This is a genomic window from Pseudomonas extremaustralis (assembly GCF_900102035.1).
GTDB classification, from domain to species: domain Bacteria; phylum Pseudomonadota; class Gammaproteobacteria; order Pseudomonadales; family Pseudomonadaceae; genus Aquipseudomonas; species Aquipseudomonas extremaustralis.
Genome location: NZ_LT629689.1, coordinates 2,384,994 through 2,498,637 on the forward strand (window position 1 = coordinate 2,384,994; position 113,644 = coordinate 2,498,637).

The 113,644-nt window shown below is 62.2% G+C and carries 105 protein-coding genes and 3 pseudogenes (2 of these 108 only partly in view); 42 read left to right on the forward strand and 66 right to left on the reverse strand.

Annotated features, from left to right (window positions below; genetic code table 11):
• A pseudogene (locus BLR63_RS32335) lies at positions 1-974 on the reverse strand (cache domain-containing protein) (its annotated part extends 133 nt beyond the left edge of the window); the annotation flags it as partial.
• Between the two features lie 122 nt (positions 975-1,096).
• Between BLR63_RS32335 and BLR63_RS10860 the strand changes: the two are divergent.
• The 3 genes from BLR63_RS10860 (at position 1,097) to BLR63_RS10870 (ending at position 6,050) form a co-directional block, all read left to right on the forward strand.
• Complete coding sequence (locus BLR63_RS10860) at positions 1,097-2,140, forward strand: LLM class flavin-dependent oxidoreductase (protein WP_010566646.1); 1,044 nt, start codon at positions 1,097-1,099, stop codon at positions 2,138-2,140.
• A gap of 166 nt (positions 2,141-2,306) precedes the next feature.
• Positions 2,307-4,715 carry a glucose/quinate/shikimate family membrane-bound PQQ-dependent dehydrogenase gene (locus BLR63_RS10865; protein WP_010566645.1) on the forward strand — a complete coding sequence of 803 codons (2,409 nt, stop codon included), beginning with the start codon at positions 2,307-2,309 and terminating at the stop codon, positions 4,713-4,715.
• A 57-nt stretch (positions 4,716-4,772) separates the two neighbouring features.
• On the forward strand, positions 4,773-6,050 hold the full coding sequence (locus BLR63_RS10870; RefSeq protein WP_010566644.1) for a carbohydrate porin: 1,278 nt from the start codon (positions 4,773-4,775) through the stop codon (positions 6,048-6,050).
• Here BLR63_RS10870 and BLR63_RS10875 read toward each other — a convergent pair.
• The 3 genes from BLR63_RS10875 to BLR63_RS10885 form a co-directional block, all read right to left on the reverse strand.
• Positions 6,047-7,222 (reverse strand): XylR family transcriptional regulator, encoded by a 1,176-nt coding sequence (locus BLR63_RS10875; RefSeq protein WP_010566643.1) that lies wholly within the window; start codon positions 7,220-7,222, stop codon positions 6,047-6,049. The genes BLR63_RS10870 and BLR63_RS10875 overlap by 4 nt on opposite strands.
• Before the next feature lie 88 nt (positions 7,223-7,310).
• Positions 7,311-7,700 (reverse strand): hypothetical protein, encoded by a 390-nt coding sequence (locus BLR63_RS10880; protein ID WP_010566642.1) that lies wholly within the window; start codon positions 7,698-7,700, stop codon positions 7,311-7,313.
• A complete protein-coding gene (locus BLR63_RS10885) occupies positions 7,697-9,076 on the reverse strand; it encodes a PAAR domain-containing protein (protein ID WP_010566641.1) in 1,380 nt (459 codons plus the stop codon). Before BLR63_RS10885 ends, BLR63_RS10880 begins: the two co-directional genes overlap by 4 nt.
• 257 nt (positions 9,077-9,333) lie before the next feature.
• On the opposite strand from BLR63_RS10885, the gene xylA reads away from it, so the two are divergent.
• The 12 genes from xylA to BLR63_RS10945 all read left to right on the forward strand — a co-directional run bounded on the left by xylA (position 9,334) and on the right by BLR63_RS10945 (position 22,730).
• Positions 9,334-10,650 (forward strand): xylose isomerase, encoded by a 1,317-nt coding sequence (gene xylA / locus BLR63_RS10890; RefSeq protein WP_010566640.1) that lies wholly within the window; start codon positions 9,334-9,336, stop codon positions 10,648-10,650.
• 232 nt (positions 10,651-10,882) lie between these two features.
• On the forward strand, positions 10,883-11,881 hold the full coding sequence (xylF, locus tag BLR63_RS10895; RefSeq protein ID WP_010566639.1) for a D-xylose ABC transporter substrate-binding protein: 999 nt from the start codon (positions 10,883-10,885) through the stop codon (positions 11,879-11,881).
• A 131-nt stretch (positions 11,882-12,012) separates the two neighbouring features.
• Complete coding sequence (xylG, locus tag BLR63_RS10900; protein WP_010566638.1) at positions 12,013-13,557, forward strand: D-xylose ABC transporter ATP-binding protein; 1,545 nt, start codon at positions 12,013-12,015, stop codon at positions 13,555-13,557.
• A complete protein-coding gene (locus BLR63_RS10905; protein WP_010566637.1) occupies positions 13,558-14,694 on the forward strand; it encodes a sugar ABC transporter permease in 1,137 nt (378 codons plus the stop codon).
• Between the two features lie 445 nt (positions 14,695-15,139).
• Complete coding sequence (locus BLR63_RS10910) at positions 15,140-15,448, forward strand: DUF6124 family protein (RefSeq protein WP_010566636.1); 309 nt, start codon at positions 15,140-15,142, stop codon at positions 15,446-15,448.
• Between the two features lie 240 nt (positions 15,449-15,688).
• Positions 15,689-16,705 carry an iron ABC transporter substrate-binding protein gene (locus BLR63_RS10915; protein WP_010566635.1) on the forward strand — a complete coding sequence of 339 codons (1,017 nt, stop codon included), beginning with the start codon at positions 15,689-15,691 and terminating at the stop codon, positions 16,703-16,705.
• Positions 16,706-18,298 (forward strand): ABC transporter permease, encoded by a 1,593-nt coding sequence (locus BLR63_RS10920; RefSeq protein WP_010566634.1) that lies wholly within the window; start codon positions 16,706-16,708, stop codon positions 18,296-18,298.
• Positions 18,295-19,362 carry an ABC transporter ATP-binding protein gene (locus BLR63_RS10925; RefSeq protein ID WP_010566633.1) on the forward strand — a complete coding sequence of 356 codons (1,068 nt, stop codon included), beginning with the start codon at positions 18,295-18,297 and terminating at the stop codon, positions 19,360-19,362. The genes BLR63_RS10920 and BLR63_RS10925 overlap by 4 nt, the downstream gene beginning before the upstream one ends.
• Positions 19,363-19,419: 57 nt before the next feature.
• Positions 19,420-20,184, forward strand: coding sequence for a COG4705 family protein (locus tag BLR63_RS10930; RefSeq protein WP_010566632.1), 765 nt, complete (start codon positions 19,420-19,422; stop codon positions 20,182-20,184).
• A gap of 23 nt (positions 20,185-20,207) precedes the next feature.
• Positions 20,208-20,630 (forward strand): hypothetical protein, encoded by a 423-nt coding sequence (locus BLR63_RS10935; protein WP_010566631.1) that lies wholly within the window; start codon positions 20,208-20,210, stop codon positions 20,628-20,630.
• 76 nt (positions 20,631-20,706) lie between these two features.
• Entirely contained in the window at positions 20,707-21,372 is a 666-nt protein-coding gene (locus BLR63_RS10940) for a response regulator transcription factor (RefSeq protein ID WP_010566630.1), read from the forward strand.
• On the forward strand, positions 21,348-22,730 hold the full coding sequence (locus BLR63_RS10945) for an ATP-binding protein (protein ID WP_010566629.1): 1,383 nt from the start codon (positions 21,348-21,350) through the stop codon (positions 22,728-22,730). Before BLR63_RS10940 ends, BLR63_RS10945 begins: the two co-directional genes overlap by 25 nt.
• Positions 22,731-22,745: 15 nt before the next feature.
• On the opposite strand, the gene BLR63_RS10950 is transcribed toward BLR63_RS10945, so the two are convergent.
• A complete protein-coding gene (locus BLR63_RS10950; protein WP_010566628.1) occupies positions 22,746-24,245 on the reverse strand; it encodes a CoA-acylating methylmalonate-semialdehyde dehydrogenase in 1,500 nt (499 codons plus the stop codon).
• Between the two features lie 109 nt (positions 24,246-24,354).
• On the opposite strand from BLR63_RS10950, the gene BLR63_RS10955 reads away from it, so the two are divergent.
• The 5 genes from BLR63_RS10955 to BLR63_RS10975 all read left to right on the forward strand — a co-directional run bounded on the left by BLR63_RS10955 (position 24,355) and on the right by BLR63_RS10975 (position 31,579).
• On the forward strand, positions 24,355-25,293 hold the full coding sequence (locus tag BLR63_RS10955; RefSeq protein WP_010566627.1) for a LysR family transcriptional regulator: 939 nt from the start codon (positions 24,355-24,357) through the stop codon (positions 25,291-25,293).
• A gap of 330 nt (positions 25,294-25,623) precedes the next feature.
• The gene (locus tag BLR63_RS10960) at positions 25,624-27,306 is read left to right on the forward strand and encodes an AMP-binding protein (RefSeq protein WP_010566626.1); all 1,683 of its coding nucleotides are present in this window, start codon (positions 25,624-25,626) and stop codon (positions 27,304-27,306) included.
• 229 nt (positions 27,307-27,535) lie between these two features.
• Entirely contained in the window at positions 27,536-27,994 is a 459-nt protein-coding gene (locus tag BLR63_RS10965) for a (2Fe-2S)-binding protein (RefSeq protein WP_010566625.1), read from the forward strand.
• Positions 27,991-30,222 (forward strand): xanthine dehydrogenase family protein molybdopterin-binding subunit, encoded by a 2,232-nt coding sequence (locus BLR63_RS10970; protein WP_010566624.1) that lies wholly within the window; start codon positions 27,991-27,993, stop codon positions 30,220-30,222. The genes BLR63_RS10965 and BLR63_RS10970 overlap by 4 nt, the downstream gene beginning before the upstream one ends.
• A 16-nt stretch (positions 30,223-30,238) precedes the next feature.
• Entirely contained in the window at positions 30,239-31,579 is a 1,341-nt protein-coding gene (locus BLR63_RS10975) for a c-type cytochrome (protein WP_010566623.1), read from the forward strand.
• Here the strand turns inward: BLR63_RS10975 and BLR63_RS31850 are convergent.
• From BLR63_RS31850 to BLR63_RS11010, 10 genes and pseudogenes are all read right to left on the reverse strand, one after another.
• Positions 31,560-31,769: pseudogene (locus tag BLR63_RS31850) on the reverse strand (hypothetical protein); the annotation flags it as partial. The gene BLR63_RS10975 and the pseudogene BLR63_RS31850 sit on opposite strands and share 20 nt — an antisense overlap.
• Before the next feature lie 316 nt (positions 31,770-32,085).
• Entirely contained in the window at positions 32,086-32,826 is a 741-nt protein-coding gene (locus BLR63_RS10985; protein ID WP_010566622.1) for a hypothetical protein, read from the reverse strand.
• Between the two features lie 12 nt (positions 32,827-32,838).
• A complete protein-coding gene (locus tag BLR63_RS31145) occupies positions 32,839-33,228 on the reverse strand; it encodes a hypothetical protein (RefSeq protein WP_138984512.1) in 390 nt (129 codons plus the stop codon).
• Between the two features lie 27 nt (positions 33,229-33,255).
• Positions 33,256-34,008, reverse strand: a complete 753-nt coding sequence (locus BLR63_RS10990) for a hypothetical protein (RefSeq protein ID WP_010566621.1) — start codon at positions 34,006-34,008, stop codon at positions 33,256-33,258.
• Positions 34,009-34,020: 12 nt separating this feature from the next.
• Complete coding sequence (locus BLR63_RS31150) at positions 34,021-34,410, reverse strand: hypothetical protein (protein ID WP_138984511.1); 390 nt, start codon at positions 34,408-34,410, stop codon at positions 34,021-34,023.
• Positions 34,411-34,437: 27 nt separating this feature from the next.
• Positions 34,438-35,190, reverse strand: a complete 753-nt coding sequence (locus tag BLR63_RS10995; protein WP_081480385.1) for a hypothetical protein — start codon at positions 35,188-35,190, stop codon at positions 34,438-34,440.
• Positions 35,191-35,198: 8 nt separating this feature from the next.
• Positions 35,199-38,291, reverse strand: a complete 3,093-nt coding sequence (locus tag BLR63_RS11000; RefSeq protein WP_331716421.1) for a hypothetical protein — start codon at positions 38,289-38,291, stop codon at positions 35,199-35,201.
• A complete protein-coding gene (locus tag BLR63_RS32190; RefSeq protein ID WP_331716417.1) occupies positions 38,216-38,671 on the reverse strand; it encodes a toxin VasX in 456 nt (151 codons plus the stop codon). The genes BLR63_RS11000 and BLR63_RS32190 overlap by 76 nt, the downstream gene beginning before the upstream one ends.
• A 508-nt stretch (positions 38,672-39,179) precedes the next feature.
• Complete coding sequence (locus BLR63_RS11005) at positions 39,180-39,974, reverse strand: SDR family NAD(P)-dependent oxidoreductase (protein ID WP_010567273.1); 795 nt, start codon at positions 39,972-39,974, stop codon at positions 39,180-39,182.
• 132 nt (positions 39,975-40,106) lie between these two features.
• Entirely contained in the window at positions 40,107-41,006 is a 900-nt protein-coding gene (locus BLR63_RS11010; protein ID WP_042947543.1) for a LysR family transcriptional regulator, read from the reverse strand.
• Positions 41,007-41,115: 109 nt separating this feature from the next.
• On the opposite strand from BLR63_RS11010, the gene BLR63_RS11015 reads away from it, so the two are divergent.
• The 3 genes from BLR63_RS11015 to BLR63_RS11025 are packed head-to-tail and all read left to right on the forward strand — an operon-like array spanning position 41,116 to position 43,259.
• Positions 41,116-41,745, forward strand: a complete 630-nt coding sequence (locus BLR63_RS11015; RefSeq protein WP_010567275.1) for an NADPH-dependent F420 reductase — start codon at positions 41,116-41,118, stop codon at positions 41,743-41,745.
• Between the two features lie 25 nt (positions 41,746-41,770).
• Positions 41,771-42,595: a DODA-type extradiol aromatic ring-opening family dioxygenase gene (locus BLR63_RS11020; RefSeq protein ID WP_010567276.1), complete on the forward strand. Its 825-nt coding sequence runs from the start codon at positions 41,771-41,773 to the stop codon at positions 42,593-42,595.
• Complete coding sequence (locus BLR63_RS11025; protein ID WP_010567277.1) at positions 42,588-43,259, forward strand: alpha/beta hydrolase; 672 nt, start codon at positions 42,588-42,590, stop codon at positions 43,257-43,259. The genes BLR63_RS11020 and BLR63_RS11025 overlap by 8 nt, the downstream gene beginning before the upstream one ends.
• Before the next feature lie 29 nt (positions 43,260-43,288).
• Here BLR63_RS11025 and BLR63_RS11030 read toward each other — a convergent pair whose 3' ends face one another.
• The 3 genes from BLR63_RS11030 to BLR63_RS11040 form a co-directional block, all read right to left on the reverse strand.
• Entirely contained in the window at positions 43,289-45,418 is a 2,130-nt protein-coding gene (locus BLR63_RS11030; RefSeq protein ID WP_010567278.1) for a TonB-dependent siderophore receptor, read from the reverse strand.
• A 93-nt stretch (positions 45,419-45,511) separates the two neighbouring features.
• A complete protein-coding gene (locus tag BLR63_RS11035) occupies positions 45,512-46,513 on the reverse strand; it encodes an NAD(P)H-quinone oxidoreductase (RefSeq protein WP_010567279.1) in 1,002 nt (333 codons plus the stop codon).
• A gap of 62 nt (positions 46,514-46,575) precedes the next feature.
• On the reverse strand, positions 46,576-48,012 hold the full coding sequence (locus BLR63_RS11040; RefSeq protein WP_010567280.1) for an NAD-dependent succinate-semialdehyde dehydrogenase: 1,437 nt from the start codon (positions 48,010-48,012) through the stop codon (positions 46,576-46,578).
• Positions 48,013-48,202: 190 nt separating this feature from the next.
• On the opposite strand from BLR63_RS11040, the gene BLR63_RS11045 reads away from it, so the two are divergent.
• Entirely contained in the window at positions 48,203-49,129 is a 927-nt protein-coding gene (locus tag BLR63_RS11045; RefSeq protein ID WP_042947546.1) for a LysR family transcriptional regulator, read from the forward strand.
• A 174-nt stretch (positions 49,130-49,303) separates the two neighbouring features.
• Here BLR63_RS11045 and BLR63_RS11050 read toward each other — a convergent pair whose 3' ends face one another.
• The 24 genes from BLR63_RS11050 to BLR63_RS11160 all read right to left on the reverse strand — a co-directional run bounded on the left by BLR63_RS11050 (position 49,304) and on the right by BLR63_RS11160 (position 72,996).
• Positions 49,304-49,570, reverse strand: coding sequence for a DUF2790 domain-containing protein (locus BLR63_RS11050; protein ID WP_010567282.1), 267 nt, complete (start codon positions 49,568-49,570; stop codon positions 49,304-49,306).
• A gap of 242 nt (positions 49,571-49,812) precedes the next feature.
• Positions 49,813-50,121 carry a 2Fe-2S iron-sulfur cluster-binding protein gene (locus tag BLR63_RS11055; RefSeq protein ID WP_010567283.1) on the reverse strand — a complete coding sequence of 103 codons (309 nt, stop codon included), beginning with the start codon at positions 50,119-50,121 and terminating at the stop codon, positions 49,813-49,815.
• A 25-nt stretch (positions 50,122-50,146) separates the two neighbouring features.
• Positions 50,147-50,575 (reverse strand): tautomerase family protein, encoded by a 429-nt coding sequence (locus BLR63_RS11060; RefSeq protein ID WP_010567284.1) that lies wholly within the window; start codon positions 50,573-50,575, stop codon positions 50,147-50,149.
• 61 nt (positions 50,576-50,636) lie between these two features.
• Entirely contained in the window at positions 50,637-51,392 is a 756-nt protein-coding gene (locus tag BLR63_RS11065) for an SDR family NAD(P)-dependent oxidoreductase (RefSeq protein ID WP_010567285.1), read from the reverse strand.
• A 53-nt stretch (positions 51,393-51,445) separates the two neighbouring features.
• Positions 51,446-52,501: a 4-hydroxy-2-oxovalerate aldolase gene (gene dmpG, locus BLR63_RS11070; protein ID WP_010567286.1), complete on the reverse strand. Its 1,056-nt coding sequence runs from the start codon at positions 52,499-52,501 to the stop codon at positions 51,446-51,448.
• Positions 52,501-53,415: an acetaldehyde dehydrogenase (acetylating) gene (locus BLR63_RS11075; protein WP_010567287.1), complete on the reverse strand. Its 915-nt coding sequence runs from the start codon at positions 53,413-53,415 to the stop codon at positions 52,501-52,503. The genes dmpG (BLR63_RS11070) and BLR63_RS11075 overlap by 1 nt, the downstream gene beginning before the upstream one ends.
• Positions 53,412-53,624, reverse strand: a complete 213-nt coding sequence (locus BLR63_RS11080) for a tautomerase family protein (protein ID WP_010567288.1) — start codon at positions 53,622-53,624, stop codon at positions 53,412-53,414. The genes BLR63_RS11075 and BLR63_RS11080 overlap by 4 nt, the downstream gene beginning before the upstream one ends.
• A gap of 23 nt (positions 53,625-53,647) precedes the next feature.
• Entirely contained in the window at positions 53,648-54,451 is an 804-nt protein-coding gene (dmpH, locus tag BLR63_RS11085; RefSeq protein ID WP_010567289.1) for a 2-oxo-3-hexenedioate decarboxylase, read from the reverse strand.
• Positions 54,448-55,245 carry a 2-oxopent-4-enoate hydratase gene (dmpE, locus tag BLR63_RS11090; RefSeq protein ID WP_010567290.1) on the reverse strand — a complete coding sequence of 266 codons (798 nt, stop codon included), beginning with the start codon at positions 55,243-55,245 and terminating at the stop codon, positions 54,448-54,450. The genes dmpH and dmpE overlap by 4 nt, the downstream gene beginning before the upstream one ends.
• Before the next feature lie 9 nt (positions 55,246-55,254).
• Positions 55,255-56,715: a 2-hydroxymuconic semialdehyde dehydrogenase gene (locus tag BLR63_RS11095; protein ID WP_010567291.1), complete on the reverse strand. Its 1,461-nt coding sequence runs from the start codon at positions 56,713-56,715 to the stop codon at positions 55,255-55,257.
• Between the two features lie 212 nt (positions 56,716-56,927).
• The gene (locus tag BLR63_RS11100; protein WP_010567292.1) at positions 56,928-57,989 is read right to left on the reverse strand and encodes an NADH:ubiquinone reductase (Na(+)-transporting) subunit F; all 1,062 of its coding nucleotides are present in this window, start codon (positions 57,987-57,989) and stop codon (positions 56,928-56,930) included.
• 11 nt (positions 57,990-58,000) lie between these two features.
• Positions 58,001-58,357, reverse strand: coding sequence for a phenol hydroxylase subunit P4 (locus BLR63_RS11105; protein ID WP_010567293.1), 357 nt, complete (start codon positions 58,355-58,357; stop codon positions 58,001-58,003).
• 74 nt (positions 58,358-58,431) lie between these two features.
• A complete protein-coding gene (locus tag BLR63_RS11110; protein ID WP_010567294.1) occupies positions 58,432-59,952 on the reverse strand; it encodes a YHS domain-containing protein in 1,521 nt (506 codons plus the stop codon).
• Positions 59,953-59,967: 15 nt separating this feature from the next.
• On the reverse strand, positions 59,968-60,237 hold the full coding sequence (locus BLR63_RS11115; protein WP_010567295.1) for an MmoB/DmpM family protein: 270 nt from the start codon (positions 60,235-60,237) through the stop codon (positions 59,968-59,970).
• A 9-nt stretch (positions 60,238-60,246) separates the two neighbouring features.
• On the reverse strand, positions 60,247-61,239 hold the full coding sequence (locus BLR63_RS11120; RefSeq protein WP_010567296.1) for an aromatic/alkene monooxygenase hydroxylase subunit beta: 993 nt from the start codon (positions 61,237-61,239) through the stop codon (positions 60,247-60,249).
• Positions 61,240-61,286: 47 nt separating this feature from the next.
• Positions 61,287-61,583: a phenol hydroxylase subunit gene (locus BLR63_RS11125; RefSeq protein WP_010567297.1), complete on the reverse strand. Its 297-nt coding sequence runs from the start codon at positions 61,581-61,583 to the stop codon at positions 61,287-61,289.
• 10 nt (positions 61,584-61,593) lie between these two features.
• Complete coding sequence (locus tag BLR63_RS11130) at positions 61,594-62,523, reverse strand: catechol 2,3-dioxygenase (protein WP_010567298.1); 930 nt, start codon at positions 62,521-62,523, stop codon at positions 61,594-61,596.
• Between the two features lie 412 nt (positions 62,524-62,935).
• On the reverse strand, positions 62,936-63,940 hold the full coding sequence (locus BLR63_RS31855) for a sigma-54 interaction domain-containing protein (RefSeq protein ID WP_231998186.1): 1,005 nt from the start codon (positions 63,938-63,940) through the stop codon (positions 62,936-62,938).
• Complete coding sequence (locus BLR63_RS31860; protein WP_231998160.1) at positions 63,898-64,629, reverse strand: XylR N-terminal domain-containing protein; 732 nt, start codon at positions 64,627-64,629, stop codon at positions 63,898-63,900. The genes BLR63_RS31855 and BLR63_RS31860 overlap by 43 nt, the downstream gene beginning before the upstream one ends.
• A gap of 118 nt (positions 64,630-64,747) precedes the next feature.
• Positions 64,748-66,235 (reverse strand): methyl-accepting chemotaxis protein, encoded by a 1,488-nt coding sequence (locus tag BLR63_RS11140; protein WP_010567300.1) that lies wholly within the window; start codon positions 66,233-66,235, stop codon positions 64,748-64,750.
• A gap of 81 nt (positions 66,236-66,316) precedes the next feature.
• Positions 66,317-68,719: an efflux RND transporter permease subunit gene (locus BLR63_RS11145; RefSeq protein ID WP_010567301.1), complete on the reverse strand. Its 2,403-nt coding sequence runs from the start codon at positions 68,717-68,719 to the stop codon at positions 66,317-66,319.
• The gene (locus BLR63_RS11150; RefSeq protein WP_010567302.1) at positions 68,716-69,834 is read right to left on the reverse strand and encodes a WD40/YVTN/BNR-like repeat-containing protein; all 1,119 of its coding nucleotides are present in this window, start codon (positions 69,832-69,834) and stop codon (positions 68,716-68,718) included. The genes BLR63_RS11145 and BLR63_RS11150 overlap by 4 nt, the downstream gene beginning before the upstream one ends.
• 129 nt (positions 69,835-69,963) lie before the next feature.
• Positions 69,964-71,319, reverse strand: a complete 1,356-nt coding sequence (locus BLR63_RS11155; protein WP_010567303.1) for a DUF1329 domain-containing protein — start codon at positions 71,317-71,319, stop codon at positions 69,964-69,966.
• A gap of 30 nt (positions 71,320-71,349) precedes the next feature.
• A complete protein-coding gene (locus BLR63_RS11160; protein WP_010567304.1) occupies positions 71,350-72,996 on the reverse strand; it encodes a DUF1302 domain-containing protein in 1,647 nt (548 codons plus the stop codon).
• A gap of 271 nt (positions 72,997-73,267) precedes the next feature.
• On the opposite strand from BLR63_RS11160, the gene BLR63_RS11165 reads away from it, so the two are divergent.
• Positions 73,268-74,182: a LysR substrate-binding domain-containing protein gene (locus BLR63_RS11165; protein ID WP_010567305.1), complete on the forward strand. Its 915-nt coding sequence runs from the start codon at positions 73,268-73,270 to the stop codon at positions 74,180-74,182.
• Between the two features lie 70 nt (positions 74,183-74,252).
• Here BLR63_RS11165 and adhP read toward each other — a convergent pair whose 3' ends face one another.
• On the reverse strand, positions 74,253-75,263 hold the full coding sequence (adhP, locus tag BLR63_RS11170; RefSeq protein ID WP_010567306.1) for an alcohol dehydrogenase AdhP: 1,011 nt from the start codon (positions 75,261-75,263) through the stop codon (positions 74,253-74,255).
• A 101-nt stretch (positions 75,264-75,364) separates the two neighbouring features.
• On the opposite strand from adhP, the gene BLR63_RS31155 reads away from it, so the two are divergent.
• From BLR63_RS31155 to copC, 6 genes are all read left to right on the forward strand, one after another.
• Positions 75,365-75,520, forward strand: coding sequence for a hypothetical protein (locus BLR63_RS31155; protein WP_156791902.1), 156 nt, complete (start codon positions 75,365-75,367; stop codon positions 75,518-75,520).
• A gap of 188 nt (positions 75,521-75,708) precedes the next feature.
• The gene (locus tag BLR63_RS11175; protein WP_010567307.1) at positions 75,709-77,100 is read left to right on the forward strand and encodes an NAD-dependent succinate-semialdehyde dehydrogenase; all 1,392 of its coding nucleotides are present in this window, start codon (positions 75,709-75,711) and stop codon (positions 77,098-77,100) included.
• Positions 77,101-77,156: 56 nt separating this feature from the next.
• The gene (locus BLR63_RS11180; protein WP_010567308.1) at positions 77,157-77,597 is read left to right on the forward strand and encodes a VOC family protein; all 441 of its coding nucleotides are present in this window, start codon (positions 77,157-77,159) and stop codon (positions 77,595-77,597) included.
• Between the two features lie 240 nt (positions 77,598-77,837).
• Positions 77,838-78,227 (forward strand): DUF2946 domain-containing protein, encoded by a 390-nt coding sequence (locus BLR63_RS11185; protein WP_010567309.1) that lies wholly within the window; start codon positions 77,838-77,840, stop codon positions 78,225-78,227.
• A 112-nt stretch (positions 78,228-78,339) separates the two neighbouring features.
• Positions 78,340-80,427, forward strand: a complete 2,088-nt coding sequence (locus BLR63_RS11190) for a TonB-dependent receptor (RefSeq protein WP_010567310.1) — start codon at positions 78,340-78,342, stop codon at positions 80,425-80,427.
• An 80-nt stretch (positions 80,428-80,507) separates the two neighbouring features.
• The gene (gene copC / locus BLR63_RS11195) at positions 80,508-80,882 is read left to right on the forward strand and encodes a copper homeostasis periplasmic binding protein CopC (RefSeq protein WP_010567311.1); all 375 of its coding nucleotides are present in this window, start codon (positions 80,508-80,510) and stop codon (positions 80,880-80,882) included.
• Positions 80,883-80,969: 87 nt separating this feature from the next.
• On the opposite strand, the gene mbnC is transcribed toward copC, so the two are convergent.
• From mbnC to BLR63_RS11230, 7 genes are all read right to left on the reverse strand, one after another.
• Complete coding sequence (mbnC, locus tag BLR63_RS11200) at positions 80,970-81,548, reverse strand: methanobactin biosynthesis protein MbnC (RefSeq protein ID WP_010567312.1); 579 nt, start codon at positions 81,546-81,548, stop codon at positions 80,970-80,972.
• Positions 81,545-82,357 carry a methanobactin biosynthesis protein MbnB gene (mbnB, locus tag BLR63_RS11205; protein ID WP_010567313.1) on the reverse strand — a complete coding sequence of 271 codons (813 nt, stop codon included), beginning with the start codon at positions 82,355-82,357 and terminating at the stop codon, positions 81,545-81,547. The genes mbnC and mbnB overlap by 4 nt, the downstream gene beginning before the upstream one ends.
• 62 nt (positions 82,358-82,419) lie before the next feature.
• Positions 82,420-82,515: a methanobactin gene (gene mbnA, locus BLR63_RS11210; RefSeq protein WP_081480394.1), complete on the reverse strand. Its 96-nt coding sequence runs from the start codon at positions 82,513-82,515 to the stop codon at positions 82,420-82,422.
• Between the two features lie 152 nt (positions 82,516-82,667).
• On the reverse strand, positions 82,668-83,804 hold the full coding sequence (locus tag BLR63_RS11215) for a methanobactin export MATE transporter MbnM (protein WP_042947548.1): 1,137 nt from the start codon (positions 83,802-83,804) through the stop codon (positions 82,668-82,670).
• Complete coding sequence (locus BLR63_RS11220; protein WP_010567315.1) at positions 83,801-84,679, reverse strand: MbnP family copper-binding protein; 879 nt, start codon at positions 84,677-84,679, stop codon at positions 83,801-83,803. Before BLR63_RS11220 ends, BLR63_RS11215 begins: the two co-directional genes overlap by 4 nt.
• Before the next feature lie 17 nt (positions 84,680-84,696).
• Positions 84,697-86,835 carry a TonB-dependent hemoglobin/transferrin/lactoferrin family receptor gene (locus BLR63_RS11225; RefSeq protein ID WP_010567316.1) on the reverse strand — a complete coding sequence of 713 codons (2,139 nt, stop codon included), beginning with the start codon at positions 86,833-86,835 and terminating at the stop codon, positions 84,697-84,699.
• Between the two features lie 73 nt (positions 86,836-86,908).
• Positions 86,909-87,220 (reverse strand): DUF2946 family protein, encoded by a 312-nt coding sequence (locus BLR63_RS11230; protein WP_231998161.1) that lies wholly within the window; start codon positions 87,218-87,220, stop codon positions 86,909-86,911.
• Between the two features lie 645 nt (positions 87,221-87,865).
• On the opposite strand from BLR63_RS11230, the gene BLR63_RS11235 reads away from it, so the two are divergent.
• Both BLR63_RS11235 and BLR63_RS11240 read left to right on the forward strand, forming a co-directional pair.
• Positions 87,866-89,221: a hypothetical protein gene (locus BLR63_RS11235; RefSeq protein ID WP_010567318.1), complete on the forward strand. Its 1,356-nt coding sequence runs from the start codon at positions 87,866-87,868 to the stop codon at positions 89,219-89,221.
• Complete coding sequence (locus BLR63_RS11240; RefSeq protein ID WP_010567319.1) at positions 89,218-89,601, forward strand: hypothetical protein; 384 nt, start codon at positions 89,218-89,220, stop codon at positions 89,599-89,601. The genes BLR63_RS11235 and BLR63_RS11240 overlap by 4 nt, the downstream gene beginning before the upstream one ends.
• A gap of 332 nt (positions 89,602-89,933) precedes the next feature.
• Here the strand turns inward: BLR63_RS11240 and BLR63_RS11245 are convergent, their stop codons facing one another.
• From BLR63_RS11245 to BLR63_RS11320, 16 genes are all read right to left on the reverse strand, one after another.
• Entirely contained in the window at positions 89,934-90,515 is a 582-nt protein-coding gene (locus BLR63_RS11245; protein WP_010567320.1) for a putative natural product biosynthesis protein, read from the reverse strand.
• A gap of 208 nt (positions 90,516-90,723) precedes the next feature.
• Entirely contained in the window at positions 90,724-91,113 is a 390-nt protein-coding gene (locus BLR63_RS11250; protein WP_010567321.1) for a DUF2946 domain-containing protein, read from the reverse strand.
• A 62-nt stretch (positions 91,114-91,175) separates the two neighbouring features.
• Positions 91,176-92,810 (reverse strand): methyl-accepting chemotaxis protein, encoded by a 1,635-nt coding sequence (locus BLR63_RS11255; RefSeq protein ID WP_010567322.1) that lies wholly within the window; start codon positions 92,808-92,810, stop codon positions 91,176-91,178.
• Positions 92,811-92,923: 113 nt separating this feature from the next.
• Positions 92,924-93,925, reverse strand: a complete 1,002-nt coding sequence (locus BLR63_RS11260) for a CDP-6-deoxy-delta-3,4-glucoseen reductase (protein ID WP_010567323.1) — start codon at positions 93,923-93,925, stop codon at positions 92,924-92,926.
• Positions 93,926-93,935: 10 nt separating this feature from the next.
• Positions 93,936-94,961 (reverse strand): 4-hydroxy-2-oxovalerate aldolase, encoded by a 1,026-nt coding sequence (gene dmpG / locus BLR63_RS11265; protein ID WP_083365947.1) that lies wholly within the window; start codon positions 94,959-94,961, stop codon positions 93,936-93,938.
• 10 nt (positions 94,962-94,971) lie between these two features.
• A complete protein-coding gene (locus BLR63_RS11270) occupies positions 94,972-95,913 on the reverse strand; it encodes an acetaldehyde dehydrogenase (acetylating) (protein ID WP_083365948.1) in 942 nt (313 codons plus the stop codon).
• Entirely contained in the window at positions 95,910-97,769 is a 1,860-nt protein-coding gene (locus BLR63_RS11275) for a feruloyl-CoA synthase (RefSeq protein ID WP_010567592.1), read from the reverse strand. The genes BLR63_RS11270 and BLR63_RS11275 overlap by 4 nt, the downstream gene beginning before the upstream one ends.
• Positions 97,770-97,877: 108 nt before the next feature.
• Positions 97,878-98,660, reverse strand: coding sequence for a 2-keto-4-pentenoate hydratase (locus BLR63_RS11280; protein ID WP_010567591.1), 783 nt, complete (start codon positions 98,658-98,660; stop codon positions 97,878-97,880).
• A gap of 29 nt (positions 98,661-98,689) precedes the next feature.
• Positions 98,690-99,661 (reverse strand): NAD(P)H-dependent flavin oxidoreductase, encoded by a 972-nt coding sequence (locus tag BLR63_RS11285; protein WP_010567590.1) that lies wholly within the window; start codon positions 99,659-99,661, stop codon positions 98,690-98,692.
• A gap of 43 nt (positions 99,662-99,704) precedes the next feature.
• Entirely contained in the window at positions 99,705-100,517 is an 813-nt protein-coding gene (gene hcaB / locus BLR63_RS11290) for a 3-(cis-5,6-dihydroxycyclohexa-1,3-dien-1-yl)propanoate dehydrogenase (protein ID WP_010567589.1), read from the reverse strand.
• A 10-nt stretch (positions 100,518-100,527) separates the two neighbouring features.
• Positions 100,528-101,058, reverse strand: coding sequence for a 3-phenylpropionate/cinnamic acid dioxygenase subunit beta (locus tag BLR63_RS11295; protein WP_010567588.1), 531 nt, complete (start codon positions 101,056-101,058; stop codon positions 100,528-100,530).
• A 9-nt stretch (positions 101,059-101,067) separates the two neighbouring features.
• The gene (locus BLR63_RS11300; RefSeq protein ID WP_010567587.1) at positions 101,068-102,417 is read right to left on the reverse strand and encodes an aromatic ring-hydroxylating dioxygenase subunit alpha; all 1,350 of its coding nucleotides are present in this window, start codon (positions 102,415-102,417) and stop codon (positions 101,068-101,070) included.
• Positions 102,418-102,456: 39 nt separating this feature from the next.
• Positions 102,457-102,810: a non-heme iron oxygenase ferredoxin subunit gene (locus BLR63_RS11305; RefSeq protein ID WP_010567586.1), complete on the reverse strand. Its 354-nt coding sequence runs from the start codon at positions 102,808-102,810 to the stop codon at positions 102,457-102,459.
• Complete coding sequence (locus tag BLR63_RS11310; protein WP_010567585.1) at positions 102,782-103,657, reverse strand: DODA-type extradiol aromatic ring-opening family dioxygenase; 876 nt, start codon at positions 103,655-103,657, stop codon at positions 102,782-102,784. The genes BLR63_RS11305 and BLR63_RS11310 overlap by 29 nt, the downstream gene beginning before the upstream one ends.
• Before the next feature lie 4 nt (positions 103,658-103,661).
• Positions 103,662-103,958 carry an extradiol ring-cleavage dioxygenase gene (locus tag BLR63_RS11315; protein WP_042947676.1) on the reverse strand — a complete coding sequence of 99 codons (297 nt, stop codon included), beginning with the start codon at positions 103,956-103,958 and terminating at the stop codon, positions 103,662-103,664.
• A gap of 6 nt (positions 103,959-103,964) precedes the next feature.
• Positions 103,965-104,780: an alpha/beta fold hydrolase gene (locus tag BLR63_RS11320; protein WP_010567583.1), complete on the reverse strand. Its 816-nt coding sequence runs from the start codon at positions 104,778-104,780 to the stop codon at positions 103,965-103,967.
• Between the two features lie 295 nt (positions 104,781-105,075).
• Here BLR63_RS11320 and BLR63_RS11325 point away from each other — a divergent pair, with 295 nt between their 5' ends.
• The 9 genes and pseudogenes from BLR63_RS11325 to BLR63_RS11365 all read left to right on the forward strand — a co-directional run.
• Entirely contained in the window at positions 105,076-105,657 is a 582-nt protein-coding gene (locus BLR63_RS11325) for a TetR/AcrR family transcriptional regulator (protein WP_010567582.1), read from the forward strand.
• A gap of 456 nt (positions 105,658-106,113) precedes the next feature.
• Positions 106,114-107,151 (forward strand): branched-chain amino acid ABC transporter permease, encoded by a 1,038-nt coding sequence (locus BLR63_RS11330; RefSeq protein ID WP_010567581.1) that lies wholly within the window; start codon positions 106,114-106,116, stop codon positions 107,149-107,151.
• Positions 107,151-108,917: a branched-chain amino acid ABC transporter ATP-binding protein/permease gene (locus BLR63_RS11335; RefSeq protein ID WP_010567580.1), complete on the forward strand. Its 1,767-nt coding sequence runs from the start codon at positions 107,151-107,153 to the stop codon at positions 108,915-108,917. Before BLR63_RS11330 ends, BLR63_RS11335 begins: the two co-directional genes overlap by 1 nt.
• Positions 108,918-108,922: 5 nt before the next feature.
• Positions 108,923-109,678 (forward strand): ABC transporter ATP-binding protein, encoded by a 756-nt coding sequence (locus BLR63_RS11340; protein ID WP_231998187.1) that lies wholly within the window; start codon positions 108,923-108,925, stop codon positions 109,676-109,678.
• A gap of 50 nt (positions 109,679-109,728) precedes the next feature.
• Entirely contained in the window at positions 109,729-110,865 is a 1,137-nt protein-coding gene (locus BLR63_RS11345) for an ABC transporter substrate-binding protein (protein ID WP_010567578.1), read from the forward strand.
• 31 nt (positions 110,866-110,896) lie between these two features.
• Positions 110,897-112,177, forward strand: coding sequence for an OprD family porin (locus tag BLR63_RS11350; protein WP_042947696.1), 1,281 nt, complete (start codon positions 110,897-110,899; stop codon positions 112,175-112,177).
• Positions 112,178-112,191: 14 nt separating this feature from the next.
• Positions 112,192-112,278, forward strand: a pseudogene (locus tag BLR63_RS11355) (hypothetical protein); the annotation flags it as partial.
• 200 nt (positions 112,279-112,478) lie between these two features.
• Positions 112,479-113,192, forward strand: coding sequence for a Rieske 2Fe-2S domain-containing protein (locus BLR63_RS11360; protein ID WP_010567575.1), 714 nt, complete (start codon positions 112,479-112,481; stop codon positions 113,190-113,192).
• On the forward strand, positions 113,189-113,644 hold the 5' portion of the coding sequence (locus BLR63_RS11365) for a PDR/VanB family oxidoreductase (RefSeq protein ID WP_010567574.1). The gene runs 495 nt beyond the window's last position; the window shows 456 of its 951 coding nt (coding positions 1-456); its start codon is at positions 113,189-113,191; the stop codon falls past the right edge of the window. The genes BLR63_RS11360 and BLR63_RS11365 overlap by 4 nt, the downstream gene beginning before the upstream one ends.

A 113,644-nucleotide genomic window follows, 5' to 3' on the forward strand; every position in this document is an offset into this window, starting at 1 on the left:
ACCAACGCGATGGCTGCAATCAGCCAAGTCAGGCGTGCCGCGCCGGCCATCACCTCGCTCTCGCGCACCAGCCCGACAAACCGCCAGCCCAAGGCCTCGGACGGCCACACCAGCGCCATGTAGCGCTCGCCGCCCAGTTCCACTTGCACCAGGCCTTGGCCGGCTTCGCTCAACTGCCGATAGCCGTCGCCCAACTCGCCGAGCTTCTTAAAGTTGTGGGAGGGGTCGCTCGGGTCCACCAGCACGGTGTTGTTGGCTTCCATCAGCATCAGGTAGCCGCTTTCGCCGAGCTTGATCTGCTTGACCAGATCGGTGAGCTGCTTGAGCGACACGTCGATGTTCACCACCCCGCTCGCCTTGCCCTGGCGGTCGTTGAAGCTCTGCACGGTGCTGACCAGCACCACATTGTCAGCGGCCCAGTAATAGGCTTCGGTGCGCAGGGTCTTGCCCGGTTGCGCCATGGCCGTCTTGTACCAGGGCCGCGTGCGCGGATCGTAGTTGGCCAGCTTGGGGTCGCCGGGCCAGAACACGTAGCCGCCGTCTTCGGTGCCCAGGGACAGGTAGGTGTAGGCCGAATGACTCTTGGCCAGGCCCTCGAACAGCGCGAACAATTGCTGGTCGCGCGCGCCGGGGGCGATTTGCGCGGCATCGCCGCTCAGGTAACGTTTCACATCGGCATCGATCGCCTGCAACTGCGGGTGCGCAGCCAGATAGGCGACGTTCTGGCTGATGCCTTCGAAAAACAGCTGCATGGCATTGTCGACCTGGCGGATCTCGCGCCCGCTGCTGTCGATAAAACTGTCCCGGGCCTCATGGCGCACGTTGAGGATGATCAACACCGCCACCAGAATCACCGGTAGGCTGGCGATCGCTGCAAAGGCCAGGATCAATTTTTGTTTTATGTTCATCGGACTCGCCTTCCTTGTCAGGTGAGGGTGTAACCGTTGGAGAGAAAAGTTTTGCGGATATTCCATATTATGGTATACCAACAATCAATCCGCCGAACAGCTGTCATTACCAGCAAGCTTCACAACGGCGTGAGCACTTAAGGGCCCGCGGTCGACCGGCCGATCACAATAGATCCGAGGTAAGCGTCATGAAGTTTTCCCTGTTCGTACACATGGAACGTTGGGACGAGAGCATCAGCCACCGCCAGTTGTTCGAAGACTTGACCGAATTGACCCTGATGGCCGAAGCCGGTGGCTTCAGCACCGTATGGATTGGCGAACACCACGCCATGGAATACACCATCTCGCCAAGCCCGATGCCGTTGCTGGCTTACCTCGCGGCCAAGACCACCACGATCCACCTGGGCGCCGGCACCATCATCGCGCCGTTCTGGCACCCACTGCGGGTGGCGGGCGAATGCGCCTTGCTCGACGTGATCAGCAACGGCCGCATGGAAGTCGGCCTGGCCCGTGGCGCCTACCAGGTGGAATTCGACCGCATGGCCGGCGGCATGCCCGCGGCCAGCGGCGGCCAGGCGCTGCGCGAGATGGTCCCGGTGGTGCGCGCATTGTGGCAAGGCGACTACGCCCATGACGGCGACATCTGGAAATTCCCCACCTCCACCAGCGTGCCCAAGCCCGTACAGAAACCCAACCCGCCGATGTGGATCGCCGCCCGCGACCCGGACTCCCACAACTTCGCGGTGGCCAACGGCTGCAACGTAATGGTCACGCCGCTGATGAAGGGCGACGAAGAAGTCCTGGACCTGAAAAACAAATTCCAGACCGCCCTGGACAACAACCCCGGCGTGCCGCGCCCGCAACTGATGGTGCTGCGCCACACCCACGTGCACGCCGTCGACGACCCCGAAGGCTGGAAAGTTGGGGCCAAGGCGATCTCCAAGTTCTATCGCACCTTCGACGCCTGGTTCGGCAACAAGGAAGTGCCGGTCAATGGCTTCCTGGCGCCAAGCCCGGAAGAAAAATTCGCCGGCCGCCCGGAGTTCGAACTGGACAGCCTGCACAAGACCGCGATGATCGGCACCGCCGCAGAAATCATCCCGCGCATCAAGTACTACCAGGAACTGGGCGTGGATGAGTTCAGCTTCTGGTGCGACAACAGCCTGCCCCATGCCGAGAAGAAAAAATCCCTGGCGTTGTTTATCGAACAGGTCGTGCCCGCGTTTCGTTGATCGCGCCTGAAAAGAAGCCGCTTGCCTGTTCACCGGGCAAGCGGCTTTTTGCTGTCCGCGATTTTCACTGTATCGGTAAGAATCTATTGCCGATCAAAATGTACTAACCGGTTACTTATGTTGCTAAAATCGCGTCTTTGCCCTCTCACCTTCGAGTCCTGTCGATATGAAACGAGCATCGCGCGCCACTGGCGCCTCAAGATTCCTCCTGCTGGGCCTGGGCGTCATCATCGCCCTGCTCGGCCTCGCGCTGGCCGTTGGCGGCGTCAGACTGGTCAGCCTGGGCGGTTCTTGGTACTTCCTGATCGGCGGCGTGGCCATGGCGCTGGCCGGCCTGCTGATTGCCCGGCGCAACACTGCGGGGGCGTGGCTGTTCGCGGCGTTCCTGGCGGGCACGGCCATTTGGGCGGTGGCGGATGTGGGGCTGGTGTTCTGGCCGCTGTTTTCGCGGCTGTTCATGTTCGCGGTGATTGGTCTGGTAGTGGCGCTGGTGTATCCGCTGCTGGCCGGCAAGCCCGCGCGCGGTGCCTATGGCGTCGCTGCGGTATTGGCAGTGGGCGTGGCGGTGGCGGCAGGCAATATGTTCGTCGCTCACCCCAGCGTCGCGCCAACCGGCAACGGCCCTGGCATCACGCCGGTGGCAGCGGCCGATGCGCAGAAAGACTGGGCCCACTACGGCAACACCGAAGGCGGTAGCCGTTTCGCCGCGCTGGACCAGATCAATCGCGCCAACGTCGACAAACTCAAGGTAGCGTGGACCTACCATACCGGCGACGTAGCCCTCAGCGACGGCAACGGCGCCGAAGACCAACTCACGCCCCTGCAGATCGGCAACAAGGTGTTTATCTGCACGCCCCATAACAACCTGATCGCCCTCGACGCCAACACCGGCAAAGAGTTGTGGAAGAACAACATCAACGCCAAGTCGGCGGTTTGGCAGCGTTGCCGGGGCATGGCGTATTTCGACGCCACCGCGCCGATCACCCAGCCGACCCGACCGAACAGCTCACCGATCATCGCCGCCAGCGTGCCCGCTGGTGCGCAGTGCCAACGGCGCTTGCTGACCAACACCATCGATGCACGCCTGATCGCAGTGGATGCCGACACCGGCAAATTCTGCGAAGACTTCGGCACCCACGGCCAGGTGGATCTGAAAGCCGGCCTGGGTGACGTCCCGGACAGCTACTACCAACTCTCCTCCGCCCCGCTGATCGCCGGCACCACCGTGGTTGTCGGCGGTCGCGTCGCCGATAACGTCCAGACCGACATGCCCGGCGGCGTGATCCGTGGCTTCGACGTGATCAGCGGGCAGATGCGCTGGGCCTTCGACCCCGGCAACCCGGATGACAAAAAAGCCCCGGCGGACGGCAGCACCTATGTGCGCAGCACGCCCAACAGCTGGGCGCCGATGTCCTACGACCCGCTGATGAACACGGTTTTCCTGCCGATGGGCAGCTCGTCCACCGACATCTATGGCGTGGAACGCACCCAGCTCAACCACAAATACGGCGCCTCCGTACTGGCGCTGGACGCCTCCACCGGTGCGGAAAAATGGGTCTACCAGACGGTCCACAACGACCTGTGGGACTTCGACCTGCCGATGCAACCGAGCCTGATCGACTTCACCCCACCGGGCAGCGACAAGGCCGTCGCGGCGCTGGTGATCGGCACCAAGGCCGGGCAGATCTACGTGCTCGACCGCGCCACCGGCCAGCCGCTCACTGACGTCAAGGAAGTCCCGGTCAAGGCCGCCAACATCCCCAACGAACCCTACTCGCCAACCCAGCCAAGATCCGTGGGCATGCCGCAGATCGGCGCGCAGACCCTGACCGAATCGGACATGTGGGGTGCCACGCCATACGACCAGTTGCTATGCCGCATCGACTTCAAAGGCATGCGCTACGACGGTCTCTACACCGCGCCGGGTACCGACAAATCCCTGAGTTTCCCCGGCTCCCTGGGCGGCATGAACTGGGGCAGTCTTTCCACTGACCCGGTGCACGGTTTTATCTTCGTCAACGACATGCGCCTTGGCCTGTGGATCCAGATGATTCCCTCGCAGAACAAGGCCCAGGCCACGTCCGGTGGCGAAGCGCTGAACACCGGCATGGGCGCGGTGCCGCTCAAGGGCACGCCGTATGCGGTGAACAAAAACCGCTTCCTGTCGGTGGCCGGCATTCCGTGCCAGGCGCCGCCGTTCGGCACCCTCACCGCCATCGACATGAAAACCCAGCAGATCGCCTGGCAAGTGCCGGTCGGTACCGTGGAAGACACCGGCCCCCTGGGCATCCGCATGCACCTGCCGATCAAGATCGGCCTGCCAACCCTCGGCGGCACCCTGTCGACCCAGGGCGGCCTGATCTTTATCGCCGGCACCCAGGACTTCTACCTGCGCGCCTTCAACAGCGGCAACGGCGAAGAAATCTGGAAAGCCCGCCTGCCCGTCGGCAGCCAGGGTGGCCCGATGACCTACGTGTCGCCGAAAACCGGCAAGCAGTACATCGTCATCACCGCCGGCGGTGCGCGTCAGTCCACCGACCGTGGCGACTACGTGATCGCCTACGCCCTGCCATAACCTCTCCCTGCGCGCGGTACCCCCGTACCGCGCGTTGCGTTTTTTGGAAGACCCCGCATGAACCCTGCTGCTCACTGTTTCCCCAACAGCCTCGTTGGACGCCTGCTGTTGGGCCTGGCTTTCGGCGTCGCCCTGCCCGCCTACGCCGACGACACCACCTTGACCGGCGACTGGGGCGGCCTGCGCCGCGCGCTCGACGACCAAGGCCTACGCTTCACCGGCGACTACAGCGGCGAAACCGCCTACAACGCCCACGGCGGCCAGCACCGTTCGGCGCGCTACTCGCAAAACATCAAGCTCGGCGTACAGTTCGACCTGGGCAAGCTGTATGGCCTGAACAACGGCGACCGTATCCAGCTGACCATCAACGACCGACGCGGCAACAGCGCCTCCGAAGACTTGGTGGGCAACCGCCTGCCGATCCAGGAAAACTACGGTGGCATCTACACCCGCCTCACCGAATTGAGCTACGAGCGCACGCTGTTCACCCCCGCGCTGAACCTCAAGCTCGGCTACATGGCCATGGGCAATGACCTTGGCGGCCTCGACAGCGGCATCCTGTGCAACTTCATGAACGCCGGTTTCTGCGGGCATCCGCTGAACATGTCCGGCGGCAGCGGCTGGACCAACTACCCGAATGCGCGGCTGGGCGCGCGGGTGAAATACGACTTTTCGCCGTCCTGGCAACTGCGCGTGGCGGCCTTCAACGTGGACCCGGAGAGCAATGGCAACTCCAGTCGCGCCTGGAAGCTAAGCCCCAAGCACACCACCGGCACCGTGGTCCCCATCGAGCTGGTGTACAAACAGGCCGGCACACTGCCGGGTGAATACAAGCTGGGCTATTACTACGACAGCTCCGACGCCAAACGCATCGGCAGCAACGAGAAGGTCAGCGGACGCGGCGGCCACTACCTGCTGATCGACCAGGCGGTCTGGGCGTCCAGCGCGTCGGCAGGTCGTGTGCTGCACGCCTTCGGCCAATACTCCGCCGCAAGCGAGGCCGCTTCGCCGTTCAGCAAGTGGTATGGCGCCGGCATGGTGCTGTACAAACCGCTCGAAGGCCGACCACGGGACACCCTCGCCCTGGGTTACGGCCGCGCCGTGCAGAACCCACGCAGCCGCGATGTGCAGGAACTGGCCGCGTTCAACGCCGGGGCGGACTATCCCAACCTGAGCAATGCCGAACAGTTGATCGAACTCAGCTACGGCTACCAGGCCACGCCCTGGCTGAACCTGCGCCCAGATGTGCAATACATCATCGAGCCGGGGGCGTTTTCCGGGCAGGACATCGACAATGCGCTGGTGCTGGGGTTGCAGGTCAAGGCGGTGTTCTAGACCACGCCTTGCTGGTATTCCCGCGGCGTACAACCAAATTCGCGGCGGAACACCGTATGCAGGTACTGCGCCGACGTGAAGCCGCACTGCTGCGCCACCTCGGCAATCGCCAGGGCATGGTTTTCCAGGCCCTTGGCGGCGGCGGCGAGTTTGAAGCGCAGGATCTCGTCATGCACGCTGCACCCGCGCTCCTTGCGAAAGTGAGATTCCAGGGATGAGCGCGACACGCCGACATAAGCCGCCACCTGGGCTGTCTTGATGCCCTGGCAGGCGTACTGGCGGATAAACAGCAGCGCCTGCATCACATAGGGATTGCCCAAGGGTTGATGCAGGCTGGAAGCCTGCACATTGATTGCATCCGGCGGCACTAGGATCTGCGTGCCGGCGCAGGGTTTGCCGTGCAGCATCTGATGCAGCAGCGCGGCGGCGGTGCGGCCCATGGTTTCCGTGCCCTGGATCACCGAGCTCAACGGCACCCGCGTGAGGGTGCGGGTCAGCGGGTCATTGTCGATGCCGATCAGCGCCACTTCTTCCGGCACCGCAATCCCGGCGGTGAGGCAGGCCTGCAGCAATTGCCGGGCACGGGCGTCGGTGACGGCGATGATGCCGATGGGCTTGGGCAGGCTGTGCAGCCAGGCGATCTGCTGCTCCACCGCGCTGTCCCACAACGGCGCGCTGGTGCCCAGGCCGCGATACACCTCCACGGGCAATCCGTCGCGTTGCAACAGGTGCTTGAAGGCCTTTTCGCGCTCTTGGGCCCAGCGATTGGCCTGGGCCGGCGGCAGGCTGAAACAGGCAAAACGGGTCAGGCCGGCCTCGATCAAATGCTCATACGCCAGCTTCATCAAGGCATGGTTGTCGGTGGCCACGTAGGGGATGCCCTGGGGATAGGCGCCCGCATCCGCATAAGAGCCGCCCACCGCCACCACCGGCAGCTTGCTACCGGCCAGCGCCTCGCCGATCAGCGGGTCGTCGAAGTCAGCAATGATGCCATCGCCCTGCCAACGTTCGATGCCTTTGAGGCGACACAGGAAATCTTCCTCCAAGAACAAATCCCAGGACGCGCGGGTGCTACTCAGGTAATTGCCGATGCCGGCAATAATGCCGCGATCGTAGATTTTGCTGCCGTTGAACAACAGGGCAATGCGGTGGACAGGCGGTAGGGTTTTCATTGTTTTTGTCCTGGGGCCGGTCGGTGCAGACGGGTACGGAGATGCTTGACTGTTCAGGATAACGGGCCTCGGGTGAGGCCCGCTTAAACTACCTATATTTCACCAGCAAGGCTGCAACTATTCCCCAAATTAGGGCTGTGAAGGCCATCGTCGTAAGGGTGATCAGGTGTCGTTTCAAGTAAAGGGGGAAATGTTGAAGGTCCATTGGGTCCAGCTCTCCACTTAGAATAGAGGCCTTCGGCCACACCACCATTCCAGCAATTTTTGCCATTTCCAGCAGGGACCAAATCAAGCCTCGCTTGCCCAAACTACTTCCCCAAATATAAATGTAGCGACTGTTTTTTAAGGCTTCCTTGATAGCCTCCAAATGACGATGGGTCATGTACAGGCTGTAGGCAATACCCATTACGGAGAGCAGACCGGGCCCTCCCGTGATAATGATCGCCACCCACCTTGGCCAGGTATCGATGCTGGTCATGGTTGTATAGCCTCGTAAATCATTTCGCCTATGTATTCACCCCCTATACCACCGGCAGTAGTCCCCGCCCAAGCTCCGGCTCCGACTAAGGCCGCAACACAGACAACACCTCCAATACCACCTGTCGCTACGCCAATTCCCAGGCAGACGGGAGCACTGGCAGCACCCGCTGCCCACCCGCTAAAAGCCCCAAGAGCGGTGGATAAGCCGAACTTCCCCGCTTCCGTAAACTTGATCCTCTTGCAAGCCTCCCCAGAGTCGCCATTACACACCTGCTGAATAGCTAGCAACGAAGACACACCGCCAAGGCCAATACCGATGTAACCACCTGTCTTCATATACTTCGTGGCACGACTGACCGTCTCGACATGAGCCGCATACCCCGGCATCTGCCCCGGCCCACCCGCCTTGTCCCAGTGATGCACCAAACTCCGACTGGAAATACCCAAAGCCGTTTTCAACTTCGGGTGATCACCCAAGGTTGTCTGGCCGCGCAAGCGCGTGGAATTCAGCAAGTGCGCGTCCAGCTGTTTAAGTAGCTGCTGGCGATCGGCAAAGAACTGTGGCGATTGGAGATGGCCGTGTTGGCGATAACTTTGCTGATGCAAACGCTCAATAGCCTGAAGGGTATCGCGCAGATTGCTCAAATGCCTTTCCATCACCACCGCACTGACGCCCAGCCAGCTTGAGGTATGGCCGATAAAACTGGCGATTTCTGCACCGTGTCGGTACAGGAAGTCGGCCTCGTCCGGCGTAAGAGGATCAAGGGCTGCTTCAACCTGTTGAGCAGCCTGCATAAGCTGCGCTTCCTGATAGGTACAGGAGGTGTTGTTTGGATCACTGAGTACGATCATCGAGCCAGCTTTGACGTTGCTGGTCTTAGGGTTGAGGGCCTGAAATTTCCTCATTACAGCAGGATCAGGCACGGGGAAAAGCAGGCTCTCCAATGCCTCGCGGCTCATGCTGTTGGGCACGATATAGAAACCGGGCTCCTCGCCCGTCAGCCCGTTAACGGCAGAGGCGGCCGAAGCGGGCGAAGGGCCATAGGCCGACGGTTGCGACGCGATCGGGCGACTCGTGGCTGGCGCTTCATAGCCCTTGTTGCTGTAAGTAGCGGTGTGAACCGAGGGAATGAATGTAGCTTGGCAAGGGCAACCGCTGAAACTGTCCAGCGTGCCGGCCATACGCCTGCCACGGCTGTTGATATGTGAAACACCGCCAACGATGCGATACGTTTCTCCGTTCCTTCCACACGTGACGCGGTCCCCCTCGCAGGCATGAAGGAGGCCATACAGGTTGACGCTGCTATCGCCGTCCAGCACCTCCCCCCCGCACGTCGTTTTGTCACCCAGACCAACGAAATAACCGATGCTCATTTCAGAATCCTTATCCAATGGGACATTGCGCCACACCGTCAAACTGACTGGCGAGCCGAACTCTGAAGAGGCAATTACTGGGCGTAAAGTCGGACGCTTCCGCAAATAAGGTAAGCGTCTGATTACAGAAATACCCACAACGCGCCGACCAGTACCCATGACTCAAAATCGCACTACACCTTGGTGATTTTCATAATCGGCAAGCCAAGCGCCGTTGCTAGTATCCAGACACCGCCAAGAACAATAAGGAACACGCCATGACGTACTTCCCCGGTGTCGAGAAGGTCCGCTTCGAAGGCCCCACCAGCGACGCCCCGCTCGCCTTTCGCCACTACGACGCCAATAAACTGATCCTCGGCAAACCGATGCGCGAGCACCTGCGCATGGCCGCCTGTTATTGGCACACCTTCGTCTGGCCAGGGGCGGACATGTTTGGCATGGGCACCTTCAAGCGCCCGTGGCAGCGCAGCGGCGAGCCGATGGACCTGGCCATCGGCAAGGCGCAGGCGGCCTTTGAGTTTTTCTCCAAGCTGGGTATCGATTACTACAGCTTTCACGACACCGACGTGGCACCCGAAGGCAGCTCGCTCAAGGAATACCGCAACCACTTCGCGCAGATGGTCGATCACCTCGAACGTCACCAGGAACAGACCGGCGTCAAACTGCTGTGGGGTACCGCCAATTGCTTCAGCAACCCGCGCTATGCCGCCGGCGCCGCGAGCAACCCGGACCCGGAGGTGTTCGCCTACGCCGCCGCCCAGGTGTGCAGCGCGATGAACGCCACGCTGCGGCTCAAAGGCGCCAACTATGTGCTGTGGGGCGGTCGCGAGGGCTATGAAACCCTGCTCAATACCGACCTCAAGCGCGAGCGCGAACAGCTCGGGCGCTTTATGCGCATGGTGGTGGAGCACAAGCACAAGATCGGCTTCAAGGGCGACCTGCTGATCGAACCCAAGCCCCAGGAGCCAACCAAGCACCAATACGATTACGACAGCGCCACGGTGTTCGGCTTTCTGCATGAGTACGGCCTGGAACACGAGATCAAGGTGAACATCGAGGCCAACCACGCGACCCTGGCCGGGCACAGCTTTCATCATGAGATCGCCACCGCCGTGTCCCTGGGCATCTTCGGCAGCATCGACGCCAACCGCGGCGACCCGCAGAACGGCTGGGACACCGACCAGTTCCCCAACAGCGTCGAGGAAATGACCCTGGCCACCTATGAAATCCTCAAGGCTGGCGGGTTCAAGAATGGCGGCTATAACTTCGATTCCAAGGTACGCCGCCAGAGCCTGGACGAGATCGACCTGTTCCACGGGCATGTCGCCGCCATGGACACCCTGGCGCTGGCGCTGGAACGCGCGGCGGCGATGGTGCAGAACGATCGGTTGCAGCAGTTCAAGGACCAGCGCTATGCCGGCTGGCAGCAACCGTTGGGCCAGGCGGTACTGGCGGGCGAATTCAGCCTGCAATCCCTGGCCGAACATGCGTTCGCCCATGAGCTGAACCCGCAGGCGGTGAGTGGCCGGCAAGAGATGCTGGAAGGCATCGTGAACCGGTTCATCTACACCTGACCACGCAGCCCTTCTGTAGGAGCAAGCTTGCTCGCGAAAATCGTCAACGATGACGCGGGCTTCCTGGATAAACGTGTCGAATTCACGTTCTTCGCGAGCAAGCTCGCTCCTACAAGACGTCGCGGCGGTGACATTTGCGCGACAAATCTGCGCACAGGGCGTCGAGGGACGCTCTACAGTTTCAACCGCACCACGCTGTGTCTTTCCAACAACAATAAAAGGACGCACCACCATGAACACATGCAAACGCACCCTGCTCGCCACTGCCCTGGCCCTGCTCGCCCTGCCGGTGATGGCCGATCCGGCCCATCCGAAAATCGGCTTTTCCATCGACGACCTGCGCCTGGAACGCTGGTCCCGCGACCGTGACTACTTCGTCGCGGCGGCGGAGAAACTCGATGCCAAAGTCTTCGTGCAGTCCGCCGATGCCAACGAACAGAAGCAGATTTCCCAGATCGAAAACCTCATCTCCCGTGGCGTCGATGTGATCGTCATCGTGCCGTTCAACGCCACCGTACTGACCAACGCCGTCGCCGAAGCCAAGAAGGCCGGGATCAAGGTGGTGTCCTATGACCGGCTGATCCTCAATGCCGACATCGACGCGTATATCTCCTTCGATAACGAAAAAGTCGGCGAGATGCAGGCCAGCGGCGTGCTGCAAGCGGCGCCCAAGGGCAACTACTTCCTGCTCGGCGGCGCGCCCACCGACAACAACGCCAAGGTCCTGCGCGAAGGCCAGATGAAGGTGCTGCAACCGGCCATCGACAAGGGCGATATCAAGATTGTCGGCCAGCAGTGGGTCAAGGAATGGAACCCCACCGAAGCCCTGAGCATCGTCGAAAACGCCCTGACCCGGAACGACAACAAAATCGACGCCATCGTCGCCTCCAACGACGCCACCGCCGGCGGTGCGATCCAGGCCCTGGCCGCGCAGAAGCTGGCGGGCAAGGTGCCGATCTCCGGGCAAGACGCCGACCTCGCCGCCGTCAAGCGCGTGCTCGACGGTACCCAGACCATGACCGTGTACAAGCCGCTCAAGCTGATCGCCTCGGAAGCCGCCAAGCTCTCGGTGCAACTGGCGCGCAATGAAAAACCCACCTACAGCTCGCAATACGACAACGGCAGCAAGAAAGTCGACACCATCCTGCTCACCCCAACTCCATTGACCAAGGCCAATATCGACCTGCTCGAGAAAGACGGCTTCTACACCAAAGAGCAGATCGGCCTGTAGGAGCGGGCTTGCCCGCGAAAAACGTCAATGGTGACGCGGGCATCCTGGATGTATGCGTTGCCTGTGGGTTCTTCGCGAGCTCGCTCCTACAGAAAACCGCGTTTCTTGGGCCTTTTGTGTGAGCCATGGTCATGTCCGACTACCTGCTGCAAATGAACGGCATCGTCAAACGCTTCGGCGGTGTCAACGCGCTCAATGGCATCGATATCAAGGTGCGGCCGGGGGAATGTGTCGGCCTGTGCGGCGAGAACGGTGCCGGTAAATCCACCTTGATGAAAGTGCTGTCGGCGGTCTATCCCCATGGCACCTGGGACGGCGAAATCCTCTGGGACGGGCAGCCGCTCAAGGCCCAGTCGATCAGCGATACCGAGGCCGCCGGCATCGTCATCATTCACCAGGAACTGACCCTGGTACCGGACCTGTCGGTGGCCGAAAACATCTTCATGGGCCACGAACTGACCCTGCCCGGCGGGCGCATGAACTACCCGGCGATGATCCACCGCGCCGAAGCACTGATGCGTGAACTCAAAGTGCCGGACATGAACGTCGCGCTGCCGGTGTCGCAGTACGGCGGCGGTTACCAGCAACTGGTGGAAATCGCCAAGGCCCTGAATAAACAGGCACGCCTGCTGATCCTCGACGAACCCTCCTCGGCCCTGACCCGCTCGGAAATCGAGGTACTGCTCGACATCATCCGTGACCTCAAGGCCAAGGGCGTGGCCTGCGTGTACATCTCCCACAAGCTCGATGAAGTGGCGGCGGTGTGCGACACCATCACCGTGATCCGCGACGGCCAACACATCGCAACCACCGCCATGGCCGACATGGACATCCCGCAGATCATCACGCAGATGGTCGGGCGCGAAATGAGCAACCTCTACCCCACCGAGCCCCACGACATCGGCGAGGTGCTGTTCGAAGCGCGCCACGTCACCTGCTACGACGTCGACAACCCCCGGCGCAAACGCGTGGACGACATCTCCTTCGTGCTCAAACGCGGGGAAATCCTCGGCATTGCCGGACTGGTCGGCGCCGGACGCACCGAACTGGTCTCGGCCTTGTTCGGCGCCTACCCCGGTCGCTACAGCGCCGAAGTCTGGCTCGACGGCCAGGTGATCGACACGCGCACGCCGCTCAAATCCATCCGCGCCGGGCTGTGCATGGTGCCCGAGGACCGCAAGCGCCAGGGCATCATTCCCGACCTGGGCGTGGGCCAGAACATCACCCTGGCGGTACTCGACACCTTTGCCCACCTGACCCGCATCGATGCCGAAGCCGAGCTGGGCAGCATCGACCGGCAGATCGCGCGCATGCACCTCAAGACCGCCAGCCCGTTCCTGCCGATCACCAGCCTGTCCGGCGGCAATCAGCAAAAGGCCGTGCTGGCGAAAATGCTCATGGCCAAGCCCAAGGTGCTGATCCTCGATGAGCCGACGCGCGGCGTGGACGTGGGCGCCAAGTACGAGATCTACAAGCTGATGGGTGCGCTGGCAGCCGAAGGCGTGGCGATCATCATGGTCTCCTCGGAACTGGCCGAAGTGCTCGGCGTGTCCAACCGCGTGCTGGTGATCGGCGACGGCCAGTTGCGCGGCGATTTCATCAACGAAGGGCTCACCCAGGAACAGGTGCTCGCCGCCGCGCTCAGCCAAAATAATAATGATCGGAAGACCGCTTAGATGAATCAGCTCAAACAGCTGTTTACCCGCTACAAAATGCTCGCCCTGGTCATCGCCGTGGCGGTCATCTGGTTGTTTTTCAGCTGGCAGACCGAAGGCGGCTTCGTCACCCCGCGCAACCTGTCCAACCTGCTGCGGCAGATGTCGATCACCGGGATTCTGGCCTGCGGCATGGTGCTGGTGATCATCAGCGGCGAGATCGATTTGTCAGTGGGCTCACTGCTCGGGTTGCTGGGCGGGCTCGCGGCGATTCTGGACGTGGTCTATCACCTGCCGCTGCTGGCCAACCTGAGCCTGGTGGCGCTGTGCGGGTTGATGATCGGTTTGGCCAACGGCTACATGACCGCGTACCTGCGCATTCCCTCGTTTATCGTCGGCTTGGGCGGCATGCTGGCGTTTCGCGGGATTCTGCTGGGCATCACCGGCGGCACCACCATCGCACCGGTGTCGCCGTCGCTGGTGTATGTGGGCCAGGGCTATTTGCCGTATCACGTGGGGGTGGGGCTCGGTGTTTTGCTGTTCGCCCTGACCCTGTTTCTCACCTGGAAACAACGGCGCAACCGTGCACTGCATGGCTTGGCCGCGCATTCACGGGCGCGCGATGTATTGCGCGTGGTGGTGATCGGCGCGGTACTCGCCGGGTTCGTCACCACCCTCAACCGCTACGACGGCATCCCCGTACCGGTGCTGCTGTTGCTGGTGCTGCTCGGGGTGTTCAGCTACGTCACCAGCCAGACCGTGTTCGGCCGCCGCGTGTATGCGGTGGGCAGCAACATGGAAGCCACACGCCTGTCAGGCATCAACGTGCAGGCGGTGAAACTGTGGATCTTCGGCATCATGGGCGTGATGTGCGCCCTCGCCGGCCTGGTCAACACCGCCCGCCTCGCCGCCGGTTCACCGTCGGCGGGCAACATGGGCGAACTCGACGCCATCGCCGCCTGCTTTATCGGCGGCACCTCCATGCGCGGCGGCTCGGGCACGGTGTATGGGGCACTGCTCGGCGCGTTGGTGATTACCAGCCTGGATAACGGCATGTCGATGCTGGACGTGGACAGTTACTGGCAGATGATCGTCAAGGGCAGCATTTTGGTGCTGGCGGTGTGGGTGGATGTGAGTACGCGGGCGGGTCGGCGCTGAACCCGCTCTCCCATGTGGGAGGGGGCTTGCTCCCGATGGCGCAGTGGCAGTCACTGCATGAGCGCCTGAACCACCGCTATCGGGAGCAAGCCCCCTCCCACAGGGACCGCATTTCATTGGGGTTAGTGGCATTTGGTCATGGTTTTTAAAGGGCCAGCAAGCCGGGTCGCTTTAAATTGCAGGACGTTTCCTAGACAATCCCTGCCGCCTTGTGCCTGTTGGAATCGATGGCTAGTCTGCGGTCCGTCACTGCCAAATCAGTGATCGGGTTTAGTCGCCCGGTTTTCATATGGCGCATGGTCCCCCATGAAGTTTTATGGTGGCTGTGCGTAGGGCACCTTCGGGTGCGCCGGTTTTCCATATGGCCGGTCGACTAACCTGCGTACAGCCGCCACCCTCGTTTAGTCGCGATGGGTGTCAGCTCCAAACCATATGGAGTTTCACCATGACCAAAGCCCTACCCGACCCACCCCACGACCCCGTCAAAGACCGCGCCGCCTTCAACCGCGCCATCGACCATTACCTGCCCACCCAAGGCGTCCACGCCGTCAACGAAGACCTGAGCTTCGAAGATGCCCTGCTCTACACCGCCAGTCTGCTGGACAGCGCTTCGGCCACGGCGCTCGATTGCGGCGAGCTGCTGGACAAGCCCGAGCGGGCGAAGATTCTGGCGGTGTGGCATTTACTGGAAATCGCCAAGGCCACGGTGGATCGCTCCATCGAGTGCCTCAAGCCGACAAAGACCACGGCCTGACAATGGGCTAAAACATGTGGGAGGAGCGGTGCGACGATTCGCCCTGCTCCCCCCACCGTGGATAGGCGTTACGTTAAACCCTTCGAGTCACGATATTTATCACGTTTATTTGACGTTTTTTTCTCATTCGCGCCTCTACATTCGCCGCGCCTCAACATGCAAATGATTCCTATTGGTCTAATCTAAATCGACCTCAAGCGGATTTCCCGTGCAGCCATCAACCCCCGGAGCGCTCACCGCATGACCACCCGCCGTCCTTCGTTCGTCAAAAAAGCCCTGCTGGTCACCGCCCTGGTCAGCGCCGGCCATGTGTATGCCGCCAGCGAGCCGGTCGGTATCGTGGTCTACAACGCCCAGCACGAAAGCCTCACCAAGGCGTGGGTCGAAGGGTTCACCCAGGACACCGGGATCCCGGTGACCATCCGCAACGGCGACGACACCGAGATGGGCAACCAGCTGGTGCAGGAAGGCGCGGCCTCTCCGGCGGACGTGTTCCTCACCGAAAACTCCCCGGCCATGGTGCTGGTGGACAACGCCGGCTTGTTCGCGCCGGTCGCCCCGACCACCCTGGAACAAGTGGACGCCGCCTACCGCCCGGCCCACGGCAAATGGGTGGGCATCGCCGCGCGCTCCACGGTGTTTGTGTATAACCCGAGCACCTTGAAAGAAAGCGACCTGCCCAAATCCCTGCTGGACCTGGCGTCGCCAAGCTGGAAAGGCCGTTGGGCCGCCTCGCCGGCCGGTGCCGACTTCCAGGCCATCGTCGCCGCCATGCTGGAACTCAAGGGCGAGGCCGCGACCCTCGACTGGCTCAAGGCAATGAAGACCAACGCCAGCATCTACCGGGGCAACAGCGCGGTGCTCAAGGCCGTCAACGCCGGCCAGGTCGACAGCGGCGTGATTTATCACTACTACAGCTTCGTCGACCAATCCAAGACCGGCGAAAACAGCAAGAACACTCAACTGCACTACTTCAAACACCAGGACCCGGGCGCGTTCGTGAGCATTTCCGGAGGGGGTGTGTTGGCTTCCAGCAAGCACAAGGAACAGGCCCAGGCCTTCCTGAAGTGGATCACCGGCAAAGACGGCCAGGCGGTGCTCAAGGACGGTAATTCGTTCGAATACGCGGTCGGCCAGAACGCCCAATCCAACCCCAAGCTGACCCCACTGGTGCAATTGGACGCCCCAAAGGTCGACGCGTCGAAGCTCAACAGCAAAAAGGCTGTCGAGCTGATGACCCAGGCCGGACTGCTCTGATTGCTGCCTGAATCGTCGATCCCCGGCATCGCCCACGCGCCGCCACGCAAACGCCCCCACGGACGCTTCAAAAGCCGTGGGGGCACGTGGGTCACTAGTTTGTCGGTGCTGGTTTCGTTGCTGGCACTGCTGCCGATTGCGTTTGTGATCGGCGTGTCCTGGCAAATCGGCTGGGCACAGATCGAAGCGTTGGTGTGGCGCCCGCGCGTGGGCGAATTGCTGGTCAACACCGTGTTGCTGGTGCTGTTCACCCTGCCGTTGTGCGTGGCGCTGGGCATCGCGCTGGCGTGGTTGACCGAACGCAGCAACCTGCCGGGGCGCCGCGCCTGGTCGTTGTTGGCCGTCGCGCCGCTGGCGGTGCCGGCGTTTGTGCACAGTTACGCGTGGGTCAGCCTGGTGCCGTCGATCCACGGCTTGCCGGCCGGGGTGCTGGTGTCGGTGATTGCCTATTTCCCCTTTCTGTACCTGCCGGTGGCGGCGACCCTGCGCCGGCTCGATCCGGCGATTGAAGACGTGGCCGAATCCCTGGGCCTCAAGCCCTGGGCGGTGTTCTGGCGGGTGGTGTTGCCCCAGCTGCGCCTGGCGATCTGCGGCGGCGCGCTGCTGGTCGGCCTGCATCTGTTGGCCGAATACGGCCTGTACGCGATGATCCGCTTCGACACCTTCACCACGGCGATTTTCGATCAGTTCAAATCCACCTTTAATGGCCCGGCGGCGAATATGCTGGCGGCCGTATTGGCCCTGTGCTGCCTGGCGATGCTCACCGTCGAGGCCTCGGCACGTGGCCATGCGCGCTATGCGCGGGTCGGTTCCGGCAGCGCCCGCGAGCAGCGCATCGTGCGGCTGAGCCCCGCCACCACCCTGCTCGCCCTCGGTTTGCAAGCCATTACCTGCGCGTTGGCCCTGGGCGTGCCGCTGTTCACCCTGGGCAAATGGCTGATCGCCGGGGGCCGCGAGGTCTGGCAGTTCAGTGAATTGCTGCCGGCGCTGGAACAAACCGTACTGTTGGGCATTGCCGGCGCCGTGCTGACCACCTGCGCGGCGGTGCCGATCGCCTGGCTGTCGATTCGCGCACCGGGGCGCCTGCAACGCATCCTGGAAAGCTGCAACTACATCACCAGTTCATTGCCCGGCATTGTCGTGGCACTGGCGCTGGTCACGGTGACCATCCACTTTGCCCGGCCGATCTACCAGACCACGATCACCGTACTGCTCGCCTACCTGCTGATGTTCCTGCCACGGGCGCTGGTGAGCCTGCGCGCCGGTATCGCCCAGGCCCCGGTGGAACTGGAAAACATGGCGCGCAGCCTGGGCCGTTCGCCGGGCCGGGCACTGTGGTTGATCACCATGCGCCTGGCCGCGCCCGCCGCCGCTGCGGGCGCGGCGCTGGTGTTCCTGGCGATCACCAACGAACTGACCGCCACCCTGTTGCTGGCGCCGAACGGCACGCGCACCCTGGCCACCGGGTTCTGGGCGATGACCAGCGAAATCGACTACGCCGCCGCCGCGCCCTATGCGTTGATCATGATTCTGCTCTCACTGCCGTTGACCGGCCTCCTCTACCACCAATCCAAACGCACGGCCGGCCGATGAACGCCCTCGAACTCACTGCACTCTGCAAAACCTTCGGCACCCAACAGGCCTTGGCCGACGTCAGCCTGGCGGTGCCCAACGGCTGCCGCACGGTGATCGTCGGGCCTTCCGGCTCCGGCAAGACCACCTTGCTGCGCATGATTGCCGGCTTCGAATTTCCCGACAGCGGCAGCCTGACCCTCAATGGCCAAGTGCTGGTGGATGCCACCCACGCCGTGCCGGCGCACCAGCGCCAGATCGGCTATGTGCCGCAGGACGGTGCGCTGTTCCCGCACATGACCGTGGCCGACAACATCGGCTTCGGCCTGGCCACCCAGAGCGAAGCACGACACGCACGCATCGCCGAACTGATGGACAGCGTCGCCCTCGACGCCAACATGGCCCGACGCTGGCCCCACGAGCTGTCCGGCGGCCAGCAGCAACGGGTGGCGCTGGCGCGGGCGTTGGCGCAACAGCCCCGGTTGATGCTGCTGGATGAGCCGTTTTCCGCACTGGACACCGGCCTGCGCTCGGCCATGCGCAAGATGGTGGCGCGGTTGCTGAGCGACGCGGGCATCACCACGATCCTGGTCACCCACGATCAAAGCGAGGCGCTGTCGTTCGCCGACCAATTGGCGGTGATGCGCCAGGGACGCCTGGTGCAATCGGGCCATCCAATGGCGCTGTACCAGTACCCCATCGATGAGCAGACCGCGTTGTTTCTCGGTGAAGCCGTGGTCATGACCGCCAGGATCGAGGCCGGTTGGGCCCACTGCGCGCTGGGGCGCGTGCCGGTCGACCACCAGACCAGCCAGGGTACGACACGGATCATGCTGCGCCCGGAGCAAGTGCTCCTGAGTACCACCGACGGTGGCGGCTGCCGCGGCGTGGTCACCGAACGCGAATTCGGCGGCAATACCTGCACCCTGACCGTGGCATTGCAAGCGGATGGGGACGTGCCCGGCCAGGCCATCCTGGTGCGCAGCTCGGGCCTGCAAGCGCCTGACGTGGGGAGCGTGGTGCACCTCACCACCGTGGGCACGGCCCATGTGCTGAAAAAACCCACGGCCCTCAGTCCCGGCTAAGTTTCGCGGCTTACCTTCTCTGCTGCGCCCACCGCGCAGTCGAGAAGAGGTAACCCGATGAATGCCACAGCAGCCCGTTGGCTGAACAAAGTACCCGAGGTGACGCTGTCATTCTGGGTAATCAAGATCCTGTCCACCACCGTGGGCGAAACCGGCGCGGACTACCTCGCCGTCGATGCCGGCTTCGGCGCCGGCTGGACCAGCCTGGGCATGGCCGCGCTGTTGGCGATCGCGCTGTTCTGGCAGATGCGCACCAAGGCCTACACGCCGTGGATCTACTGGCTGACCGTGGTGCTGGTGAGCATCGTGGGCACGCAGATCACCGACATCCTCACCGATAAACTCGACGTGAGCCTGTACACCAGCACGGCGATTTTCTCGGTGTTGCTGGGCCTCAACTTCGTGGTCTGGTTCCGTACCGAACGCAGCCTGTCGATCCGCGCCATCGTCACCCCGCGCCGCGAATGGTTCTACTGGACCACGGTGCTCTGCACCTTTGCCCTCGGCACCGCCGCCGGCGACCTGGCCACCGAAGCCCTGGGCTTGGGCTTTACCCTCGGCGCAGTGATCTTCGCCGGCTTGATCGCCGCTGCCCTGCTGGCCTGGCGCCTGGGGGTCAACAGCGTGCTGACCTTCTGGATCGCCTACATCCTCACCCGACCGTTTGGCGCGTCCCTCGGCGACCTGCTCACCCAGGCCAAGACCTACGGTGGCCTGGGCATGGGCGCCAGTTGGACCAGCGCACTGTTCCTCTGCGTCATTGTCCTGCTGGTCGCCATGGCGCAATTGAACGTCGGCAACTGCAAAGCCATCACCCAATGAATACGCTACTCAAGGAAACCCTTATGCGCCCTGCCCAAAACCTGATCCGCCGCGTCGCCATTGTTTCAGCGATCTTCCTGCTGGGCCTCGCCACCGGCTGTTCCAAACCCGCCGATAAGCCCAAGGACAGCGCCGGCCCTGCCACCAGCCAACACCAGGCATCGAAACTGGGCGACCTGTCCGAGTTCCGCAATATTGCGGTGGACGTCTCGGCCCTGGTCGCCAAGAACGACTTGCCGGCCGCCAAAGCCCGGATCAAAGACCTGGAAACCGGTTGGGACGCCGCCGAAGCCGGAATCAAACCCCGTGCCGCGAGTGACTGGCATGTACTGGATAAAGCCATCGACCGCGCCCTGGATGCGTTGCGCACAGGCAGCCCGAACCAGGCCGATTGCAACGCCGCGATGGACGACCTGCTCAGGGCCTTTGACTCGATGAAAGGCTGAGGCCAGACAAACATCGACCCAGGTGCTTCAATACACACGCGACGACACCCTCGTCGCGTTTTTTTGGGGAACAGACATGCGCATATTGCTGGTCGAAGACGACCCCATGATTGGCGATGCGATCCAGCGCGCACTCAGCGACGCAAGCTACGCCGCCGATTGGGTCAAGAACGGCCTCACCGCCCTGGCCGCGCTCGACGCCCAGCCCTACGACCTGGTGCTGCTCGACCTCGGCCTGCCCGGCAAGGACGGCCTGCAAGTGCTGGACATCATCCGCGCGCGCAACAACCCGGTGCCGCTGCTGATCATCACCGCCCGCGACAGCCTCGACGACCGCCTGCGCGGCCTCGATGGCGGTGCCGACGACTATGTGCTCAAGCCTTTCGACATGCCCGAACTGCTCGCCCGTATGCGCGCCGTGCTGCGCCGCAAAGGCGGCAGCGCTTCGTCGTTGCTTGGCAACGGCGTGGTGTCTCTCGACCTGCTCTCCAAAGAAGCCAGCACCGAGGACCTGAGCGGCGTGGCACTCTCCAATCGTGAATTTGCGCTGTTGCAGGCATTGCTGATCCGCCCGGGGACCATCCTGTCGCGCAGCGAACTGGAAGACCGCCTCTACGGCTGGGGCAATGAGGTCGAGAGCAACGCCATCGAGTTCTTGATTCACGCCTTGCGGCGCAAGTTGGGAAGTCACGTGATCAAGAACGTCAGGGGCATGGGATGGATGGTTTCAAAAAACGTTTGAGTGAATCGGTGCAACTGCGCCTGTCGGTGACGCTGTCCTTGGCGATTCTGTTGGTGGCGCTGCTGGCCAGTGTGTTTGCCTTCGTCTCGGCGTTTGAAGAGGCCCACGAACAGCAGGACGCCACCTTGCGCCAGGTGGCCATGTTGTTCGACCGCCAGCAGATGACGCTGCATTATCCCCAGGGCCAGGCGATTGACGACGACGATGAAGATTCGCGGGTGATCATCCAGCACCTGGGCGATGGCCGCCACGCCACCGGCAACAACGACGAGGCGTTACCACTGCCGTTTCCCACCACGCTCGCCGATGGCCTGGCCACGGTTGAAGTGGCTGGCGAAGCCTTTCGCGTGCTGGTGCGCACCACCGCCCGTGGCGAACGCATCGCCGTGGCCCAGGAACAGGACGTCCGCGACAAGGACGCCCGCGAAAGCGCCTGGCGCAGCCTGTTGCCGTTCCTGATTCTGTTCCCTGTGCTGTTGCTGGTGGTGGGCGACCTGGTGCGCAAACTGTTTCGTCCCATCGGCGTACTGGCCGCCGAGATCGACCAGCGCGCCGAGCAGGAACTGCACCCCATCGACGAGCAGCACTTGCCGACGGAAGTGCGTCCGTTCGTGGTCGCCATCAATCGACTGTTGGCCCGCGTTGGCCAGTCCATGGACAGCCAGCGCCGCTTCGTCGCCGATGCCGCCCACGAACTGCGCTCGCCGATGACCGCCCTGTCCCTGCAGGCAGAGCGCCTCGCCGACACGGACTTGTCGCCCGTCAGCCGCGAGCGCTTTTTGCCATTGGCCCGAGGCATCGAGCGCGGCCGCAAACTCATCGATCAACTGTTGGCGCTGGCGGCGGCGCAATCGCCGTCAACGCGGGCGCAAGGCCCGCTATCGGTGCATGGCGTCTATCGACAGGTGCTGGAAGACTTACTGCCCCTGGCCGAGTGCAAGCAGATCGATATCGGTGTCGAAAGCATCGAGGATGTACAGGTGGTGTTCAACGCGCTGGACCTGTTCACCCTGGTCAAGAACCTGGTGGACAACGCCATCCGCTATACCCCGCAGGGCGGGCGCATCGATCTGTCAGTGGAGAAGGTGCAAGGCGCTGTGCTGTTGCAGGTCAAAGACACCGGCCCAGGCATCGCCGTGGAGGAACAGGCACGGGTGTTCGATGCGTTTTATCGCAGCCTGGGCTCGGATGAAGCCGGGTCAGGGTTGGGCTTGTCGATCGTCAGGGCAATCAGCGAGCGCACCGGTTGCCGTGTGCAACTGGCGTTCAGCGATACGCTGGCGCAACGGGGGCTGTGCGTCAGCGTCTGGATCGCTCAATCAGACGTGCGTTACCCCGACCACCACTCGGGCGAGTAATGGTCGGGTCAGTGCTTACTTCGACACCGGCATCGCAAACTCGGCGCCCTGCTCGATGCTTTCCGACCAGCGCTGCATGATCGATTTCTGCTTGGTGTAGAAGCGCACGCCCTCGGTGCCGTAGGCATGCATGTCGCCGAACAGGCTCTTCTTCCAGCCACCAAAGCCGTGCCAGGCCATCGGCACCGGGATCGGTACGTTGATGCCGACCATGCCCACCTGGATGCGTCGCGCAAATTCGCGGGCGATGTGGCCGTCGCGGGTGAAGCAGCTGACGCCGTTGCCGAATTCGTGGTCGTTGACCAGTTGCACCGCCTCGCCGAAATCATTCACGCGCACGCAGGCCAGCACCGGGCCGAAGATTTCTTCGCGGTAGATGCTCATCTCCCGGGTGACGTGGTCGAACAGCGTCGCGCCGAGCCAGAAGCCGTTTTCCAGGCCGGGTTCGCTGGGCACGTAGTCACGGCCGTCGAGCAGCAGGTGTGCGCCGGCCTGCACGCCTTGTTCGATGTAGCCGCTGATACGCTCCAACGCGGCACGGGACACAATCGGGCCCATTTCGGCCTTGAGGTCGCGGCCGTCGGTGATGCGCAGTTGCTTGGCCCGCGCGGTCAGGGCGGCGATGACTTTGTCGCCCACATCGCCCACCAGCACGGCGACGGAGATGGCCATGCAGCGTTCGCCGGCACTGCCGTAGGCGGCGCCCATCAGCGCATCGACGGTTTTTTCGATATCCGCATCAGGCATCACCACCATGTGGTTTTTCGCGCCGCCCAGGCCTTGCACGCGCTTGCCGTGGCGGGCGCCGGTTTCGTAGATGTATTGGGCAATCGGGGTGGAGCCGACAAAGCTCACGGCCTTGACGTCCGGGTGTTCGATCAGCGCGTCCACCGCTTCCTTGTCGCCCTGCACCACGTTGAACACGCCGGTGGGCAAGCCGGCTTCACGCAAAAGCTCAGCCATGAACAGCGACGCGCTTGGGTCGGTCGGGCTGGGCTTGAGGATGAAGGTGTTACCCGCCGCGATGGCAATCGGGTACATCCACATCGGCACCATCACCGGGAAGTTGAACGGCGTGACGCCAGCGACCACGCCCAGGGGCTGGCGCATCGTCCAGTTGTCCATGCCACGGGAGACCTGGTCGGAGTGTTCGCCCTTGAGCAGGTTGGGAATGCCGCAGGCGAATTCGAGGATGTCGATACCACGGTCGACTTCGCCCTGGGCGTCAGTGAACACCTTGCCATGTTCGGCGACGATGATGCGCGCCAGGTCGTCCTTGCGCTCGCGCAGCAGGTGCAGGTACTGGAACAGCACGCGGGCGCGGCGGATCGGCGGCGTGTCGGCCCAGTCGGCAAACGCGGCCTGGGCGGCGGCGACGGCTTCGTCGACAGTCTGGCGGCTGGCCAGGGCGACGCGGCCGGTCACTGCGCCGGTGGCCGGGTTGTACACGTCCTGATAACGATCGTCGCGGCTCACGCGTTGGTCGTTGATGTAGTGCTCGAGGGTGATGGTCATGGCAATAGGTCCCAGGTGGGTAGCGTTGGGACACACGATAGGCTTTGGTTTTGTTCCAAACCAGAGCAGAATCCAGAACTGATTGTCCTCATAGGCGAACAATACCCCCATGGAAAAATCTGAAATCGAAGGGCTGTGGACCCACATTCACTGGCTCTCGGTGCTGGAAGAACACGGCACCTACACCGCCGCCGCCGCGCGCCTGGGGGTGAGCAAGTCGGCGGTCAGCCAGCGCATCTCCGACCTGGAAAAAGCCACCGGCACGCGACTCGTCACCCGCACCACCCGCAGCGTGCGTCTCACCGATGCAGGCCTGTCGTTGACCCGCGAAGTGCGCAGCGCCTATGAACACATCGCCCGCAGTTTCTCGGCGGTGCGCGACTCGGCCGGGGAAATTCGCGGCCTGGTGCGCCTGACTGCCCCGGTGGCGTTCGCTCGACAACAGTTGGTGCCGCATTTGTCCGCATTCCTGCAGCAATACCCGCAGGTGCGCATTCAACTGGACGTGTCGGACGCCTTGAGTTCTCTGGCCGCCGAAGGCTACGACCTGGCGGTGCGCCATGGCTTCCAGGTGCCGGAGACACATGTGGCCTGGAAGCTGTGCGACACCGGTTCGGTGCTGGTCGCGACCCGCGATTACCTGCAACGCCATGGCGAACCCCACGAGCCCGGCGACCTCAGCGCCCACAACTGCCTGTTCTACCCGCGCGGCGCCGACCAGCCGGCCTGGACCTTCGAACGCGGCAGCAAACAGGTCGAACGCCTCACCGTACCTATCGCCGGCAGCTTCGCCACCAACAACAGCGAAGCCCTGCGCGACGCGGCGCTCAACCACCTGGGCATCGCCCTGCTCCCGGACTTCAGCGCCCAGGCCGCCCTGGCCAGCGGGCAGTTGGTGCAGGTGCTCAAGGGCTGGACGCTCAAGGGCGCATTCGCCGATGAGATCTACCTGATCCGCCCGTATTCGCCCCATGTACCCAAGTCGGTGACGGCGCTGGTCGGCTATTTGAAGGACACGCTGGCGGGTGGGTTCCGCTTCGACGGCTGAGGATTGTTGTAGGAGCGGGCTTGTCCGCAAAAAACGTCAACGACAACGCAGCGCTTTCAGGTGGTCCGTGTTGCCTGTGGTTTTTTCGCGAGCAAGCTCGCTCCTACATTGCGTTATTGCGTTCGACTCGACTGTGCAGGGAAATCGTCTGCCATCCACCCATTTCTTGCGGCTTTGATCCCAGGGTGTGCTCGCCCGCCCATGACTTTTTTGCACAACGTACCGGTGTTTTTGAGCGTTTTGCTCTGATTTATGCGTGCCTATACTCGGTCCAGCCTCCTGGTGGAACCGGGGGGTCAGTCCCCACAACAATAATTAAGGACACCGATCATGACCCAGCCCTTCCTGGCCGCCCGGGATTTTCTGCTCGCCCATCGCACCGACTACGCCACGGCCGTACGGGATTTCCGTTGGCCGCAGTTGAGTGAGTTCAACTGGGCGCTGGACTACTTCGATGCCATGGCCGAGGGCAACGCGGCCGATGCGCTGTGGATCGTCGAAGAAGACGGCAGCGAGCAGCGCTACAGCTTCGCGCAACTGGCCGCGCGCTCCAACCAGGTCGCCAACCACCTGCGCGCCCTCGGTGTGCGCCGTGGCGAGCGCGTGCTGTTGATGCTTGGCAACGACGTGGCGTTGTGGGAAACCATGCTCGCGGCCTTCAAGCTCGGCGCCGTGGTGATCCCCGCCACCGCCCTGCTCAACCCCGACGACCTGCGCGACCGCATCGAGCGTGGCCAGGTGCGCCATCTGGTGGTCGGCGAGGCGCATGTGGGCAAGTTCGACGGTCTGGGCGATGGCTGCAGCCGCGTCTGCGTGGGCACCGCGCCGGCCGGTTGGGTCGCGCACCGTGCCGCGTTCGCGTACCCCGAGCAGTTCGAGGCTGAAGGCCGCACCCTGGCCACCGACCCGATGCTGCTGTATTTCACCTCCGGCACCACCTCCAAACCCAAGATGGTGCTGCACAGCCACCAGAGCTACCCGGTCGGCCACCTGTCGACCATGTACTGGATCGGCCTGCAACCGGGCGACTTGCACCTGAACATCTCGTCGCCGGGCTGGGCCAAGCATGCCTGGAGCTGCCTGTTCGCGCCGTGGAATGCCGGCGCGTGCATCTTCATTCATAACGTCGCGCGATTCAGTGCACCGGCCCTGCTCGCCGTGCTGGAGCGTTACCGCGTGACCAGCCTGTGCGCGCCGCCCACCGTGTGGCGCATGCTGATCCAGGAAGACCTGGCCAGTTACCGATCACGCCTGAACCTGCGCGAATTGGTGGGCGCCGGCGAGCCGCTGAACCCGGAAATCATCGAGCAGATCCAGCACGCCTGGGGCTTGCCGCTGCGGGACGGTTTCGGCCAGTCGGAAACCACCGCCCTGGTCGGCAATACGCCGGGCCAGGCGCTCAAGCCGGGGTCGATGGGCCGTCCGTTGCCCGGCTACCAGGTGGTCCTGCTCGATGCCGATGGTGTGCCGGGCACCGAGGGCGAAGTCGCGCTGCCGCTGGCGGTGCGCCCTCTCGGCCTGATGCTGGGTTACGAAGACAGCCCGGAAAAAACCGCCGAAGTGATGCGCGACGGTTACTACCGCACCGGCGATACCGCACAGGTCGACGCCGAGGGCTACATCACCTTCGTGGGCCGCGCCGATGACGTGTTCAAGGCCTCCGACTACCGCATCAGCCCCTTCGAGCTGGAAAGCGCGCTGATCGAACACCCGGCGGTGATGGAAGTGGCCGTGGTCCCCAGCCCCGATCCGTTGCGCCTGGCGGTGCCCAAGGCGTTCCTGATCCTGGCCCACGACGCCCCCGGCAGCGCCGAACTGGCCCGCCATATCCTGGCGTTTGCCCGTGAGCATCTGGCGCCGTACAAGCGGGTGCGGCGCATCGAATTTGTGGTGGAACTGCCCAAGACCATTTCCGGCAAGATCCGCCGGGTGGAATTGCGCCAGATGGAGGTGGTGCGACGCCAGGGCGACAGCCGGGGCGAGCACGAACACTTCGAGGAAGATTTCGCCTGAAAAAAAACCGGCGGCGCCCGTGAAGGCGCCGCCGGGCCCTCCCCCATGCCGCTTCCAGCCTCGCCCTCGCTCATTCCTCTTGAATTCTTGCCTGATCCTCCGAGATATCGGCTTTTTCATAGATAGCCCTTGCACCCTGGTCTAGAGTTCGACAATGAGCGCCCGTCGCTCGCACAAGAAAAAGCCTCACCTACCGATGATCAGCCGATGAGCCACGGAGCTACACACGATGGAGCTACGAATCAACCAAAAGTCCTACCAGGTCGATGCCGACGCCGACACGCCGTTGCTGTGGGTGATCCGCGATGACCTCGGACTGACCGGCACCAAGTACGGCTGCGGCCTGGCCCAATGCGGCGCCTGCTCGGTGCTGGTGGACGGCAATGTGGTGCGTTCCTGCGTCACGCCGGTATCCGGTGTGGTAGGTCGCGAGATCACCACCATCGAGGCGGTCGAAGCCGATCCGGTGGGCCAACGGGTGGTCGCCGCCTGGGTCGAACACCAAGTGGCGCAATGCGGGTACTGCCAGTCCGGACAGGTGATCGCAGCCACCGCACTGCTCAAGCACACCCCCGCGCCCAGCGATGCGCAAATCGAAGCGGCGATGGTCAACCTGTGCCGTTGCGGCACTTACAACGCCATCCGCACGGCGGTGCATGACCTGGCCAAGCAGGAGCGCACCGCATGAACACACGCCACGAACTCCTCGACCTGCCATTGGGCGAGCCCATCAACCTGTCGCGCCGGCGTTTTCTGGCGAGTACGGCGGTGGGCGCGCTGGTCATCGGTTTCGGCTTGCCCCTGGGTTCGGCCCGAGTGCAGGCCGCCGCCAGCGCCGAGCGCGGCACCCAGGTGCCAGCGTTCCTGGAAATCCGCCCGGACGGCAGCGTGCGCCTGCTCAGCCCCTTCATGGAAGGCGGGCAAGGCACTCACACGGCCATGGCGCAGATCGTCGGCGAAGAGCTGGATGCCGACCCCGCCACGTTCATCGTCGAAGCCGCGCCGCCGGGTGAAGCCTATGTGGTGATGGAAAACGGTATGCGCATCACCGGCGGCAGCATGTCGGTGCGCATGAGCTACCCGGTCATGCGGCGCTTGGGCGCCCTCGCCCGCGCCATGCTGCTGCAGGCCGGCGCCGCGCAGTTGGGCGTGCCGGTGGCCGAACTGACCACCCAGCCGGGCCGCGTGGTACATGCTGCATCCGGTCGCTCGCTGGGCTACGGTGAGCTGGCCGGTCGCGCCCTGGACATGCCGGTGCCCGACCCGGCCAGCATCACCCTGCGCGACCCGAGCCAGTTCCGCTGGATCGGCAAGCCGGTCAAGCGTCTGGATGCCTATGACAAATCCACCGGCAAGGCGCTGTACAGCATCGACATGCAGGTCGACGGCATGCTCCACGCCGCCGTGCAGCACGCGCCGCGCCTGGGCATGACCGTCGCCAGCCTGCGCAACCAGGCCCAGGTCGAAGCCATGAAAGGTGTGCACTCGGTGCATCAACTGCCCGGTGCGGTGGCCGTGGTGGCCGAACGCTGGTGGCACGCCAAGCGTGCGGTCGAGGCGATCCAGGTCGAGTGGCAGGAAGCTGCCGCCGACTCCAGCGTGCGCGCGATGCCGGCGGATTTCTCCAGCGACAAGTACCGCGATTTTCTGGCCGCCCAGCAGGGCCCGGCCCGCGACGACGAAAAGGAAGGCGACGTGGCCGCCGCCCTGGCCGGTGCCAAAACCCGTATCGAAGCCACCTACCACAACCAGTACGTCAATCATGCCCAACTGGAGCCGCCGTCGGCCCTGGCGCGCTTCAACCCCGATGGCTCGCTGGACGTCTGGCTGCCCAACCAGGCCCCCGACATGTTCCGTGCCGATATCGCCAAGCGTGCCGGCCTCGACCCGTCCAAGGTCAACCTGCACTCGCCGCTGCTGGGCGGTTTTTTTGGCCGGCACTTCCTGTATGACTCGGCCAGCCCCTACCCGCAGGCGGTCGCCCTGGCCAAAGCGGTGGGCCGTCCGATCAAGCTGATCTGGAGCCGCGAGGAAGAGTTCCTGCGCGATGTGCTGCGCCCGGTCGCGGTGGTCAAGTTCCGCGCCGCTCTGGATGCCGACGGTTTGCCGGTGGCGATCGAAGCGGTGAGCGCCACCGAAGGCCCCAGCGAAGCCATTGCCGGCAAACAGGGCGACAAAATCGACCCCACCGCCCTTGAAGGGCTGTCGGGCAAAAGCTATGCGATCCCCAACAAGCGCATCGCACAGATCTACGTCAAAGGCCCGGCCATGCTTGGTTACTGGCGGTCGGTGGGCAATTCGCTCAACGATTTTTTCTACGAAGCGTTCCTCGATGAGCTGGCGGACAAAGGCGGCCGCGACCCCTTCGAGCTGCGCCTGCACCTGCTGCGCGACAACCCACGGCTGACCACCTTGCTCAATGCCGCAGGCGAGCTGTCCGGGGGCTGGAAGCGCGGCCCCTACACGGCCGACGATGGCACCCGCCGCGCGCGTGGCGTGGCCATGGCGTCGCCGTTCGGTTCCCACGCGGCGGTGATCGCCGAAGTGTCGATCGACAAGGGCCAGGTCAAAGTGCATCACATCTGGGAAGCCATTGATCCGGGCAGCATCGTCAACCCGGCGATCGTTGAAGCCCAGGTCAATGGCGCCGTGGCGTTGGGCCTGTCGCAAACCTTGCTGGAGGAAGCGGTGTACGTGAACGGCCAGCCACGGGCGCGCAACTACGATCTGTACCCGATCCTGCCGCCGTCGCGCATGGCCCAGGTGCACGTGAAGATCGTCGAGAGCGGCGAAAAGATGGGCGGTATCGGCGAGCCGCCGTTGCCGGCCGTGGCACCGGCGGTGGCCAATGCGGTCGCGCAGTTGACCGGCCAGCGCATCCGCAGCCTGCCCCTGAGCCGCTACACCTTCAGCTGACCGACAAGGAATGCCCATGAACAACCGCCGATTCGCAAGAACCGTAGGCTGGCTCGCGCTGGCCGGCCTGGTCGCCGCCGCGCTGCTGGCCTGGTATGTCACACGCCAGCCCGCCTCACCGTTCGCACAGGAACCGGCCGCCAGTAGCGAGCCCGCGCTGGTCAGCCGTGGTGAGTACGTCGCCCGCCTCAGCGACTGCGTGGCCTGCCACAGCCTGGCGGGCAAGGCACCGTTTGCCGGCGGCCTGGAGATGGCCACGCCGCTGGGGTCCATCCACGCCACCAACATCACCCCCGACCGCGACACCGGGATCGGCGCCTACAGCCTGGCCGACTTCGACCGCGCGGTGCGCCACGGCGTGGCACCGGGTGGTCGCCGCCTTTACCCGGCGATGCCCTACCCGTCCTATGCCAAGCTCAGCGACGAAGACATCCGCGCGCTGTACGCGTTTTTCATGCACGGCGTGCAACCGGCCAAGCAGCCCAACATCCCCAGCGCGATTCCCTTCCCGCTCAACTTGCGCTGGCCCATCGCCCTGTGGAACGGCGTGTTCGCCCCCACCGCCACTTACGCGGCCAAGCCCAACCAGGACGCGCTGTGGAACCGCGGCGCCTACATCGTCCAGGGGCCGGGCCATTGCGGTAGCTGCCACACCCCGCGCGGCCTGGCCTTCAACGAGAAGGCCCTGGACGAGTCCGGCGCCCCCTTCCTCGCCGGCGCCCTGCTCGACGGCTGGTACGCACCGAGCCTGCGCCAGGACCACAACACCGGGCTGGGCCGCTGGAGCGAGCCTGAAATCGTGCAGTTCCTCAAGACCGGGCGCAACCAGCACGCGGTGGTCTACGGCTCGATGACCGAAGCCTTCAATAATTCCACGCAGTTCATGGGCGACGACGACCTCGCGGCCATCGCCCGCTACCTCAAGTCCCTGCCCGGCGATCCCCAGCGCGACGGCACACCCTGGCAGTACGCAACCGCCGACACCCGACCGGACATCCCCGGCGCCCACACCTACGCAACCCGTTGCGCCTCATGCCACGGCCTCGACGGCAAGGGCCAGCCCGACTGGATGCCACCGCTGGCCGGCGCCACCTCGGCCCTGGCCAGGGAAAGCGCCTCAGCGATCAACATCACCCTCAACGGCTCACAACGCATCGTCGCCGCCGGCGTGCCCGACGCCTATCGCATGCCGGCATTTCGCGAGCAACTGTCCGACGCAGAAATCGCCCAGGTCCTGACCTATGTGCGTAGCACCTGGGGCAACCACGGTGAGGCGATCGACGCGAAGGCCGTCGGCACATTGCGCGGGCATACGGACCCGGCCAGCGCCAGTCCGATTATCCTGCAGATGCGTTGACGCAACGGGCGCCTCGCCGATAAACCGAAAACGCCCCGGTTGGCCAGGCCAGCCGGGGCGTTTTTACGTCATGTGTTCTCACCGGCCTTGCGTGGAACGGTGTCAGCCGTCGCGCCGTGTTCTTCGCCAGGCCACGCAAGCGTGTCTGCACATAACCGAACTGCCGTTTGATCACCCGGAACGGGTGCTTCCAGTGAAATTGCGGCGGCAGGTCAAGTGGTTTGCTGAGATCAAAAATAATAGGGCTCGTTCATTTAAATAGTCTGGGGTGTTTAGCGTTAGTGGCTGTGTTGTTTTTTGGCTAAGCACGATGCCATCTTCTTTTAGTTCACCGCTAAAGTCAGTGTTAATCCAATCTACTTCACTTGTGGACCCTCCAAGCGGGGCCAATCCACACTTGCCAAAGTCGATGTTGCTCGGTGTTCGCACAAGTGAGGTCAGCGGGATTAAGTTCCCTGCCAGGGCACTTGCGCATGGTCTGATCTTCATATGGTCAAGGCATAAGATCAGTTTAGTACATCTACTTTACCGAACACGTAGGGTGTACCTGGTAGTAAGTTATTCTTGATAAGCTGAGTGACGCGCTCTTTGTCTTTTGGTGTGAAAAATATATATTGGCGCCCTATGGTCATATAAATGGAGCCCTCTTGCGGCACGCTATACTCATGTTCCATCATGACTCTATTGGTCGCAACTGTTGATTTTGTCAGTTCTTTCCAGTGTAAAAAATGATGATGATATTCTGTTTGCATGCGCTGATAGGTCTTGGAATTTGCCATTGATAAGTACATTAACCCCATCGCGCCAGGACCTATTAGCGCGCCAATTAAAAATGTCGGATCGATAGTTGCCAGGTAGATGAAAATTATTGCCATCATCCCGGTGAACCATTTTAGAAAGGTTAGTGCCCATTTGGGAAAGTCCTTCCATTCGCAATACTCCACTCCTGATTGAGTAATGCGATAGGCGAAATTCATTCGCTGGTGGGTCATTGATATTAAAGCGGCATTGACGATAATGAAAAATAGTAGAGTTGATATTGCGTTGAATACTAGATATTCTTTCGTGCTTCGATATAGAAAGCTGGAACCAGCTGTTATAGCGACGAAGCAAAACCAAAACATTGCGTTGGCTATAAACGTATTATAGTTGCGCGCGCGGATTGACCATGTCATCAGTTCTGGCTCATTTGCATACTTCCACTGGAGTTGTGGCGGTAGGTCAAGTGGCTTGTTGAATTTAAGCATAATGAAGCTCGTTCATTTAATTGGTTTTTGGGGAGGGGTTAGTTTTAGTGGCAGTGTCGCTTTTTGGCTAAGTACAATGCCATCTTCTTCTTTTAGTTCACCACTAAAGGCAGTGTTAAGCCGGTCTGCTTCACTTGTGGACCATCCAAGCGCCACCCGAAATATATAACCGCGGCCATCCCCTCGTTGAAGCACCCCAGGCGGATACTTGATCTCGAGTTCAAGGATGGGATCGTCTATAGGTGTGCCAATCCACACTTGCCAAAGTCGGTGTTGTTCGGTTTTGGTATAAGTGAAATCGGCCGGATTGGGTTTGCCGCCGGGGCCGTTGGGCAGTTGTCCAAGCTGTGTTGGATCAACCCAATTGCCATTGAGAAATTGCTCGTAAAAACCAATGGCCATGGTTCGCAGTCTATTCTCGGAGCGCAATTAGTCAGTGCTCATGGGGACATTTACCTTTGCCTTGATGAACGGTACGTCCGGAGATAGATAGGGCTTGATGAAATTTGCTACCGCTTCTTTTTGTTTGCGTTTGCAAAAAACATTGAGGCTCCAGTTGGTTTTGAAGTCATTTCCTTCTTGAGTGACACTGTATTTTAAATCGACTACCTCTCTATTGGTTGCAATGGCGAGTTGAGTGATCTCTTCCCATTTGAATGCATAGTGGTGGTATTGAGTATGCATCTCTTGATAGCTTTTGGAATTTAACATAGATAGATACATTAACCCCATTCCTCCAGGGCCTATTAGTGCTCCAATTAAAAATGCAGGATCAAGGGTCGCCAGAAACATAAAGATGATTGCTGTAATTCCAGAAAACCATTTTAGGAATGTCAGTGCCCATTTTGGAAAGTCTTTCCACTCACAGTATTCAATTCCTGATCGAGTAATGCGATAGGCAAAATCCACTTTTTGATGAGTCATACATGAAATTGTAAATAGAATAAAAATAAAGAAAAATATGCATGACAGTGTTCGCCATGGCTGGCTCATTCCTTCGTATACAGAATACATGATGAACGATCCTCCCAATATAAGTGCGGCCATAAAGTAAAAAATTGAATTGGCTGCGAGCGTGTTGTAATTTCTTGCGCGAATTGTCCACTCCATCAGTTCTGGCTCATTTGCATACTTCCACTGGAGCTGTGGCGGAAGGTCAAGTGCTTTGTCGAAATTAAGCATAATGGAACTCGTTCATTTAATTGGTTTTTTTGGAGGAATTAGTTTTAGTGGCAGTGTCGCTTTTTGGCTAAGTACAATGCCATCTTCTTCTTTTAGTTCACCACTAAAGGCAGTGTTAAGCCGGTCTGCTTCACTTGTGGACCATCCAAGCGCCACCCGAAATATATAACCGCGCCCATCCCCTCGTTGAAGCACCCCAGGCGGATACTTGATCTCGAGTTCAAGGATGGGATCGTCTATAGGTGTGCCAATCCACACTTGCCAAAGTCGGTGTTGTTCGGTTTTGGTATAAGTGAAATCGGCCGGATTGGGTTTGCCGCCGGGGCCGTTGGGCAGTTGTCCAAGCTGTGTTGGATCAACCCAATTGCCATTGAGAAATTGTTCGTAAAAACCAATGGGCATGGTTCGCAGTCTATTCTCGGAGCGCAATTAGTCAGTGCTCATGGGGACATTTACCTTTGCCTTGATGAACGGTACGTCCGGAGATAGATAGGGCTTGATGAAATTTGCTACCGCTTCTTTTTGTTTGCGTTTGCAAAAAACATTGAGGCTCCAGTTGGTTTTGAAGTCATTTCCTTCTTGAGTAACACTGTATTTTAAATCGACTACCTCTCTATTGGTTGCAATGGCGAGCTGAGTGAGTTCTTCCCACCTGAATGCATAATGATGATATTGAGTATGCATCTCTTGAAATCTTTTGGAATTTAGCATGGATAGATACATTAGCCCCATTCCTCCCGGACCTATCAGTGCACCAATTAAGAATGTAGGATCGATAGTTGCTAGATAGATGAAAATTATTGCCGTCATCCCGCTGAACCATTTTAGAAACGTCAGTGCCCATTTGGGAAAGTCCTTCCATTCACAATACTCCACTCCTGACGGGGTAAAGCGATAGGCGAAATTCATTCGTTGGTGGGTCATGCACGAAATTGTAAAAGACATAAAGGTGAAAAAAAACAAACATGACAGTATTCGCCAAGGTTCATTCAGGTCGTGATAAGCCGAGTATAAAAAAAATGAAAGACCAAGTAGTAATAGTGACATGAATGCAGACATTGAATTGGCGACGAATATATTATAGTTTCGTGCTCGAATCGTCCAGGCCAACAGTTCCGGTTCATTTGCGTACTTCCAATGAAGTTGCGGAGGAAGATCAAGTGGTTTGCTGAAGTTAAACATGGCAGGGCTCATTTATTTAACCAATTTGGGATATTTAGTTTTAATGGCTGTGTTGCTTTTTGGCTAAGCACGATGCCATCTTCTTCTTTTAGTTCACCACTAAAGGCAGTGTTAAGCCGGTCTGCTTCACTTGTGGACCATCCAAGCGCCATCCGAAATATATAACCGCGGCCATCCCCTCGTTGAAGCACCCCAGGCGGATACTTGATCTCGAGTTCAAGGATGGGATCGTCTATAGGTGTGCCAATCCACACTTGCCAAAGTCGATGTTGTTCGGTTTCGGTATAAGTGAAGTCGGCCGGATTGGGTTTGCCGCCAGGGCCGTTGGGCAGTTGTCCAAGCTGTGTTGGATCAACCCAATTGCCATTGAGAAATTGTTCGTAAAAACCAATGGGCATGGCTCGCAGCCTATTCTCGGAACGCAAAAACGTGGTCTCGATCATGGCTGGTTGCAAGGTCACTTCTTCGCCCGCCACCGCAATAGGCAACTGGATCTGGACCCAGAACCCCAGCCATTTTCTCGGCGTACTACCGCCACCGTGATACAAGGCTCTTGCCAAAACGCTGGGGCGTTGCAGGGTTTCCAGTAAGGCGTACGTCTGTTTTTTATGCCCCTCGTCGCCCAGCCATTTAGGTTCTGCTCCGCGTCCCCAATTGCAGCGGTATAACCATAGGCGCAGCCCTTCGCGTTTGTAGCGGTTGGCCTCCATGGAGATCAGCAAATAGGCAATTCCGAGAACTGCCACGATGATAACCACGGGGGTGGACATCACCCAGGAGAAGCTGAACAAAGTGCCCAGGACTGCACCGGCGAGTTGGCCTGTAGCAATAAAAGACATTCCGAACACCACACCGAACTTCGCCCAAAGTAATGTGTTTTCTTCTTCACTGGTGGCCGAGCTGGCATCCTCGGAAATCTGCCAAGCCTCCAACCCCGCAGCAATCGCCCCAAAAGCCGCCCAAGTCACGGTCCGTAAAATCAATCCTTTCGAGGCTGCTGCAAACTCATTTGCAACCGTTGCTTTAACGCTCCCCGCCGAGGCTGCTTTTGCCTCGCTTAGCCATTCGGAGTATCCGGCCTTTGCCAGCTTCAGTGTTTTAGTACCTACTTGCGCCGTCATCCCCCCCGCCCGACTCCAAGCCGGCCCCACCCACAACGCCGCAATCGCGTTCGCCGTATACGCCGCATTCGCGCCCATCACCCGCCATTCTTGTGCCGTAAACCGCCCGTCGTTCGCGGCGTTGTTCGCGCTTTCGAACAGGTTCCACAGGTTCAAGCCCACCAGTAAAACCGGCAGGGCGTTGCCCAGGTTCTGGTTTATCCAGGCGTGGGTGCGGACGCTGTAGGCGTGGGTTCCGGCTACTTTCAGTTGGGCTTTCACTTCCGATGGCCCCAGGTCGGCGAGCCATGTGTTGATTGTCCACGGGTCGATACCCAGGCGTGTGCTGCCGGAGGCTTTGGCGGTGATTTGATTGGGGCGGTCCAGCCAGAGGATTTTCAGTTGCGCTTCGTGGTTTTGCAGGGCGTGGCGCGCGGTGCGGTGGTTGTGGGCGTGGCCGGGACGGCTGAGGATTTGGCGGGCGATGTCGATTTTGTCGTGCAAGGCTTTCACTTCTCGCAGCCATGCCTGGAAGTCGCGCTGGTAGGTGGGGTTGAAGGTCAGTTGGGTCGAGCTGGCGATTTCGGTGGAGAACAATACCTGGGTGGCGGCGAGGGTCAGTGCCAGGTGCTGTTTCATCGCCGGTAACAACGCGCTGCTCAGTCTGTGCCAGGCATAGCGGGCGTGGTCGTTGGCGACGTCGATCAGGGTGTTCATGGTGGCTTTGGCGACGCTGCTCATGGCCTGATAGACCGCGCTGTGCTTGACCGTCTCGAGGTCGAACACGGCTTTGATTTCGGTGCTGCGGGTGACGAGGCTGGTGGCGTCGCCTGCGGAGGTGGGCGACAGGGCTGGGGAAGTGCCATCGCCCTCGCGGCCCAGGGCGTCGAGGCTGCCGGTGGTGCTGAAGTTGTGGGTCACTTGCCTGATCAACGCGGCGATTTCCGGGTTGAAGTTGAACAGTGCCAGGCCAAACAGGCGGGTCGGTGTGTTGGCTTGCTCGCACAACCACTGTTGCCCGGCCTTGGCGTTACCCAGTGCGGTGTAGAGGGCGTGGGCCGTTTCCATCAGCAGGCTGGCTTGACCGGCCTCGCACGGGTCGTGGTAGACGGCTTCGGCGTGGGGGGCCAGTTGATCGAGCCAGGTGATCAGGTCGGCTTCACTGCGTTGGATATGTTGCTGCAACTGCAAGGCTTCGCGGGTGGTCTGGCTCAGGTACTGCTGCACTTCATCGAACCGCACATCCTCGCGCCACAAACGTCTGGCGTACCATTCATCGAGCGCGGTGCGCCAGGCCGTTCGCTCGGGCAGTGTTCCCCATCGGGCAATGAAACGTTGGTGGGCAGCACTCATGATCGAGGCGCCCGCCCACTCGGCCAGGTTGGATTCAAAGCCCGGGGCATGGTCCTTGCCGCGCTGTACTTGATCATGGGCGTCCAGCAGCATGTACAGGTCGTCGGTGTAGGCCTGGCGTTGAAGGGGGTCAGTGATGGCCTTTGGAATCAATGCTTTGACGTCGAGGCCGCATAAGTTCTGCACGGCAAAGGCGCTTTGCAGGGTGTGTTGGTGCAGGGCCTCGAACTGGCTTTGCTCCATGAGCCGGCCGATCAGGTTCATGTTCAGGTCGTCGACCAGCGCCAAGGGGTCGTCCAGCGCGACGAACAGGGCGGTGTCCTGCGCCGGAACCCGGCCGCGCACCAGGGCGGCCTCGAAGGCCGGCTTGAACGGCGCGTCGGCGCTGGTGGGCTGGGTGGGTAACAGCGTGCTGGTGAAGGTCGGGGCCGTTTCGCCCCAAGCCAGGATGTCCGCCACGCTGTCGCCCAGTTCGGTGATGGGCGCGCCGTGGTCGATGTGGGCCTGGGTGCAGTAGGCCGGCAGGTCGACCTTGCGCATCCATTGGGTCTGCTGGGTTTCGTGGCTGCGTATCAGCTCGCACAGGCGCAGGGTCCATTGCACGGGGGAATAGGCGATATGCAGTTGGCTGTCGCGGGGGTAGAGCAGGTAAGGACGGGCCGCTCCCGGATGGTCGGGGTCGTCGTTGTCGGGCCAGGTGTGAGGGATGAACATCTCCCCTGGACCTCATACTCATGCAGGATTTTGGCGCTGCTGTCCCACACATACACCCAACCGTCGCGCAGTTGGCGCAGGGTGTAACTGCGGCTTTTCAAGGGCGGCAAGGTACTGCCGGACCAGTTGGCGGGCAGCGGATGAGGGCCTTGGGCGCTGCCTTTTTCCGGTGACTCATCCAGGGCATATCGCACCGGGAAAATCGCCACTTCCTTTTGCATCAACGGGCACTGGCCACGGGTCATGGAGACGTTCTGGAATTCCTGGTTGCGGTAGGCCTGTCTGAGTTGGGCGGGGGTTGCGGGTGGACTCATCACACTTCCTCGTTGATCTCGATGGCCATAGATGGTTAGGCGGCATAAATGACGTTGCCCGATGGGCGAGTTCATCAAACCTTTATCAAGTGCCGTGCCAACTTAATAAATAGCCATATGGATCAACTGCTTATAAGGAGTTGTATGAAGTTTCCTTCAGCTTTATCCAGGAAAAGTTGTAATAAGTGTGCAACTTCTTGCGCAGTGGCTGGCAACTTCTTGCGCACTTAGTTGCAGCCGTTTGTATATAAGACCTGTAGCGATCTATCCACAGGGTTATTCACATTTAAGTGTGCAAGAAGTTGCCAGCCACTAAGGATGCTCTGAAGTAGCCGTGTATTTCTGGCTGACTTCAACACCGCCCATTTTGAAAGCGGTCAATCGATCAAAAAACGATCAGACCACCCGCTCCGAACGGGTTTGTGCTCTCGATGACCGTGACGGGGGATCATAGCTATCCCCCATCCCCTAAACGGCTTACGGCGTTCCCGGCTGGGCGCGTATCGCCTCAGACAATATCGTCGACAACCCCACCATCGACCCTGAGCGCCGCGCCGGTGGTGGCGGAGGCCTGGGTCGAGCACACGTAGACGATCATATTGGCCACTTCTTCCACGCTGGACGCGCGCTGGATGATGGAGCTGGGACGCTGTTCGAGGACGAAATCACGCATCACGGCTTCGAGGGATTTGCCGGTGCGTTCGACTTCGCCCTTCATCATCTCGGCCACGCCATCGGAGAGGGTCGGCCCCGGCAGCACGCTGTTGACGGTCACACCGCTGCCCGCCACGCGTTTGGCCAGGCCACGGGCCAGGGCCAATTGTGCGGTCTTGGAGACGCCGTAGTGGATCATGTCGGCCGGAATGTTGCGGGCCGATTCGGACGCGACAAACACCACCCGTCCCCAGCCGCGCTCGACCATGGCCGGCAACAGCGCACGACTCAGGCGCACGCCGGACATGACGTTGGTTTGCCAGTGAGCGTTCCAGACGTCATCACCGGCCGCGAAGAAATCCTGGGGCTGATAGATGCCGGCGTTGTTCACCAGGATGTCGATAGCACTGAGCCCGGCCAGCAGGGTTTCCACCCCTTGCGCAGTGCTCAAGTCTGCGGCGACACCGCTGATGGCGGCACCGGGGACCTCGGCGAGCAAACGCGCAATCGCATCGTTCACCGAGCGCTCGCTGCGGCCATTGACCACCACCGCCGCGCCCGCTTGCGCCAGCCCTTTTGCCACCGCAAAACCAATGCCTCCGGTGGAGGCGGTCACCAGTGCGCGCTTGGTCTTCAGTTCAATATTCATCATCGCTCCTTCAAGCATGAACGGGCCTATGGACCCTCGACGACTGCAGGGGTGGATCAAGCATAGACAAACGTTGATGACGACGGATGATCTGGAACAGCTGGATTTTCGAACAAAACACGCCCAACAGCGCTATCGCTCCCACTGGGGATGGCTGAAGCGCTCGGCCAGAAAATGGATCAATGCCCGCACCTTGCTCGCCAGGTGTTTACGCGAGGGATAGACCACGTAGATCCCCAGCTCAATGGAGCGGTACGCCGGCAGGATTTCCACCAGAGCGCCGCTGCGCAAATCCTCGGCAACCATAAAGCTCGGTTGCAGGGCGATACCGGCGCCGCTGAGGGCAATGCTGCGGCAGGTGTCGCCATTGTTGCAGCGTGCGCTGGAGCGCGTGCGCACCGTCTCGCTGCCGTCAGGCCCGTCGAATTGCCACTCGTTGCCCATGGCGAAGTGGGTGTAGGCGATCACGCCGTGGTCAGCCAGATCGGCCAAGGTGCGGATCGGCGGATGGCGGGCCAGGTAGTCGGGGGAGGCAAACAGGCACATCCGCGTCGATGCCAGCCGCCGTCCCACCAGGGACGAGTTTTCCATGCGCGCAATGCGCACCGCCGCGTCGAAGCCCTCTTCCACCAGGTCCACCAGGCGGTCGTTCAAACTGATGTCCAGCTCGACCTGGGGATAGGCCTGCATGAACTCGCCCCACAGCGGCGCCAGGTGCAGCACGCCAAAGCTGACCGGCGCATTCACCCGCAACACGCCGCTGGGCTCAGGCGCGGTGGCCGACACGGCTTCTTCCGCCTGCGCCATCAAGGCCAGCACTTCCCGCGCCTGATGGTAGAACTGGCGCCCCTCCTCCGTGAGTGCAAGCCTGCGGGTGGTGCGGTGCAGGAGCCGCGCGCCCAAGCGTTCCTCAAGCGCACTCACATAGCGCGAAATGGCCGCCTTGGACATCCCCAGGGGTTCGGCCGCGCCCACGAAGGTGCCTTTATCGACCACGGTGCAGAACACCTGCATCTCCAGCGCTCTATCCATCACTGTCTCAATTAGTGGAACTATTCATCGCATATGGCCTTATTTATCTCAAATAAACAACCTATAGACTGAACCCATCGAAACGCACATCACCGCACACGAGGTCGATATGAACATCACACTAGTGGGTACCGGCAACATGGGTTCGGCGTTTGCAAAACAACTGTCGGCCGCCGGGCATACCGTGCGGATCACCGGGCGTGACATCGGCAAGGCCACCGCCCTGGCCGCGCAGTTCGCAAACGTCAGCGCCTACCCGGCAGCCGAGGCGTTGGGTGACAGCGACGTCGTCGTGGTTGCCACTGCCTATGAGGACGCGGTCAAGGCCCTGCAAAGCCTGGGCGACCTGTCGGGCAAAGTGCTGATCGACATCACCAACCCGCTGAGCGCTGATTACATGTCGCTGACTATCGGGCATGTCACCAGCGCCAGCGAGGAAATCGCCAGGGCGTTGCCCCAGGCCCAGGTGGTGAAGGCGTTCAACACCCTGTTCGCCCAAGTGCTGGCCGACGGTCCGACCTTTGCCCATGACCAGACCGGCAGCGTGTTTGTCGCCAGCGACAGCGAACGCGCCAAGCAGACGGCCATCGCCCTCGCCCACAGCCTGGGCTGGAACACGGTGGACGCCGGCGCACTGGTGAATGCCCGCTACCTGGAACCATTGGCCGGGTTCAACATTTACCTTGGCTATGGCGCGGGCCTGGGTACGTCGATCGCGCCGGTCTGGCTGAGCAAGTAACCCACGAACCGAGGAGTCCCGCACCATGCACACGTCGTTCCCGGTGTTGTTTGTGTCCCATGGTGCTCCGCTGTTTGCCATCGAGCCCGGCCAGGCAGGTCCACGCCTGGCTGCGCTGGGTCGCGAACTGCCACGCCCGGATGCCATCGTCATCGTCTCTGCGCACTGGATGACTCGTGGCGAAGTCTGCGTGACATCGAGCGCCGCCCCGCCAACCCTGCACGACTTCGGTGGGTTTCCCGAAGCGCTGTACCGCTTGCAATACCCGGCGCCCGGCGCACCGGCGTTGGCGGCGCAGATCGTCGAAAAGCTGCAAGGCGCCGGCTGGGCATCGCGCCTGGACGCCCGTCGCGGCCTGGACCATGGCGCCTGGGTGCCGTTGTTGTACCTGGCACCGGACGCCGACATCCCGGTGGTCCAGGTGTCGATGCCCGCCGACCTCGACACCCGCCAGGCCTTGGCGCTGGGCCAGGCGCTCAAGCCGCTGCGAGCGATGAATGTGCTGATCGTTGCGTCCGGCAACCTGACCCATAACCTGTACGAGTTCCGCAGTGCATCCAGCCACGACGCCGACTACATCGAGGCGTTCGCGGCCTGGACTGCCGAAACCCTGCAGGCGCGCAGCACCGCGTTGCTGCTGGACTACAAACAGCACGCCCCATCCGCCGAACGGGCGCACCCGACGGACGAGCACTTCCTGCCGCTGCTCATCGCCCTCGGCGCGGCCGGCGAACATTACGACACCCGCGTGCTGGAAGGCGGCGTGAGTTACGGCGTGCTGTCGATGGACAGTTACCTGTTCTCGTCCGCCTCCCCTCAACCCCATCAAGGCGTTATCGACCATGCGTAATCAGCGTTTTTCCGATGTTATCCGCGAGCCCCACACCGGCCTGTTTTTCCGCAAGGGCGGCAACACAGTAGCGCCCAAGGGGCGCCTGATTCTGCTGCACGGCGTGGGTTCCAACGAAGCGAACCTGGCGCCCCTGGCCGATGCCTTGCCCGAAGCGCTGGAAGTGCTCCTGCTACGCGGCCCACTGCAGATCGGCCCCCAGGGGTTCGCCTGGTATCAGGTGAATTTCACCAGTGCCGGCCCGTCGTTCAACCAGGAACAGGCCGAAGCCAGCCGCCAACTGCTGAGCCGCTTCATCGATGCTCTGCCCGCGATGCCAACCGTGATCGCCGGCTTCAGCCAGGGCGGCATCATGAGCGCCAGCGTGGGCTTGACCGAGCCTGAACAAGTCGCCGGGTTTGCCCTGTTGAGCGGGCGCATGTTGCGCGAACTCGAGCCGCATATCGCGTCCGCCGAGCGACTCAATTCCGTGCGCGCGTTCATCGCCCATGGTCATCAGGACAACGTTCTGCCCATCGCCTGGGCACACGAGGCGGATGCCTGGCTGACGCGCCTGGGCGTCGATCACGAAACGCACTTCTACCCCATGGGCCACGAAATCGTCGCGCAGGAACTGGCGGATTTCTCGCAATGGCTGACCGACACTTTGCCGCTGCGCCCTTAACCGCCGGCGCGTTCAGCCGGCGGGGCAAATCAGAACGTCACACTCGCCGTCAATCGCGCGGTACGCGGTTCGCCTTCGTTGACCTGCAGTTGCCCGCTACCGGTATTGGACGGGTAGTAGTGCTTGTCGAACAGGTTGTCGACGTTGAGCTGCAGCCGGGTCTTGTAGTCCGACACCGGCAAGTCCCAGCGCAGAAACGCATCGGCCACGGTGTAGCTGTCCATCCAGAAGCTGTTTTCATTGTCGCCAGCGCGCTTGCCGACATAGCGCCCGCCGCCGCCGACATGCCATTGCCCGCTCGCTTCGGGGAATACCGTAAGGTGATGGCTCACATACAGGCTGGCGGTGTGCATCGGCGCGTTGTTGAGGCGGTTGCCCTCGTTCTTGGGGTCGTCGAGAATTTCGGTGTGGGTGTAGGCGTACGTGCCGATCACGTCCCAATTCGGCGCCAGGCGCCCGGTGACATCCAGCTCGATGCCACGCGAGCCGACCTTGCCCGCCGCTTCGGACGAGGTGTTGCCATTGGCCAGGGTGGTGGTGGTCACCACGTTCTTTTTGACGATATCGAACACGGCCAGGTTGACGTTGAGCGCGTCCGACGGCGCAAACTTGGCCCCCACTTCACGGCTGACGCCCTCTTCCGGATCGAAGGTATTGCCTTGGTCATCGGTGTCGGTATTGGGCACGAAGGAGCGGCTGTAGTTGGCGTACAGCGACCAGGCCTCGGTGGGTTGGTACACCACGCCAGCGAAGGGGATGAACTGATCGCCATTGCTGTCGCGCAATAACGTGTTGGCAAAACCCTGGGTGGCGTACTGGTCGTAATGCTGCTGGCGCCCGCCGAACACCAGAATCCACTGGTCATTGAGGTGCCAATTGTCCTTGAGGTACAGCGAGGTCGAGGTCAGCTGGTTTTTTGCATTGCTTTGCGTGGCGCTGACGGTACTGGGTTCGGCGAGGTTGCCATAGACCGGGTTGTTGATGTCGAGGTTGCCCGCGGCCGTGCTGGTATTGCGGTAGGTCTTGCCGCGATAGCGATCCTGCGCTTCGTTGTCGACGCCGACCAGCAGTTCGTGGCGCTGGCCGAAGAGCATCTGGTCACCGATGAAATCGAGGGCGGTGTAGCGGGTTTCATAGTCGTAATGGCCGCCGTTGGCCTGGCGCCGCAGGGTTCCGGCGGCAAGGTTGCTGCCCGCCGCTGCCGGCTGGGCAATCGCCAGGCTGTAGCGATCGTTGTTCCAGCCATAGACCAGGCGGGTCTTCCAGCTGTCGCTCAACTGGTACTCGAATTTCGCCGTGGCGGTTTCGCTGATGCCGACGGTTTTGGCCCAGCGTTCGTCGAGACGGTCCTTGTAGCTGATATTCGCGGGTTTACCGTTCACGAACACCGTGCCGCGGTCGAACGGGCTCGAGTAGTCGTTGTTCACATACGCCAGGCTTACGCTCGCGCGCTCGCCGGTCCAGCTCAGCGACGGAGCGACCAGGGTGTGTTCATCGGTGCCGTAGTTGCGCCAGTAGTCTTCGTGGCTGCGCTCGGCGATCAGCCGATAGGCAAACCCGGTGTCGCCCACCCCACCGGTGGTATCCACGCCGGTGGTGCCACCGCCTTCACTGAAGGCCGAACCGGTGATCGTGGTCTGGCGGGTAAATTGCGGCTGCTTGCTGATGACGTTGATCATGCCGCCCGGGTCCATCGCCCCGTAAAGCAGGGACGCCGGCCCTTTGAGCACCTCCACATGATCGGTGGTGGCGTTGAGGTTGTGGCCGACCACCGAGCGAATCCCGTCGCGCAGGGTCGAGCCATCGTCATTGGTCCCGAAGCCGCGCTTGATGAAGGCATCCTTGGTATTGCCCAAGGTATTGGCTTGCGAGACGCCACTGACGAATTTCATCGCATCGTCCAATGAGCGCACTTGGAAGTCGTCCAGGGTTTGCTGGGTGACCACGTTGACGCTCTGGGCTTCGTCCTTGATGAGGGTCTCGGTCTTGCTGACGCTGCTGGCCGTGGCCTGGGTGTAGCTGCCCGCCTCCTGCGTCTGCTCCTGGCCTTGGATAACGCTGGTGGGAAGCTCCAACGACGCTGAATCGGCGAATGCCAGACACGGAAAAGTGGTGCACAGCGCAACGGCGATGCGCGCACGGGATTTGGAAGGTTTCAAGTGGAGGCCCCAGGACACATATTTGGTAATGCTAATTATTATCAATCATGTGCCTGGGACGCCAGCTTTAAATGCGCCTGCTGCGTTGAAGACTTAAAGCAAGTCCTCAGGCTGCATCGTCAGGATGATTTTCCCCACGTTTTCGGACGACTCCATCCGGCGATGGGCATCGGCCGCCCGTGACAGCGGGAACGCGCTGTCGACCACCGGTTCCAGGCTTGCAGCCCCCTCGAAACGATCAAGCCAGTGCTCGCGAAAGCGCCGGATCATGGCGTGCTTCTCCGATTGTGTGCGGGACTTCATCACCGTGCCGATGATTTGCAGATGGCGGTAAAGGATATGCTCCAGCGCTACGCTGACCTTGCCGCCTCCGCCCAGGATACCGACCTGAACCAGTCGGCCACCCTGCGCGAGCGCCGCGATATTGCGCGCAAAGTACGGCTCGCCAATGAAATCAATCACGACATCGACCCCACGCCCCTGGGTTCGGTCAGCAATGACGTCGGCAAAATCCTCGGTCTTGTAGTCAATCGCGACATCGGCGCCCAAATGCTCGACCCGTGCCAACTTGCTGCCATCGGTGGTCGCATACACCGTGGCCCCGGTGGCGTAGGCCAGTTGGACGGCAGCCGAGCCCACCCCGCCTGCAGCGGCATGGATCAATACCGAATCGCCGGACGTGAGCCGAGCCAAATGCAACAGGGCTTCATGAGCTGTGACGAAGACCTCGGGAATAGCCGCCGCGCGCACATAATCCAACGACGCGGGGATGTGCATGGCCATGCGATAGTCAATGCGCGCCAGCTCGGCATAGGCACCACCGCCCACTACCCCCATGACTCGATCGCCCACCTCGAAGCCTTCGACGGCCGCGCCTTTTGCAATCACTTGCCCGGCGATTTCCAGCCCGATGATCGGCGAGTCGCCAAAATCGGGATGACCGTAGCCACCCTTTCGATGGGTCAGGTCCGCACGGTTCACGCCAGCGGCATAGACGCGTACCAGTAAGTCGGCGGGACGCACTTCAGGATCGGCAGCCTCCGCCAGTTCAAGGACGTCTGGCGCGCCGAATGCGCTGAGTTTAATGGCTTTCATGGTCAGTTCTTCTCCGATTCGGTCAACAGGGCATTGGCGAAAGCCAACGCGATGACGGCGCCTCAAATTTGGCTGATGAATTTGTGGGTGAGGTAATGCTCGATACCTTCGATGCCACCTTCCGAGCCGTGGCCGCTTTCCTTGATGCCGCCGAAGGGCAGTTCCGTGGCGACGATGCGGTATTGGTTGATGCCGATCATCCCGGCCTCCAAGCCGTCAGCCACCTCCATCGCCGTTCGCGCGCTGGAGGTGAATGCGTAGGCCGAAAGCCCGTAGGGCAGACGATTGGCCTCCTTCAACCCATCCGCCATGTGATCGAACGGCATCAACACGGCGATCGGCCCGAAGGGTTCTTCCTGCATGACGCGGGCGTTCATCGGCACATCCACCAACACGGTGGGCTCGAAAAAATAGCCGCTGCATGCCAGGCGCTTGCCACCGGCCAGCACCCGCGCACCTTTGGCCACGGCATCCGCCACCAAGGCTTGCATCTTGGCCAGTTGCCTTGGGTTGGCGAGCGGCCCAACCTGGGTGCCAGGCGTCAGGCCATCGCCGATGTTCAGCGCGAGGGTGGCCGTCACAAAGCGCTCGACAAACCGTTCATAGACGCCACGCTGAATCAGAAACCGCGTGGACGAAATGCAGACCTGCCCCGTCCCGCGAAACCGGTTCGCAACCCCTTCGATAGCGGCCTTTTCGATGTCGGCGTCGTCGAACACCAACACCGGCCCGTGCCCGCCCAATTCCAGGGTAATCGGCTTGACCCCTTCGGCAGCGCGGGCCGACAGCAACCGACCGATAGGCACCGAACCGGTGAAGGTCACCTTGCGGATGATCGGTGAAGCGATCAACTGGCTGGAGACTTGATCCGGCACGCCGAAGACCACTTGCAACACGCCTTTGGGCAACCCGGCATCGTCGAGGGCCCGAGCCAGGGCCAGCGCGGTGGCCGGGCTTTCTTCGCCGGGCTTGAGGATGACACTGCACCCTGCGGCCAGGGCTGCCGAAAGCTTGCGGGCGGGGGTAATGGCCGGGAAATTCCACGGCGTGAATGCAGCGACCGGGCCGATGGCCTGGCGTTTCACCAGTTGCAGCACACCGGGACGGTTGGCCGGAACGACACGCCCGTCGATACGGCGCGCGCTTTCGGCAAACCACTCGAAGTACTCGGCCGCACGGGTGACTTCATCCAGGCTTTCCCCCAGCGGCTTGCCTTCTTCCAGGGTCATTTGTTCGGCGATGCGCGGGGCGCGTTCCAGGATAAGGTCGGCGGCGCGCTTGAGAATTTTCGCGCGCTGGTCGGGGACGGTCTGGCGCCATTGTTCAAAGCTCACCTGAGCCACCTCGAGCGCGTGATCGAGGTCGTCTGCGCTAGCGAGTGGAACACGGCCTATCTCGCAGGCGGTGGCGGGGTTAACGACAGCGGCGGTTGCGCGCCCTTCGGCGCTGATCCAATCACCACCGATAAAAAGATAAAGCGGATCGTAAGCAACGTTCATGGACTTGGCCTTCAATGGGTTGTCGGATAACGTCAGGCGCCTGAATGGCGTGTTCAGGCCGCCTGTGCAACCCAGTCTATGGAAGGTCAACCGATTGATTTAGTCGGCCAAGAGGGAATCAATGTTGTACCCAGCGGTAATATCGAGCAGCGGGCAGAACGGCTGAAACCAGGTCAACAGGAAGGTCAGGATGGATAAGCTTTCGAATATGTCGGTGTACATAAAGGTTGTGGAGATGGGCAGTTTCACGGCGGTGGCGAATCATCTGGAGTCAACCGTCGGTAACGTATCGCGGGCTGTTTCCGCGCTAGAAAACATGCTCGACACCCGCCTGATACAGCGCTCGACCCGCCGTCTCTCGATCACTGACGCCGGCCGCCGCTTTTACGAGCGCTGCACCAAAATCCTCGCGGACCTCGAGCATGCCGAAGCCGAAGCGAGTAACGCAGCGTTGACCCCCAGGGGGACGTTGCGGGTGCATTGTGTGCCGGGGCTCGCGCGGCATCTGGTCACCGGTGCCGTGCTGGAGTACCGCGAGGAGTTCCCGGAAGTGACCGTGGACTTGATGCTGTCCCAGCGCATGCCCAACCTGTTGGAAGACCAACTGGACGTGTCGATTCTGATTGCCCGAACGCTGCCGGATTCAGCGTATGTCAGCCAAAAGATCGGCATCAGCCATTGTGTGCTGGTGGCGTCGCCAGAATACCTGCAACGACACGCCGCCCCTCTAACACCAGAAGACCTCAACGATCATCAGTGCTTGCTATTGGGCACCGTCGATTATGTGCGGGATGAGTGGCAATTGAAGAGCAAGACCGGGGATGCCACGTTTACCCCCAAGGGCCCGAGTTTCAGCGTCAACGATATGGACGCCATGGCGGTCGCCGTCAGGGCGGGAGCAGGCATAGGTTTGCTGGCCGGTTTTTCAGCCATCGAGGATTTGCGTTCAGGCAGGCTCGTGCGCGTATTGCCCGAGTTTCATACTTACGAGCGCAATGTTTACGCGGTCTATACATCCCGTCAGTTCATCGATGCAAAAATCACTCGCTTCATCGACACGTTAAAAACCCGGGTCGGTGCTCAGTTGACGATGACAGCTCAGGAACTGATTGCCTGAAGCAAGCACATTAAGTTCGGCGGGGAGGCAACTAACGCGACGGACTCAATGAGCCTTGAATGATGCCAGGCCTGAAGCGCTTGGCAGAAGTGAAACCAACTTCACACGTGTTCTATCTCTCTTCGCGCCTCAGTGTAACCACCCTGAGGCGCAATCATTTCAAGGGTTGATCAATCAACCGTTGCTGCAACCGTTGCCCATTGCTTCGTATGCCAGGATATGACGTTTGCCCTGGGAGTCTTCATAAGTCATGCGCATCGGTACTACAGCGCACACATCGGCGGCCTCGGATTGAGAGATCACTTTGGCAATATCAAGATGTGTGGAGTAAGTGTATTGCTCAACTTGCACTTGTTGATCGTCAACCGCAGCCGCGCCTTCTTGGGCCATGACCAAACCGCTAAAACCAAACAGTGCGAAGAGTGCTACTGAAACTTTCATGAGGCTTTCCTTTAATTAAGTTTCGATGATTTAAATCAGAAACTTTATCGATGAAATGCACAGAACGATCAGTCGCTGTAAACCAAACAAGTTGTCTGCCGACGATTACAAGTGACTGCGGGCTTAAAGCCTTTTGCTGTGCTGGCAGGAAGAACTTTATGCCTGCGCCCCCAAGAGAAACAGCCATGAATCTGATAAAGACTGTTATGCATTCAGACAACAATCGCGCTGGCCCTCTCGCGTTAAAGCGGCCTGCAAACGCTCTTTTTCATCTTGCCGGTGACCTCTACCGACAAGTCGCTGCCGGGTAAAACCCGGCAGGCCAGCACGATGCCATCGGCCAGCTCGGCCGCACTGACATGGGCGCGGCTCATCACCTTGGCGACATACTCGCCGCTCAGAATGCGCACTTTGCACACCCCGCAACCGCCGCCCCGACAGCCGAGCGGTATGCCCCGCCGCCCCAATCGCGCCATGCCCTCCAACACCGATTCACGCTCATCGCAGGGATACTGCTCGCCGGTGTCTTCAATCACGATCTGGTATTTCATCGCACACACCCCCACACGCCGATGCTCACGGGGCGTCCTGCGCTTGCTCTGCACGCTCGAGGATTTCCTGTTGGCGCAACTGCGCGGCATCATGCCCGCCGATGCACCAATCCTGCGGATCGACACGGATGCAGCGACCGCGGATCAGGCCCTGCTCGACCGCGAGGGTCGCGCTGAGCAGGTCGGTGAAGCCGCGCATCAACGCCTGGCGTTCATCCAGCGGGCGGCCTTCGAGGACGAAGAACTCAAAGAACGGTGCATGCCGCCCGCTGACTTCGACCACTTCACCGGCCACCGCACACTCGGTCGCCGCATGCAGCGTGATAAAGGCCCTGACCCGTTCGACGGGTGAATGCAGCACCAGGCTGTAAAGCTGTGAGGCGTCCTTGAGCAAGCAGGCTTTTTGCTCGGCGCTGCAATGGCCGTCCACCAGATGAAAGTTCACGACAGGCATAGGGGCGATCTCGCTGAATTATTGTTGGTTTTATGCGCTGGCAGCTCGATGCGCAGCTCGCTCAAGGCAGGCCGCGACGCCGCCCGGAATCAAGCATCAGGCTGGAGCCGGTCATCGCATCGGCCTCGGGCGCCAGCAACAGGCTCACGGCCCAGGCCACTTGGGCTGGCGTGGTCAAGGCGCCGAGGGACGACTCTGCGCACATCTCGCCCAGCACCGCCTCGGCACTGATACCGCGCTGCCGGGCCCGGTCTGCGGCCACCCGGTGCAAGCGCTCGGTGTCTGCCGGTCCTGGGGCGATCAGATGCGCGGTTATACCGCGTTCACCATAGGCCAGGCTCAGTTGGCGCACGGCGTTCATCAGCGCCGCATTGGCCACCCCGGCAGCGGCGGCATAGGCCGTGGGTTCAAAGCCGTAGTGACCGCCGATGGCCACCAACCGCGAGCCTTTCACCAGATGCCCATCCACCGCGCGCACCAGGCGCAACAGCCCGCCGACCTTGATATTCACCGCATCCACCAACGCAGCGGTGGGTGCATCAAGAATACCGCCGACAACCGCCACGCCAGGCCCGTGCACAATCATGCGCACCGGCCGCTCCAGCACGGCGCGCAGGCTCGCCACCGCGCTGTCGCTGGCGATGTCGGCGACGCAGGCAATCAGCCCTGGATGGCGATCGACCAGTTCGTCGAGGGCGTCGGCACTGCGCGCCACCGCGACCACATCCAGGTCACTGGCGCTTAACCGCGCCACAATCTGCCGGCCAAACGCGCCCGTCGCCCCGACCACCACGGCCAGTTCTTTTTGCGTACTCATGTTCAAACTCTCGCATTCAGTCAGGGGCCCGCAGCGCACGCCCCTGCGGGCCATCAGGTCGGCAACGGAACGCCACGTTCTTTCGCCATGGTGAGGGCGGTGTCCTGGATCATGTCTTCCTGGCCGCCGATCATTTTCTTGCGCCCCAGCTCCACCAGGATGTCCCGCGCCGGCACGCCGAACTGCAGGGCCGCACGTTTGGCGTGCAGCAGGAAGGTGGAGTAGACGCCGGTATAGCCCAGGGTCAGCGACTCGCGGTCGACCCGCACGATGTGCTCCATCATCGGCACGATGATGTCCTCGGCCACGTCCATCAGCTTGAACAGGTCGGTACCGGTTTCGATCCCCATGCGCTCGCACACGGCCGCGAACACCTCCAGCGGAGTATTGCCCGCCCCGGCGCCGAGCCCCGCGACCGAACCGTCGATACGGCTGGCGCCGGCCTCGATGGCGGCAATCGAGTTGGCCACGCCCATGCCCAGGTTATGGTGGCCGTGGAAGCCGATCTCGGTGTGCGGATCAAGCACCTCGCGCAGCGCGCCGATCCGCGCCTTCACGTCTTCGGGCAGCATGTAGCCGGCCGAGTCGGTGACGTACACCGTCTGCGCGCCGTAGGACTCCATCAGCTTGCCCTGGCGGGCGATGCCGGCCGCATCGTTGAGGTGCGCCATCATCAGGAACCCGGAGGTATCCATACCCAGTTTTCGCGCATAGGCGATGTGCTGCGGCGAGGTGTCCGCCTCGGTGCAGTGGGTGGCAACGTGCACGCTGCGCGCGCCGCAATCGTAGGCCGAGTGCAGCTCCTTCATGGTGCCCAGCCCCGGAATCAGCAACACGGACACCTTCGCCTGCTTCATCAGCGGGGCCACCGCGCTGATGTATTCCTCGTTGCTGTGGGGCGCGAAGCCATGTTGCAGCGAGTTGCCCCCCAGGCCACCGCCATGGGTGACTTGTATGTAAGGCACACCGGCGGCGTCCAGCGCGGTGGCGACCTTGACCATCTGCGCGACGCTGATCTGCTCGCGCTTGGCGTGCATGCCGTCGCGCAGGCACATGTCATGCAGGATCACTTTGCGGCCCTGCAGGCTCGTAGGGTTGGATGGGTTCATTACGCGACCTCCGGGGCTTTAAGGTGAAGCGTGCCGGCGAGTATTTCCTCGGCGAACATCTCGGCCGTGCGGGTGGCGGCCGCAGTCATGATGTCCAGGTTGCCGGCGTAGGTGGGCAGGTAGTCGCCCAGGCCCGCTACCTCCATGAAGACCGAGACTTTCTTGCCGTCGAAAATAGGACCGTTGACCAGGCGATAACCCGGCACGTATTTCGTCACTTCGCCGATCATTTGCAGGATCGACTCACGGATGCGCACACGGTCGGGCTCGTCATCGGTCAGGCAATAAATGGTGTTGCGCATCAGCATGGGCGGCTCGGCCGGGTTGATGATGGCCAACGCCTTGCCCTTGCGCGCGCCACCGATTTTCTCGATGGCACTCGAGGTGGTGTTGGTGAATTCATCGAGGTTGGCGCGGGTGCCCGGGCCGATCGACTTGGACGCCAGGCTGGCAACGATCTCGGCGTAGGCCACGCTCTGAATGCGCGAGACGGCATTGACGATGGGAATGGTGGCCTGCCCGGCGCAGGAGATCATGTTGACATTCATCTGCAGGGTCTTCGCGTGTTCGCGCAGGTTCACCGGCGGCACGCACAGCGGACCGATGGCCGCCGGGGTCAGGTCGATCATCAACACGCCCAGGGCATTGAGCTTGCGGCTGTTTTCCGCGTGCACATAGGCACTGGTGGCGTCGAACGCGATCTGAATGCCATCCTCCAACACGTGCGGGAGCAGGCCATCGACGCCTTCGTGGGTGGTTTTCAAGCCCAACTCGCGGGCCCGCAGCAGCCCTTCGGAGTTAGGGTCGATGCCCACCATCCAGACCGGTTCAAGCACCGGACTGCGCAGGATCTTGTAGATCAGATCGGTGCCGATGTTGCCGGAACCGATCAACGCACATTTGATCTTTTTCATTGGCCCTGCTCCCGCTGCTTGGCAGCGCGCTGCGCCATGTCCAGGCCGGCCACGTAAAACCCGTCGCGCGCGTGCTCGGTGATCAGGATCCGCACGGTTTCCGCCGGGCATTGCAGGCTCAGGCATACCGCTTCAGTGACCGCGACCGCCATACGGCTCTTTTGCTCGGCAGTGCGGCCCTCGGCCAAATGCATTTCAATAATGGGCATGACTGCCTCCAGGGTGCTTGTGGTTATTCAACGAAACGCATCGATACGCTGCCCAACTCTTGGAAGCGCGCGACTATGCTGTCGCCGGGCTTCACCGCGATGGCTTCGGTAATGCCGCCGCTCATCACGAAGCTGCCGGCAGGCAACGACTCGTCCATCTCGGCGAGGATATTCACCAACATGGCGATGGCTTCGGCCGGGTGCCCCATCACCGCCGCAGCGGCGCCCATGGTCACGATCTCGCCATTCTTTTCCATCACCACCCCCAGGGTCGGCAGGTCCAGATCCGCGACGTAGCGGCTACGCCCACCGCCCACGAAACGCGCCGAGGAACCGTTGTCGGCGATCACGCTGGCCAGGTCGAACTTGAACCCGGAAAACCGCGAGTCGATGATTTCCACCGCCGGGAGTACGTAGTCGGTGGCGGCCAACACATCGGCGGCGGTGCAACCGGGGCCGCGCAACTCGGCCTTCATGACAAAGGCGACTTCACACTCGACCCGTGGATGCACAAGGTCAGCGGTGCTGATCGCCGAGCTTTCGGGGCGGGCCATGCGGTCGGTGAGAAAGCCGATCGAGGGCACGCTGACGCCCATTTGCTGCATCTTCGCCTTGGAGGTCAGCCCGGCTTTCCAGCCGACTTGCCGGTGGCCCTGGGCGATATAGCGGCGACGCAGTTCGTTCTGCACCGCGTAGCCATCGGCGATGGTCATCTGCGGGTAGTCGTCGGTCAGTTTGGGGATGGCATAGGCTCGGGTCTGTGCGCCTTCGACCCGTTCGCACAGGCGCACGATGTCTTCGCGGGACAGCGTCAGTTCGCGGCTCATACGGCGCTCCTTCCAGAAAATTTCACCCGGCAACTGCCCAGGCCGCCGACCCGGCAGACCAACTCGTCGCCCTCCGCCACCGGCACCAGCGCCGACTGCGAGCCGGAGAGGATCACCTCCCCCGCTTTGAACGGAATGCCCAGTTCACCCAGCGTGTTGGCCAGCCAGGCCACGGCATTGGCGGGCGAGCCTTGCACGGCGGCGCCCACGCCGGTGGAGAACACCTCGCCGTTCTTCTCCAGCACCATGCCGGCCAGGGTGATATCCAACCGGCGCGGATCGCCCCGGGTGGTGCCCAGTACAAACACGCCACAGGAGGCGTTGTCCGCGACCGTGTCCTGGATCTTGATTTGCCAGTCGCGGATGCGCGAATCGACCACTTCGAAACACGGCACCACATAGTCCGTGGCGCGAATCACGTCCATGGCGGTGATGCCCGGTCCCTTGAGGTCATGCTTGAGGACAAAGGCCAGTTCTGCCTCGGCCTTGGGCTGGATCATCTGGCCCAGGTCGAGGGTGTCGCCGTCGGCAAACACCATGCCCGAGGTGAGCATGCCGAAATCCGGCTGGTACACGCCGAGAAAGTCCTGCACGGGCTTGCTGGTGGCGCCGATTTTCTTGCCGACGATGGTTTCCCCGGCGGCCAGGCGCCGGGCAATGAAGCGCTCCTGGATGCGGTAGGCATCCTCGATGCGGATCTGCGGTTCACGGCTGAGCAACGGCGCGATGACGCGGCGGGACACGAACGCCTGATACAGCTCGTCGCCGTACTGCTCGATGGTTTGCTGATTCATGGGGGAGCCTCAGAGTTTCACGCAGACGTTGCGGGTTTCGGTGTAGAACTCCAGCGAATGCACGCCGCCTTCACGGCCGATCCCGGACTGTTTGGAACCGCCAAACGGCGTACGCAAGTCGCGCAGGAACCAGCTGTTGATCCAGGTGATGCCCACGTCGATGCGGGCCGCCATGCGGTGCGCTCGCGCCAGGTCGCGGGTCCAGAGGGTGGTCGACAGGCCGTATTCGGTAGCGTTGGCCTTGGCGACCACCTCGTCTTCGCTATCGAAGGGCGAGATGTGGCAGCACGGGCCGAAAATTTCCTGTTGCACGACCGCTGCGCTCTCCGGCAGACCGGTCCAAATGGTCGGTTGTACCCAGGCGCCAGCCGCCAGGTCGGACGGCATCTGCGGCACGCCGCCGCCGGTCACCACGGTGGCGCCCTCCTCGACCGCCTTGCGGTAGTACGACAGGACTTTTTCCCGGTGTTCCTGGCTGATCAGCGGGCCGTAATTAGCGTGACGATCATCGGGGCGGCCGTACTTCACCGCCTCGGCCTTGGCCTTCAGCGCTTGCACGAAACGCGCGAAGATCGGCCGCTCGACATACACCCGCTCAGTGCCCAGGCACACCTGCCCGGTGTTGAGGAACACCGAACGGGAAAAGCTCTCCACCGCCGCGTCGAAATCGGCATCGGCGAAGACAATGCCGGCGTTCTTGCCGCCCAACTCGAACGACACATCACGCATGCCCTCGGCAGCGGCTTTCATGATCGCCGTGCCGGTACGCGTCTCGCCGGTAAAGGTAATGGCGTCGACCTGCGGATGCCGAGTGACGAACTCCCCGGCCGAATCCGGACCGAAGCCGTGCACCACGTTGTACACGCCCTTGGGGATGCCGACCGTGTTCATCACTTCGCCCAGCAGGGTGGCGGTTTGCGGCGATTCTTCCGATGGCTTGACCACCACGGTATTGCCGCAGGCCAGGGCCGGGCCGACCTTCCAGGTCATCAACATGAAGGGTGCGTTCCACGGGCAGACCACCCCGATCACGCCCTTGGGCCGGCGCAGCGTGTAGTTCAACGCGCCACGGCCGTCGGGGGTATCCATCGGGAACGCCTCGCTGGCGACGTTCTTGATCACGTCGGCGAACACTTTGAAGTTGGCCGCGCCGCGCGGGATGAACACATGCTTCATCACGTGCTCGGGCTGGCCGGTGTCGGACATCTCCGCTTCGACGAAGTCATCGAAGCGCCGGGTGATTTCGTTGGCCACGCCGTACAGCAGCTCGACGCGCTGCTCGGTGCCCAGGCGGCCCCATTCGCCCTGCAAGGCAGTGCGTGCGGCGCTGACGGCCGCGTCCACCTCGCCACGCCCGGCTTCGCTGACCGAGCAGATGACGCTGTTGTCCAGCGGGGAGTGTTTGTTGAACCGTACACCGCTGGCAGCGTCGGTAAACTCACCGGCAATGAAGTGCTTGATCTGGCGCATGAGAGCTCCGTAGTTATTGTTCGTATGACGACCGCCCGTACCTGCCACGGCCCGTCCGGCATGAGTCCCTGGGTGCGAGTCTAGAAAAGCCGGCAGATACCGACTAATACTTTATTTGGCCCCACTCGATACCCTTCAGGTATGGCAAAAACCGCTGGGCGGCCGGCCTCGTCCGCCCCTCTTGCATCCGTCGAGGGGGCGGGGTCGGTGGATCAAATCGCTTTGAACAGGGGGCTGCGAACCTGCTGGGCATCCGCCGCCGAGATGAACTTCTCGATGTAGATATCGCGCTCGAACAAGCGTCCCTGCATCAACGTGCTGATGCAGGCATCGATCATCAGCGGCGGGCCGCACAGGTAGGCCTTGTGCCCACGGAAGTCGTTGTCGAAGTGGGCCTTGGCGGCGTCATGCACGAAGCCACGAAAGCCTTGCCACGACGAGTCTTCAAGCTCATGGGACAGCGCCGGCACGTAGGTGAAGTTGGGGTGCTGCGCGGCCAGGGCGAGAAACTCGTCGTGGTAGTACAACTCGGCACGGTGGCGCTGCCCGTAGACCAGGGTGATCGGCAGCGCGAAACCGTCCGCCAGCAGATCGAGAATCATCGAACGCGGGCTCGACAACCCCGAGCCGCCGGCCATAAAGATCACCGGCAGGTGCGCCGACTTTTTCACGAAAAAACGCCCGTAGGGACCCGTGATGCCCACTCGCTCGCCGACCTGCAATTGCTCATGCACATACGCGGTGCCACGGCCGCCGGGCACGACGCGGATATTCAACTCAATGTCGCTGCCGGGCGCCGGTGCGTTGGCCACCGAAAAGGCCCGGCTGCCAATGCCGTCGGGTAACTGCAGGTTGATGTACTGGCCGGCCTGGAAGTGCATGCCTTCGGGCGCGTCGAGCTTGATCCACACACCTTTGATGGTCGGCGTGAGGGTTTCAATGCGGCTGACGGTGCCAGGAAAATCGCGCACCGGCAGGTTTTGCGCATCGTCGTCTTCGTCGATTTGCGCCTCGATGACCAAATCGCTTTCGGCGGTGGCGCAGCAGGCCAGGCATTTTTTCTCTTCGCGCTCGAAATCCATCAGGGCAAAGCTGGAGGCTTCGCCATGTTCGATTTCGCCATCGACCACCTGGATTTTGCAGGTGGCACACAGCCCGTGGCAGCAGGCATGCGGCAGGTAGATACCGGCGCGCAAGGCGGCGTCGAGAATGGTCTGGCCGGCTTCGATTGCGATGGTCTGGCCCAGCGGTTCGATCGTTAATTCATAGCTCATGACTGGCCCCCTCAGTGGGTCGCACACAGGGTGTTGAGACCGGGCGTCTTGAAGCGCAACTGGTCTTTGTGGCCGATGCCGTTGGCAACCAGGCTGGCGTCCAGGTCGGGCACCCAGGGTTGGTTGTCCTTGAGCCATTGCACGCTCTGCCAGTCGATCAGCGCGGCATCCGGGTCGGCCTGCAACAAGGGGACCAGGGCCGTGTCCAGCAACTGGGCAAAGGTGGTTTGCGGTTCCAGGCACAGCAGGAACGGCGCCGCGAACAGCAAGTGGTGATCCCAGCTGGCATACACCAACTGCTTGCCATTGAAGTTTTCGACGCGATCACGGGCAACGCCCACGTATTCTTTACGGGCGACTACAGGCATGGTGCTCTCCTTATTCTTGTCAGCGGGGCGTGGCCGCCGAATGTGTCGGCCACGCCCGTGGGGTGGTCACGCAGTTACTGGTTGGACGTCGCCATGCCACGCCACATTTCGAAGTTGCGACGGTCCTGGGAGTCGGCGAAGTCGCCGTTGTCCTGGCCGTCCTTGAGCGATACCCAGTCCATCCAGGCGCCCAGGTCGCCATTGGTGGGCGCCTGGAACAGCGCCGGCATCGGCAGCCAGGCCTGGATGTATTTCTCCGGTTCGTTGTTGAAGATGCCCATGCAGTGATCGGAGCAGAAGTGGTACTTGTCGCCCTTGTACTGCACCTGCCGATGGCAGATCAGGGTCGGGTCGTCCGGCTCGGTGAACACCGTGGGCAACTGGCAGCACTGGCACAATTTGGCCAGGCCGTAGTTCTTGAACGGCGTGCCGGCCGCCTCCATTTTCTTGATGTGCTCCCAGCGCGGGCGGTAGTACTTGTCGAAGGTGGTCGGGTACTTGGCGGACAGCCATTGCATGTCGTCATCCGACGGAATCCAGGCATGGAACGCGGTGCCGAAACTCCACTGGTACAGCCCCAGCATGAACTGATGGGACATGTGGTCGATGCTGGCCTCGGCATCGTCCCAGCTCTTGGGTGGACGGATACCGTAGCGCGCCAGATCCTTGAACAGCGCGCCGCCGTTCTCGGCGCCGTAGATCTCCCAGGCCTCGCGCCACGACATCACGCGCTTGGGCAGCATGTAATCCATCATGGTGCTGACCAGGCCCAGCACGCGGAAGCCGCGCCAGAACCACTTGTCGATCCAGCCCTGCACGATCGGCAGGTTGGCCGGGTCTTGCTCGAGCATGAACTTGATGCACTCCAGGCCGAGGGTCATGTGCCGCGCTTCGTCCGACTGCGCGGAGAAGCCAAAGGTGACCGTGGCCATATCGCCGTTATAGGCGGCGCCGGACATGAACGGCACAAACAGCAGGTTGGTGAGCACGTACTCGAACGAAAAGCCGATAGCGATCATGAACTCGAACGGGCCGGCGGACATCGCATCGTCAAAGAACGAACGGGCCACCGAGGTGTACCAGATACGGTCGCGCTGATCGGCAAAGGCATGGAAGCCGTTGTAGAACTTGTTGTAGTTGGACAAGGCGTGGATCTGCGTCTGCGCATGGCGCAGCTCGTCGATGGCCTGCATCTGGCAGGCCACTTGCGTACCGACGCCGCGAAACTCACGGCCCGCACGCGCAAAGCCTTTGTGCGCGGCATATTCGCCGGGGCTGATGGCCTGCAGGAAGATCTTCAGCGCCGACAGGTAGCGCGCATCGGTGATATTCAGGTGGCCGTTGTTCTGCGCGTGGGCGTCGATGATGGCGTAGAACTTGCGCTCCTTTTCGGCCTGGTATTTCCAGTAGGCGTCCATGGTCAGGCGGAACGGGTCTTCCCACTTGTTCCAGTCGTGGATCTTCAGGCCTTCATAGGCGATGTAGGGGAAAATCTCTTCCTCGGTGCGGTACGACGGCTCCCAGGCGAGGTCGCGCGTGAGCAGGCGGTATTTGTCTTTTGCATTGAGCTTTTTGTGAACGGTTTTCATGTCCATGCCAAATATCCTCGCTTAGTTGCCCCAGGTCAGGGTCAAGGCGTCTTCGTCTTCGTCGACATTGCCGGAGAGCGTGATCAGATTGACGTTCAGCTCCTGCATGTCGAAGCTGCGGCCCAGTTGCGCTTCGATGCTTTCGCGACGAATGACCAGGCGGCCCGGCGCGTTGATCTTGACCATGGCCGGCTCGCGGTTGACCACGGCTTCAGGGTTGTCCAGCTCGATCGCTTCGATGATCGGGCGGGTTTCTTCATTGGTTTGCAGTGCAATAAATACAGTCGACATAGCCGCTCCTCAGACCCCAACGCCGGTTTTATCCAGGCGTACCCGGAAGGCCGCCAGTTGCTCGCTCATCACTTCATCCGCGTTGCCGGCAAACTCCTGCTCGATCACCGGCAGCAGGGCCGCGGCGGCGCGGTCGCGCCACTTGATGGTCCAGGCCTGTAGCAGCGCGCGGTTATGTTCGGATTCGGCTGCCGCCACCTTCATCACCGCGTCCACCCACTTGCGGGTTTCCTCGAACCAGTCGCTCATGAACTGGGTGAGCATGGCCACCAGCGCTCCGCCGTCGGCGGCGAACTGGTCGTCGACGATGCCCTGGTACACCAGCGGGTAGAGCAAGCCGTCCAAGGCTACGTTCTGCGCGACAAACAGCTCGAACGGGTCGCGCACCACCAGGCAGTCCTCGGTGTAACGGCGCAGCCCTTGCCAGGCATCGCCCTCCATCCAGGCCGCCTTGCCGGCTTCCAGGGCGTCGGTTGACCCCAGCAGCAGGCCGATGCGCGACAGGTACTGGGCGATGCCGAGGTTATCCATCGCCTGGTACATGCACGGCTGGGTGAACACCGTTCCGTAGCCATAGCTGCAGACGAACGTGTTGTTGAGGTTGGCGCCCCAGGCGGCATGACGCAGCGGCACCAGCAGGTTGAGGACGCGTTGGCGCAGGGCGTCTGGCAACAGGTCCACCAGGCCGCGGGTTTCGACGAAGTTGAAGTTGGCTTCGGTGGTTTCCTGCTGCCGGGCGCGTGCCAGGGTGTAGGTGCTGTAGTAGAACTGGCGCGGGTCTTTCAATACGTACCAGTCGCTCATCACGATTTGGGTGACGCTGGCGTCGTACAGGGTTTGATCCGGGTCCCAGGTCGGCCGGTAATGCAGGTTTTCCACCGCTTGAATGTCGTAGCTGCCTTCCTGGTACCGCGAAGACGGTTTGTCGCCAAAACGACGGGCCAAATGGTCGAACGTCTGCCGCAAGGGCTGGATGCTGACCGTACGAAGATCGATGTGCATAGCTGACTCCCACCAACGCTTCACCGGGGGCGAAGCGTCAACAACGATTAGTTTTTGAAACGAACCTGAGTGGCATCCGCCAGACGCCAGTCCCATTGCCGGGCGTCGTCCTCGTCCTCGCCTGCCACCTCAGGCAACGCCGCCATGGGGCGTACCTGGTTGGCGCGACAGAACTCGGCAAAGGCCTCGTGGGTCAGGATCATTTCCACGAACAATTCCGGCTCACCGATGGCAAAGTCGAATTCGACGAACTGGCTGCCACGACGGCCGGTGACACGCACGTAACGCTTGCGCGTGTCCATGTCGGCCGGCTGCATCTCGAGTGACTGATCAGGGCAACTCATGGGAGCGCCCTCAAGTCACGACGGTCAGGAACGATTCGTGCAACTTGCGTTGCGGGTAGTCCAGGCCCTGGGCGAAGTTGTCGTAGGTCCAGGACAGCGGCTGGTAGTCCGGATAGGGGTGGTAGCCGCCCATAAAGGTTTCGAAGCGGTTACCGGAGGGGTCCCAGGCATAGATGGTGCAGCCACGGGTCACGCCATGGCGGGTGGGGCCGATATCGACGTTCACTTCGTTCATCGACATGATGTCGCCGGCCCGCAGCACCTGCTCCCAGGACTCGAGCAGGAACGAACAGTGGTGCAGCTTGCCCTTCTCGGGGTACTCGACGAAGGCGATGTCATGAACCTTGTGCGAACACGACAGCCAGATGCCGACGTCACCGTCGCCTTCCGGGCTGAGGACGCGTTCGACCAAGTAGAAGCCCAGCACTTCGGTGAAGATTTTCTGCACTTGCGCAATGTTGGGACCGTACAGCAGGCAGTGGTCCAACTGAATCGGCGCAATACCGTGCTCGCGCGCCGCATTCCACGGCGCGGGGTTGACTTCGGGGATGCCGTTGCCGATGCAGCTCTTTTCGGCGTACAGCTCGATCAGATGACCCGAGGGCAATTCGAAGCGCACCCGCTCGCCGGTTTCCAGCAACTCACCGGCGGGGATGCGGGTGGTCGCCAGCCCGTAGGCCTGCAGGTCGGCATCGAGCTTTTCCAGGGTGGCCTTGTCCAGCACCTTGAAACCGAAGAAGTCGATACCGGCAGTGTCCGCTTCACGGATCACATAGCAGTTGTGATCGCGCTCGTCCCAGCACTTGAAGTACACCCGTCCCTGATCGTCCCGCCCGGTCTCGACCAGCCCCAGCACATTGCGATAGAAATGAACGCTCTCTTCAAGGTTCAACACGCGCACCTGGGCATGGCCCGGACGCAATACACCTGTCATCGCCATTTATTGTCTCCTTTATTGGCTAGATGAGGTCGGCTCCGTCCCGCCTGGGCAGGCGGGCAAGAGCCGGGTTCACACACTCAACCCTGTATTGCAGAGATGGTGCCAACAAAGGTAAGCAACTGATTTAAAAGACTTAATGCGAAAATCAGGCCCCTGGACCCAGCCCCTGGACTGACGTTTATGTCCATCCCCCCTTCCAGCCTTACAAAAACGTAAGGCTGCTTGCGCAAAGGCCGGGGCGTCGGTCAATGAGCGACCGCCGTGATCGGTAAAACAGGCGAAAAAAAGGCACCCTAAGGTGCCTTAAAACGAAAACAGCGCAGCCACCCTCCTCCCCTCGCGCGTCCCCACAACGGGAAGCGCAAAGGCGCAGTGGCGGCGCATCGAATAGGGTGACGACCGTACGCTTTTGTCAGGCGCTCGCAGCCGGGCTGTCGTCCCCCAATGCCTGTTTCACCCGGTACGCCAACTGTCGGCGGGTGATACCGAGCAGGCGCGCCGCGTGGGTCAGGTTGCCATGGGCGCGCGTGACGGCGAGTTGCAGCAAACGCGCTTCATGGGCCTGCAGGTCGAAGCCGTCGACCAGCAAGGTTTCGTATAACTGCTCGGTCCTGGCCTCGTCGGCATTGCCCACTTTGCCTTCGCGGTCGATCACCGCGCCGTGTGCGGTCACCGGTGCCACGCCTGGGAAAAGATGCTGCAATTCAATGTGCCCGCCGGACGGCACCAGCAGCACCGCACGCTCCACCAGGTTTTCCAGTTCACGCACGTTGCCCGGCCAGTCGTAGGCCATCAGGCCCTGCATCGCCAGGTCGCTCACGCCTTGAATGGTCTTGTGGTACAGCGGTGCGTATTTTTCCAGCAGTACGGCAACCAGCACGGGAATGTCCGACTTGCGCTTGCGCAGCGGTGGAATCTCCAAGGGGTACGTGGCCAGGCGGTAGTAGAGGTCGGCGCGAAAACGGCCGTCGGCAATCGCCTGCTGCAAATTGACGTTGGTCGCCGCCACCAAGCGCACGTTGACCTTGCGCACCTTGTCATCGCCCAGGCGCTCGACCTCGCCGGTCTGGAGGACGCGCAGCAACTTGACTTGAGCCGCCGGCGACAGCTCCCCCAATTCATCGAGAAACAGCGTGCCGCCATCGGCGCGTTCGAACTTGCCGGGGCGCGAAGCCTGGGCGCCCGTGTAGGCGCCCTTCTGCACACCGAACAGCTCGGATTCGATCAAGTCATTGGGAATGGCAGCGCAGTTGACCGCCACAAACGGCTTTTCACCGCGCCCGCTGTTTTCATGCAGCCAGCGCGCGAACACTTCCTTGCCCACCCCGGTTTCGCCGAGCAGCAACACGGTGATGGGGCTGTTGGCGGCTTGGCTCAGCAGGCTGAAGGCGGCGGTAAAGGCTGGCGAGCTGCCCACCAACTTGCCCGGCGGGCGCTGCTCGCGCTGCCAGCCGCGCAGTTGCCAGAGCTCCTCTTGCAACTGCTCGAAGGTGGTTTGCGCATCTTCGGGGGCAGGCAATGTTGCAAGAACTCCGCATCCCCCCAGGCCTCGATTGGCCGTCCCTCCAGCATGCAGCTGGAAGCGCCACAACAGACACACTGGGTTTCGCGGAAGATCACCACCCGCTTGAAGAAGCGGGTGACATAGCCCGACGCATAGCCGGCCAGGTTCCAGCAGCTCGGCTCGGCACTGACCCCGAACAACTGCAAATGGGACTCGGCTTCCCAGGAGTTATCGCAATTGACCGTGCCAAAAAAGCTGCCGTCTTCCCAGTCGATCTTGGCCTCGATAATGGTCGAGCGCACCAAGCCCTCGAACGCGTGCAACTCGGGGCCGATCTTGAATACGTCGTAGTTGTCGCCTTCGCCGAACAGTTTCTGGGCGAGATCGGCATCGTGCTGGCCGGCGGCAAAACCCATGCGAAACAACAGCCCCTTGGCGCGGCTGGGCCCGAGGGATTCCATCAGTTCCTGGCGTAAGGCGCCGAACGCCTTGGCATGCATCAACAGCATGCGGTTCTCGTCGAGCCAGATTTGCCCGGTTTCGACATTGAAGCGCAGTCGTGAACGAAGATTGAAGCGCTCAATCAGGGGTTGCTCTGCCATGTAAGCACCTAAAGCCCAGCCCATCGCGGACCAGTCGACTGGCGGGCTCGAGCCCTTGCCACGCCGCTGGCGTTTATTGTTCTACAAGCGATCCAGTGCCTTCGCCGTGGGCCCGAGTCTAAGCCGCTAAGGCAGCGCATGCCTCCTTTACCACGCGGTAGGCCTGACGAACCAAGGGCGTACCGCGTTCAAGCGCGTGCTCAAGCCTCCCACTTTGCGCGGCCTCCAGCAACTCGTCACGCACATGGCGGTAGGCATCCAGCGCTTTGCGCACGCCCGACAGGCTATCACTGCGCCGTGCATCGACCGGCGCGCATGCGCTTATCGCCTGCGCGAGCCAGGTGTCTATCTCTTGGTCCAACGCGTGGATGCGCTGGATATGCGCGACCATCTGCGCGGTTTCGCGGGCATTCAACACCATGATGTTATGGGCGCGGATTTCTTCGATCGCCTCCAGCATGGCGGCATGCGCATCGCGGCTGACATCAATTTCTCCCGCCAGGCTTTTGAGGTCGACCAGGCCCAGCATCAGCCCGCGCAGGCCGGTGTTGCAGCCGTTGACGTGGTCGTCGAGTTCGACGGCCAGGCGCGCCACGTCGCTGGAGTCGGCCAGCACCTTGCGCGCCGTTTGCGTCTCGCTGTCGGCGCGTTCGGCAATGCCGTGCACCGCCTGTTGCACGCTGTGGGATGTGGCGGCAATACCGTTCAACACCGCCGTGGCCTGGCTGGCGCGCGTCACCCCTTGCGCGGCTCCTTGACGGGTCTGGGCCAGGCGCTGGTCAAGGCGGTCGATGCTCTGGCCGATCAGGGAAATGATCTCGCCCACACTGAGGGTCGCACTGCCGGTGCTTTCGGCGAGCTTGCGCACTTCATCGGCGACCACACTGAAACCGCGCCCCTGCTCGCCGGCACGCGCCGCCTCGATGGCAGCATTGAGCGCCAACAGATTGGTTTGCCCGGCAATGCTCTGGATGATGGCCACGATTTCACCGACCCGCGCCACCTGCTCGCGCACGCGGTCGAACTCTTCGGCCACCGAGGCCACGACGTTGGACAGATCCTGCATGTCGTCGGCGACCCGTTGCACCTGCTCGCCACCGGCGCTGACCTGGTCGCGCGCGCTGCTGCTTGCCTGTGCCAGAACCGTCGCCTCCGTGGCGGTCACGCGGGCCTGCTCGGCCATGGTTTCAACGTCCACCATGGCGTCGCGGGCCATTGCGGATTGACGGTCCGCCGTGGCCACCGCTTCGGTAAAGCCCGAGACCAGCGTGCCGGTCGCCACGGTGAGGTCACAGGCCAAGGTGCGCATGCGTTTGACCGCGCTCACCTTGTCGTGCAGCACCGCCTGCAAGCGCTCGATCGATGCCAGGGCGTCACCCGCCAGCGGTTGCCGGTCGTCGAGCAGCGCGCGGGTATGCGCCAGCGCCGCCACGACCCGTTGCTCGCGCCGGCCAATTCCGTGCAGCAGGTACAACCCCGACACCACCATCGCCAGCAACCAGCCGACCTGCCAGCCGAAGGCATCGATGCCACTGGCGAACGCGGCAGCCGCGAGTGACAGCAGCGCAAGCAGATCCCGTGGATGCAGGCTCAATTGACTCAGCATCGTAACTCCGTCCTTTTCACCGCTGTGACGTTCACCGGGCGCTGCGCAGCGGCGCGGCGCCGGCGTTGGCGAGCATTCGCCTCAGACGTGCGCGACCGCTGCCTTGGGGCGCAACAAAAAGTGCGCCAGGGCCGGCAGCAGAATCAGCGCGCCGAGCATGTTCCAGACGAACATGAAGGCCAGCAAGATGCCCATGTCAGCCTGGAACTTGATCGGCGACCACGCCCAGGTGGCCACCGCGATGCCCAGGGTAATACCGGTGAGCACCACCACCTTGCCGGTGAAAATCAGCGCCTTGTAATACGCCTGCGACAACGTCATGCCGGCTTTCAAGTGCGTCAGGGTCACCGTCATCACATACAACGCGTAGTCCACGCCGATGCCCACGCCCAGTGCGATCACCGGCAACGTGGCGACTTTGACGCCGATGTTCAGCCCCACCATCAACGCCTCGCACAGCACCGAGGTGACCATCAGCGGCACCACCGCGCACACCACCGCACGCCATGAGCGGAACGTGATGAAGGCCAGCACGATCACGGCGGCGTAGACCAGGAACAACATCTGCGTGTTGGCTTTCTTCACCACGATGTTGGTCGCGGCCTCGACCCCGGCATTCCCGGCGGCATTGAGGATTCGGATGTCGTCCGTGCCGTACTTGGCCGCGAAGGTTTCCACGGTATTGACCACGCTGGTGAGCGTGTCGGCCTTGTGGTCCTTGAGGTAGGCGTAGAGGGTCAGCAGGTCGCAGTTCTGGTTGAACATTTCCCGGGGCGCGCGGGTGATGATCGAATTGAGCATGTCTTGGGAGCGCGGCATCTCGAACCATTTGAGGCTGCCCTCGTTCATGCCCGCGTTGGCGGTCTTGGCCAACCCCGCAAGGGAACTGGTGGTCTCGACCCCTGGCAGTTGCTGCAACTCGCGCTCCAGCGCATCCAGCGTGTGCAGGGTGCTGTAGTGGGCGCAGGCATATTGCGGGGTCTTGACCATCACGATGTACACATCGCTGCTGGCGGCGTAGTTGGCGACGATAAACGCGTTATCGCGGTTGTAACGCGAGTCCGACCGTAACTCCGGCGCCCCCGGGTCGGTGTCGCCGATTTTCAACTGCGTGCTCACGGCCAGGCCCACACCGCCCAGGACCAGCCCGAGCGCCACGGCAACCGTGGCCCAGGGGCGGCGGGTAAACAGGTCGAGGAACGCCCAGAACGGGTGCTTTTTGTGCGCCTTGTCGTCACGCTCCTGCAGCTCGTCCCGCAGGCTGCGTTGGGCCGCCGCCGGGCTGACGCCGGTGTACGACAGCAGGATCGGCAGCAACACCAGATTGGTGAAAATCAGCACCGCCACCCCCATGCTCGCAGTGATGGCCAGGTCCTGGATGACTTGGATGTCGATCACCATCAGCACCGCAAAGCCCACCGCATCGGCCAGCAACGCGGTCATGCCGGCGAGGAACAAGCGGCGAAACGTGTAGCGCGCCGCCACCAGCCGGTGGGTGCCACGCCCGATGTCCTGCATGATGCCGTTCATTTTCTGCGCGCCATGGCTCATGCCGATGGCGAATACCAGAAACGGCACCAATACCGAGTACGGGTCCAATTCATAGCCCAGCGTCGGCAACAGCCCCAGCAGCCACACCACCGCCACCATCGAACACAACACCACCAGCAAGGTGCTGCGCAGGCAGCGGGTGTACCAGAACAGCACCGCAGTGCAGATCGCAATGGCGGCGGCAAAAAACACCAGCACCTGCTTCAGGCCGTCGATCAGATCCCCTACGACCTTGGCAAAGCCCGTGACGTGGATAGCGATTTTGTCCGACTCATACTTGGCGCGCAGTTGCTCGATACGCTGGGACAACCGGTGATAATCGATGCGTTCGCCGGTTTCGGCGATCTTCTCCTGCAGCGGCACCAGGATGATGCTCGACTTGTAGTTGGCCGCCACCAACTGCCCGATTTCCCCGGAGCGCTCGACGTTGATGCGCACTTGTTCGAGGCTCTGGGGCGAGCCGTCGAAGTCATCGGGAATCACCGGGCCGCCGTCCAGGCCGTCTTCGGTCACGCCGGTCCAGCGCACCGCCGGGGCCCACAGCGATTTCATGTAAGGCCGGTCGACGCCGGGAATCAGGAACACCTCATCGCTGAGCTGGCGCACGGTGTTCAGGTAGTCGGCATCGAAAATCGACCCCTCCTTGGCCTCCACGGCAATGCGCAGGGTGTTGCCCATCCCCGCCAGTTGTTTACGGTTTTCGAGGAAATTGGCGATGTACGGATGGCCGGTGGGGATCATCTTTTCGTAGGCGGCATTCAGCGAAAGCCCCAGGGCCTGGTAACCCAGCACCAGGGTGATCAGCAGGCAGATCAGCGTAATCGCCAAACGGTTGTTGAACAGCAGCCGTTCGGCGAACGTGCCCGAGCGCTGGTCGAACTTGTTCAAATCGGCAATCACTGCATCGGCAGGTAGGGACGGCATATGGCTCATGGCTTGGCTCCGGCTTCAATCGCCTCGGGCTCGATTCGCGACATTCCCCGCGAACTGGAGAGGATCAACGCACCATCGCGCGCTTGCACCAGACCGGTGATCCCGGTGCCGGGGTGCAGGGGCAACGTTGCAAAATGGGCTGCGTTATCGGTGCTGCGCAGCAGGCGACCGCTCTCGTCCGCCAGCAACAGCGAACCGTCGCGCAGGCGCAGGCCGGCGCTCAGCGTTACCGGCTGGCCGATCTGAGCCTGCTGCCACGTCAGGCCATAGTCCAGGCTGCGCCAGGCGTTGCCGCGCAGGCCATAGGCGAGCACAGCGTGGTCGTCGAGTATCAGCGCCCCGAAGAACGTTCCGCTGTAGGGGCTATGGATTTCGGCAAAGCTGCGCCCGCCATCGGTGGAACGGAACAGCGCGCCCTGCTCGCCACACAGGAGCACTTGTTGGTCGCGCAGCCGCACCTGATACAAGTGCCGGCCACGCGGATTCGGCACCTGCCCCATCAGCGACTGCCAACTGGCGCCGCCGTCGTGCGTTTGCAGGGCCAAGCCATAGGCGCCCACCACATAGCCCTGGGTGGCGCTCACGAACGCCACATCGAGAAAGGGTTTATCCGGGCCATCTTCGACCAACGCTTCAGCGCTGCGCAGCCGCTGGTCCGCGCCCGCCTCGCCTGCCGCCGCGCGCTCACGGGCGTCCTGCGCCACGATCTGCGCGACCTGATTGCCTTCCAGCTGGCGCGTCCAGGTCTCGCCGCCGTCCGTGCTGTGCAGCACCACGCCGCTGTGGCCCACCGCCCAGCCTTCGCTGGCGGAGACAAACGCCACCGCCGTCAGCGCCACACTCACCGGCACGTGCCTGGCCTGGCGCCATGTGTGCCCGCGATCGTCGGAAAGCCGCACGATACCGCGCTCGCCCACCGCCACCAGGCGCTCGCCGGCAGCGGTGACGGCCAGGTGCAGTGCCTGTTGGGCGCGCTGGCTTTCCAATGCGGGAAGCTCCAGCAGATCGGGAACGGATGGGGGGTTGGCAGACTGGGCAACGCTCGACACGGCAGCGATGAAAAGGGCAACGGCAGCGGACAGCGAGCGCCGCAAAAGCGGATTCTGGGTGAGCATGGTACGTACTCGACTTCAAAACGTCCCCGCGACGTCACCGCTGTGCGCGGCGTCGGCGGGGCGAGTCATGGCAATGGAACCGGCCACCGGACACGCGCCGGATGCCGGAACCGCAGGTAGATAACGGCCTTAGCGCACGCCTTCGGCGGCGACCGCGTCCCCGGTGAAATGGGCATCGGGATGACGCGGGACAAGCGTGTATTTCGCGCCATTGAGCGACTGCGTCGAGCTCATGGTGTTGGCCTGCAAGTTGAAGATATTCGCTGGTTTCATCGCCAGCATCGGCACTTGCGGCAATACGAACGGCGTCACCTGGCTGGTGCGCCAGAGCTTGCCTTCGCTGTCGTAGCCATCGACCAACAGCACCATCCACGAGTCCTCGTCGATGTAGAACTTGCGCTTGGGCACCGCGTGGCGCTTGCCGCTGGCAACGGTGGCTTCCACTTCCCAGACCCGATGCAGTTCCCAACGCAGCTTGTCCGGGTTCAGGTGATGGGCGCCGTAGGCTTCATCCACCGAAGCGGTAACCAGTGCGTTGTCGTTGTACGGCACATACATCTCGCGCTTGCCGATCAGTTTCCAGTCGAAACGATCCACATGGCCGAGGAAGCCCAGCACCTCGTCAAAGTAGTTGGCGCCGGAAGCGACGAAGTCCGGTGTGTCATAGGCCACGGTGGGCGCGCGACGGACCCGACGCTGCCCGACCAGATACTGCCAGGCCTGGCGCGATTGCTTGACGTCGATGCTGTCGCGGAACACCAGGGATTCACCCGACTTGAAGGGCGGCGCGATGGTGCTGAAGCGCTGGAGGAAGTACTCGCCGTTCCATTTTTCCGGCGAACCGTCCTTGTAGTAATACGGGTACTGGTTGGACTGGTCGTTTTCCGTGGCGATGGTGCGCGAGCCGTCGGCGGTCAGAATGACGTTCTTGAAACTGGCGACGTCGGTGGCTTCGTTCTCCACGCGCAACAAGTGGTTCCAGATGACTTCTACGCCTTCCTTGGGAATCGGGAACGGCACACCGCCGTAACAGCCCTGCATCGACTTGCCGCCATCCTTGATCTGGCACTGGGTGGCGTTTTTCGCGGTGTTGTCGTACACGAACTGCGGGGCGAGGCCGGTGCGGTGGGTGGGGTACACGTCAAGGCGCAAGCTCTGCGCATACTTCTTCAGCAGCGCCTGGGTGCCTTCCGAGAGCTTGTCGGCGTATTGCGCCATGTTCTGCGCATTGATTTGCAGCAGCACTTTTTCGTTGCCGAACACCTGGGTGGGAATATCGCCGACCTTGGTGCTGGCCGCCGCTATCGTCGGGGTCGGGCTCCACGCCGGGATGCTGCCGTCCTTGTTGCCGGCACGCTCGGCCCCCATGGGCGTCAGGGTGGTTTTCAAGGTCGCGGCCTCTTGGGCGCTGACCGCCGCCTGTGCACCGCTGGCACTGCCGATCAGGGCCGCGAGGGCCAGATAAATCGCTGTTGTCTTAGGCATTGTTATTGTCCTTAAACCTGGGGGGCCAACTCAAAACGTGCGTTGAATCGACAGCGAAACGAAATCGCGGTCACCGTGGAAGTTCTTGTAGGAGAGCTCGGGCGCAGGGGTGTCGTAGCGGATGATCGAGCCAGCCGGACCGTAGTAATGGGTGAAGTTCAGGCTGGCCTGGACGGTCTTCTGATACTCGCCTTTGATGCCGAAGCTGACATTGCCGCCATGCTCGGAAGGAAACAGCACGCCGTTGACCGACGAACGCCCGGACAGCCCGTAACTCAAGCCAACAGGGAGTTGCACATCGAGGCCCGGGAGGACCTGGAAGTACTCCGGCGAAAAGATGAATTGCAGGGCCGTGGCGTCGCGGGTGGCCAGCGGATCGAGTTGGTCTTTGTTGTCCGTGATGCTGAGGCGCCGGTTGAAAGCGATCTCTCCGAGAAAGGAGGCGGCGTCCCACATCGGACTCGCACTCAACACGGAAACAGTCGAGAGGTTCATATGCAGGGTGCGGCCCACTGGAAACGCGGCGTGCCTGTTGCCATCAGCCCCCGCGCTTTCGGGCACGATGACGGTGTTGCCGGACGCCACCAGCGGCATGTTGTCGCGAAAGGACATCTCCGCCGCCACGTTGGTTTCGCCCACCAGCGTGCTCACGCTGAAGCCGACGGTGCGAATATCCTCGCCGTAGACCTGTTCGTACACACCGGTATCCGGGTGCAGGTAGAACTGCGGCATCTTGTCGTGGAACTGCGCGGCGTAAAGGCCGTATTCGAAGTCACCCGACTTGACCTTCAACTGCAGGCCGCCCTGCCCCGAGTTTTTGGCATCGATGTCATCACCGCGCCGCGCGCTGACACCCGGCCCCAGGATCAGCGTCTCGCCGCCCTCATCGACAAAGTCGGCAAAGCTGAAATAACTGCCCGCGCCAGGCAGCCGGCTCTTGCGCCATTCAAGCTGGTAGTAGGCGCCGATCGACACATCGGGGGTGATCTGCAACTGGCCGGAAAGCTGCCCCACCGGGCGCAGGATTTCCTTGAATTGGGAGTTGGGCACCGACAGGGCCTTGATCAGATCCAGGGATGTCTGCGCCGCTGCGATGCCGTTGCTGCCAAAGAACAGGCTTTCCCCATACAGCTGGGTAAAACGCCCGGCCTTGAGATTGAGGCCCATGTCGCCGGGGGCAAAACTGCCATAGACGAACGCATCCAGAAACTCAGCCTTGCGACCGTGCAGTTTCTGGGTGGCGTCGGTGAAGTGGTTGTAATTGACCGACTTGGAATTGACCAGCGCGCCGTCCATCGCACCGGGGTTGTCGTTCGACTGGTTATAGACATCGTCGTACCAGGCCGCGCCACTCACGCGCAGCCCATAGTTACGCTTGTAGCGCAGGTCGAACTCGGAGAGCAGGTCGAAGCGGTTGGAAATCAGGCCCTTGCCAAAGTTCTGGTCGCCATCGTTGGTGTTGGCCTGCACGCCAACGGAATTGTTCGCCACACTGCCTTTGGCGCCTTCCACGCGCCAGGCCGCACTGTATTTAACGGTGTTGTCCAACGACATGCGCAGGTCAGGGTTGCCAGCATCTATCTGGAAAGCAAAGGCCGGTCCCGTGGCACAGGCGCTGGCAAGGGCGAGAACGGTCGTCTTGAAGGGAAATCTGGGCAGACGGGCTCCATGCAGCATGTTGAGATCCTCGACTTGTTATTTTTATGTGGGGGGTCACACACCTAGAAGACGCATGGCGCGCCGACTGGTCTGTGCTCTCGCAGCACAAATTATTACCGCCGAGGATTACCGTCCAATACCATAAAACCAACGACGCAATACCTTTTAGGTATCTAAAAAGGTCGGCCAAGACGGCCGTTCACGGCGCTGGCCGGTTCGCGTAGTCTGCTCGAAACCGCGCGCGCGATTGCCTGCAGCGCGCCCGACTCCTCCACAAAAGGCCTGCCCGATGGACCTTCGTCACCTTCGCTATTTCGTCGCCGTCGCCGAGGAAAAAAATATCGGCCGCGCCGCCGTTCGCCTGCATATTTCCCAGCCACCGCTGACCCGCCAGATTCAGCAACTGGAAGAAGACCTGGGGGTGCAACTGTTTAACCGCACGCCCCGCGGGATGGAGTTGACCCCCGCCGGCGAACTGCTGCTCGACGAGGCGCGCAACATCCGCTCGGTGGTCGAACAGGCCACCGAACGCACCCAGCGGGCGGGCCAGGGCAAGCTCGGGCGGCTGGACGTCGCGGTGTTCGGCTCGGGCATTCTTGACGCGATTCCCAAGCTGCTGCTGACCTTCAGCCGCGCGTTTCCGGACGTGAAAGTGGTGCTTCACAACATGAACAAAGAGGCGCAGATTCAAGCCTTGCGGCAAAAGCGCATTGACGCAGGGTTTAACCGGTTCATCTCACCGTTGAACGACATCGCCAATGAGGTGGTCACCACCGAGCGCCTGCTGCTGGCAGTCAACGAAGCATCACCGCTCGCACACCAGGCATCGATCCCGCTTCGGGCATTGGCTGACTATCCGCTTATCGTGTTCCCGTCCGGGCCGCGCCCCAGCTTTGTCGACAACGTCATGAGCCTGTGCCAGCAGGCGGGCTTCACGCCAAACGTCGCTCAAGAGGTGGGCGACACGGTGACGGGCGTGGCGCTGGTAGCGAGCAATTTCGGCATCTGCCTGGTGCCGGAATCCGCCACCGTGCTCGCGCTTTGCGGGGTGGTGTATCGCCCATTGACCGACCTCCCGGAAAACGCCGGCGTCGACCTGAACTGTATTTATCGGTTCGATGACCCGTCACCGCTGCTCAAGTCGTTCCTGGACACGGTTCGGGCGTTTCGCAGGGACAGGGCCGCCGCCAGTGGCGAGCATTGATCGCCAGGCGGTGGCCTTGCGTGAGGAGCCAACAGCATTGGCAGCCGCCCAAGCGGCTGCCAATGGCCAATCAATGACTCAAATCGATCACCATGCGGCCTTTGATTTTGCCCTGCTGCATTTCGTCGAAGATGTCATTGATGTCTTCGATCGGGCGCAACGTGACCTTCGGCACGACCTTGCCTTGCGCGGCAAACTCGAAGGCTTCGACGAGGTCTTGTCGGGTGCCGACCAGTGAGCCGACCACCTCGATCCCGTCGAGCACCAAACGCGGAATATCCAGGCTCATGGCTTCCGGCGGCAGCCCGACGGCGACCAGGCGTCCGCCGGCACGCAGGGCGCCGACCGCGGAGTTGAAGGCGACCTTGGCGACGGCCGTCACGACCGCCGCGTGAGCGCCGCCGACCTTCTCCTGAATGACTTTTGCGGCGTCTTCATTGCGCGAGTTGATGACCAGATCGGCGCCCATTTCCTTGGCGAATTGCAGTTGATCGTCGTTGATGTCCACGGCAATCACTCGGGCGTTGAACACATTTTTTGCGTACTGCAACGCCAGGTTGCCCAGGCCGCCCAGCCCGTAGATCGCGATCCATTGCCCAGGACGAATATTGGAAACCTTCACGGCTTTGTAAGTCGTCACGCCGGCACAGGTCACGCTGCTCGCGGCGGCAGAGTCGAGGCCATCAGGCACTTTCACCGAGTAATCGGCGACGACAATGCACTCTTCGGCCATGGCGCCATCGACGGTATACCCGGAGTTCTTGACGTTGCGGCAGAGGGTCTCGTTGCCGCTGTTGCAGTATTCGCAATGCCCGCAGCCTTGGAAGAACCAGGCGACGCTGGCGCGATCGCCGGGTTTCAGCGAGGTGACGCCCGGCCCTACCGCCTGCACGACACCGATGCCTTCATGGCCCAGGATCACCCCGGTTTTATCGCCGAAATCACCGTTCTTGACGTGCAGGTCAGTGTGGCAAACGCCGCAGCACTGCATTTTGAGGAGCGCCTCACCGTGCTTCAGAGGCCGTAAGGTTTTTTCGATCACATTCACGCGTTGCCCTTGGGCAACAACTGCAGCTTTCATGCTTATCTCCTTGTATCCGTGAGTGAGCTTGCATTACAGCAGGTCCGACAAGTGCCAAAACAAGAACGCACAACCTTTCAAGCAGTCCGAGGCCCGGTGCAATGCTGCGCCATCGGGTCGTCGACGCTATCGATCTTATGGCACAAGTCGCTGCAAAGGGGCATGCCTGCTCATCAGGTAAGCCGCGCCAGGACGCCCTTTCTTTGCCTTTCTATGACGAAGATCAACTGACGACGCTGATCGACGGAGCATCGTGACCTCTTTCAGCGACCGTCGCCACGGTCCTTTAGACCAAGTCATGTGCCAGGCATGCCGCGCTTGCGTGGACGTGCGACTTTTCGCTGCATGTGTGAAAGCTGTTACGGGTGTACCTTTGTCAGCCCCGGCGCATGCACTCAGCGGCGGGTTGGTCCCTTAGTCGAAACGGTTCTGGAGTAGCGTTTACATGGCGTACGCAACGATCAATCCCTATACGGGCGAGACACTGCAAACCTTTCCCGATGCCACCGATGCGGAAGTCACCGCTGCTATCGGCAAGGCCCATGAGGCGTTTCTGGCCTGGAAGGACACGCCGTTCGCCGAGCGTGCACGCATCCTGCAGAACGCGGCCGATCTGCTGCGCAAAGACAGCGACGGGTTTGCCAAGCTGCTGACGCTGGAGATGGGCAAGTTGTTCGCCGAGGCGAAAGCCGAGGTCGAGTTGTCGGCAAAAATCTTTGAATACTACGTGCGCAACGCCGAAACCTTGCTCAAGCCGGAGAAACTCCCGGTGCTCGACCCTGCCGAGGGCGAGGCGATGCTCGTGTGCGAGCCGCTCGGCGTGCTGCTGGCCATCGAGCCGTGGAATTTCCCTTATTACCAGATCGCCCGCATTCTGGCGCCGCAGCTTTCGGCCGGTAATACCGTGCTGCTCAAGCACGCCGCGAATGTGCCGCAGAGCGCGGCGCGCTTTCAACAGTTGATGAAGGATGCCGGGCTGCCGGACGGTGCCTTCCGCAACCTGTATGCCACGCGTTCGCAGATCGAGCTGATCATCAACGATGCCCGCGTGCAGGGCGTGGCCTTGACCGGTTCCGAAGGCGCCGGGTCGGTGGTGGCCTCGCAAGCGGGCAAAGCCCTGAAGAAGTCCACCCTGGAACTTGGCGGCGCCGATGCCTTCGTCGTGCTGGCTGACGCCGACCTGGCGAAAACCAGCCAGTGGGCGGTGTTCGGCCGGCATTGGAATGCCGGGCAGGTCTGTGTGTCCTCCAAGCGCATGATCGTGGTCGATGCGGTGTATGACGACTTCCTCGCGCTCTATCGCAAGGGCGTCGCGGAACTGGTGGCCGGCGATCCCTTCGATGCGAAGACCACCCTGGCGCCGCTCTCCTCGCAAAGCGCCGCCAACGAGGTCAAGCAAAAGATCCTCGACGCTGTGAAGCTGGGCGCCAAGGCCGAAGAGGTCGGGCCGCCCGTGCCGGTCGAAGGGGCATTCGTGCAGCCGACGATCCTGACCGATGTCGCCGAGGACAACCCTGCGCGCTACTGGGAGTTCTTTGGCCCGGTGTCCATGGTGTTCCGCGCCAAGGATGAAGACGATGCGGTGCGCATCGCCAACGACTCGCCGTTCGGCCTCGGCGGTTCGGTGTTCACCTCGGACACGGCCCATGGCGCAGAAGTCGCGAAGAAAATCTCCACCGGCATGGTGTTCGTCAACCATCCCACCAAGGTCGAGGCCGATCTGCCTTTCGGTGGCGTACGCCGCTCGGGGTATGGCCGCGAGCTGATCGGGCTGGGGCTCAAGGAGTTCGTCAACCACAAGCTGATTGTCGTGGTGGATATCGACGCACCGTTCTGAGTTCTAACGCAGCCCTTTGTCCCTGGAAACCGCAACCGCAATCGAGGAGACCTGGCATGGTGAACGTCATCGGCATCGATCACTTGGCCATTCGTGTCAGTAATCTGGAACGCTCCAAGGCGTTCTACGATCAGGTCCTCGGTTTCCTGGGATTCACCCTCGAATGGGAATTCGACCAGGTGATTGGCTGGACCAACGGCGAAACCATGTTCTGGATCACCGAAGCCGATGCCCAGGGGCGCAAACATAAGCACCGGACCGGCGATGTCGGCTTTCATCACTATGCGTTCGAAGTGGGCGCGCGTGAGGATGTCGATGCGCTCTACGCGTTCCTGCTGGATCAGGGGGTGACGATTGTCGACGCCCCCGCTGATTACCCGGATTACGGCGAGGGCTACTATGCGGTCTATTTCCTCGACCCCGATGGCCTGAAGCTTGAGGTGATGTTTTTCCTGGAAAAACACAAGCGGCGCCTGCTCGGAAAATCGCAGAGCTGACCCAGCGACGGCCCGTTGGCCATATCCCTCTGGTCTCCAAACTGCGACAGCCTGCCACACCCGATCCCTTCGCTCAGAGCAATGCCCTGCGCCTCGACAGACTGCGTCAACCTGTCCCATGCCTGTGTTGCGGATGGCCGCGACTTCCGGTCCCTGGCCGCGAAAAAATCAGGCAAGATAGCGCCCCATTGAACGCTGCCCGATACCGCCGAACAGCCCCCTCACCCGCCGGACCTGCCGATGCTCACACTCAAGCGCCTGAGCCCCTGGATCGCCTGCCTGGCCCTGCTCCTGAACATGCTGGTCATGCCCATGAGCCGCGCGACGCAAACGCCAGACGTGCAGTTGATGCTCTGGGGTGGCTTTTGCTCGGGTGGCAGTTCCCAGACGCTGCCGGCTTCGCTCAGCCAGCGCCTGGACACGCTGCCGACGCCTGCGGAAAAGAGCGTCATGCAACATGGCAAATGCTGCTGTGGACATGCCGGTCTCGCAGCCCTGCCAGGCGATTACTACCGCCATCATTTACCGCGCTACACCGCCGATATCGCCTTCGATAACCCGCCACTGCCCACCCTGCATCCCAGGGTCCGCTGGCCGAGCCTGACTCCCCGCGCCTCCCCCACCGCCTGATGACCCACCCATTGCCCGCCGGCCTCTGCTCGGCGTGGTTTCTATTGCCTGGGGGTTGTGCGCACCGATGTGCGCCCCCCGGAAAGCTATTGGTCATCAGGAAGCCTGTGTTATGCCTGCTTTTACGACTTTGCCTCGCGCAAAGGCTCTGCCCGTGTCCCCGTCCAAATGGTCGCTGTTGACGTGCGGTCTGTTCGCCTTGACGCCGTTGCCCTGCGCCCTCGCCGAAACCGCCAAGGTCGAAGACTCGACCCTGACCCTGGGCACCGTCACGGTCCAGGGCTCCAGCGCCAGCAGCGGCCCGCTGAGCACCAGCAGCGTGCTCAGTTCGGTGGATATTCTGGGCGCCGACATCCTGGAAAAAATGCCGGTCAACTACAGTTGGGAACTGTTCAGCCGTGCGCCGGGGGTGATCCTCACCGAGTTCAACCAGGGCACCACGTCCGGCAAGATCTCCTTTCGCGGCTTCAACGGCGAAGGCGAAGTCAATGCGGTGAAGTTGCTGATCGACGGCATCCCGAGCAACAGCAACGACGGCAACATGCCGTTCATGGACATGATTTTCCCCATGGAGCTGGACAGCATCGAAGTGGTGCGCGGCACCAGCGATGCGCGCTACGGCCTGAACAACATCGCCGGCAACGTCAATATGCTGACCCGCACCGGCGGCGACTACACCAAGGCGCGGATTCGCTACGGCAGCTACAACACCCAGGAAACCCAACTGGCCAAGGGCATCGAGACCAGTAACTGGACGCAGAACTACTTCTTTGCCTACCAGAAGTCCGACGGTTATCGCGATCACGCCGAGGCGGACAAGTTTTCCCTGTCCGGCAAATGGTTCTACACCCCGGACGACAACAGCTACCGTATCGGCCTGATCGCCCGTCACTACGAAACCGAGGCACAGGAGCCCGGTTACTTGAGCGAAGAAGATGCGCACCAGCACCCGAGCATGACCAACAGCTACAACGCCACCGACAAGGGCACGCGGCGGATGAACCAGGTCAGCGTGCACTTCGACACCGACCTGGCCGACACCCTGGCCTGGTCGGCGAAAACCTACGTCAACACCTTCGACGACCGCCGCTGGACGCAATACTGGCGCACCAGTTCCCAGCAGGAGCGCGACGCCTACGAAACCCAGTACGGCGCCCTCACCTCCCTGACCTGGCGCCCGCAAGTCAGTTGGCTGTATGACTTTGCCCTGGAAGGTGGCGCGGACATGCAGCAGCAACAGAACAAGAGCGAGCGCTACCGCACCAAAGACCGCGTGCGCCTGGCCCAAACCCGCGACCAGCAATTCGACTTCGATACCTACGGCGCCTACGTGCAGGCCGAGATCAAACCATTCGAGTCGCTGAAGATCGTTCCGGCCTATCGCGTCGACAAGATCCAGGGCGACTTCACCAACGAAATGACCGGCATGGACTACGACATCAACGACTATGGGCTGATCAAACAGCCCAAGCTCAGCGTGGTGTATTCACCCTGGAAGGTCGCCAGCATCTACGCCAACTGGGGGCGCACTTTCCAGGTCGGAACCGGCGCGGCGGCCTACAAGATTCCGCCACGGGACACGGACCTGGCGCCGTCGATCAACGAAGGCTGGGAAACCGGGGTCAAGTTCACCCCGGCGAACTGGATCGACGGGCGCGTGGCGTATTGGCAACAGGAAGCCAGCGGCGAAGTCAGTCGCCGGCTCAACGACCCGAGCGGCGAGTCGGATAACGTCGGCGAAACCCGACGCTGGGGTTACGACGCCCAGGTCAACCTGCACCCGAACGACCGCACCGACATCTGGATGGCCTACTCCTGGCAGTATTCGAAAATCCTCCAGCCGAGCGCGACCCTGCCCAACAGCAAAGGCCAGGAAATCGACCACATCCCCCATCACCTGTACAACGCCGGCGTCAGCTACAAGGCCACCCGCGATCTGCAATTGACAGCCTGGATGAACGGCCAGACCAACTACTACCTGGAGCGCGAAAACACCAAGGGCACCTATGGCGGCTACGTCCTGATGAACCTCGGTGCCACCTACCAGGTGACCGAGTCGGTGAGTGTCGACCTGCAGTTGAAAAACCTTACCAACCGTTACTATGAATACGTCTGGTACGACCCGGACGGCGCCCAGGCCTCACTGCACTCACCGGGTGACGGGCGCGCGCTGTATACCGGCGTGACCCTGGATTTCTGATTGAACACACCGCTGGGGCACAAGGGGCGCCAGCGATAAGGCACACCCTGCAACACCATCTCCCACTCGAGGAACTACCGATGTCTGCTCATTTTGCGAAGAAAGTCCTGACTACCGTGGCGTTGCTTGCATCCTTCGCCACGGCCAACTCGGCGTTCGCCCACGCCCATCTGAAAAGCGAACTGCCGGCGGCAGACGCCACCGTCAGCGCCCCCAAGGAACTGCGCCTGGTATTTTCCGAAGGCATCGAAGCCCAGTTCACCCAGGTCAAAGTCAGCAACGGCACCGAGGCCGTGGCGATCAAAAGCATCGCCACGGCGCCGGACGACAAGAAAACCCTGATCGTCACACCGGAAAAACCGTTGACCGCCGGCACGTACAAGGTTGAATGGCACGCGGTCTCGGTCGATACCCATAAAAGCGAGGGGGCCTACGGTTTTACTGTTGGCAACTGATCGCGCATGGCGGTTGGGCCTGGGCGTCGGGGCGCTCGCAGGATTGCGAGCGCCCCGAGCTGAGCCCCATCGACAAACGCCTCCCCTTCAACGAGGCACATCGGTCCAGCCGGGAAACCCCTCTTCCAGGTTCCGACTGGCCACCGTGAAAAACCCGAAAGCCGCTGCCGGCGACGGCAGCGGTTCGGACAATTCAATCTGTTCGACCTCCCGGGCGCCTTCCAGGGACTGGGTTTTCCAGGCGCAGACCAGGTCGGGCAGATCCGCGGCAGACACAATGATGCCGTTCGACTCGGAGCGATCACCGGTGGCCCAACGCGCGACCGAAGCGCCCATCAGGCTGTAGCGCAATGCCGGGGTCAATTGCTGCCGGAACTGCGACTGTTGCAGCCAGACATCGACCCATAGGTAATACGTCCAGTTGAGCGACAAGCGCTGCTCGGCGGCCCAGCCCATGAACGGCCGGAATATCGCCAGTCCATCCGGACCCGACAGCGCCAATAGCCCCGGACAAATGTCGAACAACGTGTGCCAATAGACCCGCAGGCTGCTGTCGATACGCACAAACGCCCGCGAGTCGCGAGGGTAGTCGGCCTGGCGCTCGGGCACGCTCAACGCATCCAGCAGGTCAGCGTCGGTTCGAGGGGATAAACCCCTTACGCTCATGACTGAAGCGCCTGTGACGGCGGCATAAAAACGCCGCGCAAGCGTTGCAGATCGGCGACGATCTCGTGCTCATCGAAGCGGTCGTCCCGCTCGTAGGTCATGGTCGCGTGCGGCGTGTCGAACTGCATGCGGTAACGCTGGAGAAAGTCCAGGGTGGCATCGGATAGCGCCTGATCGTGGGTATCGAGGATCAGATGGGGTTGCAGGATCGACAGGTTGTAGCCTGCCGTATGGAAATGCGATGACAATTCGATGATGCCCTCCCAGGCCTCCAGCGGTACCCCGCAGTTGAGGTGCGCGCATACCGCGTTGGACGCATCGAACAGCACCCCGGCGCCGGTATCGCGGTAAAGCCGTTCATGAAAGGCCGGCGCATCGTGGCCACCGTCCATGATCGAGGGGTAGTTTTCCAACAACAGTTGGCACCCCAGTGCCTGTTGCCACCAGTCGACCCGTTCGCGCACCCGCGCGTAATCGTTGAGGTAGTCGATCTCTGCCAGGTGGTAGAGCTGGCGCCCCTCATGACTGAAGCGCGCCACATGGTCGGAGACGTACAACGGCCGTAGCCGGTCGATCAGTTCCCGCAAGCGATAGGCCAGGCGCTCAAGCGCGGGCGTGTCGTTTTCGATGAACTTGGAAAACATGATGTGAAAGCCCACGGGGGCGGCAAAACCGTCCATGAGTTCTTCGAGTGGGACGGCCAGAAAATTGTCGATCAGCAGCTCGACATAGTCGATGTGCCGGCCGGCCAAGAGTTTGCGCACCAACGGTGCGGTGTCGCCCAGGGTGTAGTTGAAGCCGATCAGCATGGTCCTGCACCTCCTTGGTCTAGACCCTCCACGGCCACGTTAGCCGCCATGGAGGGCATGCTTCAGTTCACGCCCAGCGGGGCGCAGCACGACGCGCAGCAGGCACCGGCACGACCGGCGATTTGCAGGGTGTGTTTTTTCGCGATTTTGATGCTCATCGGGTGTCACTCCTTTTTCAGTGAGCGGCATCGGTGCAGGGCACGGATGTCCGCGGTTTGGCGAATTCGCCGTGTAGGTGCAGCAGATAACGACAGTTTGACGGCTGGCAGCCTCCTTGCTCCCGACGGGAACGGCCATGGTTGGGGTCAGGTCAGTGTTTGTGCTTCCAGGGATCGCTGAAACGCGGGTCGTTGAGCAGCGATTCATCGGTCAAGGACTTGAGGAAAGCCAGCAAGTCCTGCTTTTCCTGCGGGCTGAGCTCGATCCTGGCAATCAGCCCACTCTTGTATGGGTTCAGTCGCCCATCCCCGCGATTCGGGCCGTTCTCGATGACGCGACCACCGTCGGCGTACACGTCGATCACCTGTTCCAGGGTGGCGATGCTGCCGTCGTGCATATAAGGCCCGGTGACCGCCACATTGCGCAGGCTGGGCGCGCGAAACGCGCCCATGTCCTCGGGCTTGCCGGTGCTCTCGTAGAGCCCGCGATTGGGGAAGGGAAAACCGCCGGCCCCGTCGATGTTGTAAAGCCCGGTGTTGTGAAACGGGGTTTGCACCACCCGGCTCCTGGCATGCACCACCTGGTCGTTGAAGTTGAAACTGCCGTGACAGTGATGACACTCGGCCCGCTCGCCAAAGAACAGGCTCATGCCGCGTTGCTCGGCGGCACTCAAGGCTGCCTTGCCCTGCAAGTAGCGGTCATAACGACTGTCCACCGACACGATGGAGCGCTGGAAGGCCGCGATAGCCTTGATCACCGAGGCCATGTTCAGCGGCTGCGCCTGATCCGCGAAGGCTTCCTGGAACAGCGGCGGGTACAACGGCTCGGCCCGCAAGCGTTCGAGGATCTGTTGGCGATTGCCATCGTTAACGCCCATTTCGATCGGGTCATCACCAAACAGCGGGATCTCCATCTGGCGCTCCAGCGTCACGACTGCCGGCGCTGCCCAGTTGTAGGTCGCATTCCAGGCGCTGTTGGCCAGACCGGGCGCATTGCGGTGGGTCAACTGCCCGGTACCGCCCTCGGACAGCGCTTTGGCGTCGGTGAAGGCCCGCGCCTGCTGGTGACAGGAGGCGCAGGAACGGTTGCCGTCGGCGGACAAGCGCGGGTCATAAAACAAACGCCGGCCCAGTTCGACTTTAACCGCCGACATGGGGTTGTCCGCGGGCACTCGGGGCGCTGGCACATGGGACGGCAGCTCCCATGTCCAGTCCTGGGCCGAAACGGGCCAGGCCAGCGCCAGGCCCAAAAGCAGCCCGCCGGTCAACCGCCAGTAGTCTCGACTCATGGCTTTTGACGCGCCGAAAACGCCGGGGAATAGCCAGGTTCAAGGGGTGAGCCGCTGTTCAACGACACACCCAGGCGCTTGAACACCGCGACGCACTCAGGGTCGCTCGGCCCGCTCATGCAGCCCACCGCGGCGCCCTCGTCCACCGCCAGGCGGCTGTCGCGCAACAATGCGGCCACATCCAGCACCACCGCTTGCGTCGCCGGGTCAAACCCTTCGAAGCGCAAAGGGATACGGTTGGCCCGCTGACACGCCACCGTCTCGCCAGTCACCGGGTTGCCGCTACAGCCGGTGGAGCCCAGGTGCAGGTACCAGGTGTTGGCCCTTGAGCCATCGGCTTTGCTGACACCGCCTTCGGGGTCGACTTCAAGCTTGATGAACTTGCGCCCGGCCTGCCAGCTCCAGCCCATGGCCGCCAGGTCCAGCGGCGCCGCTTGCAGCTCGGTGCTGGTGTGATTCAAGGACTCCGGTACGCCCAGGGTCAAGCTCACGCCGCGGTAGTGTCCGGCCGGGACGCTGCCGATGACCTGAGTGTTGGTCGCTGGCGTACCGCCGACGCAATGGCCGCTGCCGTCCTCGAAGTCGAGCAACGCGACCTTGGCATCCTGCCAGTCACTGACCTGCAAACGCACGGGTACGGGTTTGCCGGCGTCGTCGATCAAGGCGACGTCCTGCACATAGAACCGCGCATCGCGCAACAACACGCGTTTATGGTCGCGCCCCAAAGGCCCAAAGGCACTGCCACAGCGCACCGGCTGCTCACCGGCCACCAGCGCAAAGCTCAGGCTCACCGGTTGTTCCACGGGCAATTGAGTCGTACAGCCCGCCAGGCACGCCACAGAGGTCAGTGTCAGGCTTACGGATAATGAACGCATGATGGGGCTCCAGGGGATCAAAAACGTGCACTCAAGGCGAGGTTCACGCTGCGGCCTTCTTCATAGGTGAAGGTCGTGGCCAAGGACTGCTGGTAGGTGCTGTAGACCTTGTCGAACAGGTTGCTCACCCCCAGATCGACGCGGTACTGCTTGTACTCATAGGCCGCGCCGATGTCGTGGATCACATAGCCTTTGCGCCGCCGCAGTTCGGTGGCGTCATAATCCTGGGCCCACACGTATTGGCCCTGGTAACTCAGCGACCAGTTGTCATCGAGCCGGTACTGGCTGCCCAACGCAAACTTATCCGGCGGCGCATACAGTTGGGCACCGGTCTCGGCGTTCCGGGAGCGCAACCGCGAGTAGCCGGCGCCTAACGACAGGCGCTGCCAGCGATAGGTCAATTCGAGCTCACCGCCATGGCGCTCGGCCTGGGCCACGTTGACTCGCTGAAAGACCATGCCGGTTCCGGCGAACGGCGCCTGACGGCTGTAGATGCCCACCACTTGCTGGTCGATCAGGTCATCAACGTCCTCGGTAAAGTAGGTGACCTTCGCCCGCAGACTGTCGCCTGCGGCCACGAGATCGTCGAAGGCCAACGTCGCGCCCACTTCCTTCGTCTTGCTGGTTTCCGGCTTGAGCGCGGGGTTCGGGCGGAAGTTGAACAGCGCCCTGCGGGTGTTCAGGTTGCCGAACATCTCGGTCATGGTCGGCGCCCGGAAGGCCTCGCCATAACTGACAAACACCCCGAGGAACGCCCAGGGCTGGTACTTCAAGGCGACTTTGGGTGAGAGCCGGTTGTGGCTGGAGTCTTCCTGGCCGGGAGACGTCAGGCGGTAATCGTCGTGGCGCAGGGCTGCGATCAGGGTCCAGTCGTCCAGGAACGCCATTTCGTCCTGCACAAAGCCGCCCAGGGCGCGCATCTGTCCATTGGGCAGGACACTGTTGGACTGACCGTCGGAGGCGTTCTCGTTGGTGTCGCGGTAGCCATCTACCCCGTAGGTCAAGCGGTGGGATGACCAGGTCCCGGCGTCAAAACGGCTGCTGTTCTGCAGGCTCGCCCCCAGGGTCTTGGTCTGGGTCGAGGTGGTGGGTTGACGTGGCACCGAACGGCTGTCGCCATCGAGGGTGAAGCGGGTCTGGTAGAGCGCCAGCTTGCCGTCCAGCAGTTGCTGCTCGGCGTCCTGGAACGCCCAACTGGCGTTGTACTGCTCCTGCTCGCGCTGGAGCTTCTGCGAAAATGGAAACAGCAGGTTGCCACCTGGGTTGGTGGGGCCGACCATCTCGTCCGAGAAGCGCTGGTAGCCCAGCTCGAAACGGTTCAACTCATTCGGCGAAAAGCTGGTTTTGAACAGGCCGCTCTTGAGTTGCCCGTCGTTGGGATACTTCGCGTCATCGCCGCTCGCCCCGGTATGAATAGTGCCGTAGTCGCGGTACGTGGCACTGGCGAGCACATCGGCGCGCTCGCCGCGGGCAGCCACGGTCAGGTTACTGGACAGTTCTTCGTTGGCGCTGTGATAGCCAGCCTTGATCCGGCCGCCCAGGGTTTTGCCCGGGTCCAGAATATCCTCGACGCCCAGCGTCTCGATCGCCATCACCCCGCCCAGCCCGCCACTGCCGTAGGCGGCGGACATCGGGCCGCGTACCACGTCGACCTGCTTGATCAAGTCCGAGTCGATCAGCAGGGGCGTATTCACGCCGCCATCATTGTTACGCCGTGCGCCATCGACCGTGAGGATGATCCTTGGCCCCTGCAGGCCACGGATCGCCGGGCTTTGCGCCGCAGCCCGGGGGCCACCGCCGTAATTCACGTTGGGCAGGGTCCGCAACACCGTGGAGAGCGTATTGGCTTGGGCACCCTCCAGTTGCTGGCGATCGACGGTGGATACGGACGCCGGTAAAGCAAAGCTGTTGTTGGGGGTGCGGGTCGCGGTGATCGTCGTACTTTCCAGCTCGTAGGACAACGGCGCGTCATCATCGGTGACGGGCTGCGCATAGGCCCCGGTGACAGACAACGCGCACGCAGCGGCCAATAGCGACAGGGTGAACCGGTCGACGTCCACCGCGCCCTTGAGGCCAGGCAGAGTCTGAGGAAAACGGCGCGCAGTATAAGGTTCGGCAACGCACAAGGCGGCCGCGACCTGGGTCATAGCAGGCATGACAAGACTTCCAAAGCTAATCAGGAAAAGCGCCGAGCCCCCGGACATTCAGAGTCGGCGTGGAGAATGCACATCACGCGATGCCGGGAGGGGCCCTGGCCTGCGAGATCTCAAAGGGGGGGACAACAACGGGGTTGGTGTTCGCGATCGCGGCATAAGGGTAATGCCCGAGAACGAGCGCCGGCAGAACGGGAACCGCAGGCGTCAGGGCCAGTGCGCCGACAAAGGGACACAGCGCGCAGCCGGGCGAGGCGTCCGGGGCGTCCTGGTCATCCTGACGCTGGCCGGCACGGGCCTTGAAGTCGGCAAGGGACAGGCTCTGCATGCCATTGGCCGTGCAAATGACCACCCGCTCGCCCGTTGAGGCGGGGATTGGCAGAGGCATGCTTGCCCAGGCCAATGCTTGGAACAGGCACGCAAACAGGCAGACCAGAAGGCCGAGGGGGAGCCGAGCGTGCCGCGGGTGCCTGTTGGAGAGCATGCAAGAATCCCTGCCATTGTTATGTCGTCAGCAATGTCCTGGACAGGACATGTTCCGTGCTTCAACCGTAAATCTGCAGCGCCCGCAACCGTCGGTTGAGGCTCGAACACACATCAAAGGAGCGCCAGGAACCTTGCGATTCCTGGCGCTGAGTGACGCGACCAAAACCCTGCCAAGGGAAAATGCCGTGTCGACGCAGAATCTAGCATGCCCGTGCACGCCACCTGACCTGCGACAAACCACCACAGGCAGCGCTTCATTGCACCATCAAGATCCACACCTGAGCGCTCTCCCTGCCTGAGTGTGGCGGGCTGTCGCACGAGGGGCCTCCACGCCTCGTCGCACTCGGCCGCGAGCATTTATCCATAACGTCCCTTACGCGAAGTTTTTTCTTCCCTCGCAACACGGCGCGCTCGACGCCTCCCCTCCAGCTTAATGGCAATAAGCCGGCATTTTAGTGCTGCCTAACGGCGGTTACGCTTCGCCGACCATCAATTGAGCTGCGCAGACTGCTGCCTGATCGGCTCTCTCAATTCAGGACACTACGTTATGCGCCTTATTCATTGGCAAGATCGTGAGCGTCGAGGTATCAGCATCAGCAAAATCGAGTCGCCTTTTTTTGCTAGATCCAAAGTTCAGGAAGCCTTTTATGGCGGTGCATTCTCACGGATCGAGGGGCTGGACGTCTGTTCGTATGGTCGTGCTTGGAGCCAGGAAGAAATTCTTGAAGCGGTTGAAAAGGGGGAGCTGTTGTTGGTGTCGAGCAACCCCTTCAGCCCGTTAAGCAATGACACGTTCGGCAAGTATTCGCACATCACCGGCAAGGGCTGGACAGCCGGTGGTTTTCGTAAACCTGCCGTTCAAGAGAAACCGTCGCTGCCTGACGCTGAACCGGTAGTCAAACCGCAACCACAAGAGCCTGGCTTTTACGTCGTACCGAAAAGCACGACAGCCGAAAAACTGGAGTCGACGCTGTTCTCTTCGAAGAACCCCGCCGTGATCCAAAAATTCAAGTCGTTAAACCCCAATCTGAACGACGTTAAAGCAGGCACGATGATCGTGCTCGGCGATCCAGATAACCTGCAATGCACCCACGAAGAAGCGCTGTTGATGGAAGCTGCGGCCACGGCGAATGAGGCCCTCAAACCGCTCAGCCCGGAAGAGGCCGATTTCATGGTTCGGCACCGCGACGAAATTGAAACCTTTTTGTCTGCGGGCTCGGCGGGTATCGGCATCGGTGAAGCGATGTTTTCCAGGAATCTGGAGAGCGTGAAAACCGTGTTGACTGAAATCGAAGCACTGCACAAACGCACATTCCAAGCCGATGGACATCTACGCTCGCCAGCGTTTTTTGCTGAACGTAAGCGTCTGCTCGCGCAGCTCAATACGAACCTGACTGCAATGACCCGAAAAGGCATTGGTTTCCCTGATCATCCGAACTTGAAAAGTGCGCTGGGAATTTCCAGTCGCAGCGTGGTTCACCGTTGGACGAAGGCCGGTGCTGCGGGGCAAATCCCCGGATATGCCACGCACATCGAAGGTGTGTCCCAGGCTGCCAAAGCTGTTCGATACGGCGGCTGGATTGGAATCGCCCTTGGCGGTGGCGCTTCGTACTTAAAGGTCCAGGACGTTTGCACGGCGGGTAACGCCGAGGCTTGCAAGAAAGTCAAATTTACAGAAGTGGGTAGCTTTGCCGGGGGTGTCGCAGGGGGTGCAACGGCGGGCGCATTGTTGACCGGCTCTATGGTCACTGGGCTATGTATCGGGTTGGGGGTGCCGACAGGTGGTTTAGCGACTTTGGCGTGTGGTGTTGTGGCCGTCGGGGCTGGATCTTTTGCTGGCGGTGCTGTCGGAGGATTGATCGGAGAAATGGCGGGTGATGTGATCTACGAGAATACGAAATGAACACCGCTGAGTTTGTCGTTGGTTATCTATGCGCCCTGGTGATCGTCTGCATGTTTGTTTGGATTGGCATTGCACTGCATATGGCCTATACCAAGATGGACTTAATGCTGGAGCATTTGAAAAACTGCTCGGCCATCATGAATCGGGCTCCACTCAGGCATGGCGGCCCTTGGGGAAAACTCTTATTGATTGGTGGTATCTCCGGGATCGTGACATTTCCCGGTTTCTATCTCAAAAGAGGTGGGTTGAGTGCTGAGGACTTAAACAATTTTCCGGCGCCACTTAAGCGAAAGCTGGCATTAATACAATGGAGTGTAATCGGCCTGTTAAGCGCTATGACGTTGCTTGCCCTGATCGGAAAATCTGGTTTGCTTAAATAATGCCCGCTTACCTCGACCTGCCCGCAGGGGATTGTGTGCCGCGCTGGGTCTGAACGCCGTAAAAACCAAAAAAAAAGCCCTCTGGGAAGAGGGCCTGGCGCCCGCATGTGCACGGGTTCAAATGCCGCACCTCGAGCAACCGTGGAAGTGTCTGCCTCCGCTCGAAGCCTGCCCACTGTATGAGCGCCGTCCCAGGGCAACAACTGCGACAATCGGCCACAGTGTGCGCTCTGTTCGGTCCGGTCCACAGGCCGGGTGGCGCCAGTGACGGACGCCGATCAAGCGTGGCGTTCTGTCGCAGGTCACTGATGCCACACAGGGGCAAATCCCGCTCAGGGAATCGACAACCAGCGGCGAAAGCCCACGCCGCCCTTGCCGGTCAGCGGGCACCAGGCAAAGTCCCAGGGCACGGGCGGGAACTCCTCCAAGTCCGCTTCAAGCCCAGGCACAAGCCGAGGCGCCTGCTTCCAATCGAACACCTTTTCCGGTGTGCCTTGCCAGGCCAGCACCAGCCCGCGGGCCTGGCTGTCGTCCGTGTTGATCCAGCGTGCCGCCGCTGCGCACATAAAGGACTCGATGTGCTCTTCGTTGATCCGCGCCTGGTACTTGGAGCCCAGCAGCCAGCGGCAGACGCTCAGGTAATAGGTCCAGTTCAACGGCGGATGATTGCGATAGGCCCAGGTCATGAAGCCGCGAAAGATATTCAGGCCATCGGGCGGATCGAGTTTGAGCAAGCCTGGGCACACATCGAACAAGGTGTGCCAGTAAGGCAGCAGCCGGGCATCCAGATGCACGAAGCTGCGTGCATTACCGGGATAGTCCGGAAACGGCAGCAGGAAGTCGCCTTGATTACGCAGGCGCGAGGTTTTGCTGACCAATCGCGACGCCCCCGAGGGCACGGCTAGTGCGCGCATGGCGACCTCCGAGCGATCGGTGCAGTGGCGGACTTTGTGTGTGTTCGTGTGTAACCGGCCGCAGACAATCCTGGCCGTGGCCGGCGATTGAGGCGTGCAAATACATGAGCCATTGTGTGCTCCTTCCCGTGTCACCTTTAACCGTGGAACCCCCGCACCGCCTGGCTGACCGGGGTCAACAGGCACAAGGGGGCTTAGACAAACGCGGTCATGCGCACAGTGCGGGGGAGGCTCTGGGGTTGGCCGAGGGCCAGGAGTAGCGAGGGGGAGCCTTGCAGCGCTGTTCGCGGTCAGGCCGGCGTACCGGCCCGATCCGCAGCAACCAGCCCAGGCAGAACAGCAAGGCGATGCTCAAGGTCACGGACGAGCAGATCGGACAAGCAAAACTGCCGGCCCAGCCACTGGCGGCCAGATCGGCGACGTCGGTTTTCGAGGCCGGCGCGGAACTGCCCTGGGACGAGCAGAACTGCCCGGCGACGCCGTTGAGCGTCAAGCCCGTCACCTGTCCATGAGCCAAACCGCAGGCGAACACATTGAACAGGACGCAAAAATACAGCATCCAGGCAATGAGCGAGCGGTCTGAGCGGGTCAGTTTCATGGCGGCGACTCTAACACCGAACAGCCGCTCGGTTGAAGCTCGACCAATGTCGCTTCACGGATTCAAAGCCTGAGTTGCTCGACCTGCCCTTCCAGCACCCGCGCCAACCGCCGCAACGCCTCGCTGGAATCGCGCGTGCTGACGCTGGACGCGCCGCTGACCGTCACCAGCGTATGGATGCGCGCCAGGGTGCGGCTGATTTCATCCGCCGTCACCGCCTGCTGCTCGGCCGCACTGGCGATCTGCAAGGTCATGTCGCTGACGGTGGCGGCCGACTGGGTGATGCGCTTCAAGGCATCGCCCGCCTTCGCCGAGATCTCGACCGGCACCCGTGCGGTCTCGACGTTGGCGACGATACGTTCCAGCGCGCCACTGGCACCCGACTGCACCTGCTCGATGATCTGCTTGATCTCCACGGTGGAGGTCTGGGTGCGCTGCGCCAAGGTCCGCACCTCGTCGGCGACCACCGCGAACCCGCGCCCATACTCGCCCGCCCGCGCGGCTTCGATCGCCGCATTGAGCGCCAGCAGGTTGGTCTGTTCGGCTATCGCGCTGATCACATCGAGCACACTGCCCACGCGGCTGGAGTCGGCCTCCAGTTGCTTGACCATGGCATGGGTGACAAACAGCGCTTCGACCAATTGCTGGATAGCGTCGATGGTGGACTGAACGATGTGCTGACCATCGCTGGCCTGCTCTTCGGCCAGGCGCGTGGCGTCCGCCGCCACGGCAGCATTGCGCGCGACATCCTGCACGGTGGCGACCATTTCATTCATGGCGGTGACCAGGCTGTCGGTTTCCAACAGTTGGTGGTCGATGCTGCTCTGGGTCGCCGCCGTGACTTCGCCGAGGTCGTCACTGAGGCGCAACACCTGCCCGCTGGCCACCGCCGTGCCTTGACTGACGTCATGGGCGGCGTGAATCAAGCTGTTGACACTGCGTGACAGTTGGGTGAGTTCGTCATTGCCAACCGCGGGCAGCCGCAGGGTGAGGTCGGTTTGCCCGCTGACCGCCGCGCCCAGGGCGTCGACCGTCTCGCGCAGCGGCCGGGTAATGCTGCGGATGATCATCCAGGCAAACAGCATCAACCCGAGCAGCACCACGGCACTGATCCAGGCCGGCGCCACCAGCACGCGGTTGACCACCCGCTGCACATCGCTGGGGTAGATGCCGCTCGCCACCACCCAGCCCCAGGGCTTGAACAGGCGGGCCTCGGACAGTTTGTATTCGGCCGGCCCGCCATTGGCACGGGGGAAGTAGTAGTCCACCAACACCCGCCCCTGCTGGCGCGCGCCGTCCACGAACTGGCGGGAAAACGGCTTGCCGTTCTGGTCCTTGAAGTCGCCCAGCGCCTTGCCCACCAACGCCGGTGCCGTCGGGTGCATGATCATCCGATAGTCCAGGTCGAGGATCAGCAGGTAGTTATCGCCCAGATAGCGCAGGGTACCGACGACCTCGGCGGCTTGGCGCTGGGCCAATTCCAGGCTCATGTGCCCGCTGTCCACTTGCCCGGCATAGTACGCAAGGATCGAATTGGCGGTGTTCAGCGCGGTGTCGACACCCGCCATTTTTTCTTCGAGCAACGAGCGCTGCAACAACAGGCCCAGCCAAACGGCCAGGCAAATGATCAACACGCCCAGGCCCACCACCAGCGCGCCAATACGGGTAGTGATGCGCCATGTTCTAAGATTCAGCATGCAAGCCTCTCAGGGTTCTTGTTCTTGGGCAGGCAAGCGAACCGGCGGCCTGGAACAGCCGCCGGATTCATCTGGCCAGGGGCACACACGCCAAAAATGCGCACCGTTGCGACCTAGACGAAAGCGTCGGCATAGAAATCGGCCGCCTCCAATTGGCGCAACTCGACGTAGTCGCGCCGCGCCGAGTCGACCACGATCGGCGCACCACAGGCATACACTTCAAACCCCTTGAGGCTCTGGAAGTCGCTCAGCACCTGGCGGTGGACGAAGCCGGTCGCGCCCTGCCAATCGCAGGCCGGGGTGGGATCGGACAGCACCGGGGTGTAGCGCAGCCACGGCAACTGGGCCTCCCAGGCCAGCAACTGCTCATGGCGATACAGATCCTCACGGCGCCGGCCGCCCCAGTACAGGTAGACCGGACGCCGGTTGTCGCTCTCACGCAGTTGTTCGAGCAAGGCCTGGATCGGCGCAAAACCGGTGCCGCTGGCCAGGAAGATCATCGGCCGCTCGCTGTCGCGCAGGTAGAACGAGCCGAACGGGCCTTCCATGCGCAGGATGGCCTTGGGTTGCAAGGCGTTGAACACATGCCCGCTGAACACACCGCCAGGCATGTGCCGGATGTGCAACTCCAACTGATTGTCACGCGCGCTGCGGGTGGCCATCGAATAGCTGCGCCGGCTGCCATCCTTGAGCAGCACCTGCACGTACTGGCCGGGAAAATAATCAAACCCGGCGCCCGGCGCGAGCATCAGCCGCAGCACCGCCACGTCACTGCTGACCTTGTCGATGCTGGCCACACGCACGCCCATCTGCTGGATGCTGATGCCGCGCAATGCCGTCACTTCAGGGGCCTCGATCACCAGGTCGGAGCGCGCCGTGGCGCAGCAAAACAACGCCAGGCCCTGTGCCCGCTCGGCGGCGCTGAGCACCTCCAGCGAGCTGTCGCCGTGGTCCACGTCGCCGCTGAGCACCTGGCCCTTGCAACTGCCGCATGTGCCGGTGCGGCAGCTGTGCTTGAGCATCAGGCCGTCGGCCAGCGCCGCATCCAGCACGGTCTGCCCAGGCAGTAGCGGACAACTCAGGTCCACCGGAAGAATCTGCAGTTGATAGCTCATGGGCGCCTCCTCAGCGTGTGTGCTTGCCAGCGGCCAACAGATCCAGGGCCACGTCGACAATCATGTCTTCCTGGCCGCCGACCATGCGGCGCTTGCCCAGCTCGACAAGGATGTCCACGGTCTTGAGGCCATACTTGGCCGCCGCGATTTCGGCATGGCGCAGGAAGCTCGAATACACCCCCGCATACCCCAGCGCCAGGGACTCGCGGTCGACCCGCACCGGGCGGTCCTGCAGCGGGCGCACGATGTCGTCCGCTGCGTCCATCAAGGTGTAGAGGTCGGTGCCGTGGTTCCAGCCCAAGCGTTCGGCGGCGGCGATGAACACTTCCAGCGGCGCGTTGCCGGCGCCGGCGCCCATGCCGGCGAGGCTGGCGTCGATGCGGTCGCAGCCTTCTTCGACGGCGGTGATCGAGTTGGCCACGCCGAGGCTCAGGTTGTGGTGGGCGTGCATGCCGGTTTCGGTTTCCGGTTTGAGTACGGCTTTGAACGCGCGGAAGCGGTCGCGGATGTCCTGCATGTTCATCGCGCCACCGGAGTCGGCCATGTACACGCAGGTGGCGCCGTAGCTTTCCATCAGCTTGGCTTGGGCGGCGAGCTGCTCGGCGGGGATCATGTGGCTCATCATCAGGAAGCCGACGGTGTCCATGCCCAGTTCGCGGGCGTATTCGATGTGCTGTTTCGACACATCGGCCTCGGTGCAATGGGTGGCGATGCGCACCACGCGGGCGCCGGCGTTGTAGGCGGCCTTGAGGTCGTGCACGGTGCCGATACCGGGCAGCAACAGCGTGGTGATCTTGGCGTGGCTGATCACGTCGGCGGCGGCTTCGATCCATTCCAGATCGGTGTGCGCGGCGAAGCCATAGTTGAAGCTCGAACCTTGCAGGCCATCGCCGTGGGCGACTTCGATGGAGTCGACCTTGGCTTTGTCGAGGGCGCGGGCGATGTCCTGCACGTTCTGCAGGGAATACTGATGACGCACCGCATGGCTGCCGTCGCGCAGGGTCACGTCGGAGATGTAGATTTTCTTACCGTTCATGTCGCTCTCCTCAGGCCTGTTGCATCGACTGCGCCATGCGCTCGGCGGTGGCCAAGGCTGCGGAGGTCATGATGTCGAGGTTGCCGGCGTAGGCTGGCAGGTAATGGGCGGCGCCTTCGACTTCGAGGAACACCGAGGTTTTCAGGCCGGAGAATTTGCCCAGGCCGGGGATGTTCAACGGCGCGTCTGCCGGGATCACGTCGAACTGCACCTGTTGCTTGAGGCGATAGCCCGGCACATAGGCCTGCACGGCCGCCGCCATTTCGACGATGGAAGCTTCGACCAACGCTTGATCGGCCGCTTCGGACAGCACGAACACCGTGTCACGCATGATCAACGGCGGCTCGGCGGGGTTCATCACGATGATCGCCTTGCCCTTGGCCGCGCCGCCGATCACTTCGATGGCCTTGGAGGTGGTCTCGGTGAATTCATCGATGTTGGCGCGGGTGCCGGGGCCGGCGGATTTGCTCGCGATCGACGCGACGATTTCGGCGTAGTGCACCTTGGCCACCCGCGACACCGCCGCAACCATCGGAATGGTCGCCTGGCCGCCGCAGGTGACCATGTTGACGTTGAGCTGCTCCAGATTCTGCTCCAGGTTCACCACCGGCACGCAGTACGGGCCGATGGCTGCGGGGGTCAGGTCGATCAGGCGGATACCGGGCTTGATCGCGCGCAGGAACGCATCGTTCTTCACATGGGCGCCGGCCGAGGTGGCATCGAAGACGAAGTCGATGTCCTTGAACACGTCCATGCGGGTCAGGCCTTCGACGCCTTCGTGGGTGGTGGCCACGCCCATGCGCTGGGCGCGGGCCAAACCGTCGGAGGCCGGGTCGATGCCGACCATCACCGCCATTTCCAGGTGCTTGGCGTTGCGCAGGATCTTGATCATCAGGTCGGTGCCGATGTTGCCGGAGCCGATGATGGCGACTTTGAGGGTTGCAGGGTTCATACGGCTTCTCCGTAGACTTCAGCGAGGAGGATGACGCTGGGGTCGAGGCTGTCGGCGTACAGCCGCGTCACGGCCTCGGCGCGCAGGCTCAACGCCATGCGCTGGTTGATGTAGCCTTTGTCAGTGATTTCGCCGTCGCTGAGGCTGGGCGGCGAATCGAGGATCACCACGCGCACGGCATGCTGCGACGAAGCAGGGAACTCCTTGGCCAGGGCCAACAGCCCCGAACACAGGGCCAGGCGCACCTCGGACTGCATTGCCAATTGCGCGCCGCTCATGTGTTGTCCGTCGGCACCGAGCACATCGCGCAGCGCCGGGCTCGGGTAGATCAGCGCACCGATCACGTCGCGATCATGCCCGCAGATCACGCAATCGCTGGCGTAAGGCGCCAGGGCACTGACCAGGCGCGGACGCAGGGTGCCCACCGATACCCAAGTGCCGCTGCTGAGCTTGAAGTCTTCGGTCACCCGACCGTCGAACTGCACCCCCAACTCCGGCCGTTGCGGGTCGACCAGACGCCCGGCGTCGCCGATGCAGTAGAAGCCCTCTTCGTCGAACGCCGCCAGGCTGCCGGCAGGGTCCTTCAGGTAACGCGGGAACACCGACGGGCCGCGCACGCGCATCTCCAGCTTGTCGCCACAGGGCACGAACTTGAGCTGCGTGCCCGGCACCGGCAGGCCGATGATGCCGGCCTTGTCAGCGGCGAAATGCACGCTGGTGACCACCGGCGACGTCTCGGTCGAGCCCCACTCGGTGGCAAAGAACAGCGGCGTATCGCGCACCTTGGTGGCACACGCCGACAGCCGCGCCCAACTGCTCTGGGGCAGCGCGGCAGCGGCGTAGAACAGCATGCGCAGGCGTCCGAACAGGGCACGCGCCAGCCCCTCGTCGCGCTCGAGGTACGGCAGCAGCACCTCGTAGCCGCGTGGCACGTTGAAGTACAGGGTGGGTCGCACCGACTTGAGGTTTTCCACGGTGCGGTCGATTTGCCCCGGCAACGGCAGGCCATCATCGATGTACAAGGTGCCGCCGTTGCGCAGGACCAGATTGAAGTTGTGGTTGGCGCCGAACACATGGCTCCAGGGCAGCCAGTCGAGCACGATCAGTTCTTCGTGCTCCAGAAAGCGCCAGCACTGGGCAATCGCCTGCTGGTTGGCGCAGAGCATGCCGTGGGTGTGCACCACCGCCTTGGGCGCGCCGGTGGAACCGGAGGTCATCAGGTAGCGCGCCGGGGTGTCGCCGTCGAGCCGCGCGAACGCGTGCATCACCGCCGGGCTTTCGCTCTTGTACAGCTGCGGCAAGGCCAGCGCCCCAGGGATTTCCTGGGCATTGCGCGCCGCCACCACCGGGCAATCCGGGTTGACCAACTCGATGGCACGGCAATAGGCATCGCCATCGTTGACGAAAATCAGCGCCGGCTTGAGCACCTCGACAATCGCCTTGAGCTTGCTGCAACCGCTGCCGGTGTTGCGCGAATAGGCCACCGAAACGGTCGACACCGGAATACCCACATGCAGCGCCGCCAAGGTCAGCAGGGCCTGATCCAGATCGTTTTCCGAGAGCATCAGCAGCGGGCGCCCGGCGGGTATATCCAGCTCCAGCAAGCCTTGGGCCAGAGCCCCCACTCGCTGGCGCACCTGGGCATAGTTCAGGCTGAACCAGCCGGCGCCACGGCGTTCGGCGAGGTAGGCACGCTCGGGCGCCTGCACGGCCCAGTGTTCGAGCCACTGCCCGATGCAGCGGGCATAGGGTTGCAGTGGCTCGGGGGAACTCAGCACGAAGCTGCCGTCGGCACGCGCTTCATACAGCACCTTGGCAGGGGCCAATTGGGTCGGATCATTGAAGAAATCGTACATTGCACGCCCTCGTGAATACGGCAGGCCATCGGCCCGCTGCTCACTGGTTTTATTGTTGTCATCACCACCGGGTCGTCAGCCCGGCAGCAGGGTTGTCGCCTGCCGGTCTCAGCCGAACCGACAGCTCACTTCACCCAAGCGGGTGAGGCGCAGGCGCACGCTGTCGCCCGCCACTACCGGCACCATGGGCCCAAGGGCGCCCGACAAGAGCACGTCGCCCGCCTGCAGCGGACGGCCGGTCAGGGCCATGGTGCGCGCCAGCCACAGTGACGCGTCCAGCGGGTTGCCCATGCACGCAGCCCCCACGCCGATGGCCGCCTGGGCAGCGTTCTTCTCCAGCAACATGCCTTCGAGCGCCAGGTCCAGGCCGCGCAGGCTGACGGGGGTCTTGCCCAGCACGTAGAGGCCCGACGAGGCGTTGTCGGCCACGGTGTCGACCAGGGTGATCTTCCAGTCCTCGATCGCCGAATCGACGATTTCCAGGGCCGGCAGCACATGGTCGACGGCGCGCAGCAGTTCGCCCAGGGTCGTGTCGGGATGGGGAAGATCGCGCCCCAGCACAAAGGCGATCTCGCCTTCGACCTTGGGCTGGATCAGCCGGCTGCTGTCGATGGTCTCACCGTCGCGGTATTCCATGTCGGCGAACAGCATGCCGAAGTCGGGCTGATCGACGCCCAACTGCTGCTGCACCGCCAGGGACGTCAGGCCGATCTTGCGCCCGCTCAGGCGCCGACCGGTCGCCAGGGCGGCCAGGGTGTTGATCTCCTGCACAGCGTAGGCATCCTGCAGGGACTGGATGTCAAAACGCTCGGAAATGCGTGGGCAAGGGCTGCGACTCGAGCGCGCCAGGGCCAGCGCAGCAGCGGCAGCCTGAAGGTTTTCGTGGTGCATGGGGTTGCTCCTGAACGGTTCGGGATGACTCACAACGTACGTGCGCGGCTTTCGCGGTAACCCTGGTGCAACTCGTCCACCAGTTGCGCCACGCTGTAGGTGCCGGTGATCTGGCCTACGCCCTGCCCCGCCGACCACACGTGCTTCCAGGCCTTGTTGGCTGTGGCGATGTCACCGGAGAAGTCGATGCTCGCGCGGCTTTCGGCACCGGGGTCGATGCCGGCCTTTTCCAGCGAGGGGCGCATCCAGTTGGCGAGCACACCGCTGACCGCCTTGGTGGTGGTTACGTCATCCAGCGAGCAGGCCACCAGCATGTCGCGGTAGGCGGGTTCCACCAGGCTTTCGTGCGCGGCGATCAGCCGGGTGCCGACCAGCGAGAAATCGCAGCCCAATACCTGGGCGGCGTGAATGTCGCGGCCGTTGGAAATCGCCCCGGCCAACCCCAGGGGGCCGTCCCAGAACTGGCGCACTTCGGCGACGAAGGCGAACGGGTTGTAGCTGCCGGTATGCCCGCCCGCGCCGTTGCACACCAGCACCAGGCCATCGACGCCGGCGGCCACCGCCTTGCGTGCGAGGGCCGGGCTGATGACGTCGGCGATCACCACGCCGCCATAGGCGTGCACGGTTTCAAGCACGCGCTTGGGGCTGCCCAGGGCCGTGGACACGATGGGCGGCTGATAACGACGCACCAGGTCACGCTCGGCCTCGAAGCGGTCATAGGTGCTGTGCACGATCATGTTGAGCATCCATGGCGCCCACTGCTCGCCACGTTGCCGGGCCAGGTCACGCTCGCGGGCGATCTGCTCCAGCCATTGCTGCAATTGCTCGACCGTGCGCGCATTGGGCGCGGGCAGGCTGCCGACGATGCCGGCCTGGCAACAGGCGGCCACAAGGTCCGGCCCCGACACCAGGAACATCGGTGCCGCGAGTACCGGGAGGTTGAGCCCGGCAAACAGGTTCAGGAGTTGCTGTTGCGGTGCACTCAGGCTTGTTCTTGTCATCACGCATGTCTCTTATTTTAGTGATCCAGGCACCGGCCCGGGCTCAGGCCTTGCGCGGTTTGGCCGCACCGGCGCTGCGGATCTCCCAGCCGCCGTCGCTGTGGATGATGTTGGCGGTGGTCAGGCCGGAATTTTCCCGCGAGGCCAACAGCACGTAGTGCCCGGTGTGGTCTTCGGGCTCGGCAATCCGTTGCAGCGGCACCGCTTGCGCCGCCCCCGCTTCGAAGCCGGGGATCTGGTTGAGGGGCACACTGCGGCTGTTCAGCCCTTCAAGACTTTTCATCGGCGTGTTGGTCGCCCCCGGCGCCACGCCGTTGACGCGGATGTCCGGTGCCAGCTCGTAAGCCAGCTGGCGAATCATGCCCACCAACGCATGCTTGGCGGTGACGTAGAGAATGCCACCGCCGCCGGCATAAAAGGCACTGTTGGAGAGGGTAAAAATCATGCTGCCCCTGGTTTGGCGCAGTGCCTCGATCGAGGCTTGGGCGCCCAGCAGATAACCCTGCACGTTGGTGGCGAAGAGTTTCTGGAATGCCGCCTCGAAATCCTGCGGGGCAATCCGATCCAGGCGCGTGAAGTAATCGAACACGGCGGCGTTGCCGACGAAGGTGTCGAGCTTGCCAAACGCCTCCAGGGTCGCCGCCACCGCGCGCTGGTTGTCCTGATACCGCGACACATCCCCCTCAATGGTGATGATCGAGTCGCCCAGGGTGTCAGCCAGCGCGGCCAGTTGCGCCGCATCGCGGCCCATCACCGCGACGCGCGCGCCCTCGGCCACGTATCGACGGACGATGGCGCTGCCGATCCCGCCGGTGCCACCGGTGACCAGGGCCACCTGCCCTTTTAACCAAGCCATATGCCAGCCCTCAGAGGAAGGTGTTGATGTTCTTGCACAGCAACATCGCGTTGGGGATCAGAATCTTGCGCTTGAGCAACTTGAGGCCGTCGGCTTCCAGGCGCAGCACATCCTCGCGCCGGCCGGCGATCTGGTGATGCTCGTCCAGGCCGCGGCTGCGCACGTTGATAAAGCACGAGTAGGCCAGGTATTCGCCAGGCGCCGCACCGGCGTATACCTCGATGTTGCTGACCAGGTGCACGTTGCGCGTCGGCGGGTTCTCGGCCCAGGCCGACGGCTGCTTGAAGCGTGCCACGCGGCGCTTGAGTTCGCGCATGCCGTCATCGAAGAAGGCCATGTGTTCCAGGCAATACGGCCCGGATTTGTCCTCGCGACGACGGTTCTCGATGCCCGGCATCCAGTAGTGGATGTCTTCGCTGAGAGCGTGCAGCCACGCGTCCCAGCACTCCTCGTCGAGCAGGCGCGCTTCGCGCAGCAGGAACTGTTCGACGCGGCGGGTTTCCTCGACTGAAACGAGGCTGTCCTGTTGTTCGTGTGTCATCTGGCCCCCTCAGCGCAGCGTGCCATTGCGGTCTGGAACATCGGCCCAGGTCGGTGCCTGCAGCAGGTCCTTCCAGCGCTGATAGAACGCCCGCGCATTACATTCGTTGAGCTGGCCCTTGAACACATTGCCGGGCAACTCGCTGTCTTCCAGGCGGGTGTGCATGCCCAGGCCGACGTACAGGTCCTGATAACGCGTGACCACGCCACGGCTGCTCTTGGTGCAGTATTCCCAGTTCTCGCCGTCGTCCATCTCGAACACCCCGGTGGGCGAGAACGTCATCATCGCGCCGCGCCGCCATTTGTCCTTGATCTCCTGCGGGGCGTTCTTGTTGACGATCACCCAGGTGAACAGCTCGATTTTGTGCGGCCCGCGCGGCTGCCAGATGCGCACGGTGTTCTGCCCCGGCAGAAAGGAAAAGTTGGGGAACACGGTGAACGAGGAAATCGCCCCGATCAGTCGCGAGCGGAATTCGCCGAGACGGTCCGCCACCTTCGGGCGCAGCACGTGCAGGTATTTGTTGATGTCTTTCTCGCCCAGGGTCGCGGCGTTGCCGACCACGTCGGTGGCGAACTCGTAGCCGTGGCCGTTCCAGTTCACCGAGTACGACTCGGGCAACGCGCCGACGTTCGCCACCGGCCCGCCGAGCATGGCCTTGGCCGCCGAATCGTGGGTCCAGCCGCCGTGGAGGATGTCGCCGACGAAGTTCTCGGCGGCGATTTTCCAGTTGCACTCGATGGTGGAACGGATGCAGCCGCCAAGGAACTCGCTGCCGCCTTCGTCCATGTCGAGCATCACGTCCATGTACCAGGTCATGGGCCCGAGGTACTCCTCCAGGGTCGGTGCATCACTGGCGAACGTGGCGAAGACCAGGCCTTTGTAGCTGGCGACACGGGCTTCGCGCAGGCCATGCTTGGACTTGTCGAACTGGCTTTCTTCGTAGCATTTGGACTCGTGCATGCCCATCAGCCGCCCGCCATCGGCGCCGAACGACCAGCCATGGTAGTTGCAGATAAAACCACGGGCGTTGCCGGCCTCGGCAAAGCACACCTTGTTGCCGCGATGAGGGCAGGCATTGAGGAAGACCTTGATCGAGGCGTCCTTCTGGCGCACCACCAGCACTTCGTCTTCACCCATCGAGGTGGTCAGGTAGTCGCCGGACTTGGGCAACTGGGACTCGTGGGCGACGAACAGCCAGCAGCGCGCGAAGATTTTCTCCAACTCCTGCTCGTAGATCGCCGGGTCCCAGAAGACTTTGCCGGAGAGGCGCCCTTCTTCCATGTCGCAGATGCGGTCGAGGTTGCCCAGGGCGGGCGTGCTTTCAATGGTTCTGAGCGGTATGTGTTTGTTGTTATCCATGGTTCAGACTCACAGGAATACGGTTGAACAGCGGCCCGATCACACCGGGCTGTTGGCGGCGGCCAGCGCCTCGTCGGCCTCCAGGGCGACGTCGGCGAACACCTCGCGGTCGGTGACGATGACCTTGTAGGTGCGCAAGTGGCGCTCGCAGGGAAACGTCACCGCCTTGCCGCTGGGCACGTGGAACTGGCCCCAGTGCACCGGGCAGGTGATCAGGTCGTCTTCCAGGTCGCCCTCGGCCAGCGACGCGGTGGCGTGGGTGCACATGTCGGTGGTGGCGTAGAAAGTGCCGCCCAGGTTGTAGACGCAGATGGCGTCGCCCTCGCTGTGGGTGACTTTCTTCAGTTCCCCCGGCGCCAGCTCATCACGTTGGCAAAGTAATACGCGGCTCATGCTCGGCCCTCACACTCAGTTGTACAAAGCCCAGCCCGGTGACCCATGCGGGTACGGCTTCATAGGCAATCACTTCACCCTGCGGGCGCTCGATGGCGGCCAGGGCGCAGGCGAAATTACGGATTTCCATCGCGCCGTTGCCGGCCCGGCCCAGGATCTCTTCGTCGCTGTAGGCGCACAGGGCTTGCAGGTCGCCATTGACGCCGTGGGCGAGAATCTCGCGGTCGAAGTCTTCGGCGACCCGGCCCATCTCGGCGGTGCCGACCCAGTGGCTGATCCCGCCACTGCCGATAATCACCACGCGCTCGTCGGCATCGAACGCTTCGACGGCCGCGCGCAGTTGCCGGCCCAGGTCGGCCGAACGCTTGAGCGAGATGTACGGGTCGACGCCGCACGCCAGGTACACCGGGATGCTCGGCAATTCACGCCCGAGCAATGCCTCGGCCGGCTTGACCACCAGTTGGTGCGGAATGGAAAAGGAATGGTCGACGGTAAAACTGCGCGCCACGGTCCAGTCCACGCCGTGCCCATCGCCGTGTTCGACAATATGCGTGGCCAGCGCTTCGTGGTTGCGTACCGCGCCACGGTCGAGCCCCGGCAGGCGGTCGATGGGGCCATCCACATCACCGGTGCCGATCACATAGCGCGGCAGGCAATGGGTGCCGAACAGGATGTAATGGTCGCAACCGACGATGATCACCGAAGTCGGCTGCAAGGCCGCCAGGCGTTCGGCGCAGGTTGCGTAGGCGCCCCATACCGCTTCACGTTGCGCCAACGGCGGCGCGTCGGGTGCCACGAACATTACCGGGTCATGCGGCATCCAGAAGCCGCCTACTATCTTGCCCATCGGTTCACCCCTTGAGCGCGGCGGAAAACCCCGCGCTGTGTTCGTCGGTAGCGCCCAGGCGCTGTTTATAGAGGCTCATGTTGCGGTCAGGGGCAAGCTCCTGCCAGAAGCCCATGGTCAGCATCGGGTTGACTCCCGCCGCCTGCAGCCCGGCGACGTCGAACTCGACGATCATGCGGACTTCGTCCTCGTCCAAGGCAAAACGCCCGAGGAACCCCGCCGCGTCCTGCCGGAAGCGCTCCTTGGCCGCCCGCTCGACGCACAATTGCCAGAGCGCACGCTCCATTACGTTTCTGCTCATACCGGCTTACTCGCTGAGGAAATCGCGGACCAGCGCGGCAAAGCGGCGCGGCTGCTCACTCTGCACCCAGTGCCCACAGCGCCCGAACAGGTGCAGGTCGGCATCGGGAATGCTGTTGGCGATCAGCAGCCCGCACTCGGGCGGCACCACGCGGTCTTCACGACCGTGCACCACTAGCGTCGGCGCGACGATCTTGGCCAGTGCGGCGGCGGGAAAGCCTTTGACCAGGGTCGGGCCGTCGACGGCCGGCTGCGGAATCAGTTTGCGCAGCGCCTGCTGGGCACCGGGGCGTGCACTGGCTTCGTAACGGGCCTGCACCATCGCATCGGTAATCAGCGACACGTCATAGGGGAACAGCTTCATCAGCTCGCGCATGTTGTCCAGGGACGGCTCGTATTCCCAGGCACCGCGCAAGCCCGGGGTCTGTACGAATTCACCGGCCGGGGTGCCGAGCAGCACCAGCTTGTTGACCCGCTCCGGCGCGAACACCGCCAGGCCGATGGCCAGGGCGCCGCCGAACGAATTACCGATGAACGAGGCTTTTTCGATGTCCAGCGCATCCATGATGCCGAGCAGATGGCTGACCCACAGCTTGATGTCGTACTTGGCGTCTTCCTTGAACTCGGTGAAGCCGAAGCCGGCGATGTCCGGCACGACCACGCGCCAGCGATCAGCGAACACTGGCACGGTATTGGCCCAGTTGGCCCAGCCCGATACACCGGGACCCGAACCATGCAACAGGAACAAGGCCTCGCCCTGACCGGCTTCGTGGTAGTGGGTCTTGTGCCCTGCTGCGAGCAGAGTCTTTGGATTTGCGCTCATGTCGGCCTCCGGTTCTTATTCTTAACATACAGATGTGTATCTGTATGCTATTTACCGTTTTGACCTGCGTCAATTAAAAAAATATGGGTTTGTGCAAATAATCCGAAAGCCAACCTACACACATGTACTCTTGAATCAGGACCTGTGCAGGGGCCGTGCGCGGGCCACTGCGGGTGCAGCGGCAATAGCGTCGTGGTTGTAGCGGGCGTTAGAATGGCGGCTCGCTGCCAAGGCGGGCGTCGAACGCTGCTGTGCCCTGGCGCTTATCCAGCTTGTTGGACAAGGCCCCTAGACAATGTCATCACGCACTAACCTCACGCGGGAAGATTGGATTCATGCGGCACAGGAAGTCCTGGTTACCAGCGGCGTCGACGCTGTGCGGGTCGATACCCTGGCCAAAGAACTGAAGATCACCCGTGGCAGCTTCTACTACCACTTCAAAAGTCGCGGGGAACTGCTCGAAGGCATCCTCGGCAACTGGCGTGCGCGCGCCACCGAAGATGTGATCCTGCACCTGCGCAACGCCCACAGCTCGCCGCTGCAACAACTGCAACGCCTGCTCGAACTGCCCTCCCACGGGCAGACCGCCAAGGACGCCGCCTCGATCGAACTGGGCATTCGCGGCTGGGCCCGTCGCGACAAACAGGCACGCCAGGCCATCGACGAAGTCGACAGCCACCGCCTGAGCTACATCGAAGGCCTGCTGATCCAGGCTGGCGTGCCCAGCGGCGATGCCCAGGACCGTGCCTATCTGATCTATGCGTACCAGATCAGCCTGTCATTGCTGCACAGTGAAGACACCCCGCAACAACGCCTGGAACGCAGCCAGCGCATGGCCGGTATCCTGATCCCCGAATCCTGCACCCTCCCCGCCTGAGCCCGGATGCCGACAGACGTCGGCATCCAAAAAAATACATGGATGTATCTTTCAAGATCAAAAAACAGCCAGGACAGCTGATCCTGCGTTGTTATCGAGCAAAAAGACATTTTATTTTTTGCATAAAAAACAAATAGATAAATCAGTAAAACCCCTTTAAACAAACCGTTACATCCGGGCCTATTGACAAAGCGCCCACCCTCCCGCGTAGTCTATACATACACATTCACATGTGTATTTTAAAGCGGTGTACGGCGCTCCCTCAGGCTTATCCACACGACAATAAGAATAGAAAACGGGTACCTCACTATGCACTTGCATGCACGCCTCCGCATGGCCGCACCCTGCGCGCCCGGCATTCCACACTCCCGACGACATCACCCTGACACAGCGTTGACCGACATCCGCTGTCGCGCACTCCCGCCTCCCTTCCCTACCGCTCGCTGAGGCCTGCTCATGGATATTTCGATACTGGCGTTTCTCGCCCAGGACGGCCTGACCACGGGTGCGATTTATGCCTTGGTGGCGCTGGCCCTGGTGCTGGTGTTTTCGGTGACGCGCACGATCCTGGTATGCCAGGGCGACTTCGTCACCTACAGCGCCCTGACCCTGGCCACCCTGCAACTGGGGCTGATGCCCGGCACCCTGTGGCTGCTGATCGGCTGTTCACTGGCCGCCTGCACGCTGGACAGCATCGCCGCATGGCGCCGTGGTCAATCGCGACGGGTTCCCGGCCTGCTAGTGCGCTACCTGGGCTTGCCGATGATGCTGTGGGTCGTGCTGGACACCTTCGAGCTGGCGGGTTTGCCGGCCGTGCTGCAAATCCTGCTGACCCTGGCGCTGGTCACGCCGCTGGGGCCGCTGTTGTATCGCCTGGTGTATCAACGGGTGGCCGAAACCTCGGTGTTGCTGCTGCTGATCGTGTCGGTGGCCGTGCACATCACGTTGGTGGGCCTCAGCTTGCTGATGTTCGGCGCAGAAGGCGTGCGCACCGATGCCCTGGCCGAAGCGGTGTTCATGCTCGGTGAGCTGCCGGTGGGCCTGCAAAGCCTGTTGGTGATCGCCAGCGCCCTGCTGCTGATCGGCCTGCTCTACGCATTCTTCGGCCACAGCCTGTATGGCAAGGCCCTGCGCGCCACGGCGCTGAATCGCAAGGGCGCGCAACTGGTGGGCATCCCGACGCAACTGGCCGGTAAGGCGGCGTTCGGCCTGGCGGCGTTGATCGGCGCCATTTCCGGCGTGCTGATCGGCCCGCTGACCACCCTGTACTACGACTCGGGCTTTCTGATCAGCCTCAAGGGGTTTGTCGCCGCCATTTTCGGCGGGCTGGCCAGTTACCCGATTGCGGCGGCCAGTGCGTTTTTCGTCGGCGTGCTGGAGAGCTTCGCCAACTTCGGCGCCTCGGCCTACAAGGAGGTGATCGTGTTCACCCTGGTGATCCCGGTCCTGCTGTGGCTTTCGTTGAAGCACCCTCACCTTGAGGAGCAACACTGATGATCCGTCGACTGATCCCCCTGCTTGCCCTGCTGCTCCTGGCCGGCCTGGCACCCCGGCTGCTGCCCAGCTTCCACGTCACCCTGCTGAATTACATCGGCCTGTATAGCCTGGTCGCCCTGGGCCTGGTGCTGCTGACCGGCATTGGCGGCATGACCTCGTTCGGCCAGGCCGCGTTCGTCGGTATCGGCGCGTATGCCAGCGCCGTGCTGACCACCCACTATGGCCTGTCACCCTGGCTCGGTTTGCTCGCAGGACTGGCGATCACCCTGGTGGTTGCCACCGCCCTGGGCCTGTTGACCCTGCGCCTGGCCGGCCACTACTTGCCCATCGGCACCCTGGCCTGGGGCCTGGCGCTGTTCTACCTGTTCGGCAACCTGCCTGGGCTGGGCGGCTTCGGCGGCCTGCAAAACCTGCCGAACATCAGCCTGTTCGGCTGGCAGATCCGCGACTCGGCCGACTTCAGCCTGCTGATCGGAGTGCTGCTGGTGATCAGCCTGTGGCTGCTCGACAACCTGCTGCACAGCCGCCAGGGCCGCGCCATCCGCACCCTCAAGGATTCCGCCGGCATGGCGGAGGCGATGGGCATCGACACGGCGCGCAGCCGCTTGCAGGTGTTCATCATTGCGGCGCTGCTCGCGGCGTTGTCGGGCTGGCTGTATGCGCACCTGCAACGGGTGGTCAACCCCACGCCGTTCTCGGTGGTGATGGGGATCGAGTACCTGTTCATGATTGTGCTCGGCGGCGTTGCCAGTCTCTGGGGCGCACTGCTCGGCGCCACCCTGCTGACCCTGATCAAACAGGTGCTGCAAGACGTACTGCCACAACTGTTCGGACACGCCGACAACGTCGAGATGATTTTCTTCGGCGTGCTGGTGATCCTGGTCCTGCAATATGCCCGCGGCGGTCTGTTGCCGGTGCTGAGCCGCCTCGTCCCGGCGGCAAAACCCCGTCCGCTGCCCGAGCACGCGGCCCATGCGCTGCCGCGCCGGACGATGCCCGCCAATGGGCAGCCGTTGATGGTCGCTGAAGGCCTGCTCAAGCAGTTCGGTGGACTGGTGGCCAACAAGGACATGGGCCTGACCGTCCATGGCGCCGAAATCACCGCGCTGATCGGCCCCAACGGCGCCGGCAAGTCGACCCTGTTCAACCTGTTGTCCGGGGTGCTGGCGCCCAACGCCGGCCAGATCGTTTTTCTCGGCCAACGCATCGACGGCCTGTCCCCGCGCGCCATCGCCCGACTGGGCGTCAGCCGCACCTTCCAACACGTGCGTCTGCTGCCGGACATGAGCGTGCTGGAAAACGTCGCCCTCGGCGCCCACGCACGGGGCAAGGCCGGGCTGCTGCGTTCGATGCTGCATTGGGAGCGCAAAGAAGAAGCCGCGCTGCTCGCCGAAGCCAGGCGCCAGATCGAACGCGTGGGCCTCGGCGACGCCCTGCACACCCCCGCCGGCAGCCTGCCGCTGGGCCAGCAGCGCATCGTCGAAATTGCCCGCGCGCTGTGCAGCGATCCCCTCTTGCTATTGCTCGACGAACCCGCCGCCGGGCTGCGCTACGGCGAAAAACAAGCGCTGGCGCACCTGCTCGAACAACTGCGCGGCGAAGGCCTGGGCGTGCTTCTGGTGGAGCACGACATGGAGTTCGTCATGGGCCTGGCCGACCAGATCGTGGTGATGGAGTTCGGCCAGCGCCTGGCCGGCGGCACGCCCGTGCAAATACAGCAAAACCCCGCGGTGCTGGCCGCCTACCTTGGAGGTGTCGAATGAGTCGCTTGCTGGATGTGCGCAACCTGTCCATCAGCCATGGCAAGGTCGAGGCGGTGCGCCAACTCGACCTGTGCCTGGAAGAAGGCCAGATCGTCAGCCTGATCGGCCCCAACGGCGCCGGCAAGACCACCTTGATGGCGGCACTGATCGGCCTGCTGCCGTCCCAGGGCCAAGTGACCTACGCCGGTCAGCCGCTGCTGGCTCACCACGATGTCGCCCAGCGCATCGACAAGGGCATGGCGCTGGTGCCGGAAAGCCGCGAACTGTTCGGCCTGATGAGCGTCGAGGACAACCTGCGCCTGGGTGCCTTCAGCCGGCATCGGCGCGGCTTTCGCGACCATCAGAACACCCTCGACGAAGTCTTCGGCCTGTTCCCGCGCATGTACGAACGGCGTCACCAGCAGGCCTGCACCCTGTCGGGCGGCGAGCGCCAGATGCTTGCCATCGGCCGCGCGCTGATGGCCAAGCCGCGCTTGCTGATGCTCGACGAACCGAGCCTGGGCCTGGCGCCGCGAGTGATCGGCGAAATCTTCACGATCTTCGAGACCCTGCGCCAGAGCGGCGTGTCGATCCTGCTGGTCGAGCAGAACGCCCGCGCCGCGTTGAAGATTTCCGACTACGGCTACGTGCTCGAAGTCGGCGAGATCGTGCTTGAAGGCAGCGCCCAGGCCTTGGCCAACAACCCCCAGGTGGCCGAAATCTACCTGGGCCGCAGCCCCGCTCAAACCACCACGGAGGTCCCCCGCGCTACCGGCACGTAGCGCCCTGCCACAGCCCTTGCCCCACCATAAAAAAAATATCAGGAGCGTGTATGAAAGCCATTTTTCCCTTGTTGTTGCTCGCCTCACTGTCTGCCGCCGCACAGGCGGACATGACCGTTGGCGTGATTCTCTCCACCACCGGCCCCGGTGCCTCGCTGGGGATTCCCGAGCGCAATACCGTGGCCCTGTTGCCCCAGGAAATTGCCGGCCAGGCGGTGAAATACGTGGTCCTGGACGACGGCAGCGACAGCACGGCCGCCGCCAGGAACGCGCGCAAACTGGTGAGCGAAAACCGTGTCGACCTGCTGATCGGCTCCACCACCGTGCCCACCTCGGCGGCGGTCGCGCAAATCGCCAAGGAGAGCAAGACCGCGCAGATCGCCCTGGCCCCCTTCGCTCCGGCCAGCGGCGAGCAAGCCTGGATTTTCACCGTTGCCCAGACCAACGCCCTGATGGCCGAGGCGCTGATCGAGCATATGCAAAAAGCCGGCGTTAAAACCCTGGCGTACATCGGCTACAACGATGTGTGGGGCGAGGACTGGTACAAAGTGCTGAACCAGATGGCCCCGGCGGCGGGCATCCAACTGGTACGCGACGAGCGCTTCAACCGCACCGACTCGTCAGTCAGCGGCCAGGCCCTGAAGGTCATGAGCAGCAAGCCCGACGCCGTGTTGATCGGCGCCACCGGCACCCCCGCCGCCCTGCCCCATACCGAACTGCGGCGCCTGGGTTACAAGGGCGCCATTTATCACACCCACGGCGCGGCCAACAGCGCGTTCCTGCGCATCGGCGATAAAGCCCTGAACGGTGCGATCCTGCCCGTGGGCCCGGTGGTGGTGTGGGACAAACTGCCCGCCAGCCATCCATCCAAAGCCATCGCCAGCCAATACGCCCAGGACTACCAGGCCCAGTACGGCGCCAACAGCCTGTCGCCGTTCGGCGCCTACCTATACGACGCCATGCGCCTGGTGGAAGCCGCCGTGCCCGCCGCGCTCAAAGGCAGCACACCGGGCACGCCGGCGTTTCGCGAGCAACTGCGCGACCAGCTCGAGCAGACCCGCAACGTGGTCGGCACCCACGGCGTGTACAACCTGAGCGCCACCGACCATTTCGGCCACGACCAGCGGGCGCGCGCGCTGGTGACGGTACAGGACCAGCAATGGGTCCTCTTGCATGCCCCTGAATAACCTCGACGACAATAATAAAAAGGTCACCTCCATGAGCACTCTGAAACGGGTTCACACCACCCTCGCCCTCGGTACGCTGTGCAGCATCAGCCCCGCGCTGCTGGCCCAGGGCTTTATCGAAGACAGCAAGGCCACGCTGACTTCACGTAACTACTACTTCGACCGCGACTACAAAGGTGATTCGGCGCAATCGGCGACCCGTGAATGGGCGCAGGGTTTTATCCTGCGCTTCACCTCCGGCTATACCCCTGGCACCGTGGGTTTCGGCCTGGATGCCCAAGGCCTGCTCGGCCTGAAACTCGACTCCAGCCCCGACCGCACCGGCACCGGCCTGCTGCCGTACGACCCCGTCACCCGCGAACCGAACGACAGCTATTCGAAACTGGGGCTGACCGCCAAGGTCAAGGTGTCGAACACCGAATTGCAGGGCGGCACGCTCGCGCCGTATCTGCCCATCCTGTTTGCCAGCCCGACGCGCCTGCTGCCCCAGACCTTTCGCGGCGTCCAGCTCAAGTCCCAGGACATCGACAACCTGACGCTCAACGCCGGCCGCCTCGACCGCATGAACCAGCGCGACTCCACCAACTACCAGAAGATCACCCTGGCCTCGCCCAACCGACGCTTCAACGGCGCGGCCGAATCGGACAGCTTCAGCTTTGCCGGCGGCGACTACAAATGGTCCGACGCCCTCACGCTCAAGTACTACCACGCCGAACTTGCGGACATTTATCGCCAGGACTTCCTCGGCTTCGTCGACAACCGTCCACTGGGCCCAGGGCGGGTGAAAACCGATGTGCGCTACCACATCAGCGGCGAAGACGGCCCCGCCAAAGCCGGCAAGGTCGACAACCGCACCTTCGGCGTAATGAGCACCTACAACCTGGGCGCCCACAGCCTGGGGCTCGGTTACATGCAACTGAACGGCGACACGGCGATGCCCTACATCGCCGGCTCGGAACCGATGGTGGTCAGCGAAGGCGCCTTGAGCAGCGAGTTCCTCAACCCCAAGGAACGCACCTGGCAAGTCCGCTACGACTATGACTTCGCCGCCCTGGCGGTTCCCGGTCTCAAGGGCATGCTGCGGTACCTGGACGCCAGCCATATCGAACTGCCGACCGCCTTGGGCGGCAAAGATCGCAGCGAGAGCGAGAAAGACATCGAGCTGTCCTACGTGGTGCAGAGCGGCACCTTCAAGAACGTCGCATTCCGCTTGCGCCACGCCTGGTACCGCAATGACTTCGCCCCGGTCGCATCGTTTCGCGATGACAACGAGCTGCGGGTGAACATCGATTACACCTTGGCGCTCTGGTAACGTCCCGCCAGGACAAGCGCCGCATGGTCGGCGGCCAGGAAGACATGATTGTCGACGTGGCCCTCGACCTGCTGAACCTCAACTGCAAGCCGACAGGCTGATCATCGCGCCGGCCTTGCGACAGCAAGGAAGAACTGCTGGCGCTGATGATTCGCCACTGAAAACATGCCATTAATGGATCCATTAAAAACAGGAATGACCGATAATCGCCCAATAAACCCCGATTACCAGATTGACTCTCCAAGCAGCCTCCAATTTAATGGATCCACAAATAAAAAAATCCATTGCCTGGAGAGTCACCATGTACCCCAAGAACACGTGGTATGTCGCCTGTACCCCCGATGAAATTGCGCAAAAACCCCTGGGCCGGCAGATCTGCGGCGAAAAAATGGTGTTTTATCGTGGCCATGAAGGTGCCGTGGTGGCCGTGGAGGATTTCTGCCCTCATCGCGGCGCGCCGCTCTCCCTGGGTTATGTCGAAAACGGCCGGCTGGTCTGCGGCTATCACGGCCTGGTCATGGGCGGCGACGGCAAGACCGTCGACATGCCTGGGCAGCGCGTGCGGGGTTTTCCCTGCAACAAGACCTTCGCCGCCGTTGAGCGTTATGGCTTCATCTGGGTGTGGCCGGGGGATCAGAGCCTGGCCGACCCTGCGCTGATCCACCACCTGGAATGGGCCGTGAGTGATGAGTGGGCCTATGGCGGCGGGCTGTTCGATATCCAGTGCGATTACCGCCTGATGATCGACAACCTGATGGACCTGACCCACGAGACCTACGTCCACGCGTCCAGCATCGGCCAGAAGGAAATCGACGAAGCACTGACCGCCAGTATTCGCGAAGGCCAGGGCAAGATTTTCAGCGAGGACCTGGAGATGCTCGAACGCCAGCAACAGAACCTGCTGGCTCACCCGGAGCGCAACCTGCTCAAGCTGAATATCGATGCCGGCGGTGTGCAATCGCGTAAGGTCCTCGAACGACTGATCGCCAGGGAACGCGCCGGAGAACCGACATGATTGAGGTCGTGGTGACAGCCCGTCGCACGCAAGCCCAGGACATTTGCAGCTATGAACTGGCCAGCGTCGATGGCCAGCCGCTGCCGGCCTTCAGTGCCGGCGCGCATATCGACGTGCACCTGCCAGGTGGGCTGGTGCGGCAATACTCCCTGTGCAATCACCCAGAAGAACGGCATCGCTACCTGATCGGCGTGCTCAAGGACCCGGCGTCACGGGGAGGCTCGCGCAGCCTGCATGAACAGATCCACGAAGGTGCCCGCTTGCAGATCAGCGCACCGCGCAACCTCTTCCCCCTGGCCCACGACGCCCGACGTAGCCTGCTGTTTGCCGGAGGCATCGGCATCACCCCGATCCTGTGCATGGCCGAGCGCCTGGCCCATATGGGCGCCGACTTCCACCTGCACTATTGCGCCCGCGCCGAAGAACGCGCGGCGTTTGTGCAGCGCCTCAAG

What these genes read in the sequence shown, in the direction of transcription:
- BLR63_RS10860 (WP_010566646.1), top strand. Translation starts at nt 1,097, where the DNA reads ATGAAGTTTTCCCTGTTCGTACACATGGAACGTTGGGACGAGAGCATC.
- BLR63_RS10865 (WP_010566645.1), top strand. Translation starts at nt 2,307, where the DNA reads ATGAAACGAGCATCGCGCGCCACTGGCGCCTCAAGATTCCTCCTGCTG.
- BLR63_RS10870 (WP_010566644.1), top strand. Translation starts at nt 4,773, where the DNA reads ATGAACCCTGCTGCTCACTGTTTCCCCAACAGCCTCGTTGGACGCCTG.
- BLR63_RS10875 (WP_010566643.1), bottom strand. Translation starts at nt 7,222, where the DNA reads ATGAAAACCCTACCGCCTGTCCACCGCATTGCCCTGTTGTTCAACGGC.
- BLR63_RS10880 (WP_010566642.1), bottom strand. Translation starts at nt 7,700, where the DNA reads ATGACCAGCATCGATACCTGGCCAAGGTGGGTGGCGATCATTATCACG.
- BLR63_RS10885 (WP_010566641.1), bottom strand. Translation starts at nt 9,076, where the DNA reads ATGAGCATCGGTTATTTCGTTGGTCTGGGTGACAAAACGACGTGCGGG.
- xylA (WP_010566640.1), top strand. Translation starts at nt 9,334, where the DNA reads ATGACGTACTTCCCCGGTGTCGAGAAGGTCCGCTTCGAAGGCCCCACC.
- xylF (WP_010566639.1), top strand. Translation starts at nt 10,883, where the DNA reads ATGAACACATGCAAACGCACCCTGCTCGCCACTGCCCTGGCCCTGCTC.
- xylG (WP_010566638.1), top strand. Translation starts at nt 12,013, where the DNA reads ATGTCCGACTACCTGCTGCAAATGAACGGCATCGTCAAACGCTTCGGC.
- BLR63_RS10905 (WP_010566637.1), top strand. Translation starts at nt 13,558, where the DNA reads ATGAATCAGCTCAAACAGCTGTTTACCCGCTACAAAATGCTCGCCCTG.
- BLR63_RS10910 (WP_010566636.1), top strand. Translation starts at nt 15,140, where the DNA reads ATGACCAAAGCCCTACCCGACCCACCCCACGACCCCGTCAAAGACCGC.
- BLR63_RS10915 (WP_010566635.1), top strand. Translation starts at nt 15,689, where the DNA reads ATGACCACCCGCCGTCCTTCGTTCGTCAAAAAAGCCCTGCTGGTCACC.
- BLR63_RS10925 (WP_010566633.1), top strand. Translation starts at nt 18,295, where the DNA reads ATGAACGCCCTCGAACTCACTGCACTCTGCAAAACCTTCGGCACCCAA.
- BLR63_RS10930 (WP_010566632.1), top strand. Translation starts at nt 19,420, where the DNA reads ATGAATGCCACAGCAGCCCGTTGGCTGAACAAAGTACCCGAGGTGACG.
- BLR63_RS10935 (WP_010566631.1), top strand. Translation starts at nt 20,208, where the DNA reads ATGCGCCCTGCCCAAAACCTGATCCGCCGCGTCGCCATTGTTTCAGCG.
- BLR63_RS10940 (WP_010566630.1), top strand. Translation starts at nt 20,707, where the DNA reads ATGCGCATATTGCTGGTCGAAGACGACCCCATGATTGGCGATGCGATC.
- BLR63_RS10945 (WP_010566629.1), top strand. Translation starts at nt 21,348, where the DNA reads ATGGATGGTTTCAAAAAACGTTTGAGTGAATCGGTGCAACTGCGCCTG.
- BLR63_RS10950 (WP_010566628.1), bottom strand. Translation starts at nt 24,245, where the DNA reads ATGACCATCACCCTCGAGCACTACATCAACGACCAACGCGTGAGCCGC.
- BLR63_RS10955 (WP_010566627.1), top strand. Translation starts at nt 24,355, where the DNA reads ATGGAAAAATCTGAAATCGAAGGGCTGTGGACCCACATTCACTGGCTC.
- BLR63_RS10960 (WP_010566626.1), top strand. Translation starts at nt 25,624, where the DNA reads ATGACCCAGCCCTTCCTGGCCGCCCGGGATTTTCTGCTCGCCCATCGC.
- BLR63_RS10965 (WP_010566625.1), top strand. Translation starts at nt 27,536, where the DNA reads ATGGAGCTACGAATCAACCAAAAGTCCTACCAGGTCGATGCCGACGCC.
- BLR63_RS10970 (WP_010566624.1), top strand. Translation starts at nt 27,991, where the DNA reads ATGAACACACGCCACGAACTCCTCGACCTGCCATTGGGCGAGCCCATC.
- BLR63_RS10975 (WP_010566623.1), top strand. Translation starts at nt 30,239, where the DNA reads ATGAACAACCGCCGATTCGCAAGAACCGTAGGCTGGCTCGCGCTGGCC.
- BLR63_RS10985 (WP_010566622.1), bottom strand. Translation starts at nt 32,826, where the DNA reads ATGCTTAAATTCAACAAGCCACTTGACCTACCGCCACAACTCCAGTGG.
- BLR63_RS31145 (WP_138984512.1), bottom strand. Translation starts at nt 33,228, where the DNA reads ATGGCCATTGGTTTTTACGAGCAATTTCTCAATGGCAATTGGGTTGAT.
- BLR63_RS10990 (WP_010566621.1), bottom strand. Translation starts at nt 34,008, where the DNA reads ATGCTTAATTTCGACAAAGCACTTGACCTTCCGCCACAGCTCCAGTGG.
- BLR63_RS31150 (WP_138984511.1), bottom strand. Translation starts at nt 34,410, where the DNA reads ATGCCCATTGGTTTTTACGAACAATTTCTCAATGGCAATTGGGTTGAT.
- BLR63_RS10995 (WP_081480385.1), bottom strand. Translation starts at nt 35,190, where the DNA reads ATGTTTAACTTCAGCAAACCACTTGATCTTCCTCCGCAACTTCATTGG.
- BLR63_RS32190 (WP_331716417.1), bottom strand. Translation starts at nt 38,671, where the DNA reads ATGAGTCCACCCGCAACCCCCGCCCAACTCAGACAGGCCTACCGCAAC.
- BLR63_RS11005 (WP_010567273.1), bottom strand. Translation starts at nt 39,974, where the DNA reads ATGAATATTGAACTGAAGACCAAGCGCGCACTGGTGACCGCCTCCACC.
- BLR63_RS11010 (WP_042947543.1), bottom strand. Translation starts at nt 41,006, where the DNA reads ATGGATAGAGCGCTGGAGATGCAGGTGTTCTGCACCGTGGTCGATAAA.
- BLR63_RS11015 (WP_010567275.1), top strand. Translation starts at nt 41,116, where the DNA reads ATGAACATCACACTAGTGGGTACCGGCAACATGGGTTCGGCGTTTGCA.
- BLR63_RS11020 (WP_010567276.1), top strand. Translation starts at nt 41,771, where the DNA reads ATGCACACGTCGTTCCCGGTGTTGTTTGTGTCCCATGGTGCTCCGCTG.
- BLR63_RS11025 (WP_010567277.1), top strand. Translation starts at nt 42,588, where the DNA reads ATGCGTAATCAGCGTTTTTCCGATGTTATCCGCGAGCCCCACACCGGC.
- BLR63_RS11035 (WP_010567279.1), bottom strand. Translation starts at nt 46,513, where the DNA reads ATGAAAGCCATTAAACTCAGCGCATTCGGCGCGCCAGACGTCCTTGAA.
- BLR63_RS11040 (WP_010567280.1), bottom strand. Translation starts at nt 48,012, where the DNA reads ATGAACGTTGCTTACGATCCGCTTTATCTTTTTATCGGTGGTGATTGG.
- BLR63_RS11045 (WP_042947546.1), top strand. Translation starts at nt 48,203, where the DNA reads ATGGATAAGCTTTCGAATATGTCGGTGTACATAAAGGTTGTGGAGATG.
- BLR63_RS11050 (WP_010567282.1), bottom strand. Translation starts at nt 49,570, where the DNA reads ATGAAAGTTTCAGTAGCACTCTTCGCACTGTTTGGTTTTAGCGGTTTG.
- BLR63_RS11055 (WP_010567283.1), bottom strand. Translation starts at nt 50,121, where the DNA reads ATGAAATACCAGATCGTGATTGAAGACACCGGCGAGCAGTATCCCTGC.
- BLR63_RS11060 (WP_010567284.1), bottom strand. Translation starts at nt 50,575, where the DNA reads ATGCCTGTCGTGAACTTTCATCTGGTGGACGGCCATTGCAGCGCCGAG.
- BLR63_RS11065 (WP_010567285.1), bottom strand. Translation starts at nt 51,392, where the DNA reads ATGAGTACGCAAAAAGAACTGGCCGTGGTGGTCGGGGCGACGGGCGCG.
- dmpG (WP_010567286.1), bottom strand. Translation starts at nt 52,501, where the DNA reads ATGAACCCATCCAACCCTACGAGCCTGCAGGGCCGCAAAGTGATCCTG.
- BLR63_RS11075 (WP_010567287.1), bottom strand. Translation starts at nt 53,415, where the DNA reads ATGAAAAAGATCAAATGTGCGTTGATCGGTTCCGGCAACATCGGCACC.
- BLR63_RS11080 (WP_010567288.1), bottom strand. Translation starts at nt 53,624, where the DNA reads ATGCCCATTATTGAAATGCATTTGGCCGAGGGCCGCACTGCCGAGCAA.
- dmpH (WP_010567289.1), bottom strand. Translation starts at nt 54,451, where the DNA reads ATGAGCCGCGAACTGACGCTGTCCCGCGAAGACATCGTGCGCCTGTGC.
- dmpE (WP_010567290.1), bottom strand. Translation starts at nt 55,245, where the DNA reads ATGAATCAGCAAACCATCGAGCAGTACGGCGACGAGCTGTATCAGGCG.
- BLR63_RS11095 (WP_010567291.1), bottom strand. Translation starts at nt 56,715, where the DNA reads ATGCGCCAGATCAAGCACTTCATTGCCGGTGAGTTTACCGACGCTGCC.
- BLR63_RS11100 (WP_010567292.1), bottom strand. Translation starts at nt 57,989, where the DNA reads ATGAGCTATGAATTAACGATCGAACCGCTGGGCCAGACCATCGCAATC.
- BLR63_RS11105 (WP_010567293.1), bottom strand. Translation starts at nt 58,357, where the DNA reads ATGCCTGTAGTCGCCCGTAAAGAATACGTGGGCGTTGCCCGTGATCGC.
- BLR63_RS11110 (WP_010567294.1), bottom strand. Translation starts at nt 59,952, where the DNA reads ATGGACATGAAAACCGTTCACAAAAAGCTCAATGCAAAAGACAAATAC.
- BLR63_RS11115 (WP_010567295.1), bottom strand. Translation starts at nt 60,237, where the DNA reads ATGTCGACTGTATTTATTGCACTGCAAACCAATGAAGAAACCCGCCCG.
- BLR63_RS11120 (WP_010567296.1), bottom strand. Translation starts at nt 61,239, where the DNA reads ATGCACATCGATCTTCGTACGGTCAGCATCCAGCCCTTGCGGCAGACG.
- BLR63_RS11125 (WP_010567297.1), bottom strand. Translation starts at nt 61,583, where the DNA reads ATGAGTTGCCCTGATCAGTCACTCGAGATGCAGCCGGCCGACATGGAC.
- BLR63_RS11130 (WP_010567298.1), bottom strand. Translation starts at nt 62,523, where the DNA reads ATGGCGATGACAGGTGTATTGCGTCCGGGCCATGCCCAGGTGCGCGTG.
- BLR63_RS31860 (WP_231998160.1), bottom strand. Translation starts at nt 64,629, where the DNA reads ATGGCAGAGCAACCCCTGATTGAGCGCTTCAATCTTCGTTCACGACTG.
- BLR63_RS11140 (WP_010567300.1), bottom strand. Translation starts at nt 66,235, where the DNA reads ATGCTGAGTCAATTGAGCCTGCATCCACGGGATCTGCTTGCGCTGCTG.
- BLR63_RS11145 (WP_010567301.1), bottom strand. Translation starts at nt 68,719, where the DNA reads ATGAGCCATATGCCGTCCCTACCTGCCGATGCAGTGATTGCCGATTTG.
- BLR63_RS11150 (WP_010567302.1), bottom strand. Translation starts at nt 69,834, where the DNA reads ATGCTCACCCAGAATCCGCTTTTGCGGCGCTCGCTGTCCGCTGCCGTT.
- BLR63_RS11155 (WP_010567303.1), bottom strand. Translation starts at nt 71,319, where the DNA reads ATGCCTAAGACAACAGCGATTTATCTGGCCCTCGCGGCCCTGATCGGC.
- BLR63_RS11160 (WP_010567304.1), bottom strand. Translation starts at nt 72,996, where the DNA reads ATGCTGCATGGAGCCCGTCTGCCCAGATTTCCCTTCAAGACGACCGTT.
- BLR63_RS11165 (WP_010567305.1), top strand. Translation starts at nt 73,268, where the DNA reads ATGGACCTTCGTCACCTTCGCTATTTCGTCGCCGTCGCCGAGGAAAAA.
- adhP (WP_010567306.1), bottom strand. Translation starts at nt 75,263, where the DNA reads ATGAAAGCTGCAGTTGTTGCCCAAGGGCAACGCGTGAATGTGATCGAA.
- BLR63_RS31155 (WP_156791902.1), top strand. Translation starts at nt 75,365, where the DNA reads ATGCTGCGCCATCGGGTCGTCGACGCTATCGATCTTATGGCACAAGTC.
- BLR63_RS11175 (WP_010567307.1), top strand. Translation starts at nt 75,709, where the DNA reads ATGGCGTACGCAACGATCAATCCCTATACGGGCGAGACACTGCAAACC.
- BLR63_RS11180 (WP_010567308.1), top strand. Translation starts at nt 77,157, where the DNA reads ATGGTGAACGTCATCGGCATCGATCACTTGGCCATTCGTGTCAGTAAT.
- BLR63_RS11185 (WP_010567309.1), top strand. Translation starts at nt 77,838, where the DNA reads ATGCTCACACTCAAGCGCCTGAGCCCCTGGATCGCCTGCCTGGCCCTG.
- BLR63_RS11190 (WP_010567310.1), top strand. Translation starts at nt 78,340, where the DNA reads ATGCCTGCTTTTACGACTTTGCCTCGCGCAAAGGCTCTGCCCGTGTCC.
- copC (WP_010567311.1), top strand. Translation starts at nt 80,508, where the DNA reads ATGTCTGCTCATTTTGCGAAGAAAGTCCTGACTACCGTGGCGTTGCTT.
- mbnC (WP_010567312.1), bottom strand. Translation starts at nt 81,548, where the DNA reads ATGAGCGTAAGGGGTTTATCCCCTCGAACCGACGCTGACCTGCTGGAT.
- mbnB (WP_010567313.1), bottom strand. Translation starts at nt 82,357, where the DNA reads ATGCTGATCGGCTTCAACTACACCCTGGGCGACACCGCACCGTTGGTG.
- mbnA (WP_081480394.1), bottom strand. Translation starts at nt 82,515, where the DNA reads ATGAGCATCAAAATCGCGAAAAAACACACCCTGCAAATCGCCGGTCGT.
- BLR63_RS11215 (WP_042947548.1), bottom strand. Translation starts at nt 83,804, where the DNA reads ATGAGTCGAGACTACTGGCGGTTGACCGGCGGGCTGCTTTTGGGCCTG.
- BLR63_RS11220 (WP_010567315.1), bottom strand. Translation starts at nt 84,679, where the DNA reads ATGCGTTCATTATCCGTAAGCCTGACACTGACCTCTGTGGCGTGCCTG.
- BLR63_RS11225 (WP_010567316.1), bottom strand. Translation starts at nt 86,835, where the DNA reads ATGCCTGCTATGACCCAGGTCGCGGCCGCCTTGTGCGTTGCCGAACCT.
- BLR63_RS11230 (WP_231998161.1), bottom strand. Translation starts at nt 87,220, where the DNA reads ATGCCTCTGCCAATCCCCGCCTCAACGGGCGAGCGGGTGGTCATTTGC.
- BLR63_RS11235 (WP_010567318.1), top strand. Translation starts at nt 87,866, where the DNA reads ATGCGCCTTATTCATTGGCAAGATCGTGAGCGTCGAGGTATCAGCATC.
- BLR63_RS11240 (WP_010567319.1), top strand. Translation starts at nt 89,218, where the DNA reads ATGAACACCGCTGAGTTTGTCGTTGGTTATCTATGCGCCCTGGTGATC.
- BLR63_RS11245 (WP_010567320.1), bottom strand. Translation starts at nt 90,515, where the DNA reads ATGCGCGCACTAGCCGTGCCCTCGGGGGCGTCGCGATTGGTCAGCAAA.
- BLR63_RS11250 (WP_010567321.1), bottom strand. Translation starts at nt 91,113, where the DNA reads ATGAAACTGACCCGCTCAGACCGCTCGCTCATTGCCTGGATGCTGTAT.
- BLR63_RS11255 (WP_010567322.1), bottom strand. Translation starts at nt 92,810, where the DNA reads ATGCTGAATCTTAGAACATGGCGCATCACTACCCGTATTGGCGCGCTG.
- BLR63_RS11260 (WP_010567323.1), bottom strand. Translation starts at nt 93,925, where the DNA reads ATGAGCTATCAACTGCAGATTCTTCCGGTGGACCTGAGTTGTCCGCTA.
- dmpG (WP_083365947.1), bottom strand. Translation starts at nt 94,961, where the DNA reads ATGAACGGTAAGAAAATCTACATCTCCGACGTGACCCTGCGCGACGGC.
- BLR63_RS11270 (WP_083365948.1), bottom strand. Translation starts at nt 95,913, where the DNA reads ATGAACCCTGCAACCCTCAAAGTCGCCATCATCGGCTCCGGCAACATC.
- BLR63_RS11275 (WP_010567592.1), bottom strand. Translation starts at nt 97,769, where the DNA reads ATGTACGATTTCTTCAATGATCCGACCCAATTGGCCCCTGCCAAGGTG.
- BLR63_RS11280 (WP_010567591.1), bottom strand. Translation starts at nt 98,660, where the DNA reads ATGCACCACGAAAACCTTCAGGCTGCCGCTGCTGCGCTGGCCCTGGCG.
- BLR63_RS11285 (WP_010567590.1), bottom strand. Translation starts at nt 99,661, where the DNA reads ATGACAAGAACAAGCCTGAGTGCACCGCAACAGCAACTCCTGAACCTG.
- hcaB (WP_010567589.1), bottom strand. Translation starts at nt 100,517, where the DNA reads ATGGCTTGGTTAAAAGGGCAGGTGGCCCTGGTCACCGGTGGCACCGGC.
- BLR63_RS11295 (WP_010567588.1), bottom strand. Translation starts at nt 101,058, where the DNA reads ATGACACACGAACAACAGGACAGCCTCGTTTCAGTCGAGGAAACCCGC.
- BLR63_RS11300 (WP_010567587.1), bottom strand. Translation starts at nt 102,417, where the DNA reads ATGGATAACAACAAACACATACCGCTCAGAACCATTGAAAGCACGCCC.
- BLR63_RS11305 (WP_010567586.1), bottom strand. Translation starts at nt 102,810, where the DNA reads ATGAGCCGCGTATTACTTTGCCAACGTGATGAGCTGGCGCCGGGGGAA.
- BLR63_RS11310 (WP_010567585.1), bottom strand. Translation starts at nt 103,657, where the DNA reads ATGGGCAAGATAGTAGGCGGCTTCTGGATGCCGCATGACCCGGTAATG.
- BLR63_RS11315 (WP_042947676.1), bottom strand. Translation starts at nt 103,958, where the DNA reads ATGAGCAGAAACGTAATGGAGCGTGCGCTCTGGCAATTGTGCGTCGAG.
- BLR63_RS11320 (WP_010567583.1), bottom strand. Translation starts at nt 104,780, where the DNA reads ATGAGCGCAAATCCAAAGACTCTGCTCGCAGCAGGGCACAAGACCCAC.
- BLR63_RS11325 (WP_010567582.1), top strand. Translation starts at nt 105,076, where the DNA reads ATGTCATCACGCACTAACCTCACGCGGGAAGATTGGATTCATGCGGCA.
- BLR63_RS11330 (WP_010567581.1), top strand. Translation starts at nt 106,114, where the DNA reads ATGGATATTTCGATACTGGCGTTTCTCGCCCAGGACGGCCTGACCACG.
- BLR63_RS11335 (WP_010567580.1), top strand. Translation starts at nt 107,151, where the DNA reads ATGATCCGTCGACTGATCCCCCTGCTTGCCCTGCTGCTCCTGGCCGGC.
- BLR63_RS11345 (WP_010567578.1), top strand. Translation starts at nt 109,729, where the DNA reads ATGAAAGCCATTTTTCCCTTGTTGTTGCTCGCCTCACTGTCTGCCGCC.
- BLR63_RS11350 (WP_042947696.1), top strand. Translation starts at nt 110,897, where the DNA reads ATGAGCACTCTGAAACGGGTTCACACCACCCTCGCCCTCGGTACGCTG.
- BLR63_RS11360 (WP_010567575.1), top strand. Translation starts at nt 112,479, where the DNA reads ATGTACCCCAAGAACACGTGGTATGTCGCCTGTACCCCCGATGAAATT.